The organism is Allobosea rubneri (assembly GCF_032464875.1).
Classification (GTDB): Bacteria; Pseudomonadota; Alphaproteobacteria; order Rhizobiales; family Beijerinckiaceae; genus Allobosea; species Allobosea rubneri.
On the sequence record NZ_JAWDID010000014.1, the window covers coordinates 1 to 114,959 of the forward strand.

General features: G+C 66.1%; 99 protein-coding genes and 2 pseudogenes (1 of these 101 running past the window's edge). 69 read left to right on the forward strand and 32 right to left on the reverse strand.

Features of this window, described 5'->3' with window-relative positions; all coding sequences use genetic code 11:
• The 3 genes from RKE40_RS11355 to RKE40_RS11365 all read left to right on the forward strand — a co-directional run.
• A partial coding sequence (locus RKE40_RS11355; protein ID WP_316018354.1) for a hypothetical protein occupies positions 1-680 on the forward strand: 680 nt, incomplete at its 5' end.
• A gap of 379 nt (positions 681-1,059) precedes the next feature.
• On the forward strand, positions 1,060-2,196 hold the full coding sequence (locus RKE40_RS11360) for an AAA family ATPase (protein WP_316018355.1): 1,137 nt from the start codon (positions 1,060-1,062) through the stop codon (positions 2,194-2,196).
• Positions 2,189-4,411 (forward strand): S8 family peptidase, encoded by a 2,223-nt coding sequence (locus RKE40_RS11365; protein WP_316018356.1) that lies wholly within the window; start codon positions 2,189-2,191, stop codon positions 4,409-4,411. Before RKE40_RS11360 ends, RKE40_RS11365 begins: the two co-directional genes overlap by 8 nt.
• Here RKE40_RS11365 and RKE40_RS11370 read toward each other — a convergent pair whose 3' ends face one another.
• A complete protein-coding gene (locus tag RKE40_RS11370; protein WP_316018357.1) occupies positions 4,412-4,969 on the reverse strand; it encodes an ImmA/IrrE family metallo-endopeptidase in 558 nt (185 codons plus the stop codon). It abuts the gene before it with no gap.
• 1 nt (position 4,970) lies between these two features.
• On the reverse strand, positions 4,971-5,315 hold the full coding sequence (locus RKE40_RS11375) for a hypothetical protein (RefSeq protein ID WP_183191936.1): 345 nt from the start codon (positions 5,313-5,315) through the stop codon (positions 4,971-4,973).
• A 135-nt stretch (positions 5,316-5,450) separates the two neighbouring features.
• On the opposite strand from RKE40_RS11375, the gene RKE40_RS11380 reads away from it, so the two are divergent.
• From RKE40_RS11380 to RKE40_RS11410, 7 genes are all read left to right on the forward strand, one after another.
• Positions 5,451-5,720, forward strand: a complete 270-nt coding sequence (locus tag RKE40_RS11380) for a multiubiquitin domain-containing protein (protein ID WP_316018358.1) — start codon at positions 5,451-5,453, stop codon at positions 5,718-5,720.
• Positions 5,695-6,867: a ThiF family adenylyltransferase gene (locus RKE40_RS11385; RefSeq protein WP_316018359.1), complete on the forward strand. Its 1,173-nt coding sequence runs from the start codon at positions 5,695-5,697 to the stop codon at positions 6,865-6,867. Before RKE40_RS11380 ends, RKE40_RS11385 begins: the two co-directional genes overlap by 26 nt.
• The gene (locus RKE40_RS11390; protein WP_316018360.1) at positions 6,864-7,295 is read left to right on the forward strand and encodes a ubiquitination-like system serine protease family protein; all 432 of its coding nucleotides are present in this window, start codon (positions 6,864-6,866) and stop codon (positions 7,293-7,295) included. Before RKE40_RS11385 ends, RKE40_RS11390 begins: the two co-directional genes overlap by 4 nt.
• A 402-nt stretch (positions 7,296-7,697) precedes the next feature.
• Entirely contained in the window at positions 7,698-7,928 is a 231-nt protein-coding gene (locus RKE40_RS11395; protein WP_316018361.1) for a hypothetical protein, read from the forward strand.
• Between the two features lie 136 nt (positions 7,929-8,064).
• The gene (locus RKE40_RS11400) at positions 8,065-8,913 is read left to right on the forward strand and encodes a type IV toxin-antitoxin system AbiEi family antitoxin domain-containing protein (RefSeq protein ID WP_316018362.1); all 849 of its coding nucleotides are present in this window, start codon (positions 8,065-8,067) and stop codon (positions 8,911-8,913) included.
• Positions 8,900-9,841, forward strand: coding sequence for a nucleotidyl transferase AbiEii/AbiGii toxin family protein (locus tag RKE40_RS11405; RefSeq protein ID WP_316018363.1), 942 nt, complete (start codon positions 8,900-8,902; stop codon positions 9,839-9,841). Before RKE40_RS11400 ends, RKE40_RS11405 begins: the two co-directional genes overlap by 14 nt.
• Positions 9,838-10,575 carry a hypothetical protein gene (locus tag RKE40_RS11410; RefSeq protein WP_316018364.1) on the forward strand — a complete coding sequence of 246 codons (738 nt, stop codon included), beginning with the start codon at positions 9,838-9,840 and terminating at the stop codon, positions 10,573-10,575. Before RKE40_RS11405 ends, RKE40_RS11410 begins: the two co-directional genes overlap by 4 nt.
• 328 nt (positions 10,576-10,903) lie before the next feature.
• Here RKE40_RS11410 and RKE40_RS11415 read toward each other — a convergent pair whose 3' ends face one another.
• From RKE40_RS11415 to RKE40_RS11440, 6 genes are all read right to left on the reverse strand, one after another.
• Positions 10,904-11,161, reverse strand: a complete 258-nt coding sequence (locus RKE40_RS11415) for a hypothetical protein (protein ID WP_316018365.1) — start codon at positions 11,159-11,161, stop codon at positions 10,904-10,906.
• Between the two features lie 582 nt (positions 11,162-11,743).
• A complete protein-coding gene (locus RKE40_RS11420) occupies positions 11,744-12,076 on the reverse strand; it encodes a hypothetical protein (protein ID WP_316018366.1) in 333 nt (110 codons plus the stop codon).
• Positions 12,073-14,607 carry a cytochrome c oxidase subunit I gene (ctaD, locus tag RKE40_RS11425; RefSeq protein WP_316018367.1) on the reverse strand — a complete coding sequence of 845 codons (2,535 nt, stop codon included), beginning with the start codon at positions 14,605-14,607 and terminating at the stop codon, positions 12,073-12,075. The genes RKE40_RS11420 and ctaD overlap by 4 nt, the downstream gene beginning before the upstream one ends.
• A 14-nt stretch (positions 14,608-14,621) precedes the next feature.
• Positions 14,622-15,605, reverse strand: a complete 984-nt coding sequence (gene coxB, locus RKE40_RS11430) for a cytochrome c oxidase subunit II (RefSeq protein ID WP_316018368.1) — start codon at positions 15,603-15,605, stop codon at positions 14,622-14,624.
• Complete coding sequence (locus tag RKE40_RS11435) at positions 15,602-16,750, reverse strand: c-type cytochrome (protein ID WP_316018369.1); 1,149 nt, start codon at positions 16,748-16,750, stop codon at positions 15,602-15,604. Before RKE40_RS11435 ends, coxB begins: the two co-directional genes overlap by 4 nt.
• A complete protein-coding gene (locus RKE40_RS11440) occupies positions 16,728-17,375 on the reverse strand; it encodes a cytochrome c oxidase assembly protein (RefSeq protein WP_316018370.1) in 648 nt (215 codons plus the stop codon). The genes RKE40_RS11435 and RKE40_RS11440 overlap by 23 nt, the downstream gene beginning before the upstream one ends.
• A 146-nt stretch (positions 17,376-17,521) precedes the next feature.
• Here RKE40_RS11440 and RKE40_RS11445 point away from each other — a divergent pair, with 146 nt between their 5' ends.
• Positions 17,522-18,022 (forward strand): IS3 family transposase, encoded by a 501-nt coding sequence (locus RKE40_RS11445; RefSeq protein ID WP_316018371.1) that lies wholly within the window; start codon positions 17,522-17,524, stop codon positions 18,020-18,022.
• 360 nt (positions 18,023-18,382) lie between these two features.
• Here the strand turns inward: RKE40_RS11445 and RKE40_RS11450 are convergent, their stop codons facing one another.
• Positions 18,383-18,949 (reverse strand): YceI family protein, encoded by a 567-nt coding sequence (locus RKE40_RS11450; protein WP_316018372.1) that lies wholly within the window; start codon positions 18,947-18,949, stop codon positions 18,383-18,385.
• Between the two features lie 519 nt (positions 18,950-19,468).
• Here RKE40_RS11450 and RKE40_RS11455 point away from each other — a divergent pair.
• Complete coding sequence (locus RKE40_RS11455) at positions 19,469-20,638, forward strand: patatin-like phospholipase family protein (protein ID WP_316018455.1); 1,170 nt, start codon at positions 19,469-19,471, stop codon at positions 20,636-20,638.
• A gap of 87 nt (positions 20,639-20,725) precedes the next feature.
• A complete protein-coding gene (locus tag RKE40_RS11460; protein ID WP_316018373.1) occupies positions 20,726-21,664 on the forward strand; it encodes a LysR family transcriptional regulator in 939 nt (312 codons plus the stop codon).
• 151 nt (positions 21,665-21,815) lie between these two features.
• Here the strand turns inward: RKE40_RS11460 and RKE40_RS11465 are convergent, their stop codons facing one another.
• A complete protein-coding gene (locus RKE40_RS11465; RefSeq protein WP_316018374.1) occupies positions 21,816-22,112 on the reverse strand; it encodes a putative quinol monooxygenase in 297 nt (98 codons plus the stop codon).
• 96 nt (positions 22,113-22,208) lie between these two features.
• Complete coding sequence (locus RKE40_RS11470) at positions 22,209-22,850, reverse strand: hydrolase (protein WP_316018375.1); 642 nt, start codon at positions 22,848-22,850, stop codon at positions 22,209-22,211.
• A gap of 281 nt (positions 22,851-23,131) precedes the next feature.
• On the opposite strand from RKE40_RS11470, the gene RKE40_RS11475 reads away from it, so the two are divergent.
• Positions 23,132-24,046 (forward strand): pirin family protein, encoded by a 915-nt coding sequence (locus tag RKE40_RS11475; RefSeq protein WP_316018376.1) that lies wholly within the window; start codon positions 23,132-23,134, stop codon positions 24,044-24,046.
• A gap of 26 nt (positions 24,047-24,072) precedes the next feature.
• Positions 24,073-24,468, forward strand: coding sequence for an OsmC family protein (locus RKE40_RS11480; protein ID WP_316018377.1), 396 nt, complete (start codon positions 24,073-24,075; stop codon positions 24,466-24,468).
• 30 nt (positions 24,469-24,498) lie between these two features.
• Here RKE40_RS11480 and RKE40_RS11485 read toward each other — a convergent pair whose 3' ends face one another.
• Both RKE40_RS11485 and RKE40_RS11490 read right to left on the reverse strand, forming a co-directional pair.
• On the reverse strand, positions 24,499-25,170 hold the full coding sequence (locus RKE40_RS11485) for an HpcH/HpaI aldolase family protein (protein WP_316018378.1): 672 nt from the start codon (positions 25,168-25,170) through the stop codon (positions 24,499-24,501).
• Positions 25,171-25,216: 46 nt separating this feature from the next.
• Positions 25,217-25,675 carry a polysaccharide deacetylase family protein gene (locus tag RKE40_RS11490; protein WP_316018379.1) on the reverse strand — a complete coding sequence of 153 codons (459 nt, stop codon included), beginning with the start codon at positions 25,673-25,675 and terminating at the stop codon, positions 25,217-25,219.
• Positions 25,676-26,114: 439 nt separating this feature from the next.
• Here RKE40_RS11490 and RKE40_RS11495 point away from each other — a divergent pair, with 439 nt between their 5' ends.
• Entirely contained in the window at positions 26,115-26,978 is an 864-nt protein-coding gene (locus RKE40_RS11495) for an SDR family NAD(P)-dependent oxidoreductase (protein WP_316018380.1), read from the forward strand.
• Positions 26,979-27,317: 339 nt separating this feature from the next.
• Here RKE40_RS11495 and RKE40_RS11500 read toward each other — a convergent pair whose 3' ends face one another.
• Entirely contained in the window at positions 27,318-28,343 is a 1,026-nt protein-coding gene (locus RKE40_RS11500; RefSeq protein ID WP_316018381.1) for a LacI family DNA-binding transcriptional regulator, read from the reverse strand.
• 118 nt (positions 28,344-28,461) lie between these two features.
• Between RKE40_RS11500 and RKE40_RS11505 the strand changes: the two genes are divergently transcribed.
• The 20 genes from RKE40_RS11505 to RKE40_RS11600 all read left to right on the forward strand — a co-directional run bounded on the left by RKE40_RS11505 (position 28,462) and on the right by RKE40_RS11600 (position 48,935).
• Complete coding sequence (locus RKE40_RS11505; protein WP_316018382.1) at positions 28,462-29,391, forward strand: beta-keto acid cleavage family enzyme; 930 nt, start codon at positions 28,462-28,464, stop codon at positions 29,389-29,391.
• On the forward strand, positions 29,360-30,343 hold the full coding sequence (locus RKE40_RS11510; protein ID WP_316018383.1) for a Bug family tripartite tricarboxylate transporter substrate binding protein: 984 nt from the start codon (positions 29,360-29,362) through the stop codon (positions 30,341-30,343). The genes RKE40_RS11505 and RKE40_RS11510 overlap by 32 nt, the downstream gene beginning before the upstream one ends.
• 411 nt (positions 30,344-30,754) lie before the next feature.
• The gene (locus RKE40_RS11515) at positions 30,755-32,245 is read left to right on the forward strand and encodes an aldehyde dehydrogenase (RefSeq protein WP_316018384.1); all 1,491 of its coding nucleotides are present in this window, start codon (positions 30,755-30,757) and stop codon (positions 32,243-32,245) included.
• 10 nt (positions 32,246-32,255) lie between these two features.
• Complete coding sequence (locus RKE40_RS11520) at positions 32,256-33,059, forward strand: ABC transporter ATP-binding protein (protein WP_316018385.1); 804 nt, start codon at positions 32,256-32,258, stop codon at positions 33,057-33,059.
• Entirely contained in the window at positions 33,056-33,823 is a 768-nt protein-coding gene (locus RKE40_RS11525; protein ID WP_316018386.1) for an ABC transporter ATP-binding protein, read from the forward strand. Before RKE40_RS11520 ends, RKE40_RS11525 begins: the two co-directional genes overlap by 4 nt.
• The gene (locus RKE40_RS11530; protein ID WP_316018387.1) at positions 33,820-34,716 is read left to right on the forward strand and encodes a branched-chain amino acid ABC transporter permease; all 897 of its coding nucleotides are present in this window, start codon (positions 33,820-33,822) and stop codon (positions 34,714-34,716) included. Before RKE40_RS11525 ends, RKE40_RS11530 begins: the two co-directional genes overlap by 4 nt.
• Positions 34,716-35,810, forward strand: a complete 1,095-nt coding sequence (locus RKE40_RS11535; protein ID WP_316018388.1) for a branched-chain amino acid ABC transporter permease — start codon at positions 34,716-34,718, stop codon at positions 35,808-35,810. The genes RKE40_RS11530 and RKE40_RS11535 overlap by 1 nt, the downstream gene beginning before the upstream one ends.
• Positions 35,811-35,821: 11 nt before the next feature.
• The gene (locus RKE40_RS11540; RefSeq protein WP_316018389.1) at positions 35,822-37,060 is read left to right on the forward strand and encodes an ABC transporter substrate-binding protein; all 1,239 of its coding nucleotides are present in this window, start codon (positions 35,822-35,824) and stop codon (positions 37,058-37,060) included.
• A 61-nt stretch (positions 37,061-37,121) separates the two neighbouring features.
• A complete protein-coding gene (locus tag RKE40_RS11545) occupies positions 37,122-38,312 on the forward strand; it encodes an iron-containing alcohol dehydrogenase (RefSeq protein WP_316018390.1) in 1,191 nt (396 codons plus the stop codon).
• 10 nt (positions 38,313-38,322) lie between these two features.
• A complete protein-coding gene (locus RKE40_RS11550; RefSeq protein WP_316018391.1) occupies positions 38,323-38,922 on the forward strand; it encodes an SRPBCC family protein in 600 nt (199 codons plus the stop codon).
• Positions 38,919-39,332 carry a Zn-ribbon domain-containing OB-fold protein gene (locus tag RKE40_RS11555; RefSeq protein WP_316018392.1) on the forward strand — a complete coding sequence of 138 codons (414 nt, stop codon included), beginning with the start codon at positions 38,919-38,921 and terminating at the stop codon, positions 39,330-39,332. The genes RKE40_RS11550 and RKE40_RS11555 overlap by 4 nt, the downstream gene beginning before the upstream one ends.
• An 11-nt stretch (positions 39,333-39,343) precedes the next feature.
• The gene (locus RKE40_RS11560; protein WP_316018393.1) at positions 39,344-40,498 is read left to right on the forward strand and encodes a thiolase family protein; all 1,155 of its coding nucleotides are present in this window, start codon (positions 39,344-39,346) and stop codon (positions 40,496-40,498) included.
• Positions 40,495-41,355 carry an FAD binding domain-containing protein gene (locus tag RKE40_RS11565; RefSeq protein ID WP_316018394.1) on the forward strand — a complete coding sequence of 287 codons (861 nt, stop codon included), beginning with the start codon at positions 40,495-40,497 and terminating at the stop codon, positions 41,353-41,355. The genes RKE40_RS11560 and RKE40_RS11565 overlap by 4 nt, the downstream gene beginning before the upstream one ends.
• Positions 41,356-41,364: 9 nt before the next feature.
• Positions 41,365-41,850 carry a (2Fe-2S)-binding protein gene (locus RKE40_RS11570; protein ID WP_316018395.1) on the forward strand — a complete coding sequence of 162 codons (486 nt, stop codon included), beginning with the start codon at positions 41,365-41,367 and terminating at the stop codon, positions 41,848-41,850.
• Positions 41,851-41,853: 3 nt separating this feature from the next.
• Positions 41,854-44,208, forward strand: coding sequence for a molybdopterin cofactor-binding domain-containing protein (locus tag RKE40_RS11575; protein WP_316018396.1), 2,355 nt, complete (start codon positions 41,854-41,856; stop codon positions 44,206-44,208).
• A complete protein-coding gene (locus RKE40_RS11580; protein WP_316018397.1) occupies positions 44,198-45,004 on the forward strand; it encodes an IclR family transcriptional regulator in 807 nt (268 codons plus the stop codon). The genes RKE40_RS11575 and RKE40_RS11580 overlap by 11 nt, the downstream gene beginning before the upstream one ends.
• Positions 45,001-46,272, forward strand: coding sequence for a CaiB/BaiF CoA transferase family protein (locus tag RKE40_RS11585; RefSeq protein WP_316018398.1), 1,272 nt, complete (start codon positions 45,001-45,003; stop codon positions 46,270-46,272). Before RKE40_RS11580 ends, RKE40_RS11585 begins: the two co-directional genes overlap by 4 nt.
• Complete coding sequence (locus RKE40_RS11590; RefSeq protein WP_316018399.1) at positions 46,269-46,997, forward strand: enoyl-CoA hydratase/isomerase family protein; 729 nt, start codon at positions 46,269-46,271, stop codon at positions 46,995-46,997. The genes RKE40_RS11585 and RKE40_RS11590 overlap by 4 nt, the downstream gene beginning before the upstream one ends.
• 2 nt (positions 46,998-46,999) lie before the next feature.
• Positions 47,000-47,770 carry an alpha/beta fold hydrolase gene (locus RKE40_RS11595; protein ID WP_316018400.1) on the forward strand — a complete coding sequence of 257 codons (771 nt, stop codon included), beginning with the start codon at positions 47,000-47,002 and terminating at the stop codon, positions 47,768-47,770.
• A gap of 283 nt (positions 47,771-48,053) precedes the next feature.
• Complete coding sequence (locus tag RKE40_RS11600; RefSeq protein WP_316018401.1) at positions 48,054-48,935, forward strand: LysR family transcriptional regulator; 882 nt, start codon at positions 48,054-48,056, stop codon at positions 48,933-48,935.
• Positions 48,936-49,131: 196 nt separating this feature from the next.
• Here RKE40_RS11600 and RKE40_RS11605 read toward each other — a convergent pair whose 3' ends face one another.
• Positions 49,132-49,866, reverse strand: a complete 735-nt coding sequence (locus tag RKE40_RS11605) for an SDR family oxidoreductase (protein ID WP_316018402.1) — start codon at positions 49,864-49,866, stop codon at positions 49,132-49,134.
• 149 nt (positions 49,867-50,015) lie between these two features.
• Positions 50,016-50,429: a winged helix-turn-helix transcriptional regulator gene (locus tag RKE40_RS11610; RefSeq protein WP_316018403.1), complete on the reverse strand. Its 414-nt coding sequence runs from the start codon at positions 50,427-50,429 to the stop codon at positions 50,016-50,018.
• A gap of 158 nt (positions 50,430-50,587) precedes the next feature.
• On the opposite strand from RKE40_RS11610, the gene RKE40_RS11615 reads away from it, so the two are divergent.
• The gene (locus RKE40_RS11615) at positions 50,588-51,217 is read left to right on the forward strand and encodes a flavodoxin family protein (RefSeq protein ID WP_316018404.1); all 630 of its coding nucleotides are present in this window, start codon (positions 50,588-50,590) and stop codon (positions 51,215-51,217) included.
• A 15-nt stretch (positions 51,218-51,232) separates the two neighbouring features.
• Here the strand turns inward: RKE40_RS11615 and RKE40_RS11620 are convergent, their stop codons facing one another.
• The gene (locus tag RKE40_RS11620) at positions 51,233-52,159 is read right to left on the reverse strand and encodes a LysR family transcriptional regulator (protein ID WP_316018405.1); all 927 of its coding nucleotides are present in this window, start codon (positions 52,157-52,159) and stop codon (positions 51,233-51,235) included.
• Between the two features lie 102 nt (positions 52,160-52,261).
• On the opposite strand from RKE40_RS11620, the gene RKE40_RS11625 reads away from it, so the two are divergent.
• Positions 52,262-53,284: an ankyrin repeat domain-containing protein gene (locus RKE40_RS11625; RefSeq protein WP_316018406.1), complete on the forward strand. Its 1,023-nt coding sequence runs from the start codon at positions 52,262-52,264 to the stop codon at positions 53,282-53,284.
• Here RKE40_RS11625 and RKE40_RS11630 read toward each other — a convergent pair.
• Positions 53,262-53,876 carry a TetR/AcrR family transcriptional regulator gene (locus RKE40_RS11630; RefSeq protein WP_316018407.1) on the reverse strand — a complete coding sequence of 205 codons (615 nt, stop codon included), beginning with the start codon at positions 53,874-53,876 and terminating at the stop codon, positions 53,262-53,264. The genes RKE40_RS11625 and RKE40_RS11630 overlap by 23 nt on opposite strands.
• A gap of 192 nt (positions 53,877-54,068) precedes the next feature.
• Between RKE40_RS11630 and RKE40_RS11635 the strand changes: the two genes are divergently transcribed.
• From RKE40_RS11635 to RKE40_RS11650, 4 genes are all read left to right on the forward strand, one after another.
• Positions 54,069-54,530, forward strand: coding sequence for a (2Fe-2S)-binding protein (locus RKE40_RS11635; protein WP_316018408.1), 462 nt, complete (start codon positions 54,069-54,071; stop codon positions 54,528-54,530).
• Entirely contained in the window at positions 54,478-56,682 is a 2,205-nt protein-coding gene (locus RKE40_RS11640) for a xanthine dehydrogenase family protein molybdopterin-binding subunit (RefSeq protein ID WP_316018409.1), read from the forward strand. Before RKE40_RS11635 ends, RKE40_RS11640 begins: the two co-directional genes overlap by 53 nt.
• The gene (locus RKE40_RS11645; RefSeq protein WP_316018410.1) at positions 56,682-57,305 is read left to right on the forward strand and encodes an Isoquinoline 1-oxidoreductase subunit; all 624 of its coding nucleotides are present in this window, start codon (positions 56,682-56,684) and stop codon (positions 57,303-57,305) included. The genes RKE40_RS11640 and RKE40_RS11645 overlap by 1 nt, the downstream gene beginning before the upstream one ends.
• 73 nt (positions 57,306-57,378) lie before the next feature.
• A complete protein-coding gene (locus RKE40_RS11650) occupies positions 57,379-58,029 on the forward strand; it encodes a LysE family translocator (RefSeq protein WP_316018411.1) in 651 nt (216 codons plus the stop codon).
• 287 nt (positions 58,030-58,316) lie between these two features.
• Here the strand turns inward: RKE40_RS11650 and RKE40_RS11655 are convergent, their stop codons facing one another.
• Positions 58,317-58,517 (reverse strand): hypothetical protein, encoded by a 201-nt coding sequence (locus RKE40_RS11655; protein WP_316018412.1) that lies wholly within the window; start codon positions 58,515-58,517, stop codon positions 58,317-58,319.
• A 269-nt stretch (positions 58,518-58,786) separates the two neighbouring features.
• Between RKE40_RS11655 and RKE40_RS11660 the strand changes: the two genes are divergently transcribed.
• The 3 genes from RKE40_RS11660 (at position 58,787) to RKE40_RS11670 (ending at position 64,498) form a co-directional block, all read left to right on the forward strand.
• Positions 58,787-59,572 (forward strand): bestrophin-like domain, encoded by a 786-nt coding sequence (locus tag RKE40_RS11660; RefSeq protein WP_316018413.1) that lies wholly within the window; start codon positions 58,787-58,789, stop codon positions 59,570-59,572.
• A gap of 564 nt (positions 59,573-60,136) precedes the next feature.
• Positions 60,137-61,357 (forward strand): efflux RND transporter periplasmic adaptor subunit, encoded by a 1,221-nt coding sequence (locus RKE40_RS11665; RefSeq protein ID WP_316018414.1) that lies wholly within the window; start codon positions 60,137-60,139, stop codon positions 61,355-61,357.
• A gap of 3 nt (positions 61,358-61,360) precedes the next feature.
• Positions 61,361-64,498, forward strand: a complete 3,138-nt coding sequence (locus RKE40_RS11670; RefSeq protein ID WP_316018415.1) for an efflux RND transporter permease subunit — start codon at positions 61,361-61,363, stop codon at positions 64,496-64,498.
• 130 nt (positions 64,499-64,628) lie between these two features.
• Here RKE40_RS11670 and RKE40_RS11675 read toward each other — a convergent pair whose 3' ends face one another.
• The 12 genes from RKE40_RS11675 to RKE40_RS11730 form a co-directional block, all read right to left on the reverse strand.
• Positions 64,629-65,633 (reverse strand): ABC transporter ATP-binding protein, encoded by a 1,005-nt coding sequence (locus tag RKE40_RS11675; RefSeq protein ID WP_316018416.1) that lies wholly within the window; start codon positions 65,631-65,633, stop codon positions 64,629-64,631.
• 235 nt (positions 65,634-65,868) lie between these two features.
• Positions 65,869-66,093 carry a hypothetical protein gene (locus RKE40_RS11680; RefSeq protein WP_316018417.1) on the reverse strand — a complete coding sequence of 75 codons (225 nt, stop codon included), beginning with the start codon at positions 66,091-66,093 and terminating at the stop codon, positions 65,869-65,871.
• A gap of 982 nt (positions 66,094-67,075) precedes the next feature.
• Positions 67,076-68,887 carry a CoA-transferase gene (locus RKE40_RS11685; RefSeq protein WP_316018418.1) on the reverse strand — a complete coding sequence of 604 codons (1,812 nt, stop codon included), beginning with the start codon at positions 68,885-68,887 and terminating at the stop codon, positions 67,076-67,078.
• A 56-nt stretch (positions 68,888-68,943) separates the two neighbouring features.
• The gene (locus tag RKE40_RS11690) at positions 68,944-69,723 is read right to left on the reverse strand and encodes an enoyl-CoA hydratase/isomerase family protein (RefSeq protein WP_316018419.1); all 780 of its coding nucleotides are present in this window, start codon (positions 69,721-69,723) and stop codon (positions 68,944-68,946) included.
• Between the two features lie 2 nt (positions 69,724-69,725).
• Positions 69,726-70,931: a CaiB/BaiF CoA transferase family protein gene (locus tag RKE40_RS11695; RefSeq protein WP_316018420.1), complete on the reverse strand. Its 1,206-nt coding sequence runs from the start codon at positions 70,929-70,931 to the stop codon at positions 69,726-69,728.
• An 81-nt stretch (positions 70,932-71,012) separates the two neighbouring features.
• Positions 71,013-72,224, reverse strand: coding sequence for a CaiB/BaiF CoA transferase family protein (locus tag RKE40_RS11700; protein ID WP_316018421.1), 1,212 nt, complete (start codon positions 72,222-72,224; stop codon positions 71,013-71,015).
• Positions 72,221-73,399, reverse strand: a complete 1,179-nt coding sequence (locus RKE40_RS11705; protein ID WP_316018422.1) for an extracellular solute-binding protein — start codon at positions 73,397-73,399, stop codon at positions 72,221-72,223. Before RKE40_RS11705 ends, RKE40_RS11700 begins: the two co-directional genes overlap by 4 nt.
• Positions 73,400-73,429: 30 nt before the next feature.
• Positions 73,430-74,221, reverse strand: a complete 792-nt coding sequence (locus tag RKE40_RS11710; protein WP_316018423.1) for an IclR family transcriptional regulator — start codon at positions 74,219-74,221, stop codon at positions 73,430-73,432.
• A gap of 1 nt (position 74,222) precedes the next feature.
• Positions 74,223-75,206, reverse strand: a complete 984-nt coding sequence (locus RKE40_RS11715; protein WP_316018424.1) for a TRAP transporter substrate-binding protein — start codon at positions 75,204-75,206, stop codon at positions 74,223-74,225.
• 56 nt (positions 75,207-75,262) lie between these two features.
• Complete coding sequence (locus RKE40_RS11720; protein WP_316018425.1) at positions 75,263-76,534, reverse strand: TRAP transporter large permease; 1,272 nt, start codon at positions 76,532-76,534, stop codon at positions 75,263-75,265.
• Positions 76,535-76,536: 2 nt separating this feature from the next.
• Complete coding sequence (locus RKE40_RS11725; protein WP_316018426.1) at positions 76,537-77,034, reverse strand: TRAP transporter small permease; 498 nt, start codon at positions 77,032-77,034, stop codon at positions 76,537-76,539.
• A gap of 489 nt (positions 77,035-77,523) precedes the next feature.
• Positions 77,524-83,985 (reverse strand): autotransporter outer membrane beta-barrel domain-containing protein, encoded by a 6,462-nt coding sequence (locus RKE40_RS11730; protein ID WP_316018427.1) that lies wholly within the window; start codon positions 83,983-83,985, stop codon positions 77,524-77,526.
• Between the two features lie 295 nt (positions 83,986-84,280).
• On the opposite strand from RKE40_RS11730, the gene RKE40_RS11735 reads away from it, so the two are divergent.
• The 6 genes and pseudogenes from RKE40_RS11735 to RKE40_RS11750 all read left to right on the forward strand — a co-directional run bounded on the left by RKE40_RS11735 (position 84,281) and on the right by RKE40_RS11750 (position 91,360).
• Positions 84,281-85,501 carry a sensor histidine kinase gene (locus tag RKE40_RS11735; protein WP_316018428.1) on the forward strand — a complete coding sequence of 407 codons (1,221 nt, stop codon included), beginning with the start codon at positions 84,281-84,283 and terminating at the stop codon, positions 85,499-85,501.
• Positions 85,489-86,274 (forward strand): LytR/AlgR family response regulator transcription factor, encoded by a 786-nt coding sequence (locus RKE40_RS11740; RefSeq protein WP_316018429.1) that lies wholly within the window; start codon positions 85,489-85,491, stop codon positions 86,272-86,274. The genes RKE40_RS11735 and RKE40_RS11740 overlap by 13 nt, the downstream gene beginning before the upstream one ends.
• Before the next feature lie 472 nt (positions 86,275-86,746).
• Positions 86,747-87,361, forward strand: a pseudogene (locus tag RKE40_RS29830) (autotransporter outer membrane beta-barrel domain-containing protein); the annotation flags it as partial.
• A 279-nt stretch (positions 87,362-87,640) separates the two neighbouring features.
• A pseudogene (locus RKE40_RS29835) lies at positions 87,641-88,006 on the forward strand (autotransporter-associated beta strand repeat-containing protein); the annotation flags it as partial.
• Between the two features lie 63 nt (positions 88,007-88,069).
• Positions 88,070-90,694 (forward strand): autotransporter outer membrane beta-barrel domain-containing protein, encoded by a 2,625-nt coding sequence (locus RKE40_RS29840; protein ID WP_449248811.1) that lies wholly within the window; start codon positions 88,070-88,072, stop codon positions 90,692-90,694.
• A 279-nt stretch (positions 90,695-90,973) separates the two neighbouring features.
• Positions 90,974-91,360, forward strand: a complete 387-nt coding sequence (locus tag RKE40_RS11750; protein ID WP_316018431.1) for a hypothetical protein — start codon at positions 90,974-90,976, stop codon at positions 91,358-91,360.
• Positions 91,361-91,542: 182 nt separating this feature from the next.
• On the opposite strand, the gene RKE40_RS11755 is transcribed toward RKE40_RS11750, so the two are convergent.
• Positions 91,543-92,721, reverse strand: a complete 1,179-nt coding sequence (locus RKE40_RS11755) for a pyridoxal-phosphate-dependent aminotransferase family protein (protein WP_316018432.1) — start codon at positions 92,719-92,721, stop codon at positions 91,543-91,545.
• Positions 92,722-92,881: 160 nt separating this feature from the next.
• Between RKE40_RS11755 and RKE40_RS11760 the strand changes: the two genes are divergently transcribed.
• From RKE40_RS11760 to RKE40_RS11845, 18 genes are all read left to right on the forward strand, one after another.
• Complete coding sequence (locus RKE40_RS11760) at positions 92,882-93,637, forward strand: GntR family transcriptional regulator (RefSeq protein WP_316018433.1); 756 nt, start codon at positions 92,882-92,884, stop codon at positions 93,635-93,637.
• Positions 93,638-93,875: 238 nt separating this feature from the next.
• Positions 93,876-94,859 carry a Bug family tripartite tricarboxylate transporter substrate binding protein gene (locus RKE40_RS11765; RefSeq protein WP_316018434.1) on the forward strand — a complete coding sequence of 328 codons (984 nt, stop codon included), beginning with the start codon at positions 93,876-93,878 and terminating at the stop codon, positions 94,857-94,859.
• Between the two features lie 140 nt (positions 94,860-94,999).
• A complete protein-coding gene (locus tag RKE40_RS11770; protein WP_316018435.1) occupies positions 95,000-95,500 on the forward strand; it encodes a tripartite tricarboxylate transporter TctB family protein in 501 nt (166 codons plus the stop codon).
• Positions 95,501-95,510: 10 nt separating this feature from the next.
• Positions 95,511-97,034, forward strand: coding sequence for a tripartite tricarboxylate transporter permease (locus RKE40_RS11775; protein ID WP_316018436.1), 1,524 nt, complete (start codon positions 95,511-95,513; stop codon positions 97,032-97,034).
• A 159-nt stretch (positions 97,035-97,193) separates the two neighbouring features.
• On the forward strand, positions 97,194-100,115 hold the full coding sequence (locus RKE40_RS11780) for an FAD-binding and (Fe-S)-binding domain-containing protein (protein WP_316018437.1): 2,922 nt from the start codon (positions 97,194-97,196) through the stop codon (positions 100,113-100,115).
• A 465-nt stretch (positions 100,116-100,580) separates the two neighbouring features.
• Positions 100,581-101,831 (forward strand): ABC transporter substrate-binding protein, encoded by a 1,251-nt coding sequence (locus RKE40_RS11785; RefSeq protein ID WP_316018438.1) that lies wholly within the window; start codon positions 100,581-100,583, stop codon positions 101,829-101,831.
• A gap of 164 nt (positions 101,832-101,995) precedes the next feature.
• Positions 101,996-102,850, forward strand: coding sequence for a helix-turn-helix transcriptional regulator (locus tag RKE40_RS11790; RefSeq protein ID WP_316018439.1), 855 nt, complete (start codon positions 101,996-101,998; stop codon positions 102,848-102,850).
• The gene (locus RKE40_RS11795) at positions 102,843-103,853 is read left to right on the forward strand and encodes a branched-chain amino acid ABC transporter permease (RefSeq protein WP_316018440.1); all 1,011 of its coding nucleotides are present in this window, start codon (positions 102,843-102,845) and stop codon (positions 103,851-103,853) included. Before RKE40_RS11790 ends, RKE40_RS11795 begins: the two co-directional genes overlap by 8 nt.
• Positions 103,854-103,855: 2 nt before the next feature.
• Positions 103,856-104,941, forward strand: a complete 1,086-nt coding sequence (locus tag RKE40_RS11800) for a branched-chain amino acid ABC transporter permease (protein WP_316018441.1) — start codon at positions 103,856-103,858, stop codon at positions 104,939-104,941.
• Positions 104,938-105,726 (forward strand): ABC transporter ATP-binding protein, encoded by a 789-nt coding sequence (locus RKE40_RS11805; protein ID WP_316018442.1) that lies wholly within the window; start codon positions 104,938-104,940, stop codon positions 105,724-105,726. The genes RKE40_RS11800 and RKE40_RS11805 overlap by 4 nt, the downstream gene beginning before the upstream one ends.
• Positions 105,719-107,968 carry an ABC transporter permease gene (locus RKE40_RS11810; protein ID WP_316018443.1) on the forward strand — a complete coding sequence of 750 codons (2,250 nt, stop codon included), beginning with the start codon at positions 105,719-105,721 and terminating at the stop codon, positions 107,966-107,968. Before RKE40_RS11805 ends, RKE40_RS11810 begins: the two co-directional genes overlap by 8 nt.
• Positions 107,965-108,858: a phosphoenolpyruvate hydrolase family protein gene (locus tag RKE40_RS11815; RefSeq protein ID WP_316018444.1), complete on the forward strand. Its 894-nt coding sequence runs from the start codon at positions 107,965-107,967 to the stop codon at positions 108,856-108,858. Before RKE40_RS11810 ends, RKE40_RS11815 begins: the two co-directional genes overlap by 4 nt.
• Positions 108,859-108,886: 28 nt before the next feature.
• Positions 108,887-111,775 (forward strand): flotillin family protein, encoded by a 2,889-nt coding sequence (locus RKE40_RS11820; RefSeq protein WP_316018445.1) that lies wholly within the window; start codon positions 108,887-108,889, stop codon positions 111,773-111,775.
• A 12-nt stretch (positions 111,776-111,787) separates the two neighbouring features.
• Positions 111,788-112,225, forward strand: a complete 438-nt coding sequence (locus tag RKE40_RS11825; protein ID WP_066469468.1) for an SRPBCC family protein — start codon at positions 111,788-111,790, stop codon at positions 112,223-112,225.
• Positions 112,226-112,229: 4 nt separating this feature from the next.
• Positions 112,230-112,682, forward strand: a complete 453-nt coding sequence (locus RKE40_RS11830; protein WP_066469470.1) for an SRPBCC family protein — start codon at positions 112,230-112,232, stop codon at positions 112,680-112,682.
• 1 nt (position 112,683) lies between these two features.
• Positions 112,684-113,508: an FAD binding domain-containing protein gene (locus RKE40_RS11835; RefSeq protein ID WP_316018446.1), complete on the forward strand. Its 825-nt coding sequence runs from the start codon at positions 112,684-112,686 to the stop codon at positions 113,506-113,508.
• A gap of 10 nt (positions 113,509-113,518) precedes the next feature.
• Positions 113,519-114,001: a (2Fe-2S)-binding protein gene (locus tag RKE40_RS11840; RefSeq protein ID WP_316018447.1), complete on the forward strand. Its 483-nt coding sequence runs from the start codon at positions 113,519-113,521 to the stop codon at positions 113,999-114,001.
• An 11-nt stretch (positions 114,002-114,012) separates the two neighbouring features.
• Positions 114,013-114,959, forward strand: the 5' portion of a protein-coding gene (locus tag RKE40_RS11845) for a xanthine dehydrogenase family protein molybdopterin-binding subunit (protein ID WP_316018448.1). The gene runs 805 nt beyond the window's last position; the window shows 947 of its 1,752 coding nt (coding positions 1-947); the start codon lies at positions 114,013-114,015; its stop codon lies off the right edge, out of view.

Genomic DNA, 114,959 nt, shown 5'->3' on the forward strand with positions numbered 1-114,959 from the left:
CCCTTCATCCCCCGCCCGCCCATCCGAAACCAGGACGGGCAGTCTCACCGAAACCGGCTCAAGGGGGTCAAAGTTGGATGCCGATCCCCCGCCTCACGGGGTCAAACTTGCACGCCGAAACACATCCGCTGATGGTTTCTGCTCACACATGGGAGGTGGAGCGCGTCGGAACGACACTCGCGTCGGCACTATGTCCGCTTCTGAAGTCCGCCAAGTCGGTGCTATTTGTTGATCGGTTCTTCGACATCGGCAAGGCAAAATATCAGGAGACGTTGAAGGCTTGCCTGGATGTCATTCAGGCATCGGGCGGGGCGGGTGTACGCTGCGAGATCCATTTCTGCGATCACGACAAAAGACCACCGCCGGAGTTCATCGAGCGCGAGGCCCATAAATGGATTCGCGGGGTGCTTCCAGCCGGCATGTCGTTTGCCCTCTTTGCTTGGAAGGAACGCGCAGGCGGAGCGGATTTCCATGCCCGCTATCTCTTGACTGATGTCGGCGGAATGAATGTTGAAGCAGGCTTCTCCGCAGAGGGCGCGCACCAAAAGGTTCAACTAGGACTTCTTTCGCTTGATCTTGCGCAGATCAGGTTGAATGCCCTTGTTAGGAACTCGGCCGTTTACGACCTCATCGGGCCAGTGCTCGAACTCCGATCCGATGGCACAGTTCATCGGATATAAGACTTCTACTCTACAGGACGTAAAGTCCTAAAAACAACGCTTTGACCATCGCTTGGTTTGCGTTGGCGACCTTGATACCGAGCCGCTTCCGATCGGCCTTTTCAGGGCTCTTGGCGCCAATCACATCCGAGCCTAGGAGCTCGGCCAAGTCGGCAGCTTCACGACAGGCAATTCTCACGGCGTGTCACGAGTAGCGGCTGCCACCCTAAGCGCCCGCCGAGTGTCCCGAACATGGCCTGTTTTACGCATGTATCTTCCATGATAAATACTCTATTTTTCAATGACTTATATCAATTCTGGAAGAGTCATGTCAGATCATATTGAATATTCTTCCATCTCGGACTACGATAGTGTTCTCTTCTAAATGGGAAGGTAAGGCGTGGCTACGGCAGAGAACAAACTCGAAAAAGACATGGTGCATCTGGCGCGCGTGGCGCTGTCAGGGCGGCCGCAGGATGTGATGGCGCTTCTCCACCGCTTTGCCAAAGGCTATCGGGATAACGCGCCTGACATGGCGACGGCTCTGGCCTTGCTTTTGCGCGAGTCGCCGACGCGCGCCTCGCCCTTGCGGCGGCAGACGGAGGCCGTTCTTCCCGTCGATGTTGATACCCGTTTCCATCTGTTGCGGATCGAAGAGCATCCGGTCTTGGACCACGAGCCGGTCTATTCAGGTGCAGTGAAAGCAGCGCTCGATGCGCTTGTCGCCGAACGCAAAGGTATAGAGAGCCTTCAAAAAGCAGGTCTGGAACCCAGCCGGACCGTTCTGTTTACTGGGGCTCCCGGCGTGGGCAAGACGCTTGCGGCGCGCTGGCTTGCCCGCGAACTCAACAGGCCTCTTCTCATTCTCGATCTGGCTGCGGTGATGAGCAGCTATCTGGGCCGGACGGGCACCAACCTGCGGCACGTTCTCGATTATGCGAAGACGCTCGACTGCGTGCTGCTGCTCGATGAGCTTGATGCCATCGCCAAGCGTCGCGATGACCGCGGAGAAATCGGGGAGCTGAAGCGCCTCGTCACCGTGCTTATCCAGCAAATCGACGACTGGCCGTCCACAGGATTGCTGGTTTCGGCCACCAACCACCCGGACCTGCTGGACCCGGCGATCTGGCGACGCTTTGACCTGGCACTGGAGTTTCCGCTGCCGGACCGCGAGGCCATCCATGCCTATCTCATGTCCGCGCTCGCGCCGTTGAGCGCGCAGGCGGAGAGCTGGGCGGGCGTGCTTACGATCGCACTTGAGGGACAATCATTCAGCGATATCGACCGCGAGCTGAAGTCAGTGCGCCGCAAGGCGGCGCTGCTGGGTGAGCCTCTTGACGATCATCTGGTCGGGCTCGTCAACGGCAAGTCGGGCAGCAAGAACGATCGCATCGCGCTTGCGGCAGAGCTTGTCAACGCGGGGGTCCTTTCGCAGCGCGCGGCCCATGAAGTCACCGGCGTCGCGCGGGAAACCATTCGCGCCCGGACTGCCAAGAAGCCTCCGCGCAAAATAAACGGGGGTGCGCGCGATGGCTAAGCAAAACTTTCTTCTCGGCAAGGGCGAGCGGCTCACGCAGGACGTCGTAGTACGTTCTGGCGGAGGGCCAAAAATCACGCCCTATACGTTCCAGCAAGCGCGCAGCCGTCTTGCGCCCATGCTCGATGACACCGTCCGCCAGATCAGGGCCTTGCCCGATCAGGCCTGTCCGCAAGGTCAGGCCGTGGCGGCGGTTGTCCTGAATCCCGAATTCATCGCCAAATCGTATTTTCCATCGGAGCTGTTTCGTCAGACAGGCCTGACTCCTGTCGGGAGCAAGCCACGGCGGATCACGCCCGCGCAGCGCTCCAAAGGGCGACCGCCGGAAGAAGCGCTGACTACCGAACTCTTCGTCATGGGGACCAAGCAGGCCTTTGCGAACTGGCAGTCGTCCATGGGCCGCCTCGTGGAAGGAACGCAGGTCGCAAAGGATCTGATGACGCTGGAGACGATCGAGGCCCAGAGCGTCGCGGACAAAGTCAAGGGGATCATCCCCGCGCGCGGCGATACCGTCTTCGAGGTCGTGCTTCATACGGAGGGCATGGACGGCGAGCGCGCCATGCTTCCGGAATTTAGCAACTATCTGCGGGGGCTCGGCGTCGGCGCCAGCCTGAACCACCGCTTCTATGCGGGCGGCCTATGCTTCGTGGAGCTGGAGGCCCCGGCCGCGCTCGCTGAATCGATTGCCTTGTTCTCCATTGTCCGCGCCGTCCGGCAGATGCCGGAATTGCGTGTCCTGCAACCGGCGTTCCGCACCTCCGGCATTCCTTCGGTCGCCGTCGAGCTGCCGCCGGTCGCCGCTATGGACCCCTCGATCAATGTCGCCATCTTCGACGGCGGCCTGCCGCCGTCGCATCCCCTGTCGGCCTGGGCAACGCCTTACGAAATCATCGGCACCGGTCCCGCCGTCGGCGATTTCCTCCATCACGGAACCGGGGTGACATCGGCGTTTTTGTTCGGCTCGATCGACCCTTCAAAGCCGCTCCCGCAGCCCTATTCCAATGTCGACCACTACCGGGTCCTCGACGGCGATCCCAGCCAGAACCTGCACGAGCTGTATGAAGTGCTCGGTCGCATAACGAGCGCGCTGGACCAAAAACACTATGACTTCGTCAATCTGAGCATCGGACCATCGCTCACCATCGAAGACGATGACGTTCACGCGTGGACCGCTGTTCTTGATGGCCGCTTCGCGCGCACAGACACGCTTGCCGCCGTTGCGGTCGGCAACAACGGCGAAGGCGATGAAGAGCTGAGCCTCAACCGTGTGCAGGTGCCGTCTGACTGCGTGAACGCCCTGGCTGTCGGTGCCGCTGATTCACCGGGCGAAACATGGGCCAGAGCGCCTTACAGTTCGGTCGGACCGGGCCGAAGCCCCGGCCTGATGAAACCCGACCTCGTGCAGTTCGGGGGATCGCTGCAAAGACCGTTCCTCGTGGTCGGCGGCGGCAACAAGCTTGCCCTTGAAGCCACTGGCGGCACATCGTTTGCGGCACCCAGCACATTGCGTCTGGGTGCAGGTATCAGGGCTCACTTCGGAGACAGTATCGGGCTGCTTGCCGTGCGCACGCTGCTGATCCATTCCTCAGAAGCATCAGACCATCCCCACCGGGAGATCGGCTGGGGCCGCGTCGCACAGACGCTCGAGGACATTGTCGTCTGCGACGACGATACGATCAGGGTCATCTATCAGGGTGACATTTCGCCGACGAAATACATCCGGGCACCGATCCCGGTGCCGGAGGGCGGAATTACCGGTAACGCCGAAATCACCGCCACGCTGTCCTACAAGTGCCTCACCGATCCCCACCACCCGGGCAACTACACGCGGGCGGGTCTCGACGTCACGTTCCGGCCTCACGACGGGAAGTTCAAAAGCGACGAGCAGCTGCACGCCGATTCCAAGAGCTTTTTTTCCGGCGTCCGTACCGGTGGCGATGAAGAGGAGCTGCGGCGGGACGCGTGGAAGTGGGAAAACTGTCTGCATGCCACCCGCAAGTTCCGGGGGGCGAGCCTACAAAATCCGTGCTTTGACATCCACTACAATGCCCGCCTGGAGGGCCGAAACTTCACGCCTGCTGAGAAGCTGCCCTACGCGCTGGCGGTCACGGTGCGGGCAAAGGGCATCGCCGACTTTTACGACCAGGTGGTTCGTAAATACGCGACCCAGCTGGAGCCGCTGCGTCCGGTGATCGAAATCCCGGTCAGGACCTAGCTAGCGCGCGCCCAGCAGATACGCACCGGAACGGCTGTACCGCGTTTGCGCGCCGCTGACGCGCAGACGGTAATTGAGCATCGCGCCGCTGATGCCATAGAGGTGCTGCGCTTCGGCAGCGAGCTGCCGGCACATCACGTGCCATGCGCCCTCATTCGTCAGCAGCAGCGTGCCCGCGAGATAGTTGGCTTCTGCCTCGATGCTGCCGTCACGGGCGCGTTCGCCTTCAGGCGTCAGCGGCGGGGTGCATTCGTGGCCCAGAAAACAGTGTGCGAGTTCGTGGCAGATATTGCTGCGCTGGCGATAGGGATGATGCGAGTCGTTGTGCACGATCGCTGTGCTAAGGCCGCAGGGCACTGTCACGGCGGAAAAGCAGGAGCTGTCGGTTCTAAGGAACGGCGACTGTCTGTCGTGGTCGCTGAGCTTGATTAGCTGAATGTCATAGCGGTCGCAGACCAGTACCGGGTCGATAGGTGCTTCCGGCGGCAGGCCCATCTGCGCACGCACCCGCAGAGCGATGCGATTGGCTTCCGTTTTGAATCCGCGTCGCCAGCTCAACTCATTTATCCCGCAGGTTATTATAGGTGCTGATCACGATCTCCTCGATCAATTTGGCATTGTTCGACGATAGTTTCGGGTCCGCGCGGAGCAGGGCCGTAATCTTGGCGATCGGTTCGGCTTCCTGCTGCTCGCCGCCCCGGATAAACAATTCTGCCTTGAGGTTCGACCAGGACAAAAGCGCTGCGAGGCCGTTGACGTCCGGCTTCGCGCCCTGACCGATTCTGGACAGGGTGGACGCATTGACCCCGGCCTCCTCGGCTACGTCCTTCCACGTTTTTTGACGGCTGAGGCGCGTGGCGTTCAGGGCCACATAGAAGGCGTCGCTGTCAAAACGGTCGGTCATGCTCTCTCCGTTGCGAAAATTAAATCGATTGTGAACTTGCAATTTGGCTCTAAAGATCATAATATCAAATCGATTGCTAGATCGCAATTGCAACCGAGCATCCCACCGGCGGCTGTCCGCCAGAAAGGCTAACCCATGAATGCTCCCCGCCCCGAAGAACGGCCGAAAACCGTCACCATCATCGTCAATGGCCGCTCGAAGACGCTGCCGAAAAAGGAAGTGCTGACCTTCGAAGAGGTCATCGCCCTGGCCTTCGAGAACCCGCCGACCGGCGACGGCATCCAGTACACGGTCCAGTACACGCGCGGCCACGGCAACAAGCCCGCAGGCACGCTGGTCGAAGGCCAGTCCGTCAAGATCAAGGAAGGGATGGAATTCGATGTCACGTCGACCAATCGCTCTTAGTGCGGACCTCCTCCGGCTTCAGAACGAGGGTTACGACCTCGACATACGGGGCGGCTACCTGCTCGTCAGGGACGTTCCGTATGTCGATTCGTCGGCAACCATTCGTCTGGGTGTCCTGATTTCGCGGCTGGAGCTGTCCGGCGACAAGACCGTCAAGCCGACAGATCATGTCGCCTACTGGACCGGCGCGCACCCGTGTCACAGTGATGGCAGCAAGATCACGGCCATCCAGAACAGCTCCGTCGCCCAGGATTTTGGCGACGGCATCCGGGCCGAGCATACGTTTTCGGCGAAGGCCGATTACCGTGACTATCACCACAAGATGACGAGCTATATCGCCCGCATCGCGGGGGAGGCCCACAAGCTCGACGACCGCGTCGGTGCACGCACCTATCCGGCCATTCCTGCGGACGATGACACTTGCGTCTTCAGGTATGTCGACACGGCGACGAGCCGTGCCGGTATCGGAGCGGTCAACGGCAAGATCGCCGGTCAGCGCATCGGCATCGCCGGACTGGGCGGAACGGGCGCATATATTCTCGACCTCGTCGCGAAAACGGCGGCGGCCGAAATCCGGATCATCGACGGCGATGTTTTTTCCCAGCACAACGCGTTCCGCGCGCCGGGAGCGCCGTCGCTCGGGGACCTTGAGAACAAGCCGCAGAAAGTCTCCTATTTCGCGGCCCTGTACTCGAACATGCACAAGGGCATCGTTGCGCACGACGTTTTCCTCGACGAGTCGAATGTCGCGCTGCTGGACGGGCTGGACTTTGTGTTCGTCTGTCTCGACCGGGGACCCGTCAAGCGTGCCGTCGTGCACCGCCTGGTGGCCAATGGCACCCCGTTCGTGGACGTCGGCATGGGCGTGCTGCTCAATGACGGGCAGCTCGGCGGCATCGTGCGCCTGACGACCAGCACGGCGGAAACCCGCGAAGAAGCGGCCCCTCACATTTCCTATGCCGATGATGATGGCGGGGCCAACGAGTACGCGACGAATATCCAGATCGCCGAGCTGAACTCGTTCAACGCTGCCCTTGCCGTCATGCGGTGGAAGCAGCTGTTCGGGGTCTATCGCGAAGCGCGCGGCCACTTCTACACCGGCTACTCGATCGGGTCCGGGGAGATCGTGCATGAAGGTGCCGAATGACAGGCGCATCGCACCTCAGGCCGGAATTCGTCGAATTCATTCCGGACCGGCTGGAACTGGGCGTGTTGTATATTTCGCGGCGCTACGCGACCGCATCGCATCTGTGCTGCTGCGGGTGTGAGCGCGAAGTTGTGACGCCTCTTAACCCGGCGAAGTGGCGGATTACCGAGCGTGAGGGCAAGGTGTCTTTGGCACCGTCGGTCGGAAACTGGAGCTTTCCCTGCCGCTCTCATTACTGGATCAGCGCCAACCGCGTTCAATGGGCTACGGCGATGGCCCCCGAGATCATCCAGGCGGTGCAGGCGCGCGATCGTCGCGACGCGGAACTTCATGTGCCGAAGCCGCAGGGCTGGGTCAGAAGGTTTGCTGGTCAGCTGGCCGAAGCCTCGTCCGTGCTGCTTTCGAAATTCAAGGCATGGTGGCGCTGACGCTCAGGTGTGATGGAGGACGGCATGGCGGTGTGCCTTCCGCTATCGCGGCATCGGCTCTATTGCGCCGCCGGCGTCGGACGCAACGGAGCCAGCACAGCTGTCTCCGCCCATCCGGGTAACGATCCCTGGCACCAGCACGAGCGCTCGCGCGCACTCTGATGTCGAGCAAGGGCACCAGGGCGGACGCCGCCCGCCCTCCCTTGGCACGTGTTCTTTGGTCGGGCAGGATCGCGCCCACCGGGCAGGGCAAAAGCCCCGCCGTGGGTCGCAACCCAGCCCGCCACGGATCCGCACCGACCCGGACCCACCCGCTCTCGGCGAGGGCCAGGGGTGCATGATGCACCCGCTTCGCGATGGGGTAGTGCGCGGCAGGCGCGCTTTTCAGGAAGGGAACAGGCCATGGCCGAGACAGACGATTACGGGCGGCACGAGGTGCTGCATATGGCGGCCTTTCTGGGAAGGGCGGTAGCGAGCGAGCTGACGGATCACCCGCAGGTGAAGGCTAACCCGGCATGGCTGGCGCTGGCCGATCAGGCGGCGGAGGCGCTGGCGGCGCTCTATCAGGCGGTGGGCGCGGCCCACATGCGCGACGATCAGGCCGGAATTCATGTTGGAAAGTCCGTGCTATGAGCGGATTTTTGAACATGATTCACGGATGATTGTGGCCTAGTTGGTTTACTTATAGCTCTATTTATATACCGGAGGTGTATTTTTGGGAGATTTTGCAAACTTGACTTCGGTTTGCATTGAGGCCTATAACTAAACTGTGAGTGAAGAAAACCCAGGAAAGCTAAACCGGCTACAGCGCTACCTGCCCGAAGGGCTGGTCGTGAGTGCGGCATGGCTGACCGCGAAGGGCTATTCCCCCCAGCTCTGCAATAAGTACGTCGCCAATAGCTGGCTCGAACGGCTTACCCAGGGGGTTTATCGCCGCCCCGGCGGAAAACTCGTCTGGGAGCAGGTCGTCATATCGCTCCAGACCCTGATGGAATTTCCGGCGCTGGTCGGGGGGCGAACGGCCCTGACCTTGCAAGGCTTCGCGCATTACCTCGCCCGCGAAGACACGGATGTGCATCTGTACGGGCGCAAGCCCATACCGGCATGGCTGAACCGCTTGCCGATGGGCGTCCGGTTTCACCATCACAACACCGCCACCCTGTTCCGCAATGAGCCGATAACGCGCGGCCTCACCAGTCTGGCCTGGAATCTGAAGGACGGCAGCGCCGTCAGCACAGGGGCCACAGACGGCGCGTTCAATTCCATACCGTGGGGACAGTGGGACTGGCCCCTTACCTTATCGACGCCCGAGCGGGCGATCCTCGAATTCCTCGACGGTCTGCCGAACCACGAAAGCTTCGATCAGGCCGACAAGTTTATGGAAGGGCTGGCGACGCTCAGGCCCCGCCGCCTTCAGAAGCTTCTGGTCGACTGCAAGAGCGTGAAGGTCAAACGGCTCTTCCTGTTTTTTGCCGACCGGCATCAACACGCGTGGCTCAAGCACCTCGACAAGAGCGCCATCGATCTCGGCACCGGCAAACGCATGCTCGCCCGGGGCGGAAAGCTCGACCCGCATTATATGATCACCGTCCCCGAGGAGCTTTATGGCCGCCAATGAACGCTATCGGCAGCAGGTCGCACTCCTGGTCCGGGCGCTACCGGCTGTTGCCGGGGAGGACTGCTTTGCGCTTAAGGGCGGGACGGCGATCAATCTGTTCGTCCGTGACATGCCCCGGCTGTCCGTCGATATCGACCTGACCTTCCTGCCGGTCGCGCCGCGCGATGAATCGCTGGTCGCCATCGAGCAGGCTCTTTTGCGCATCAGGGACCGGCTGAAGGTCGCGATCAACGGCGTGCAGATCACCGAAAGCCGCCCGGGAGCCACCGGCCCCCTGACGCGCCTCGTGGTTCAGCTGGGCCGGGTTCAGATCAAGATCGAGGTGACTCCCGTGCTGCGCGGGTGCGTCTACGCTCCCGCCGTGCACGCCGTTTCGCCATCCGTGGAAGATCAGTTCGGCTTTGCAGAAATCAGTGTCGTCTCGTTTGCCGACCTGTACGCCGGGAAGATCATGGCGGCCCTCGACCGGCAGCATCCGCGCGACCTGTTCGACGTTCAGGACCTGCTCGCGAACGAGGGCATAGACGACGATCTGCGCCGCGCGTTCATCGTCTACCTGATCAGCCACGGCAGGCCGATGGCAGAGGTTCTTGGATCGGCGCAGAAAGATATCGCCGTCGAATTCACCGAGAATTTTGAGGGCATGACCACTGAACCGGTCGCCCTCGAAGCGCTGCTGGCAGCGCGCGCGGCGCTGATCGCCGCCATCGTCGGCGGCATGCCGCAGGCCCACAAGGATTTCCTGCTGGGTTTCAAGCGCGGTGCGCCTGACTGGGACCTGCTTGGCGTGCCGGGAGCGGCGGAGCTTCCGGCGGTCGCGTGGAAGCAGGCGAACCTGGACAAGCTTAACCGTGATGTACGAGCGCGGCTGGTCGCTCAGCTCACCGCCGTCCTCGCGCCCGATGGCAGAAAAAACGACGCGCCATGATCCATCAGATTACTGACGCAGCATTGCTCGCGACCCTCAAAGAAGGCGTCAAAAAAGCAACGGACGTCATCGCGCGCGTGACCGACTATCGCGGCGGCCCCGTCACCACCGAGTATCTGCTGACCGCCGACATTGCGCGGGAGCTGATCGAGCAAGATTATCAAGTGAAGGTCGAGTGCCTCAATCGCAATCTCGTCAACGGCATGACCCAGAAGGCGGCAGCCGTTCGAAAGTCTCTGGGCTCATGCCGAACCGACATCGCGGTCTGGCAGAATGAAATCATTCCCTTGGCAATCATCGAGATAAAAATCGGGGTCAAAACGCTCAAGAAAATTGCCGAGGATCTGGAGAAAATCACCGGTACGATCGACATGCTTAAATCCCAGTACGCGAGCCGTGTTGTCGGAGCGTCCGTGTTTCAGGTTCACGTAGAAGGTAACGACAAGCGGTCAGACGTTCCCAAGCTCACGGCGGCGATTGAGAAGATAGAGAAGAAGTTAGAAACGGCGCTGCGAGACCACGAAAAGGCCAAGTCGGGATTTTCGTTTGCGATGCATCCATTGCAGCCTGCCAACGCCGGTGTGGTCGGGCGGGAGCTGGAAGGAGATGAGGACGAATTATCGTGGGGCCTGCATGGGCACGCTACACGCTTCTACGCGGTGCTCATTCGCAGTACCAAGCCCGCCATCACAACGCCCGGCTTACAGGGCCTGAAAGAACGCTCGCAGGAGTGAAACGGTTTTCGATTCTAAATCATCTCATGATTTCAATCACGTAGGTGTTCGCAGTTTTATCCTGAATGGCGCGCCATTGCGGCCAAATGAGCCTGTTTTATAAGGATTTTTTCCTCTTCTTGTCCCACCTCAGATTCCGGTGGGACAATTATCGAGCCTGCCTGAAGCTTCCTCATCGCTGAAGCTGCCGTCTCCGGCTTGCGTGCTGCACGGGTTTAGCGTTCCACCTCCTCGAGGGTCCTGTGGCCGGTAACGGACATCAGCTCGTGGGCTGTGGCCTGGCGCTCAGCTAAGCGACAACTATCGCAGTGCTTGGATCCGGACGACGCTACGCTTCTGGCTCGCCGAGCGCCTCGATCTTCTCGATGACGAAGTCAAAAGTCTTCGTTTCTTCCATCAGCGCCATGTTGAGGTCGCCGCTTTTGAGGGCTGACAGTAACTCGGCCTTGAAATCGACGGCCGCCTGGGCCCCTTCATGTTTCGCGATATGTGTCATTGCGAACGCGATGCATAGATAGAGCGTGTTCAAAACGATCTTGATCTGCTCCATGTCGGTTCCGTCGACACTGTCGGCTCCGTCCGCCATTTGCTCGGCTCCTGTTCCTTACCTGCCCTCCTAACCCGCTATCGCTCTGACGGTTCCGAGGCCGGCAACGGACGATGCGGCAAAGGCTCGCGCGGCGTGTCCGAAATGCGGCTCGTTCAACGGGCGGTGACATCCCGCGCGCATCCCGGCAAGATCACGCGGAATTGGGGGCGAAGCATGAAGAAGCTGTCCACCGTGATGTGCTGCCTGCTGTTGGCGGGATGTGCGGGCGTTAGCAGTTGGTCAGGGGTTCCGGGCGTGGACCCGATGCAAAGCGATGGGCACACCTATGTGCCAGTCGGAGCAGGAACCTATGATCCGCCGCCCGAAGAACAGCGCCCTGTCAGTACCTGCACGATGAGAGGGCAGAACGTCGTCTGCCGCTGAACACATGTCTCCGACTGGATTGGTGCTTCCCACGGTCGCAAGCTGAGCTTCCTGCCACGCAACTCGGAAAGCACGATGACCTGTGTGCGCCCGTTATTTGCGGCTGCGGGATGGATGCAAGGACGGTGAAACCGCTGGCCGAGCAAGCGCGCTCGGTTGACCAAAGTGAACTTCAGCGCGCCGCCGGGCCGGCGGTCATCGGCAGGCGCCGAGCAGCAGCGCTGCCAGACCGGCCCAGCAGACGCCAATGAGACTCAACCCGTCGAGTGCAAGCGCCGTCAACCGTATGAACCGTTCGGCCTCGCAGCTTCCGCTCGTGTCGGTATTTCGGACGGTTCTGTGGGCGTGCAGCAGGATCCCGGCAATCGCGAAGAAGGTCGCACCGGCAACGATCGCATCATGGGCCGCCGGCTCACCCCAGCGGCAGGCCAGCGATTCGGAGGCATAGACCGCCAGGAAATGGGCGGCCCAGATGACCGGCCCGGTCAAGGCAAAGCCGGCCCGGCGCAAGGGGGTGGTGTTGCTCATGTCTGCGCAACCAGCCGCGGGAAGCCATGCGTCAGCAGGAGCCCGAAAGCTGCCTGGCCGAGCGTGTAGAGCCAGAGGAGCATCAAGACATCGAAGACCGCCCGCCGGTTGCGGTCGAGCCTGTGGGCGAGAAGGCGCGCGACGGTGAACAGGGCCGTGACGAGGACGGCTGCTGCCATCTGCGCCTGCAGGGCGGCATTCGCATAGACCATCGCGGTATAGCCGCTGGATTGCGGGCGAAGGCCGCTACGCCAATGGCCGGCGACATCGATGAAGAGCGCGCCGGCAAGCGCCGCTCCCCCGGCGATGAGAAGACTGGCTACGAGACCGGGGCGAGGTAAATCACGGCCAAGGACGAATCGGGCGCCGGCAAGAAGCGCTCCGCTGGCGCTCAAGGCTGCCAAGGACTTCCATGCGTCGGCTGGCGATGGCAGGTCGGTTTGGCGGGGCCATCCCTCGGGACCGACCGTCCAGAGGTAGAGGTAGCCGAACAGGTAGGAGAGATAGAGCGCCGCGGCGACCAGCAGCAGGATGACCGTTGCCCACCAGCTGTGTGAGATCGACCCCGACGCATAGGTCGGCAGCACGATGCCGCCGCCGATATCGACGTCCCCCGCCGACGGCGGATCACTGTTCCACATCCAGACCAGGATCGATGCGACGGCGAGAACGCCGCAGGTGGCTGCGAGCATCACGGCCTTGACGGTCAGCAGCAGGAAGAATGCGGCGGTGAACAAGGCGGCGCAGAGATGCGCGTAGCCGGGGCGGCTGAGGCGCATGACGTATTGCGGCTCAGCCTCGATCGGCGAGGTCACGATCGTCTCGCGCGCGCCGGTCGCCGTTCCCGGCAGGTAGTATGCGCCGGCCTCGACATGCCCTGCGAGGTCGGGCTGCTGCCAGAGCGGCTCTCGACCGCGGACGCGCGGTATGCTGCGCGTGGCATAGGCGTGGTTCGGCAGCCATTCGAGCGTGCCCGCACGCCAGATGTCGCCAAGCCCGCGCTCGCCCGTCAGGCGCATGTTGCTGATGACATCGATCAGGAAGACGAGGATGCCGGCGGCGAGGATAAAGGCGCCTATCGTCGAGACCAGGTTCAGCCCGTCCCAGCCCATCCCGGCCGGATAGGTGTAGACGCGCCGCGGCATGCCGATCAGCCCGGTCAGGTGCATCGGCAGGAAGGCGATATTGAATCCCGCGAAGATCAGGCCGAAAGCCCAGCGGCCGAGCCGTTCGGACAGCGGCCGGGTGCTGAAGGCCGGCGTCCAGTAGTAGATCGCGGCAAAGAGCGGGAAGACCATACCGCCGAACAGCACATAATGGAGATGGGCGACGACGAAGTAGGTGTCGTGCGCCTGGCGATCGAACGGGACCATCGCGACCATGACCCCGGTCAGTCCTCCCAGGGTGAAGATCAGAAGGAAGCCGATCACGAAGAGCGCCGCCACGGTCAGCCTGAGACGTCCGGCGGCGATTGTCGCGATCCAGGCGAAGACCTGGATGCCGCTCGGGATCGCGACTGCCATGCTCGCCGCCGAGAAGAAGCCGAGCGAGCGGGCCGGGATGCCCGTGGTGAACATGTGGTGGACCCAAAGGCCGAAGGAGAAGAAGCCGACGGCGATCAGCGCCACCACGATCAGCCGGTAACCGACCAGTGGTGTGCCGGCCATGGTCGGCACGATCATCGAGACCATGCCGGCCGCCGGCAGGAAGATGATGTAGACCTCCGGATGGCCGAAGAACCAGAACAGATGTTGCCAGAGCAGGGGATCGCCGCCGCGCTCGGCGATGAAGAAGGGCCAGTCGAAGGCCCGCTCGAGCTCGAGCAGAATCGTCGCCAGGATCACCGCCGGGAAGGCGAACACGATCATCCCGGCGAAAATCAGCATGGTCCAGGCAAAGATTGGCATGCGCGCCAGCGTCATGCCGGGAGCACGGGTACGCAGCACGCCCACGATGATCTCGATCGCGCCCGCTATGGCCGAGATTTCGATGAAGCCGATTCCCAACAGCCACCAGTCGGCGCCGATGCCGGGTGAGAAGCGGGCCCCGGTCAGTGGCGGGTACATGAACCAGCCGCCCGAGGGAGCAACCCCGAAGAACAGCGTGCAGAAGAACACCGACCCGCCGACGAAATAGGCCCAGAAGGCGAAGGCGCCGAGCCGCGGAAACGGCAGATCGCGGGCGCCGAGCATTTGCGGCAGCAGCAGGATGCCGACTGCCTCGACGGCAGGTACGGCGAACAGGAACATCATCACCGTGCCGTGCATGGTGAAGATCTGGTTGTAGGTCTCCTGGGAGAGGAAGTCGTTCCCGGGCGCCGCGAGCTGGAGGCGGATGAGCAGACCGAGCACGCCGGCGAGCAGAAAGAACAGGAACGCGACGGCGATGTAGAAGTAGCCGATGATGGTGTTGTTGACTTCGCTGATGATGCGCCAGCCGCGCGGCCCCTTCCAGACCGCTTCCAATCTTTCGAGCTCGCCCTCCGGCCGTGGCAAGGACGAGGGCAGCTCGGCCGCGGTTACCGGGCCCATTTGCGCGCCGGCCCTCATCGCAGGCTTCCGAGGTAGGCGGTCAAGGCGTCCATCTCCTCGCTCGTGAAGATCGCGAACGGCGGCATCAGCGCACCCGGCTTCGCGACCTGCGGATCGGTGATGAAGCCTGCAAGGTTCTCGGCGGTGTTGCGCAGGGTCGCGGCGGCGAGGAAGCGCCGGCCGCCGACCCGGCTGAGATCGGGCCCGACCATGCCTGCGGCCTGGGTGCCGCGAACCGCATGGCAGGCTCCGCAGCCGGCCGAGAGGAAGAGCTTTTCCCCCGCAGCGACCTTGGGTTCGGCCAGTTCGTTTCGAGCATCGGCAGCTGCCAGCCATGCCTGAAATTCGGCCTCTGGCACGGCGACGATCTCCAGGGCCATCAACGCGTGCGGTCCGCCGCAGTATTCGGCGCATTGGCCGCGGTAGATGCCGGGCCGCTCGGCTTTCAGGCGAAGCGTGTTGGTCCGGCCGGGGATCATGTCGAGCTTGCCGCCGAGGCTCGGCACCCAGAAGGAATGGATCACATCGTTGGAGCGCAGCGCGAAATCGATCGCGCGGCCGACCGGGATCCTGATCTCGTTCGCCTCGCGAACGGGTGCGGCGCCGTCGCGCTGATAGTCGACGCGCCACCACCATTGCTCGCCGGTCACCGCTATGCGAAGCGCCGGCGGCGTCTGCGCCGCTATGGCCTCGCGCATCAGCCAGAGGCCGTAGCCGAGTAACAGGGTCAGCACGACCGATGGAAAGACGATGCCGCCCCATCTGATCGCGCCTTCGCTGCCGATGACACGCCGCACCGGCTCCGCACCACGGATCGCTAGCGCTAGGGCGGCGATCACGATCAGCAGGATCGCCGTTGCCCCCATGAACAGGATCCAGCTCAGCAAAGCGATGCGCTCGGCCTCAGCGCCGGCAGGAGCGAGGGCTGACTGCGGCGCCCAGCCGGGGAGGGCGGCCAGGATGAATATCGCGGCCAGTCTGCGCCCGGTCGCCGTCATCGGGGGGCCTCACGGGTGGGCGCGAGGCTGGCGAAATAAGCTGCCAGATCACGCGACTGCGCCTCGCTGAGCCGGCGCGCGATCGGCGCCATGATCCGGCCCGTTGCACTGCGATCGTTGAGACCCTTTCGCCAGACCGCAAGCTGGCCTTCGAGGTAACGCGCCGGCTGGCCGGCGAGGCGGGGGTAGTCGGGAGCAGCGCCTTGCCCATGGCAGCCGAGGCAGGACGGCACGCCATGCGAGGAGACGCCGTCGCGTGCAATCGCCTCACCGCGTGCCGCCGCGGCTTGATCGATTGCCTCGATGCTGGCTGGCGGGCGGGGCAATGAGGCGTAGTAGGCCGCGAGGTGACTGACCGTGCTGTCCGGCAGGCCGACGACTGCCGTCTGCATCACGCCGCTGTCGCGCTCGCCGTTGGCATAGGCGTGCAGAGCGTTTTCGAGCATGGTGGCGGGTTGGCCGTGGAGGATCGGCACAAGCCGGCTCGGCGGTCCCTGCCGTGCGCCGTGGCAACGGGCACAGGCGCCGATAGCATCGGCTTCGCTCTGCCCCGTGGCGATCTCCATCCCGCTTTGCGGCTCAGGTTCCACCTCGCCGAGCGCGAGAGCGCGATAGCCAGCGCGGTCCAGGCTCGGCAAGCGGCGCAGGAAGGCGATGACGGCCCAGACCTCGTCATCGCGGTGCAGCGAGGGAAAGCCCGGCATGCCGGCATATTTCAGCCCGTGCTTGACGATCCAGAAAAGCTCTCCGTCGCTCCACTGGCCGACCCTCTCGGTGAGAACCGGCGGCGGCGGCAGCATGCTCGCGGCAACCGGACTGATCGGCGTCCCCGGCGAGCCATGGCAGTAGGCGCAGCCGGCATGGAAATGACCGGCGCCCAGGCGCACAAGGCTCTCGTCGATACCGGGCGGAAGGCTTGTCGAAGGAGCGCGCGCCCGAACCGAATTTTCCATGCCGAAGCGCAGGAAGTGGTCGACGACGCGGAAATGGCCGGTGCTCGCAGCGACATTGTAGAGGCCGCTCCAGGCGAACAGCACGGCGCCGGCCAGCACCAGCACCAGGGCTGAAACGGCCGCCACAAAAACGCGGGACGGCGCCGCAAGAAGCCACGCCGCTGTCCGCCTAGCGTGCGCGAGCGGTTGCATCGTCGGATCTGGGACTGTCGTCGAGGCGACCAAGCAGCCTGGCAGCGAGCGCCACGCCCGTGACGAGATAACTCAGCGGGCAGGCGGTGATCATCAGCAGGCCGGCGAGATGCTGGTCGGCGATCGTCGAAGGCCCGGTCGCGCAGAGCGAGAGGGCAAGCGCCGGCAGCTCGTAGAGATCGCGCGGGGCAAAAACCATAAGTGCCCCCAGCAGGCAGGCAAGCTTGCCTGTCAGCAGCAAGGCGGCGAGGGCTCGCCAATCGGCAGCCGCGATTACGGCCGACCAGAACCAGATGGCTGTGGCGCCGAGCCCTGCGATGAGAACAAGTTGCGCGAGCCCCGAGCTCGCCGCGAGCTGCTGCATCATCGGGGCGTGCCACGCCCAAAGGGCAACCATCTGCGCAAGGCCTGCGGGAAGGATCGCGGTGCTGGCGTCGAAGCGATGGCGGAGCAGGACTGCGATGACGGGGGCGACGATGTTCATCAACCCGAGATGCAGCATCATCTGCACGGACAGCGGACCGGGTTCGACCAGTGGCAGCGTCACCCCTCCGGCGACTAGCAAGGTTAGGGCGCCGGCCAGGACCGGAACGGTGCTCGAGCTTGGCCCATGGACGTGATGCAAGCGCTCTCCCCCCGGTATGACAACCGGTGGATGCGGTCTGGGTTCCCCGCCAATCGCTCAAAGAGGGCGCCGGCGAGTTCGACTCCCTAAACTTGGAGCTGACCCGATTTTGTGGACGCCCTTGAAGTCATTTTCTGGAGTGCCCGATGCCGCGTTTTCGATCTTCGTACCCGCCGGCGTTCCGGCGGCAGATGGTCGAGCTGGTCCGATTCGGGCGAACGCCTGAAGAGCTGTCGCGGGAGTTCGAGCTGATCGCGCAATCGATCGCGATCACAGCCGAGCGCGAGGAACTAATCCGCCTGCGCCGTGAGAACCAGCGCCTGCGGCAGGAGCGCGATATCCTGTCAAAGGCGGCAGCCTGGTTCGCGCGGGAGAGCAAGGCGAACCCGAACGGATTTTTTAGTTGTGAGCGCGCACCCGCCGTGTTCACGATCAAGACCATAGCCCGTGTCTTCAAGGTCTCCGCATCAGGCTATTATGCCTGGCGCGGCAGACCTGCCTCGGCACGGGCGACATCCGACCTCGATCTCACCCGGAATATCCCCACGATCCATGCGGCCTCGCGCAAAACCTATGGCGCACCGCGGATCCATGCCGAGCTCAAGGCCGAGGGAGTGGGCATGGCAAGAAGCGTGCGGCCCGCCTGATGGGTGAGCGGGCTCGTCGGCCCCAGCCGACGGCGAGGGATCACGACAACGAAGCGCGCGCCCGCGCATCAGCTGCCGAACGATCTGGTCCGGAGGAGGTTCGCTGCTTCGCGCGGCCCTTCGGGTCTTTGTCGAGAAGCCGACCGAACTGTGGGTGGCCGATATCACCTTCGTGCCCACGCTCGGCAAGAAGAGCTTCGCAACCCCAGCCTCTCAGCACCCCGCCCGGATGAACAACCTTCATAGCTTCGACACCTAGCCAAGATCGTCGGCACATATTGGTATCCGAGACAAGCGTGCTGTCCATCCGGCCGCTGCAGATCGGGAGCTGATGAAAGCCGATCAGCTCCAAGTGTCGGCCTACTGCTTGATAGCTTCGGCCTGGATTTTTAGCGTGACCATCTTGGTCACGCCTTCCTTGACCAGGAAATCGACACCCCATTCGGTCCGGTCGATGCTCGCCTCGAAGTCGCCGCCGCAGACTTCCGCCTTGAAGATCGGGCTCTGGTAGCAGCCAAACTTGGTGGCCTTCAGCTGGATCGGCCGGGTTTGCCCCTTCATGGTGAGGTCACCGTCGACGGACACTAGCTTGTCGCCCGAAAAGGTCCATTTGGTCGAGTTGAATACCATGGTCGGGAACTTGGCGGCATCGAGGATATCAGCGCCCTTGATGTGCTTATCAAAGGCCGCGATGCCCGTATCCATCGTCTCGACGGGAATGGTGACCGTCATCGCCGCCTTCCTGGAGGCGGGATCGAACGCGATGCTGCCATTGATCTCACTGAACCAGCCGCTGTTCGTCGAGACATTGAAGTGGTCGATGTAGAAGACAGCTTTCGTATGGGTCGGGTCCAGCTTGTAATCTGCAGCCTGGGCCGCAGAAAACGTCAGGAGCGAGACAATAAGCGGCAGAGCAATCTTCTTCATCGTGATTTCCTTGGCGAAGCATAGGGAAAGCGGAGACCCGGCGTCAGGGGCGGCCGCCTAGCTTCGACTTGGAATAAGCCTGGGACACGGAACGTATAAGCCCGTCAATCGACACACACTGTCCTGAAAATGGGACAAAAGCGGAGGCGCGGCTGAAGCGAAAACGCCCGGTCGCGAGTGCTTCCGCGCCTTCCTCCCTCCGGCTTGGTCGCCATTTTGCGCCCTGGAAGGGCGCTGCGGCACCGCCCTATCGCGACCGCCTGGAGCTGCAGAGCAGGCCTTCACCGACCAGCGGCTGCGGGCTGGGATTGGGACTGGAGCTGCCCGGCCAATTCGGCACCACCGCGCGGCAGGTCATTAAGGCCTAGGGCGTTTCGACCGATACGGGCTATAGCTTCGATGCCTGCGGATCGACGCTTCGCGCCGGACGTCGATTTCTCCTCTGTTTCAGCGGTCTGCAGGGTCGAGGCAGCGTAGGTTTTGACGATCTTGTTGCGTACGGTAACCCCTCTCGTGATCATGCTCGCGGCGCTCTCGTCGGGCTGCGTCGGTAGCACGTCGCGCTCCGCCGTTCCGGCGAGCCTTGCGCCAACGGCGGCTGTCGAGGGCGTCAGGTTCGCCCGTTTCTGGGGTGACCAGGTCGGCCCGGATATCCGCGCCGCCATCACGCAGCAATATGAGCAGACCGTTCGCGCGGTGCGCGCCGGCAGGCGTCCGGCCGAGGAGCTGCGCCGTGCCGATTTCCTGGCGATCTCCGGCGGCGGGGCCGATGGCGCGTTTTCCGCCGGCTTTCTGAAGGGCTGGAGCGGCCGGGGCGACAGACCGGCCTTCGAAGTCGTCACGGGCGTCAGCACCGGTGCGCTGGCGGCGCCCTTCGCCTTCCTGGGGCCGGCCTATGACGGCCAGCTCGAGGAGGTCTTCACCGCCTATGGCGACAGCGACATCTATATCGACCGAGGCCTGATCGGGCTGGTCGGCAGCGGCCTCTACGACAATGCGCCGCTGCGCCGCCTGATCGCGCGCTACATGAGCGATGCGATGGTCGAGGCCATCGCGCAGGAATACCAGCTGGGTCGCCGGCTGCTCATCCAGACCACCAACATCGATGCCCAGCGCCCGGTGATCTGGGACCTGACCGCGATCGCCGCAAGCAGCCGGCCGGACCGCCGCGAGCGCATGGTCGACATCCTGCTCGCTTCGGCGGCGCTGCCGGCGATCTTTCCGCCCGTCCGCCTCGACGTGCTGGCGGCGGGAGAGCCGCATCAGGAACTGCATGTCGATGGCGCGACGGTCTCGCAGGTCTTCTTCGCGCCGCCGAACTTGCGGCTGGCCGACTACGAGCGACGCTTCTTCGGCGCGCCGCGCGCGCGGACCCTCTACCTCATCCGCAATGGCAGGCTCGATCCGCAATACGCCGTCACCGAGGAGACGACGATCGGCATCGCCCGCCGGTCGATCGAAACGCTGGTGAAGTACCAGGCCGTAGCCGATCTCGTTCGTCTCGAAGCGCAGGCGCGTGCCGCCAATGGCAAGGTGCTCTTCACGGCGATCCCGGCCGGTTTCGAGCGCAAGCCGAAATCCGAGTTCGACCGCTCCTATATGCGCGAGCTGTTCCAGATCGGCGTCACGGCGGGGAGGGACGGCAGCTGGCGGCGGCAGGCGCCTCGTACGCCGACCGCTGCCCGGTAAGATGATATCGGTAGCGCCGCGAGGACGAAGCCGATGAGAGAGCGGTCGCCTCTTCGCTGAAGCCGCATGGTTCGCTATGGTCGAACAATGACCTGGCGCTTCGACGATGTGCAGACCTTCCTTAGAGTCGTGGAAACGGGAGGCGTCACGGCCGCTGCCGCCGAGCTCAAACTGTCGAAATCGGTGGTGAGCAAGCGGGTCAGCGATCTCGAGGATGCGCTCGGCGTCGCCCTGCTACGTCGCTCGACCCGCAATGTCAGCCCGACCGAGCAGGGCCTGCTGTTCTACGAGCAGATGCGCGATGCGCTGCTAACGATGGAGCGCGCGGTCGAAGGCGTCATGGACCGTGCGGGCTCCTTGAAGGGGCGCCTGCACATCACCGCCCCGATGAGCTTCGCGACCTTGCATCTTGGCCCGATGCTGGCCGACTTCGCTGCCTTGCATCCTGGCCTCCAGTTCGCGGTCGATCTCGATGACAGGATGCTCGACCTCGCCGGCGGCGGTCATGATCTCGCGATCCGGATCGGCCGGCTACCGGATTCCTCGCTGATCGCGCGCAAGCTTTGCCTGAGCCGCCGCGTCGTCTGCTGCAGCCCGGACTATGCGCGCCGCAAGTCGCTGCCCACGTCGATCGCGGAGATCGCCACGCATGATTGCATCGACTACGCGAATGCGCATGCCAGCCGGCTCTGGCAGTTCCTTCCGGTCCCTCCCGATATGCGGCCGCGAACGGTTGCGACGCATAGCCGTCTCGTCGCCAATAATGGCGAGGTGATGCGCGATTTCGCGATCGCCGGGCTCGGGCTGGCCATACTGCCCCTGTTCCTTGCCGCAGACGCGATCAGGGCTGGGCGCCTCATCCAGGTCCTGCCCGAGGAGAGCCCGCTGCCCGACACAATCTATGCGGTCTACCCGCCGACGCGGCATGTGCCGCAACGGGTTCGTGCGCTCGTCGACTATCTCGGCCAGCGCCTCAACAACGCCGCGCCCTGGGAGCGGGCGCCGGCCGGGGACGAGCCCGGCTGAGGCCTGCGGAGCGCCGCTCGCTGGTGAAATAGGCCAGGGGCACCGCCGGCTCGAGCCCGAGCTTCTGGAAGAGCTCGATATCGCGCGCCATGCCGCCGCCGAGCCGGCGCCTCGGCGGCGTCGGATGCGGGACCGGGCTTGCTCCTGAGTGTCAGATGACGCGCTTCAGGAAGCAGGCGAGTTCGGTGCTCTCGACATTGGCGGCGCCATGGTCCTGGAAATAGCGAATGTGCTCGCTCTGAGTGTGGTGCTTGTTCTGGGCGTCGGCGCTGGCCCAGCGCTCGACGAAGACGAAGCGGCGCGGGTCGTTCATGTCGACGAAGAGGTCGTAACCGAGACTGCCTTCCTCGCGGCGGGACGGTTCGACGACCTGGATCAGGTCCCGGCGCAAGCTCTCTTCCCGGCCCGCCTTGGCATAGAGGGAGACGAGGACATGGATCTCGCTCATTTCGGCTGCTCCTTCGGGTGGCGGGACCTGTCGTCTGGCCGAAGGAGACGATGCTCCTTCGGCGGTGGCGGCCCCAGGCAGCGAGGCGCGGGCAGGTTACTCGGTACGGTCGTAGGAGAACTGGATTCCCGCCGTGCCGCCGGTTTCGATGAACAGGTTCATGAAGGCCGGGACGGTTTCCTTGCGGGCCCAGTCGCGCTGCAGTTCGCAGAAGAGCTGCGGCACGCTGATCATCTTGCCGCCCGCCTGCTCGATCCGGCGCAGGCCGGCTTCATGCGCGGCGACCGAGGTGCCGCCGACGGCATCGGCCACGACGTAGACCTCGTAGCCCTCGGCGAGCGCGTCGAGCGCCGGGAAGGTCAGGCAGGCCTCGGTCCACAGCGCCGTCATGATCAGCTTCTTGCGGCCGGTGGCCTCGATGGCCTGGCGGAATTCGACGTCCTCCCAGGAGTTGATCGTCGTGCGGTCGATGGTCGGGATGCCCTTCAGCGCCTTCTGGATCTGCGGGATCGGCGGCTTGTTGAGGCCGGTCTTCACGTTCACCGTCGAGTGGACGATCGGCAGACCATAGGCGACGGCGGCCTTGGCGGAGCCGACGATGTTGTTGATCAGCAGCTGGCGGTCCATCGAGGCGATCGAGTTCACCTGGACCGGCTGATAGTCGATGATGACGAAGGCCGAATTCTGCGGCGTGAGAAGATGATCCTTGCGCGGATCGCGAATGGCTTCGCTGGTCATGATGTCATACTCGCTGTTGTGGCGGCACGCTGGACGGGTGCCTCGGGCGGCGAAAGCGGCAGGGACTGATCGCGCTTCCCGCATCGATCAGCCTGCGGGAGCCTAGCACCGGGCCGATCGGGCGAAAGCCGCGGCTCGGCGAACGCCGTGTTCTGTTCCAGCGAACAATCGCGCCCTGCAAGGGCTCGCCATGGCCGACCGTCCGGGCCATAGTCCCACGCGGCGGAAGCGCCGCAGCGGAGCGGCCTTCCTGATGTGTCAGGCAGATCGAGGAGCGAGCGATGAGCTGGATGCCGACCGAAGATCCGATCACCGGCGACCCGAAGTCCTGCGATGCGTTGGAGCTCGTCATCGTGCCGCGTGTGCGCGATCTCGGCGGGTTCAATGTCAGGCGCGCCCTGCCGCATGGTCGGCGGCAGATGGTCGGGCCCTTCATCTTCTTCGACCATTTCGGGCCGGTGCAGTTCATCGCCGGGCAGGGAATGGACGTCAGGCCTCATCCCCATATCGGCCTCGCGACGGTGAGCTATCTGTTCGACGGGCGCATCACCCATCGTGACAGCGAGGGCAATGTCCAGGAGATCAGCCCCGGCGCGATGAACCTGATGACGGCGGGCAAGGGGATCTCGCATTCCGAGCGCACGCCGGGAGCGGACCGCGACGGCAAGCACCAGATGTACGGGCTGCAGAGCTGGATCGCGCTGCCGGCCGGCAAGGAGGAGATCGCGCCGTCCTTCCAGCACTATGCCGCGGAAGAGATGCCGATCATCGGGGACAACGGCGTGAAGGCGCGCGTGATCGCCGGCTCGGCCTTCGGCAAGACCTCGCCGGTCGCCATGGTCTCCGACTGGTTCTATGTCGAGGTCACGCTCGGGGCGGGCATGAGCGTGCCGCTCGATGCCGACCATGAGGAGCGGGCGATCTATGTGGTGAGCGGCGAGGTCGAGATCGCCGGCGACCGCTTCGAGGGACCGCGCCTGCTGATCTTCAAGCCGGGCGACCGCATCACCGTGCGCGCGACGCAGCCGAGCGTGATGATGTTCCTCGGTGGCGCGGCGCTCGAGGGGCCGCGCTACATCTGGTGGAACTTCGTCTCCTCCAGCAAGGAGAGGATCGAGCAGGCCAAAGAAGACTGGAAGCAGGGCCGCTTCGGGCAGGTGCCCGACGAAAGCGAGTTCATTCCCCTGCCGGAATAGCCGGCGCGCCGGCGAGGAGCCTACAGATGTCGTCCGTCCATCTCGTTAGCCAAAGCGGTCTGGCCCAGGAGATCCGCGCCCGCACGCACGTCCTCAAAGCCGACGAACCGGTCGGTGCCGGTGGTACCGATACCGGGCCAGCACCCTATGAGATCCTGCTCTCGGCTCTCGCGGCCTGCACCTCGCTGACGCTGCGCATGTACGCCGATCGCAAGGGCTGGGATCTCGGCCGGATCGAGGTCGAGGCCCGTTTCCTCAGGGATGCCAATGGCGAGGAGTCGATCCGGCGCGAGGTGTTCTTCAGCCTGCCGCAGGCCGCGGACAGCCAGGAGCGTCTCGCGGCGGTCTGGGAGAAGACTCCGGTGACCAAGACGCTGAAGCGCAGCCTGCCGATCACCACGACATTCCGGCCGGCGGAATGAGAGCGGTGCGCAGGCAGGACATCGCGGGCTTCAGGCCATCAATGTCGCCGCTGCGCCGGCCTGAATGACGGCGTTGAGATCATAGTAGAGAAAGCCCGGAGCACGCCCGGCGAAGCCTGGCAGGTCGCGATAGGACAAGGGGACGCCGACCGGCCGCTTCGCCGCTGATGCCCGCGTGACGACCTTGTCGGCGGCAGCGCGCACGGCTGGGTGCTGCGGCTCGCCGCGATGGCCGAGCGACTGCGCGAGATCGGCAGGGCCGATGAACAGCGCGTCGACTTCCGCCGGCGCCATGATTGCGTCGAGCTCGCGGATCGCCTGCGGTGACTCGATCATCGGGATCAGCAGCGCGCGCTCCTCGGCCGAACGCATGGCGCGGAAGATCGCGGCGATCCGGGCGGCCTCCTCGCCGTCTGCGACACTGGGGACGATCACGCCCGCCACGTCGAGATCGAGCGCGCGCCGGAGCGCCTCGTCCGAGCTCGAAGAGGCACGGATGATCGCGGCGCCGCCATTGGCCTTGACCAGGCGAACGATCAGGTCGGCGGTCTCGATGCCGAGGCGGCCATGTTCGAGGTCGACGAAGACGAGATCGAAGCCCAGCGTCGCGACGAAGGCCGCCAGCGTCGGGGAGGCATGGCGCAGGCTGACCATGGTGAGGGCGCGCTCGCCCTGCAGCCTGCTCTTGAGGTCGTCTTTCACGGGGGATGCCCTTGTCATTGTCTCTGTCTGTCCGAAAACGAGAAGGTCAGGCCGATGCGCGGGCCTTGCTGATACGGAAACGTCGCGCCAACTCGCGCCCCGTCAGGATCTCGACGTCCTTGTCGGCTGCTGCGGCGGCGAGGAAGGTCTTGATGGCCTCGAAGCGCAGATCGTCGGTTCCCGAGACATAGGGATGAACGATGACGGTCAGCGTTCCGCCCGTCCGCTTGGCGGCGTCGAGCTTGGCGCGCCATTCGGTGACGAGCTGCTGCGGCGTGCCGGGCCCGTCGGCGCGCCTGAAATAATGGATGACGTCGATCGCGCTCCAGAGCCAGGGGATGTTGACCAGACCGGAGGGGAGGAGATTGGGCTCGCCGGCCATGGCCTTCGTCCCTGCCATCTCCTGCGCATGGGTATGATCGATGCTGCTGTCGTATTCGTAGCCGAGATCGGCGAGGATATCCGCGGCATGAGATAGCCAGAAGGTTTCACCGACTGCGTTCAAGCGCCGAATGCCCGCTGCAGGCAATAGTCGATCATCGCCGAGCCTATGATCCCGCCTGTTCGACTGAGCCTGCCGCTTTCACGACACTCGGACGCTACGAAGATGCGCTCCACAAAAGCATAGCGCGCGTCACGGGAAATCCGATGGTGATGGGATTTCTCGATACTCTGTCTTAGGTTCGCGGTCGCGTGCGGTGGCAGAGGCGGCACGACCTGGCATTCCGGCGAGCCCGCAAGCGAGAGGCCGTACTGAAGAAAGGTGGGTCGTTCTCCGCAAGGAGATCGATGAAGCGCGGCATCGAACCAAGTTGGCTTCCAAGCATGGTGAAAATCCGCCTCCGATAAACCGTGATATCTCTGGTGTATCGTGGAGTCCTGTACTCGGTATTTGAACGATCAAACGCGACCCGCCAGGTTCGAGGCATGAAGGAGTGCCTCAAGTGGATTTCAAGAACAGAGTAATCCTCGTCACCGGTGCCGGACGTGGTCTCGGCTTCGCCTATGCCCGTGCCCTCGCCGAAAGTGGCGCGACGGTCGTGCTGCAAGATATTGGAGCCGATTCCGATGGGCGACGCGAAGACCAGCGCGTGGTCGAAGACGCCGCGGCAAGCCTGCGGTCAGCAGGGTACGATGCGGTCGCACTCCACGGCGCGATCGACAGCAGGGAGGCGTGTCACCGGCTCGTCCAGCGGTGCGTTGCCGACCACGAGCGGCTCGACGGGGTGATACACAATGCCGGCTGGGTCGCCTATCAGCCGGTCGAAGAAATCGAGGAAGAAGGCTTCGATCGCATGATGGCGATTGCCGCCAAGGCACCGCTCTGGTTGGCACAGGCCGTCTGGCCGACGATGAAGGCGGCCGGGTACGGGCGCATCGTCCTCACGACCTCCTGCCGCGCGCTCTATCCGCAATATGTTCAAAAGGGCCTCGCCGCCTACGCCGCCGCCAAGCTCGCGGCGGTGGGGATCGTCAATGTGCTGGCGGCTGAGGGCGGGGCCCATGGCATTGTCGTCAACGCCATCTCGCCTGTCGCAAAGACTCGCATGTGGGGCGTCCTGGACCAACCGGAGGAACTCAGGCCCTCGGAGGTCGCGCCGGGCGTTGCCTTCCTGGTTTCGAGCGCCTGCACGGAGGGCGGGTGGGTCTTGCGTGCCGCCAACGGGCAGTTCCATGCGACCCGCAGCGTCGAAGCGCTCGGCGTGAACTATCCGCGTGACCTGCAAGGCATCTGCGCCACAACCACGGAAGAGGTTGCGGCGCAGTGGTCGCGCATCGCTCTTGCCAACCGGGAGCCGCGCGCATGACCGAAGCGACGGTCGCCTTGGCAAGCCGGGCCATCCTCGGCGAGTGTCCGGTCTGGAGGTATCTTACCGTCTGGTCTTCCATGTAGCCAATGAATCGGATGCAACCGGCCCAGCATCACTTTCGATCAGTGCCGGCACCTCGCGAGCCGACTACGCAGTACCTCTCGATCAGAGAGGGGCCCGGCGCGGAAGGCCTCTCTTTAAAGGGACGCCGGGCGGGGTTGGCGGCGATCGTCCGCGCCGTGGCTGGCACAGGACGCGCCAGGCCCTCGTCTGCGGGATGTGCCGCGGCGTCGGACAGGCGCTGGCCTACGGTGCAGGTGGCGGCGCAAATGAGCCTCAGGAGCTGGCGCGCGCCGCGAGCGTGAAGCCGACATTTTCGCGGATGGCGGTCCCGGCAGCCTTGCCATCGCCGAGGCCGACGATCAGTCCGGCGGTGCGCAGGCCGATCTCGCGGCGTGGAATCGAGAGGGCCGTCAGGGCCGGCGAGAGCTGCCGGCAGATTTCGTGATCGTCGAAGGAGGCGATGGCGATGTCCTCTGGCACACGGCGCCCTGCCTTCTGGCAGGCGAGCAGCGCGCCGATGGCGAAGACGTCGCCCGCGCCGATGATCGCGTCTAGCTCCGTGCCGGAGCCCAGGAGGCGCCCGGCGGCGGCGATCGCAGCCTCGTACCCGCCGGCACTTTCGACGATCAGCTCGGGAGCGATCTCGATACCGGCCTCCTGTAAGGCGGCGCGATAGCCGTCGAGACGGCGGCCGGCGCGGGTCGAAAGCGCGACTGGCAGGTTGAGGAAGCCGATCCGGCGACGGCCGCGCGCCAGCAGATGGCGCGTCAGGGCCGCAGCCGCATCCTTGTTGGAAAAGCTGAGATTGTGCTGGACGGGATCGTCGACGAGATCGCCGACCTCGATCACGGGTACGTCGAGCCGGCGCAGGCGCGCGACCGTTTCCGGCCTGTGCGCGGTCTCGTGCAGCACCAGCGCGCGGGGCTTCAGGGTGAGACATTCGGCGATCAAGCGGTCCTCGGCGTCGGGGCGGCGCCCGGCATCTCCGGCCGTCAGGAGCAGGCCGTTCTCCGCCAGCCCGTCGGACAGGCCCTGGAGAAAGGCCGCGAACAGGCTGTTCTCCAGAGAGGGCACGATTGCCGCGACCATGCGGGACACGCCCGAGCGCAGCGCGCCCGCCAGCCGGTGCGGCACATAGCCGATCTCGTCGGCGGCGCTTTCGATCCGGAGCAAGGTCGCCGCGGCCACTGTCTTGGGCGCGCTGAACGCGCGAGACACCGTCATGATGGAAACGCCGGCACGTTTCGCTACGTCGCGTATCGTGGCGTTGCCGGAGCCTTCTTCTGCGGGGTCGCGCATGCGGCCTTGCTGTCCTCGTTCGTGATGTCCGGTGCACATTGCTTGCTCGTGGGCGTCTTGACAATCACAAATGATAACGTTCACAGTTAACGTTATCATGGATAGATCGAGAACGCTCGTGACTGGTCGACCCCACTCCGAATGCAAGCCGCTTATCGTCTGTGCGGCGCTGACCGGCGGCCTGCCGCCCCATGCCGCCGGCTCGGGCCATCCGCTCGATCAGGCTGCCATCGTCGAGGACGCGCTCGTCTGTCATGCCGCCGGAGCGGCCGTCATCCACATCCACGCGAGACTGGCGACCGGCGAGACCACGATGGAGCCGGCAGCCTATGCCGCGATCGCCGGAGCCATCCGGGCGCGCGGCTGCGATGCCGTGCTCGATTTCTCGGCCGGCGACGATGGTGGGCGGGCTTCGCATGCGCAGCGTCTGGCTGTGGTCGGGGCAGGTGCCGAAATCGTCAGCTTCGCCGGCGGAAGCTTCAATCTCGCCGAGCGGCTCTACGACAATCGCCCGAGCTTCCAGACCGCCCTGGCTGCGGCGATTGCGCATGCCGGCTTGCGCCCGGAAATCGAGATCTTCGACAGTGCCCATCTCCAATGCGTGCCACGGCTCGCCGCGGCGGGGATCGACCAGCCGCTCTTCTTCCAGTTCGTGATGGGGCTGCCCGGGACGCTGAAGCCGGACCCGGAGCTGCTGGACTGGCTGCTTCGCCAGCTGCCGGACGGGAGCGAATGGTCGGTCTCGGCGCAGACCGGCCCCGATATCGCGGCGCATGCCGGTCTTCTCGAGCGGGCGGTCGCCCATGGCGGGCATGTCCGAACCGGCTTCGAGGATATCAGGCTGATGAATGACGGGTCGCCGGCGCCCGGAAACGCCGCTCTCGTCGGGCAATGGGTGGAATACGCGGCGAGGCGCGGGCGGCCGGTGGCGTCGCCTGCCGTGGCAAGGCGGTTACTGGGCATCGCGCCACGCGGCGCGCGTTTCGCGAAAGACCAAGAATATGGGAGGACAGGCCATGACGAAACCGACACGGCGAACATTCGCTAAGGGGATGCTGGGCTGCGGCCTGGCGGCGTTCCCTGGCATTGTGCGAGCGCAGGGGACGTGGCCCAACCGACCGGTCCGCATCCTGACGCCCTTCGCGGCCGGCGGGGCGGCGGATGCGCTGGCGCGCATCCTCGCCGAGCAGTTCCAGAGCGCCAGCGGGCAGCCGCTCGTCGTCGAGAACAAGCCCGGCGCCGGCGGCACGCTGGCTGCGGCCGAGATCGCACGCAGCACGCCCGACGGGCATGCCCTGCTGCTCGGCGACATCGGGGCGAATGCGGTTGCCCAGTCGCTGTTCGTCAGCCTGCCCTACAATGTCGAGAGCAGTTTCAGGCATGTGATCCATCTGGCGAATCTGCCGATGGTGATGATCGGCCATCCCAGCGTCGCCGACGGAACCGTGAAGGGCGTCATCGCGCTCGCCAAGGCGAAGCCGGGCACGTTGAACTACGCATCGGCCGGCCCCGGCGGGGCATCGCACCTGATGATGGAGCTGTTCAAGCGCTCTGCAGGGGTGGAGATCGTCCATGTTCCCTATCGCGGCGGTAGCCCGGTGCTGCAGGCGACGATGACGAACGAGGTGCAACTCGCGATCTCGACCATTTCGACCTCGCGCAGCTTCATCGAAGCGAATTCGGTGAGGGCGATCGGGGTCGGCAGCGCCGAGCCGGTCAAGGCCCTGCCGGAGGTGAAGCCGATCAGCGCCGATGTGCCGGGCTTCGAGGCCCTGACCTGGCACGGAATCCATGTCGCGGCGGAGACCCCGCCCGAAATCGTGGTGCAGATCAATTCGCTCTTCAACAAGCTCATCGCCTTGCCGGAGGTGCAGCGACGGTTCGCGATCCAAACCGCCGAGCCTGTCGGCGGGACGCCGGCCGACTATGCCGCCTTCGTTGCCCGCGAAACCGCGAAATGGGGCGAGGTCGTCCGCAACGCGAAGATCAAGCCGGCCTGAGCCGTGTTGCGGCGGGGCGCAGAAGCGCCTCGCCTGTCCCCGTACCTGACTTGAATGTTCCGCGAGCCCTGGCCCGGTTTCGCGATCACGGAAGCATGCCCCGATCGCGGCCTGCCGGTCTCTGACCGACGCGAAGATCGCGGGGACCAGCCCCTCTGAAAAGGGCCGCGAGAGGCCCGATGCCGCGCCGCCCCTGATCCTACCGCGGTCCGCCGCGGCGGTCTCGCCCTGTCGCCAAGCCCATCCCTGCTCGCGTCATCCAGCCCCACTGACGCACCTCGATGGTGGTCTGCGGCAGCCGCAGCAAGGCAGGCGCCGAGAAATGCCTCGCCGGCAGCTTGACAGCATCAAAAGTTGCTGTTTCATTGAATAGAAATAAATTCCACTCAGTAGAAATTAAGGAAACGCTCAATGCTGAACCGCACGCCGCCCGCCGCGCCTGTTGCCTACGAGATGCTGATCGGGGGAGAATGGCTGTCCGCTGCGTCCGGCGCTCGCATGGACAGCGTCGATCCCTATCTCGGGACGGTGTGGGCAAGCGTCCCCGACGCTGGCGAGACCGACGTCGCGGCGGCTGTCGGGGCGGCGCGCGAGGCTTTCGACAACGGGCCGTGGGGCCGGGCGACGGCGCGCGAGCGGGCCGGTCTGCTGCGCCGGCTCGCCGACTTGATCGCCCGCGACGCCGAGCGCCTCGCTGTGATCGAGAGCCGCGACAACGGCAAGCTCGTGCGGGAGATGACCGCGCAATGGCGTTACCTGCCGGAGTGGTTCCATTACTTCGCCGGTGCGGCCGAGCGGATCGAGGGCGCGACGCTCCAGTCCGACAGGCCCAACTTCACGGCCTTCACCCGCAAGGAAGCCGTCGGCGTCGTCGCCGCGATCACGCCCTGGAATTCGCCGGGCCTGCTCCTCGCCTGGAAGCTTGCGCCGGCCCTCGCCGCCGGCTGCACCTTCGTCGTCAAGCCGTCCGAATACACGCCGGTCTCGGCGCTGGAGCTCGGCAAGCTGTTCGACGAGGCGGGTTTCCCGGCCGGCGTGTTCAACGTGGTCACTGGCGGCCCCGAGGCTGGCCGCGCTCTGGTCGGCGATCCCCGTGTCGACAAGATCGCCTTCACTGGCTCGACAGATGTCGGCAAGGCGATCGCCAAGGCGGCGGCCGACAACCTGACCGGCGTCCTGCTCGAACTCGGCGGCAAGTCCCCGAACATCGTCTTCGCCGACTGCGATCCAACCGCCGCCGCCAACGGCATCGTCGCCGGCATCTTCGCCGCGTCGGGGCAGAGCTGCATGGCCGGCTCGCGCCTCGTCATCCAGCGCTCGATCATGGACGAGGTCCTCGGCCGCGTGATCGAGCGAGCCAAGGCGATCAGGATGGGCGACCCGACCCTGCCGGAAACGGAAATGGGCCCGGTCGCGACGCCGCAACAGCACCGGAAGATCCTGGGCATGATCGAGCAGGCCGTCGCCGAGGGAGCCAGGCTCGCCTGCGGCGGTGGCTCGGGCGAGGCGGGCGGCCTGTTCGTGCAGCCGACCATCCTGGTCGATGTCAGCCCACAGATGACGATCGCGCAGGAGGAGGTGTTCGGGCCGGTGCTCTGCGTGCTGCCCTTCGACACCGAGGAGGAGGCGGTCGCGCTCGCCAATGACAGCCGCTTCGGTCTGGCGGCCGGCGTCTGGACGCTGAACGTCCAGCGGGCGCATCGGATGGCAGGCCGGCTGCGGGCCGGCACGGTCTGGATCAACGCCTACCGGGTCGTCGCCTACAACGCGCCCTTCGGTGGCTACAAGCAGTCCGGAGCCGGGCGCGAGAACGGGCTGCACGCGGTCGACGAGTATCTCGAAACCAAGACCGTCTGGATCGAGCTTTCAGGCGCGACCCGCGATCCCTTCACCATCGGCTGAGGGGACGAGCATGACAGCCCCGCCTGCCGCAGCGGCCGCGCCGCTGCTCGCCATCACCGATCTCTCGGTCACCTATGCCGGCTCGATCGCCGCCCTGCGCGGGATCAGCCTGCAGGTACCCCGCAGCGGCATCGTCGCGCTGCTCGGCGCCAATGGCGCCGGAAAGACTACGACCCTACGGGCCGTTTCCGGCCTGCTCGGCTGGCATCGCGGCCGGATCGGCGGCGGTGATGTCCGCTTCGACGGCGACAGCATCGCGGCGTTGGGCGGCGCGGCGCTGGTGCGGCGCGGGATCGCGCAGGTCATGGAAGGACGGCGCATCTTCGCCGAGCTCTCGGTCGAGGAGAACCTGCGGCTGGGCGCCTTCACCCGCCATGACGTTGCCGGCGTCCGCCGCACGCTCGAGGAGGTTCTCGAGCAGTTTCCGATCCTGCGCGAGCGCTACAGGCAGGCGGCCGGGTATCTCTCCGGCGGCCAGCAGCAGATGCTGGCGATCGGCCGTGCCCTGATGGCGGGGCCGAAGCTGCTGCTCCTCGACGAGCCGTCGCTCGGCCTGGCCCCGATCATCGTGCAGCAGATCCGCGAGGTCATCCGTCGTATCGCCGACAACGGTGTCGCAGTCATGCTGGTCGAGCAGAACGCCGACATGGCGCTGTCGCTCGCCGACCACGGCTACATCCTCGAGAACGGCCGTATCGCGCTCGAAGGCACCGGCGCCGCCCTGAAGGCCGATCCTGCGATCCGGGAGCTCTATCTCGGCATCGTCGGCGCCAGCGATGGCGAGCTCGCGGTGGCTGCGGGAGACGCGCGATGAACCCGCTGCTCTGCGTGCGCGACATCCATCTCAGCTTCGGCGGCGTGAGAGCGCTGAACGGGATTTCCTTCGATATCCAGCCCGGAGAGATCTTCTCGATCATCGGACCCAACGGCGCCGGCAAGACCACGATCTTCAACTGCCTGAGCTGCCTCTACCGTCCCGACAGCGGCTCGATCCGGCTGGAGGGGAAGGAACTCGTCGGCCGGCCGCCCAAGGACCTCGCGGCGCTGAAGATCGCGCGGACCTTCCAAAATCTCGGCCTGTTCGAGCAGCTGAGCGTGATGGAGAACGTGCTGCTCGGCCGCCATCACCTGATGGCGACCTCGACGCTCGGCAACGCGTTGCGGCTGGGCTCGACCCGGCGGGAGGAAGCGGAGCATCGCGCCCGCGCCGAAGAAATCCTCGGCCTGTTCGACCTGCGCAAGCTGGCGGGCACTGCTATCGGCGTTCTGCCCTATGGCGTGCGCAAGCTCGTCGAGATCGCCCGCGGCCTGGCGATGGAACCGAAGCTGCTCCTTCTCGACGAGCCGGTCGCCGGCATGAACCACGAAGAGACCGCTGGGATCACCGAGGCGATCCTGCGGGTACGCGATCGCTACGGCACCGGCATGGCGCTGGTCGAGCACGACATGCGGATGGTCATGGCGATCTCGGATCGCGTCATGGCGATCGACTTCGGCCAGCACCTGGCCACCGGCAAGCCCGCCGAGGTCCAGAACGATCCACGCGTCATCGAAGCCTATCTGGGGAGGGCCGCATGAGCGAGCTCGTGCAACTCGTCATCGGCGGCCTGTCGCTGGGCGCGCTCTATGCGCTGCTCGCGCTTGGTTTCGTCGTCGTCTACAAGTCGACCGGCGTCCTGAACTTCGCCCAGGGTGGGCTCGTCCTCTGCGGCGCCTATTTCTGCTATGCGCTGGGCGCGCGCTGGGGGCTGCCCTTTCCCCTCGCCATGCTGCTGGCCGTGCTGGGCACCGCGCTCGTGGCGGTGGTGGCCGAGCGCTTCGTCATGCGCCGCCTGATCGGCAAGCCGGTCTTCGCGGTGATCATGGTGACCTGGGGGCTGCTGATCGTGATCGAGCAGTTCCCGGCCTCGGTCTGGGGCTATGACCTGCTGCCGCTGGGCGACCCGTGGGCCATGAACATGGCGGGCGTCGGCAATATCCAGATCCTGACCGTCGATCTCTGGACGCTCGGCATCAGCGCCGTGGTGATGGCGGCCGTCTACGTCTTCTTCCGCTATTCGCGTTACGGCCTCGCCATGCGCGCCTCCGCCTTCGATCAGGAAGCGGCGATGGCACAGGGTGTCTCTCCGGCCCTGGTCTTCGCGCTGGCCTGGGCGATTGCCGGCGTCATTGCCGCCCTGGCCGGCATCATGCTCTCCGGTGGGGTGAGGGGGCTCAGCCCCGAGCTCTCGCTCGTCGCTTTGCGGGCGTTCCCCGCGATCATCCTGGGTGGCATAGACTCGCCGGTCGGCGCCGTGGTCGGCGGCCTCGCCATCGGCGTCGCCGAGGTACTGACGGCGAGCTACGTCGCCCAGCACGCGCCCTGGCTCGGTCAGAACTTCCATCTCGTGATGCCCTACGTGCTGATGACGGCGTTCCTGCTCGTTCGCCCCTACGGCATGTTCGGCACGCAGGCGGTGCGGAGGGGATGATGCACGCCCGCACCGATCTCCGTCCGATGGACTCTCTCGCCATGCCGGCGGCTCGCCCGCCGGCCAGCATTCGGCCCGCGACGCTTTTCGCCAGCCTCGCTGCGATCGCCGTCCTGCCCTTCGTCGTGCCGGATTTCTGGCTCTCGATCCTCAATTATGCGGGGATCGCGGCGGTCGGCGCCATCGGGCTCAACCTGCTCACCGGCAGCACCGGCCAGGTCTCGCTCGGCCAGCCCTTCTTCATGGGTGTCGGCTGCTATGTCGCCGCCTATGTCGGGCAGGATCTCGGCCTGCCGCTGCCGCTCTGGCTCGCGGCGGCGGTGCTGGCCGGCGGCCTGATGGGTGCGCTTGTCGGGCCGGCGGCGCTGCGGCTGCGCGGGCATTATCTCGTCATCGTCACGCTCGGCCTCGTGCTCGTCGGCCTGCATCTCTGGCAGAACCTGCCGGTGCTGACGGGCGGCGCCAACGGCCGCAGCATCACGCTGGCCGCGACGCTCGGCCCGCTCGATTTTTCGGCCCTGTCGCTGGGCGGCGCCGCGCTCGCCCGCAACCAGGGCTGGTTCATCCTGATCTGGCTGTGCGCGCTCCTCGCCGCCGTGCTGGCGCTCAACCTGCTCAACTCCCGCGCGGGGCGCGCCTTCATGGCGATCCGCGACCGCGAGATGACGGCGTCGGTGATCGGCATCAGCGTCTCACGCACCAAGATCGTCGCCTTCGTGATCTCCAGCATGTTCGCCGCGGCGGGCGGAGCGCTCTATGGCGGTTATGTCCGCTATGCCGCGCCGGTCGAATGGGACCTGCTGCTCGGCGTCCAGTACCTCGCCATGATCGTCGTCGGCGGCACCGGCTCGGTGCTTGGCTCGGTCCTGGGCGCGCTGTTCATCACCTTGCTGCCGCAGGTCGTGAAGCTCGCCAGCCCGATCCTGCCTTTCGTCTCGATCACGCCCGGCGATGGCGGGGTGATCAGCCTCTTCGCGCTCAATCAGATCCTCTTCGGCTCCTTCATCATCGGCTTCCTGATGTTCGAGCCGCGCGGGATCGCCGGACTTCTCGGCCGCATCGCCGGCCGCTTCGACCAAGCAAAAAAGAACTGAGGGAGGACAACATGATCTGGAAGACAGCTTTCGCGGCCGCCGTCGCGACCATGATGGCGGGGCTGCCGGCAGCCGCGCAAAGCGAGCCGAAGCCGGTCCCGGGCTTCGACGGCAAGGCCATCCGCCTCGGCGTGATCCAGCCGCTCACCGGACCGGCCGCCGTGCTCGGTCAGCCGGTTGTCGCCGGCGTCCGGACCTGGTTCGAGGCGATCAACCGCGAGAAGGGCGGCCTGGGCGGCAAGTACAAGGTCGAGCTCGTCATCGAGGACCACCAGAACCTGCAGCCGGCGACGGTCCAGGCCTACAACAAGATCAAGAACGACGTCGTGATGATCGCGCAGCTCTTCGGCACGCATACGACGCTCGCCGTCCTGCCCCAGGTCAACGACGACAAGATGGTCGTGGGGGCCGGCGGCTACGACTACGTCTTCTTCAAGGAGAAGCAGCTGCTGCCGGTCGGCGCGCCCTACCAGATCATGGCGATCAACGCCGTCAGCCACCTCTGGAACGAGGGCGGGCAGAAGGGCAAGACGCTCTGTGGCCTGATCCGCGACGACCCCTACGGTGCGGCGGGCCTGGAAGGCATCGAGTTCGCCGCGAAGAACCTCGGTGCGAAGATCGGCGCGGTCGTGCGCTTCTCGATCGCCGATCAGGACTTCAGCGGCCAGATGGCCCAGCTCAAGGCGGCCAATTGCGAGGTCGTCTACGTCACGACCATCCCGCCGCAATGGGTGCGCATGGTCGGCAATGCGGTGCGGATCAACTTCGCGCCGCTCTGGCTCGGACAGTTCCCGACCTGGTCGGGCGTGCTGACCGACAGCCCGGCCTACAGCTACATGGAGAAGAACCTCGTGGTCGCCAGCGAGGGGCCGGAATGGGGCGATGCCTCGGTGCCCGGCATGGCGCGGCTGGTCGAGCTGCAGAAGAAATACGCGCCCGACGCCAAGCCCGATTTCTTCTTCACCATCGGCTACAAGGCGGCGCAGGCTGCAACGCAGGTGCTCGAAGCTGCGATCAAGAGCGGCGACCTCAGCCATTCCGGCCTGGCCAAGGCCTATGACTCGATCGCCTCGATGAGCTTCGACGGCATTACCGGCGACCATGTCTTCGGCCCGGTCGAGAAGCGCCGGCCGCCGCTGACCTCCAGCCTGTTCAAGGTCAACAAGGCCAAGCCCTACGGCCTTGAAGGGGTGAAGACCAACTTCTCCAGCGACCTCGCGGCCAAATACGCCGCCGAGCACGCGAACTGACGGCCGGGGCGCGGCCGGCCCGCGGTCGCGCCCGCCCCAACCATCCACGGAAGACGACATCATGATCGCGAATTTCTACATGCCGACGCGGCTGGTCCACGGCCCCGGCGCCCTGTCCCGCCTGCCGGAACTCGTTCGTGCCAATCGCATCAATCGCCCGCTCGTCGTGTCCGATCCCGCGATCGCGGCGACGCCCTTCTACGGGCAGGCGCTCGCCGCGCTGAAGGAGGCCGGCTGCGACGTCGCGACCTTCGAGGAGTGCTGGATCGATGCGCGGCTCTCCCATGTCGACGCGCAGGCCGAGCGGGTGCGCCGGGAGGACCGCGACGGTATCGTCTCGATCGGCGGCGGCTCGGTGATGTGCACCGGCAAGGGCATCGCCATCGTCGCCCCCAATGGCCGCAGCTTCGCCGACATGACCGGCGTTGCGAATTTCAGCGCGCCGGCCCTGCCGATGATCATGGTGCCGACAACGGCCGGCTCCGGCTCCGAGGTCTCGCAATTCACTCTGGTCAAGGACGAGACGAGCCACCGCAAGCTCGTCGGCGGCGGGCCGCTGAGCTTCCCGCAGGTCGCGATCCTCGATCCGGTCACGCTCGAGACCTTGCCGGCGCGTGCGGCCGCGGCCTCGGCGGTGGATGCCTTGACCCACGCCGTCGAGGCGCTGTTCTCCTCGCTGGCGACACCGCTGACCGATGCGCTGGCGCTGGAAGCCGTCCGCCTGCAGGCCGGCAGCATGCGCCGGTCGATCCTGTCGGACGACATGGCGGCGCGGGCCGACAATCTGCTCGCTTCGGCAATCGCCAACATTGCCTGCGGCAACAGCCGCCTCGGCCTCGCCCATACCCTGTCGCTGCCGCTCGAGGCGCGGCTCGACCTGCCGCATGCCATCGGCGTCGGCGTCCTCATCCCGCGGATCGTCGCCTTCAACGCCCCGGTCGCGCCGGCCAAGGCGGAGAAGCTCGCCGTCGTGCTCGGTGCCCGGCCGGGGGTGGATCTCGCGGAAACCGTCGCGGCGATCCGCGCCGCGCTCTTCGCCCTCTTCGACGATATCGGCTTCCCCACGGCCTTCTCGCCGGAGCAGCTGCCGCGCGAACGGCTCGCGGAAATGGCCGAAGCGGCGATTCCCGGCCTCTATGGCGGCGCGATGCCGGACCGCGCCGTGCGCGACAGCGACCTCATCCATCAGCCGGGCGTGCGCCGCACCAGCGTCGCCCAGGCCCGCGCCATCTTCGAACAATGCTACGGCTGAAGGAGCGGTCATGAAGATCGAGAACAGCTTCACCGTCGCCCTGCCGCCAGGCGAAACCTGGCGTGTCCTGCTCGACATTCCGGCGATCGCGCCCTGCATGCCGGGGGCCGAACTGCTCGGCGTCGAGAACGATCGGACCTATCGGGGCAAGGTCAATGTCAAGCTCGGACCCGTCGCCGTGTCGTTCCAGGGCAAGGCCCAGTTCGTCGAGATCGACGAAACGGCACATCTGGCGCGCGTCAAGGCGTCCGGCGCGGAGCTGAAGGGCCGCGGCAATGCGGCGGCTGATGTGTCGTTCAAGCTCACGCCGGATGCGGGAGGCACCCGCGTCCATGTCACGACCGACGTCAACCTCGCCGGGGCCGTTGCGCAATATGGCCGGGCACAGGGCGTGATCGCCGGCGTCGCCCAGGTCCTGATCGATCAGTTCGCAACCAATCTGCGCAACCAGCTGGCGGCGAGCGGCGCGGCGACGCAGGCGGGTGTTGCACCGGCGGCTCCGAACTCAACCGCCGGCCCGGCGCCGGCCCCCAGCCTTTCCCTCGTCTCGCTGATCATCGCCTACATCCGCAGCCGCCTCGGCCGGCTGTCGCAACGGAGCTCGTCATGACCCCGGATCTCGCCCAGTCTGTTCCGAACCTGATCTCGGACAAGCTCGTCACGCTCGCTGCCGACGGCAGCGCCAGCCTGGAGGGCGGGCGCTGCAAGGCCTGCGCTGCGCTGAGCTTCCCTCGCGCGGAAGTCTGCACCGAATGCCTGTCGCTGGAGGTCGATGGCACAGCGCTGTCCAGCGAAGGCCGGCTCTATTCCTACTCCGTGGTCCATCAGGCGCCGAAGGGTTGGAAGGTGCCTTATGCCCTTGGCTACGTGGACTTGCCCGAAGGCGTTCGGGTCCTCGCGCATATCGATGCGCCGCTTCAGGCCATCGCGATCGACCAGCCGGTCAGGCTCTCGCTCGGGGTCGTCGCGACGGATGCGTCGGGCGCCGATCTTTCGACCTACACCTTCGTTCCGGCGTGAGGAGCCCGCTCATGAACACCGCATCGCTGCGCGAGGTCTGCGTCGTCGGAACGGGCCTCGTCCCGTTCGGCAAGCAGCCGGACAAGACGCTCGCCGAAATCGCCTGGCCCGCCGTCAGGGAAGCCATCCTGGAATCCGAACTGCCGCCTAAGCAGATCGACGCCGTCTTCTGCGGCACGGCACTCGGCGGCATGCTCGCCGGCCAGCGCATCATGAAATCGCTCGGCATCAGCGGCATGCCGATCATCAATGTCGAGAATGCCTGCTCGTCGAGCTCCTCGGCGCTCTCCGTCGCCTGGCTCTCGGTCGCCAGCGGCCAGCATGACGTCGTGGTCGTGATCGGCGCCGAGAAGCTGACCAAGTTCGGCGGTGGCACGCTGCCGCTGGAGCGCGAGGACTGGGAGGTCAACCAGGGCATGGTGATGCCGGCGCTCTATGCGATGCGCGCGCGCCGCTACATGCATGAATACGGGCTGACGGAGGCGCAGCTCGCCCAGGTCTCGGTCAAGGCGCATGATCACGGTGCGCTGAACCCCTATGCCCAGATCCGCAAGCGCGTGACGCTCGACGAGGTGATGTCGGCGCGCCCGGTCACCGACCCCTTCACCCTCTGGCATTGCTGCCCGACCGGGGATGGCGCTGCGGCGGTCGTCCTCGCCGCCGGCGACATCGCCCGTAGGGGGGACGCCAAGCCGGTGCGTGTCGCCGCCTCCGAGGTCACCTCCGGCATCTACACCGACCACTACCGCGACATGACCTGGGCGGAGCTGACCGCGCGAGGCGCCAAGGGCGCCTATGAGATGGCCGGCATCGGCCCGGAGGACATCGACGTCGCCGAGATCCATGACGCCTTCACCATAGCCGAGCTGATGTATTACGAGGCTTTCGGCTTTTGCGAACGCGGCGGGGCCTATGAGCTGCTCGACAGTGGCGCGACCTCGCTCGGCGGCAAGCGGCCGGTCAATCCGTCCGGGGGCCTGCTGTCGCGAGGGCATCCGATCGGCGCGACCGGGGTCGCCCAGGCCGTCGAGATCACGCGCCAGCTGCAGGGCCGCGCCGGCGAGCATCAGGTCGAGGGCGCGCGCACCGGGCTGACCCACGCCACGGGCGGCGGCATCGCCGGTCTCGACCACGGCGCCTGCTCGATCCACGTGTTCGCCCGATGAAGCCGGCTCCCTTCGACTATCACGCGCCGGGCACGCTCGCCGAGGCGGTCGGCCTGCTCGCCAGCCTGGAGAACGCCAAGCTCCTCGCCGGCGGCCAGTCGCTCGTGCCGATGATGAACTTCCGCTATCTGCTGCCGGATCATCTTATCGATCTGAACGGCATCGCCGAGCTCGCCGGCATCACTCTTCTCGGCGATCGCCTGCGGATCGGCGCGATGACGCGCCAGCGCGAGCTGGAGTTCTCGGCGATCGTGGCGCAACGCTGCCCGCTGCTCAAGGAGGCGCTGGCGCATGTCGGCCATCGCCAGACGCGCAATCGCGGCACGATCGGCGGCAGCCTCTCGCATTTCGATCCCTCGGCCGAGCAGCCGACGGTTTGCGCCGCCCATGACGCGGTGGTCGAGATCGCCTCGCCGGGCGGGACGCGGCGCGTGCCCTTCGCCGAGTTCGGGCTCGACTTCATGACGACAGCAGTCGGGCCGGATGAAGTCCTGAGCGCGATCGAGCTGCCGCTCTGGTCGCCGGGCCATGGCTGGGGGTTCCATGAGTTCGCGCGCCGACGAGGCGACTTCGCGATCGTCGCGAGCGCAGCTTTGATCGAGCGCGACGGCTCAGGCCGGATCGCGCGGGCCTCTGTGACGCTCGCGGGCACCGGGACCGGGCCGCTGCGCTTGCCTCGGCTCGAGGATGCGCTGGTCGGCACGGTTCCCGAGGCGGGTGCCCTCGCCGAGGCGGCGGAGCTGGCGGGAGAGATCGACGCCGTCTCGGACATCCATGCCAGTGGCGATTATCGCCGGCATCTCGCGCGCGTGCTGACCGGCCGGGCGCTGGCAGACGCCGCGCGCCGCGGGGGTTGAGGACAGGTCATGACCAAGAAATCCGTGAAACTCACAGTCAACGGCAAGCCCTACGAGGCGGTGATCGACCCCCGTCTGACGCTTGCCGATTTCCTGCGCCACGCGCTCGACCTGACCGGCACCCATGTCGGCTGCGAGCATGGCGTCTGCGGCGCCTGCACCGTGCTGGTCGACGGCCGCTCGGCGCGCTCCTGCCTGATGTTCGCCGTGCAGGCGAACGGACGCGATGTCACGACGATCGAGGGGCTCGCTCCGGCGGGTGGCGAGCTCAATGTCTTGCAGCGCGCCTTCAGAGAACACCACGCGCTGCAATGCGGCTTCTGCACGCCGGGGATGCTGACCACCCTGACCGAGTTGCTGCGCGACAACCCAGCGCCGACCGAAGAGGAGGTGCGCGACGTGATCACCGGAAATCTCTGCCGCTGCACCGGCTATGCCGGCATCGTCGCGGCGGCGCTCGACGCGGCCGAGCGGCTGCGCGCCGGGGAGGCCTGAGCCATGGGCGTCAAACAGTTCGGAGCCCGCGTCGCGCGCCTCGAGGACCCGGCCCTGCTGACCGGCCGTGGTCGCTATGTCGACGACATCAAGCTGCCCGGCATGCTGCATGCCTGCTTCGTGCGCTCGCCGCATGCCCATGCCCGACTAGGGGCGATCGACACCGAGGCCGCCCGGCAGATGCCCGGGGTGCATGCGGTGCTGACGGCGGACGATCTGCCGGGGGCGATGGCGACCTCTCGCATGCCGATGCTCGTCCCCAATGCCGCCATCGCCGCTCTGAGGACGCAGCACTGCCTGGCGCGCGAGGAGGTCTGCTACGTCGGACAGGCCTTCGCCGTCGTGTTCGCCGAGAGCCGTTATCTCGCCGAGGATGCCGCGAATGCGGTCTTTGCAGATCTCGACCCGCTGCCGGCGGTGAGCGATTGCAAGGCGGCGGTTCAGGCCGGCTCCCCGGTCGCCCATGCCGATCTGCCGGACAATATCGCCTCGACCTTCAAGATGGCCTATGGCGACGCCTCCGCCGCCTTCGCCGGGGCGGCCCATGTCTTCAAGGAGACGCTGTTCCAGCATCGCGGCGGCGGCATGGCCCTGGAGACGCGCGGCGTCGTCGCGCAATACGACAAAGTAGGCGACATGCTCACCGTCTGGTCGGCGACGCAGACCCCGCATATTGGCCGGCGCATGATCGCCGACCTGCTCGGGCGCAGCGTCGAGAAGATCCGCGTCGTCGCCCCCGATGTCGGCGGCGGCTTTGGTCCGAAGGCGATCTTCTATCCGGAGGAAGCAGTGATCGCCGCGGCGGCGCTGTCGCTCGGCGTTCCCGTGAAATGGACCGAGGATCGGCGCGAGCATTTCCTCTGCGCGACGCAGGAGCGCGACCAGCACTGGGAGGTCGAGATCGCGGTCGATTCCGAGGGCCGCATCAAGGGCGTGCGCGGCAGCCTGCTGCACGACACCGGCGCCTTCGTGCCCTGGGGCGTGATCATGCCCTATATCGCGGCCGCGACCATGCCCGGCCCCTATGTCCTGCCGGCCTATGAACTCGACGTCACGGTGGCGCTGACCAACAAGGTCGCGACAACGCCGGTGCGCGGCGCCGGCCGGCCGCAGGCGGTCTTCGCCATGGAGCGCCTGATGGACCGCGTGGCGAGCGAACTCGCACTCGACCCCGCGGAGGTCCGGCGGCGCAACTTCATCCAGCCGGAGCAGATGCCCTATTCGGTGGGGCTCACCTTCCGCGATGGCAAGCCGCTGGTCTATGACAGCGGCGATTATCCCAAGGCGCAGGCCGAGGCTCTGGCCTTAGCCGGGTACGACGGCTTCCCGGCCAGGCAGGCCGAGGCCCGCCGGCAGGGGCGCTATCTCGGCATCGGCATCGCCAACTATGTCGAAGGCACTGGCCTCGGCCCGTTCGAGGGCGTCACCATCCGGATCCAGCAGAACGGCAAGGTCGCGGTCGCGACCGGCGCCACCAATCAGGGGCAGGGCACCCGAACCACCCTGTCCCAGATCGTGGCGGATCGGCTCGGCTGCCGGATCGAAGACATCGAGATGAGCATCGGCGACACCGCGACGATCGCCAACGGCGTCGGAGCCTTCGCCAGCCGCCAGGCGGTCAATGCCGGTTCCTCCGCGGCGATCGCTGCTGATGTCGTGCGCCAGCAGGTGCTGAAGCTCGCGGCGCGGGCACTCGGGGTTCCGGAAGGAGAGATCGCGATCGAGGACGGGCGGGCGACGGCGCTCGGCGGCAACAAGCCGGAGATCGGCTTCGGCGAGCTCGCCAGGATGTCGCAGGGCATGCCCGGCTTCTCGATGCTGGCCGGCGATCAGCCGGGATTGGAGCACACCGCCTATTTCACGCCGCCGCAGGCATCCTATTGCAGCGGCACCCATGTCGTGGAGGTCGAAGTCGACATCGAGACCGGCGCGGTGCGCATCCTCGGCTACAGCGTCGCCCATGACAGCGGCAACATCATCAACCCGCTGATCGTCGATGGGCAGGTCCAGGGCGGCGTCGCGCACGGCATCGGCAATGCGATGTTCGAATTCATGAAATACGACGAGAACGCTCAGCCGCTGACCACGACGTTCGCCGACTATCTGATGCCGATGGCGACGGATGTGCCGGATTGCCGGATCGCCCATGTCGAGACGCCGAGCCCGCTCAATCCGCTCGGGGTCAAGGGGGCGGGCGAGGGCGGCACCATCCCCGCCGCGGCGGCGATCGTCTCCGCGATCGAGAATGCGCTAGGACCGTTCGGCGTCCGCTTCGCCGAGACGCCGCTCACCCCAGAGCGCATCGTGGACGCGCTCGCCGAGGCGGGCGCCTATCGGAGAACAGTCAATGGCCGGTAAGGGCGAGTCGCTCGGTACGGTGCAGCGCGTGGTCGAGGTGCTGCGCCACCTCGCCGAGCGCGGGGACACGACGATCAAGGATCTGTCGGCCGCGATCGGCCTCGTGCCCAGCACCTGCCATCGCATGCTCGATCTCCTGGTTAAGGAAGGGCTCGCCGAGCAGGCTGGCGAGCGGCGGGGCTATCATCTCGGACCGGAGTTCTTCCGGCTCGCGGCGCTGGTCAACACCCGCCAGGACATCCGCAGCCTGGCCCGGCCCTTCCTGCAGCAGGTCGTCGACGCTTGCGACGAGACCTGCGTGCTGTGCCTCTACGTGCCGGCCGACCGCAACATGATCTTCGCCGAAAAAAGCGATTCGAGTCAGCTGCTACGCTACCAGCTGAAGCTCAACAGCCCGCAGCCCGTGCTGTGGGGCGCGAGCGGACGTGCCATCCTCGCCCATCTCCCGCGGGAGGACCGCCGTCGGATCTACGAGGAGGCGGAGGACGCGCCGGCTTCGCACGAGAAGCGTCCGCCGCTCGAGGAGCTGGAGGCCGAGCTCTCTGCGATCCGTGCCCGCGGCTATGCAGTCTCGCACGGCCAGAAGATCGCCGGGGCCGTCGGCATCAACTCTGCCGTCTTCAACGCCGCAGGCGCCGTTGTCGGCAGCCTGGGCGTCACCGTTCCCCAGCAGCGCATGGTCGCGACCGACGAGGCCAAGCTCGGCCTGCTCGTGCGTCAGCACGCGGCCGCTCTGTCGCATGCGCTGGGCGCGCCCCTGTCCAAGCCAGCCGAAAACGAGATCATCCCCGCATGAATGCTCACGCTTCCCCGCAAGGGCCGACCGGTGAAGGGCCGCTGCGTCATCTGCGCGTCCTCGACCTGACCCAGTTCCTCTCCGGCCCCTATGCCACCCAGATCCTCGGCGACCTCGGCGCCGACATCATCAAGGTGGAGACGCCGGACGGCGACATGACGCGCGTGCTGCCGCCGCATTTCGTCGGGCCCGACAGCGCCTATTACCTCAGCGTCAACCGCAACAAGCGCAGTCTCGCCGTCGACATGAAGACGCAGGAAGGACGCGATCTCGTCCGCGACCTCGCCCTCGCCAGCGATGTCGTGATCGAGAATTTCCGGCCCGGCGTGATCGAGCGGCTCGGTCTGTCCTTTGCCGATCTCTCGGCAAGCAAGCCGGAGCTGATCTGGTGCTCGATCAGCGGCTTCGGCCAGGACGGTCCGTATCGCGACCGGCCTGCCTATGACATGATCGTCCAGGCGATGTCCGGCGGCATGTCGCTGACCGGAGAGACCGATGGTCATGCCGTCCGCTCGGGAATTCCGCTCGGCGACCTCGCTGCCGGCATGTACGGCGTCATCGGCATCCTCGCCGCGCTTTCCGACCGGGACCGCACGGGCAAGGGCCGCTGCGTCGACATCGCGATGCTGGATTGCCAGATCTCGATGCTGAGCTACCAGGCTGCCTACTACCTGGCTTCGGGCCATGCGCCTGGCCGGCAGGGCCGCGGCCACGATTCGATCCCGACCTATCGCTCCTTCACCTGCGGCGACGGCGCCGACGTCGTGATCACCGCCAACACCGAGCGCATGTGGAAGGCGCTTTGCGAGGTGCTCGGCCGTCCCGATCTCGCCGAGGACGAGCGCTTCCGCGTCAACCAGCTGCGCTATCGCAACCGTCAGGCGCTGTGGGAGATCATCGAGGCGATCTTCGCGACGCGACCGGCCGCCGTTTGGGTCGAGGCGCTGGTTGCGGCCGAAATCCCGGCCGCTGCCGTGAACACGCTCGACCGCAGCCTGAACGACCAGCAGGTGCTCTACCGGAACATGGTGCTGCAGCTCGCCGGCCGCGATGGCGAGGTGCTGAGGGTTGCGGGCAATCCGGTGAAATTCGTAGGCGAGCCGGAGATCGAACATCGCTTCCCGCCGCGGCTCGGCGACGACGAGGATCTGGTCTTCTCGGAGCTGCTGAAGCTCAGCCCGGAGCGGATCGGCGCTCTGCGCGAGAGCGGCGTCATCGGCAGGCGTGTGACGGCCGCGCAGCAGGGGCAGAAAGAGGTGAGAGCATGACGGGGCCGAGCGAGGGTATCAGGGCGCAGGCGGTTGATGGTGGCTTCGCCGTCACGATCGACCGCGCCGAACGGGGCAACATGCTGACGCTCCCGATGATCGCGGCTCTGGCGCAGGCGGTTCGTGACACTCCGAGAGAGGCCAAGTTCGTGCATCTATCGGGCGCAGGCGCGGATTTCTGCCGCGGGCGCGATCCGCAAGGGGCGCCTGCCGCCGCTACGGCACTTGAGATCCGTGCGGCGCTGATCGAGCCGATCCTTTCGCTCTACGACGCGCTCTCGCATTGCCCGGTGCCGGTGGTCTGCAGTGTGCGCGGCGCCGCGCGTGGCCTCGGAGCTGCCTTGGCTACCGCTTGCGACGTCACCATCGCCGCCGAAAGTGCGCGCTTCGACCTGCCGGAAATGGAGAGGGACCTGCCGCCGACGCTCGCCATCTCCGCGATGATGCGCAAGGTGTCGCCGAAGGCGCTGGCGCTGATGGTCTATGGCATGGAGCCGGTCGAGGCGCGCGAGGCTCAGATGCTGGGGCTCGTCAGCAAGGTAGTGTCCGACGACGCGCTCACCCCCGAGACCGAGCGCCTGCTGGGGACGCTGCGCGCGCGCAGCCGCGAGGCGCTCGTCGCGGTCAAGGACTACCAGCGGGCCGCGCCGGAGCTGGGGGCGCGCTCCGGCCGCGATCTGGCGGCGAACCTGCTGGCTTCCGTGCTGTCGTCGAAGGCGCGCTGATCATGCCGGCGCTGAAGCTGAACGGCGAGACGATCTCGTTCGAGAGTGCCGGCGTCGGGACGCCGGTGCTGCTGCTGCACAGCCTCGGGACGCATGCAGGCCTCTGGGCATCGACCGTGGCCGCGCTGTCGGATCGGTTTGAGCTGGTGGCGATGGACTGTCGCGGGCATGGCGGGAGCAGCAACCACGCTGGCTTCTCCGTTGAGGCGATCGCAGGTGACGGGCTCGCGCTGATGTCGGCGCTCGGCCACGAGCGCTTTCACGTCGTCGGTTGCTCCATGGGCGGCCTGTTTGCGGTCACCCTGAATGCCATGGAGCCCGCTCGCTGTCTGTCGCTGACCTTGGCGGGGGCGTACGCGACTGTCGGCGCAGCCGGTCCCCTTCGGATCGCGGCGACGCGAGAAATTCTGGGGACCATGCCGATGGCCGAGTTCGGACGCCGCTATGCCGACGATACGGTGATCTCGGCGGACATCGGCATAAGGGCGCTGGTCGCAGATTCGATCGCCGCAATGACGCGCGACGACTATCTGCAGACGCTCGAAGCCATCCTGACCGCCGATGTCTCTGCGTCTTTGACGGATGTCGCGGCTCCGACCCTGGTGCTCGTCGGAACCGAGGACCGGCGCGCCCCGCCCGCGGTCGCGCGCGGTCTCGCGGACGCTATCCCCGGCGCAGTGCTTTGCGAGCTTCAGGGGGCGGGTCATCTCGCCATGCTCGACGAACCCGCGGCGTTCGTCCGAGAACTCGAGCGATTCCTGCCGAAAGCTTAGAGGCTTCGGCGCCGGCTGCGGCCTTCGGACATCGCACTTGGGCGGTGCTCCGCGAAATCCACCAGGGGGCGCGGCGGCAATGGCCGAAGACGCAATGGCGCAATGGCCTATGATCGCGATCCCATCGGCGGAGCCCCGGTCATGAGCGCCAAGGCGATGATCCTCGCAGCATCGACTGTCTTCAGAGATCACCCGGCTCCGCACGAGCTGGCGGAAGGCCGGTGGCGCGATCGCGCGACAATCCTTCGGCTCCGTCGCTCCGCAAGGCTTGGCGAGGCGCGCGATGATTGATCTGCGCCAGATGCGCCAGTTCATCGCGGTCGCAGAGGAACTGCATTTCCACCGCGCCGCGGCGCGGCTGAACATGTCGCAGCCTCCGTTGACGATAGCGATTCGCAAGCTGGAACGGGAACTCGGCTCTGAGCTCATCGCGCGCGGCAATCGAATCCTGGGCCTGACCGCGGCTGGAGCGGTTTTCCTCGAAGAGGCGCGGCTGACGCTCCAGCAAGCAGAGCGCGCCGTCGCGGCGACGAGGGAAGCCGCAGCAGGCCGGGCCGGGCAGGTTCGGCTCGGATATGTGGGCAGTGCGCTTTATGGCCGTCTGCCCGACATGATCCGCGCCTTCCGCGAAACACATCCCGAAGTCCGGCTCGAGTTGCTGGAGGCGACCACTGCCCGGCAAATGGAGCTGCTTCGAGAAGGCGCCCTGGACCTGGGCCTCCTCATTGCGCCGGCTGCCCCGACCGAAGGCTTCTCGTTTCAGCCCTTCGACACCGACCGCCTGTGCATCGCGCTGGCGCGTTCGCACCCCTTGGCCGGCGCGCCGACCATCGAGATGCGCGATCTTGCGAATGAGCGCTTCGTCCTGTGGCCGGCCGCCGAAGGTCGCAGCTTCCATTTTAGGGCGGTCCGCTTATGCGCTGACGCTGGCTTCACGCCGCTGGTCGTCCAGGAAGCGCATGGCCTCCATGCGGTCCTGTCCCTCGTCGCCGTCGATGCCGGGATCTCGATCGTGCCGGAGGGCATGGCGAGCTTTCGGAGCGATCGGATAGCGTATCGTCCGATCAAATCCCCTGCCGCCGCCTTCGGATTGTCGCTGGGCTTTCGGGCGCCGGTCACAAATCCCGCGGCGGGGCAGTTCCTGAGCGCATCTGCCCCTCTTTGAAGCCGTGAGCAATCAGGCTCGACAAAACGCGCCCGACGCACCGGCCGGTTTCAAAGCGGCTTTTCGCAATCTGCTTGGGACCCCGCCCGGCTGGCACAGCATTGGCCATGATCGCGACGGGCTGGATCGCCGTGCCGCAGCGGGAGTGCCAATGGCCGGTACTGCTGCTTCCGATCGTGCCCGATCGGAAGCGAAATCACATCACGCCGCCGCCGGCGCCGATGTTCTGGCCTGTTACCCATCGGGCTTGCTCGCTGGCAAGAAAGGCCACCACGTCGGCGATGTCGTCCGTTTCGCCGACGCGAGCGAAAGGGGACATGCCGGCGGCACGTGCGCGGTCCCGCTCGGGCAGCATGTCGGTGTTGGTGAAGCCGGGCAGGACCGCATTGACCGTGATCCCGCGTGAGCCGAGTTCCCGGGACAAGGAGCGGACGAATTGTTCGACCGCCCCTTTGCTGCCGAGATAGAGCGAGGTTTCGCCCAGGAACATTCTCGTCCCGCCGGTGGTAACGGCGACGATGCGTCCGCCATCGCGCAGGCGTTTCGCGGCCTCCTTCAGCGTGAAGAAGGTTCCTCGGGCATTCGCGCCGAAAAGGGTATCGAAGTCGTCTTCCGTGCAATCGATCAGCGGCTTCAGGATCGCGATGCTCGCATTGGCCACCACGATATCGATGGGGCCGAATGCGATCTCGGCCTTGTCGAACAACCGCTGGATGTCGTCGATCCTGGCGATATCGCCTTGCACGGCCTGCGCCGAGCCGCCGCTGGCGACGATCTGCGCCACGAGCTCCTCTGCGGCGCCGGCTTCGCTCCGGTAGTTGATGGTTACGGCTGCCCCGTTAGCAGCGAGCCGTGCCGCTATCGCACGGCCGATCCCGCGGGAACTGCCGGTAACGACGGCAGTCTTGCCAGTCAGATTCTGAGGGTACATCGCAGGCTCCTTCGCGCCGCCTGGCGCGAAGCCAGCCAATTTCGACCGCGTCCTCGGTCTGTCGATCTGCGCCGGGGACGGAAGGAATGCTACCGATCGACGCCAGAGCGAATAATGCGGGCGGGATCGCATTCTCTGTTCGGCAGGATTCATGAATCCGTTTGTGCCACGGGGCCGAGGCGTGCGGCGTCATGGCGTGCACGGGCTGCGTCGAGTTCCGGAAAATTCCGCTCGGCCCATCTGTCGAGCGCGATGAGGGTAGCGCTCAATGAAGAACCCAGCGCACTGAGCCTGTATTCGACGTGCAGCGGAACGGTCCGGAGGTCATGGCGCTCGACAAGGCCGTTCCGTTCCAGGTCTTTCAGGGTTTGGGTCAGCATCTTCTGCGATATGCCGCCGATCCGCCGCAGGAGAGCGCCGTTTCGGCGGGGTGCTTCCGCCAGTGCCGTGAGAATCAGGACGCTCCATTTCCCGGAGATGAGCTCCAACGCATGCCGGGCCGAGCACTCGGCGTCGAACACGTCCGGAACGCACTGTCCGTTCTGCTCGTGCGGGGAGGTCATGCCTTGCTTCGCCATAGGTACCCGAAGGTGCGTACTTGCGGGGTGGGGCGCGTCATCTAGCTATTGCAGACATCGCCGCCAAGCCGGCGGGAGCCGCTCATCCCGGGCGCCTCCTGCGGCCGGCGGCGGATAATCCACTCTGCGAGATCGGATGCGCCATGAAAGCTATGGTCCTAAGCTCGAGTCCACGCCGCGACGGCAACTCCGCCGCTCTGGCCCGGGCCTTTGCCGAGGGTCTGCGCGATGCCGGGCATGAAAGCGAAATCGTCGTTGCGAACGACATTCTGGGCTCGTTTCTGAAGGATTGTCGCTCTTGCCGGCGGCCAGACGGCAGTTGCGCCATCGAGGACGGGTTCAGTTCCGCGTTCTTCGAGAGCCTCCTGCCCGCTCAGGGGTTCGTGGCCGCCAGCCCGATCTATTGGTACGGCATGTCAGCCCAGCTGAAGGCTTTCTTCGACAGGATGTTCTGCTATGTGGCCGCTTCTCACCCGTCGTCGCCATCGGTGGTCGCGCGCATGCAGGGCAAGCGCATCGGGCTGCTGCTCAGCTCGGAGGAAACCTATCCGACCGTCTCGGCCGGAATCGTGCAGCAGATCCAGGAATACAGCCGTTATACCCGCTCGACATTCGTCGGTACGGTGCATGGCTACGGCAACTCGCGCGGCGAGATCGCCCGGGACCCGCGCGACCCCGTCGCGCGGGCATACGATTTTGCGCGAAGCTTCTTCACGGCTCATGCGACGGACTACCAGATCGACACCCCGAGATCCGGCCGCGTCTGGGGGTAGCAGGCGGGCCTGCGGCTAGTCGGGATCGACGCTAGCGCTCCGGGCGCCATGCCTGCCGGCTTGCCGCACATGCTCGATGAACAGCCGCAATGGCTGCATCGCGCGATACTCACGCGGAAAATAGAGATAGAGACCCGGGATCGGCACAAGATGGTCTGCCAGCAGCGAAACGAGCCGGTCCCTGCGCATCTCCGCCGGAGGCGCGTCGCGGAAGACATATCCCAGCCCCAGCCCGTCCGCGACCATCGTGTAGAGCGTGGGCAGGTCGCTGACGATCAACCCGCCGGTGACCTCGACCTGATAGGCGCCGTTCGGGCCGTCGAACTGCCACGGCGCGATGCGGCCGGAGCGGTGAAAGCGATAGCGAATGCAGTCATGCGCAAGAAGATCGCGCGGTTGTCGTGGAACGGGCCTTCGATCGAGATACTCCCTGCTGCCATAGACCGCGATCGGAAGAGCCTCGCCGATCTTGATCGCTACCATGTCCTGCTCGACACGATCCCCCTGGCGGATGCCCGCATGGTAGCCGGACTCCACGAGGTCGACGAAGGCATCGGTCATGACCAGTTCTAGCTCGATCTCCGGCCAGGCGGCACGAAAGGAAACGACGAGCGGCGCCAGGAGCATGTGATAGGCGAATTCGGGGAGGGTGATGCGCAGCGTGCCGCGTGTGCTGCCGCCGACATCGCGTGCACTTTGCAGCGCTTCGTTCAACTGGTCGAAAGCCGGCAGGGAGCCGCGACTCAGCGCTCGCCCGGCCTCCGTCATCGTCACCGACCGCGTCGTCCGGATGAACAGCGTGGTTCCCAGCTGCCTTTCGAGCGCCTTGAGCTGGTGGCTGACCGTCGACGGCGTGAGGTTCAAGGCTTCGGCCGCCCCCCGCAGGCTGCCGGCGCGGGCGATGGCATTGAAAACCTCCAACAATGCGAGGGGCAGGCGCATTCGTGAATCATCTCCAAGAATGGCTGAAATCTAAATGCGATTATCTCGATCGAACAGAGGGCTAGTTTCGGGCCGGATATAACCGTTGAGGGCGGACAGCCGATGAAACTCCCACGACACGCCTTGCAGGATCATGGCGCCGCTCTGCCTACCTTGCACCTCGCTGCCGCCAGAGGGGATGCAGCTGCGGTGGCCGGGCTTCTGGCGGCGGGCGCAGACCCGCTACAGCTCGATCCGCTGATGGGAGCCTCGCCCTTGCACCTGGCCGCTCAAGGAGGCAGCGCCGCAGTCACGGAGGCTCTGCTGCAGTACGGCGCCTTCGTGAATCTGCAGAGCCACAGCCATGGCATGACGCCCTTGATGATCTCGGTCTGGCACCGCCGCCCCGCCGTGGCGAAGGTGCTGCTGGCGCATCCCGACATCGACCCCACCATCCGTTCCCGCCTCGGCATGACCGCCGAAGAGATGCTCGATACGAAGACTGCGCAGGATGCGGAGCTGCGGGCTGTGTTCGACGGGTTCCACACGCGCGTTGCCGCCGCTCGACAGCGGCAGCCGCTTCTGGCCGTGCTCGAGGACGAGATGCTGTCCGGTGCCGAGAAGGAGGCGCGGATTGCCACGCTGCTCGCCGAAGGCGCGGATCCGGATGTCGTCGCCCCGGTTCACAGCGCCCGAAACCCCGGGCATACGCCGCTCCTGATCGCCGCCCGCGACGGGCTTGCGGGTGCAGTCCAGGCCCTGCTCGACGCAGGAGCGGACCCGACGCTCGTCGACCATTTCATGCTCGCCCATCCCGCGCACAAAGCCGCCTATATGGGGCATGACGTGGCCCTCGCGGCATTGACCCGGCACGAGAGATTTGCCGAGATCGCCGACGCACAAGGCCCCTTCAATGGCTATACCGCGCTCCACGACGCTGTCTGGCACGGCCATGTCGAGGCAGTCCGGCTATTGTTGGAAGCCGGCGTGCGATCGGACCTTCTCGGCCATGACGGTCGGAGCGCTGCGGACCTGGCGCGCGATTATGGCTACGACGAAATCCTGGCGCTGCTCGAAAGCGACAGCGAGACGGGCCTTGCCGATGCGCGCCGCGCAGATGAGCTCACGGCAGGACGGCTGCAATGATCACGCCGGCGAACAAGCCAAGCCGGGCCTCATAGTCCTCGTAGCTTATGCCTCCGACCTTGGCGCCGACGCTGGCTTGCATCAGCGTCGTGATCAGGGCAGCTGGGTCCACCCCCGGCCGCTTCAGCGTGATTTCGCCTCGCGCCTCGCATTCCTCGATAAGCTGTGTCGCGTAGCGGACGAAGATGGATTCGAAGGCCTTGCGCTCCTTGACCGCGATATCGTCGATCACCGCGCGCAGTTCAGCGAAGTGATCGCCGGCGCCGATGCTCAGGAAGGCGGTGCAGTGATGGGCTCGCAGCAGCGCCATCAGCCGCTCGGCGAACGGGGCCTTCATCTCCATCACTTCGCGGCACAGTGCATCGACACGTTGGCCCAGCAACTGCAGCGTGGCGCGTAAGATGTCGTCCTTGCCCTTGAAGTGAAGATAGATCGTCGCCTTCGCGATCCGCGCTTCCTTGGCGATGTCGTCCACCGCGGTACGCTTGAACCCGTAGCGCGCGAACAGACGCATCGCCGCATCCGCAATCTGCTCGGCGCGATCGGACATGTCGTCGACAAAGGCGGCCGGATGGTCGTGACGATCGGTCATGGCGCTCCTGACAGAGTTCCACCCCAGGCGAGCGGATACCCACTAGACTCAAATCGTTTTCTAGTACAGTTTGCCGCGCATGGCGGCAGACTGCCTTCTGCAATCGCTATGTCAGATCGCTCCCGCGAACGCGAGCGGGCATCAGGCGTCGAGAAGCCACATCGTCACGTGTTCTGGGCTTGCGAGATCGACATGCCACATCGCCTGAAGGTCAATGGGAAGACGTATGAGCTCGATGTCGACGACGGCACTCCGCTGCTGTGGGCGATCCGAGACAATCTCGGCCTCTCGGGTACGAAGTTCGGCTGCGGCATCGCTCAGTGCGGAGCCTGTACTGTCCACCTCGACGGCAAGCCGCAGCGTGCCTGCGTGACCCCTATCTCCGCCGTTGGAGATGCCGAGATCGTCACCATCGAAGGGCTCGCGGGCAGGGAGTGCGACGCCGTCCAGGCCGCGTGGATCGGTCATGACGTGCCCCAGTGCGGCTATTGCCAGTCCGGTCAGGTCATGAGCGCGGTGGCGCTGCTCAAGGAGATCCCCAAACCGACCGACCGCGACATCGACCTCGCGATGAACGGCAATCTCTGTCGTTGCGCGACCTATGTCCGCATCCGCGCTGCCATTCACGGCGCCGCTCATGCGTTGGAGGGCTGAACCCGTGACCGCTTTGGCACATTCCCCCTCCCGACGCGCCGTGCTGGCGGGCGCTGGCGCCCTCGTCATTGGTGCCTATCTGCCGAAAGCTGCGAAAGCCCGACAGGGTGATCCACTTTTCGCGCCGAACGCTTTCGTCAGGATCGCGGCGGACAGCACGGTCACCGTCCTCGTCAAGCACATCGAAGTCGGTCAGGGTCCGTTCACGGGCCTCGCCACCCTGGTCGCAGAAGAACTCGACGCCGACTGGAGCCAGATGCGCGCCGAACACGCGCCCGCCGATGTCGAGCTCTATGCGAACCTGGTCTTCGGTCATCTTCAGGTGACCGGTGGCTCGACCGCCATGGCCAATTCCTGGGTGCAGATCAGGCAGGCGGCGGCGGCCGCGCGCGTCATGCTGCTCCAGGCCGCGGCTGCCGCGTGGAAGGTTCCGGCTGTCGAGATCGGCATCGAGAGGGGCGTGCTGCAGGATCCTTCGGGCAGGCGAGGTTCCTTTGGCGATTTCGCAGGCGAAGCGGCCAAGCTGCCATTGCCGAAAAATGTGCAGCTCAAGCCGGCGGCGGCTTATCGGCTGATCGGCAGGGAGGGCGCGGTCAAGCGTCTCGACAGCGCGATCAAGTCGACGGGACGGGCTCGTTTCACCATCGATATCCGGGAGCCGAACATGCTGACCGTGGTCGTGGCGCGCCCGCCGCGCTTCGGCGGCAAGCTGGTCAGCTTCGACGCTACCCAGGCCCTAAAGATCAGGGGCGTGGTCGACGTCAAGTCGATCGGGTCGGGCGTCGCGGTCTACGCCGAGGGCATGTGGCCGGCGTTGAAGGGGCGCGAGGCGCTGAAAGTCTCCTGGGACGACAGCGCCGCCGAGACTCGCAGCAGCCCGGATATCGTCGCCCATTATCGGGAACTTGCGCGAAGCAAGGGGGCGGTCGCGGGCAGCCATGGCGATGCGGCGACCGCTCTCGCCGGAGCCGAGCGCGTCATTGAAGCCGAGTATACGTTTCCTTATCTCGCTCACGCACCGATGGAGCCGCTGGACGGCTATCTCGCATGGAACGGCGAACAGGCACTGGCCCGGTTCGGCAGCCAGTTCCAGACCCCCGAGCATCAAATGATCGCCGATGTTCTCGGCCTGCCGCTCGAGCGAGTGAGCATCGAAACCATGATCGCCGGCGGCAGTTTCGGCCGGCGCGCCCAGCACAGCCAGCATCTTGCGGCCGAGTTGGCGATGGTGGCCAAGGCCATAGGACCAAACCGCCCGGTCAAGGTCGTCTGGACGCGCGAAGACGATCTCGGTGGCGGCTATTATCGGCCGATCTACGTGCATCGCCTTCGCGGTGCCCTCAAAGACGGCAGAATTTCGGCCTGGTCCAACACGATCGTCGGCCAGTCGATCAATATCGGCACGATCTTCGAGTTCTCGGCGGTGAAGAACGGCGTCGACTCGTCCTCTGTCGAAGGGGCGAGCGGACTGCTCTACGACATGCCCAATTTCGCATGCGAGGTGCACACTCCCAAGGTCGGTGTCCCGACCTTGTGGTGGCGCTCGGTCGGCCACACCCATACCGGCTACGCGGTCGAGTGCTTCATCGACCAGTTGCTGCAGGAGGTCGGACAGGACCCCGTCGCGGGGCGGCTCGCCTTGATGACCCGGCGCCCCCGCGCCGCCGGTGCGCTGAAGGCCGTTGCAGAGCTCGCGGGATGGGACGGGCCAGGCCCGAACAATGGGCGGGCACGCGGCGTCGCGGTCGTGGAGAGTTTCGGCTCCTATGTCGCCCAGATCGCCGAAGTCTCCTTCGAGGATGAGCCCAGAGTCCACAAGGTGTGGTGTGCGGTCGACTGCGGTATCGCGATCAACCCCGACATCGTTCGTGCCCAGATGGAAGGCGGCATCGGCTTCGGCCTCGGGCACGTCCTGTACGGCGAGATCACCCTCGACAGGGGACGCCCGGTCCAGAGCAATTTCGACAGCTACAGATCCCTGCGGATCAACGAGATGCCGGCCGTCGAAGTCCGGATCGTCCCGTCGGCCGAAGCTCCGTCGGGGGTCGGTGAGCCCGGTGTTCCGCCGATCGGGCCAGCGGTCGCCAATGCCCTGGCACGCCTCGGCCGCGAACGACCAAGCTCGTTGCCGATGGTGAAAGGGGCGGGCTGATGCGACTGCACCTTCTTAACGGGGTCGCCATGGCAGCCGGCTTCTGCCTGGCCGGAATAGCCGCGACACACGCTCAATCCTCGCCGCCGGAGGCTTCCGCGTCCCTGCGCCCTGCCGATAGTTTCGCCGGCATTCCCGACAGGCAGGCGCGCTCGCTCGCGCTGTTCGGCGAGATCGGAAAGGTGCTGCAGCACCCGCGCTGCCTCAACTGCCATCCGGCGACAGAGCGTCCTCGTCAAGGCGATCAGCGGCGTCTTCATCAGCCCATGGTGATCCGCGGAAGAGACGGACATGGGGCGCCGGGGCTCGAATGCGCCAGCTGCCACGGCAGGCAGAACTTCCATGCGGCCCGCGTTCCCGGCGATGGCCATTGGGCGCTCGCTCCCGCATCGATGGGCTGGGACGGCAAGACGCTCGGCCAGATCTGCGCACAGCTCAAGGACAAGAGCCGCAACGGCGGCCGGGACCTCGCCGCGATCGTCAAGCACGTCAGGTCCGATCCCCTGGTGCTCTGGGCCTGGCGGCCGGGACCAGGCCGCGAGCCGGCGCCGGGAACGAATGCCATCTTTGGTGTGCTGGTCGAGGCGTGGGCCGGCTCCGGAGCGGCATGCCCGGACGGCTAGGCGTCTTCGCTTCGCACTCGAACCTTTCGCTGGGGCATTCAGACCGGATACTTGCCGGCCAATTGGAGGAAACATGAGCCTCGTCACTCCCGGCCTTGCCGATATCGCCCTCTTCGTCGGCGCGGCCCTCGCATTGCTCGTCATTCCCGGGCCCGCCGTTCTCTATCTCGTCGGGCGCTCGATCGAGCAGGGGCGAACCGCCGGGCTCGTCTCGATTCTCGGCATCCACACCGCGACGCTCGTTCATGTCGCAGCAGCGGCCCTCGGGCTGTCCGCGCTCCTCGCTTCGTCGGCCTTGGCGTTCGGGATCGTCAAATATGCCGGAGCCGCCTACCTGATCTGGCTCGGCCTCAGAAAGCTCTTCGCGCGTGCGTCGGTCGATACGAGCGATACCTTCACCGCTCCGCCCGCAAGCCGCCATCTCTTTCGGGAAGGCTTTGTCGTCAACCTCCTCAATCCGAAGACGGCACTGTTTTTCCTCGCATTCCTGCCGCAGTTCATCGATGTGGGCCGCGGCCATGTCGGCATGCAGATCGCGTTCCTCGGCAGCCTCTACACGGTCCTCGGGTTGCTCACCGACGGGATGTACGCACTGGCCGCCGGTACGGCCGGCAACTGGTTGAGGCGCAGCAGGCTGTACCTGCAGGTCGAGCGCTATGTCAGCGGCACGTTGCTGGTGGGGCTCGGGGTCACGGCCGCTTTGGCGGATGGTGTGAGGAAGTAGATGGTTTCCCTGGCAGCCAGCCTGCGATCGCGCGGAAACCTGAAGTTCGTGGGTACTCGACAGTTGCGATTTCTCTGTCCGGCAAGCCCCAAACGGAGGGAGGCAGGTAGCGCAACCGCCCGCGATTGCTTCCTTTCTCCTCGCCTGCCCGAGCATTTGTCACCGCCTACGCTGGATAAGACGGCACCCCGGATTTAGATTGAGGTTGGTGGGCGAGCAGGGCGTTAAGGTCTTGCATCAGCGCGCGTTCGGAAGGGGTGCGCATCGACTTCGTCTCCGGACAACGGCTAGCGGCTGTCAGCGCGAGCGCTAAAAGGCTCAATCACAGCCTTTCCCTGGACGATGACGATGCGCTCTTTCCGTCCGTCGACACGAAAGCGAATGACGCCTTCGCCCCAGCCCTCATCCATGATGTAAGCTGGCAAGCCGGCGCGCAGGGTCTTTTCGATCGATCGCGCACGAAATTGCTTCAACTGGTCTTCGTACATAGGCAACTCCACCGGCGGCGAGAGCAGGCTACGTCGTAGTTGTCGCCACTATGGCAAGGACCAGAAACCGAGCAACAGCCAAGGCTGCAAAGGCAATCTTGGCGTCTTTGCATGACGGTGGGATGACCGCGGGCGCTCCGCATATGCTGTCGTCGCTCGGGTCGGCCGCAGAGCATCATGGCGGCGCAGTTCTCGAGGCCGCCTCCGCAGCCTGTTCAAGAAGAACTCGATGAATGCTATCTGGGCGCATACCGGCGCAAGGAGACGTTATGGAGTTTCTTCTGGTCTTCGCGTTCCTTGCGCTCTTCTGTGCCTCTGCGATGGCCGGCATTGCCCTGCGGAAACGTCTGCACGAGCGACATCTGACGGCCGAGAACCTGGACTCCATCCGGCTGGTCACCGGCCTCATGGTGACCTTCGCCGCGTTGATCCTCAGCCTGCAGCTCTCGACGGCTCGGGCACGCTTCGACGAGGCCAGCGCCCATCGTTCGACCTATGCCGCGCGCCTGACCAGTCTGGACGAGTGCCTGCGGATTTTCGGCGATGCCGCAGACCCGATCCGGCTGAAGCTCCGACAGTACACCGCGGCCGTCCTGGCAAGCACGTGGCCGCAAGAGGCGAAGATCGTGGTTGCGGGAATGCCGAACACCGAAGGGATGGCTGTTCGCGGCGAGGACAGCATCCTGTCGCAGCTCATGAGCGACATCGGCGTGGCCGTGGACGCCCTGCAAAGCCCCGGGCTGGAGCACTCCGCGGCCCGCTGCCGGACAGCCTATTCAGCGGCGCTATCGGCGAGATGGAGCGTCATCGAGGATTCCCACATACCGTCGGGAGCCTTCTTCATCGGCCTGTTGAGCTTCTGGCTCAGTCTGGTCTTCCTGAGCTTCGGGCTACAGATACCCCGCCGTGCCTTGAGCGCTGCGGTTCTGGCAATCGGGGTGCTTTCGATATCGAGCATCATGTTCGTGATCGTCGACCTCGGAATGCCCTACCAAGGCGTGTTCCACATCTCCAGCGTCTCCACGCGCGACGCGCTCGCCGATATGATGCGCTAGATTCGGTGGCGCTTCAGTCCCGGCTTCGCGGCCGCTCATGCGAAAGCATGAACGCGGTGACATGCCATTCCTTCTCCGCGAACAGTCGCGGACTGGTAAGATCGGTTTCGTGCGGCATGTAGTGGGATGAAGTTTGCCGCCCGCTCGCCCAGGCCATCCCGGCACCGTTGTCGACGCTGTCAGCGCTCCAGAGCGGCGGCACCGTGTAGCCTAAATTCGGCAGGCCTCGTCGGGCGCTGCTCTGCCTGCGTCACAAGATCGGGAGCAGGTTCGGTGCGGCCAAAATCCGGCGGCACGCCGCAACAGGTCGCGAGCACGGCGCCCATGCGCGTTTCCGGCCATTTTCACCACTTTTGCTGCTATTCCAGCGCCAACCGTCAGAATCCAAGCTGCCGGCAGCAGGTCAATTCTCTCGCCGATTGGCGTAGCTGAACTCGAAACCCGCCGCGGGGGAGCGCGTTGTTCCCGCACAGCCGCGATGGACATCGCCGCTGCGATGCGGGGCGACGCTCTTGTCTTTCGACGGGTGCGAGCATGCTTGAGAAGAGAGACAACGGACAGAAAATGCCCGGCAGCTCGCCGGTGCTGCTCGTCCTGCTGGCACTCGTGATGTTGGGCTATCTGGGGTGGCGCGAACTTGGCGGTGACGTTCCCGCCGGCGGCCCTCGGGCGGGAGCGGCCGGGGCCGAGAAGGTCGCGGCGCAGAAAATTCCCGTGACCTACGCGGAAGCCGCCAAGACCGACTATCCCATCTATGTCCGTGGCCTGGGATCCGTCTCGGCTTTCAGGACCGTGACGGTGAAAAGCCGCGTCGACGGCGCGATCACCAAGGTGCTCTTCAAGCAAGGCCAGATCGTCCGCCAAGGCGATCCGCTGGTCGAAATCGACAAGCGCCCCTACCAGGCTGTTCTCGACCAGGCCGTCGCCAAGAAAGCCCAGGATGAAGCCAATCTGAAGAACAACCAGCTCATTCTCGAGCGCTACAAATCCCTCGCCGCGAAGGACTTCCAATCGCGCGAGAACCTCGACACGCAGCAGGCGCTGGTCGAGCAACTCAAGGCGCAAATCCAGGGCGACCAGGCCGCCATGGACAGCGCCCGGGTCAATCTGGACTATGCCACCATCAGTTCCCCGATCACCGGCCGGGCCGGGTTCCGGATGATCGACCCCGGCAACATCGTCCATGCCACCGATACGACGGGCATCGTCACCATCACCCAGCTGCAGCCGATCGCGGTCGAGTTCACCGCACCGCAGGATCGTCTCGAAGCGATCGCCAAGGCTCATGACGGCGGCGCGGTCCCCGTCGATGCGATCTCTTCGGATGGCACTCGGGGCCTGGCTCGCGGCCAGCTCGCCGCGATCAACAACACTGTCGACATGGCGAGCGGCACGATTGGCCTGAAGGCGCGCTTCGACAATCTGGACAATGCACTCTGGCCCGGGCTTTCGGTCAATACGCGGATGCGGATCGACACGCTCAAGCAGGTCGTCGTCATACCGACGAACGGAGTGATGCATGGTCCCTCCGGCCTGTTCGCCTATGTCATCGGCGATGACGGCAAGGCGATCACTCAGCCGATCGAGGTCGGTGCCAGCGACGATGAACGGGCGGTCGTCGTATCCGGGCTCAGCGCCGAGCAGAAGGTCGTGGTCGCCGGCCAATCCCGCCTGCAGGATGGCGCCGTGGTCCACGCCAGACCGATGCCGGCCGATGCCGAGACGCCACCGGCTCCAGGCGCATCCGCGCAGAATGTGCCCGCCGCTGAACAGAAGGCGCACTGAGCCATGGCCAGCAGCATCTCCACACCCTTCATCCGCTTTCCGATCGCGACGTCGCTGTTGATGGCCGGCCTCCTGCTCGTCGGGCTCGTCGCCTACCCGCAATTGCCGGTGGCGCCCTTGCCGGAGGTGGATTTCCCCACGATCCAGGTCTCGGCCAACCTGCCCGGCGCCGATCCGGCCACCATGGCCGCGACGGTCGCGCAACCGCTGGAGTCCCAATTCGCGCTGATTCCGGGCGTTGCGGAAATGACGTCGTCGAGCCAGGCCAATTCGACCCAGATCACCCTCCAGTTCGAGCTCTCGCGCAATATCGACGGCGCCGGCGCCGATGTGCTCGCCGCCATCAACGCGGCCTCCGGTCAGCTTCCCAAGAACCTGCCGAGCCCGCCGACCTATCGTAAGGTCAATCCGGCCGACGCGCCGATCCTGCTGCTCAGCGCCACCTCCGAGACCTTGCCGCTCACTCAGGTCTCCGACGAGGCCCTGACCAAGCTCGCCCAGGCGATCAGCCAGATCGGTGGCGTCGGCCAGGTCAGTGTCGGCGGCCAGCAAACGCCCTCGATCCGCATCCAGGTCGATCCGGCGAAACTGGCCGCCCGTGGACTATCCCTGGAGGATGTGCGCGCGCCGCTCTCCGTGACGACGGTCAACAGCCCGAAAGGCACCATCAGCGGCGTCGCACGCTCGTACACGATCTACGCCAATGACCAGCTCACCGACGCCAAGGACTGGAACGACGTCATCGTCGCCTATCGCGACGGCAATCCTGTGCGCGTGCGCGACATCGGTCAGGCGGTCAGCGCCCCGCTCGACGATACGCAAGCCGGCTGGGCCGATGGCAAGCGCGGCGTCTTCCTGGTGATCTTCAAGCAGCCCGGGGCCAATGTCATCGCCACGGTCGACAAGGTCATGCAGGCTCTGCCGCACCTGACCGCCGGCATCTCGCCCGCCATCAAGATCGCGGTGCTGTCCGACCGGACGCAGACGATCCGCGCCGCGGTCAAGGACGTGAAGTTCACGCTGCTGGTGACGGTCGCTCTGGTGGTGCTGGTGATCTTCATCTTCCTGCGCAGCCTTTGGGCCACCATCATCCCGTCATTGACCGTGCCGCTCGCCCTGCTCGGCGCCTGCGCTCTGATGTGGTTCGCCGGCTACAGCCTCGACAACCTCTCGCTGATGGCGCTGACCATCGCCGTCGGTTTCGTCGTCGACGACGCCATCGTCATGCTGGAGAACATCACGCGCTATATCGAGGAGGGCGAAGAGCCGATGGATGCCGCCCTCAAGGGCGCGAGCGAGATCGGGTTCACCATCCTGTCGATCTCGATCTCGCTTGTCGCGGTGCTGATTCCGCTGCTGCTGATGGGCGGGATCATCGGCAGGCTGTTCCGCGAATTCTCAGTCACGTTGGCGATGGCGATCCTGGTTTCCGCGGTGATCTCGCTGACCCTGACGCCGATGATGGCCTCGCGCTTCATGAAGCCGCTTCGGGACGTGCATCACGGCCGGATCTACCAGGCCAGCGACAAGCTGTTCCAGGCGCTCCTCGGCGCCTACGAGCGCAGCCTCGACGTGGCGCTGCGCTTTCGCGCCGTCACGCTGATGGTGTTCTTCGCAACGCTCGCGCTCACCGTCTATCTGTTCGTCATCATCCCGAAGGGCTTCTTTCCGCAGCAGGACACCGGCCTGATCACCGGCGTGATCGAGACCGCGCAAGACACCTCCATCGCAGCCATGGCCAGGCATATGGAGGCGGTCGGCGCCATCGTGCTCAAGGATCCGGCTGTCGATCACATGGCGATGCGTATGGGCGGGGCGGGCGGCACTCTCAATGACGGCACCATGTACATCACGCTGAAGCCGCGGGAGGTGCGTACGGCCTCGGCCGACGCGGTGATCCGCCGACTGCGCGCGCAGACCGGCGCGCTGGAAGGCGCCAGCCTCTATCTTCAGGCGACGCAGGATGTGCGCGTCGGCGGCCGGTCCTCGCGGACACAATTCCAGTTCACCTTGCAGGGCACCGACGTCGCCCAGCTCAACGAATGGGCGCCCAAGCTCCTCGACAGGATGAAGGCGATGCCGGAGCTGCGCGATGTCGCCTCCGACCAGCAGGCGGCTGGCTCCACCCTGACCCTGGCGATCGACCGCGACCAGGCTGCCCGCTACGGGCTGACCCCGGACGTCATCGACGCGACGCTCTACGATGCGTTCGGGCAACGCCAGATCGCCAGCTACGCGACGCAGCTTTCGACCTATTACGTGGTTCTGGAAGTGCTGCCGGCGTTGCAGCAGAAGATCGCGACGCTCGACCGGATCTACCTGCGTTCGGCGACGACGGGCGGCAACGTGCCGCTCTCGGCCATTGCCAGATGGAGCACGGTGCCGGCGCAGCCGCTGGCGATCAACCACCAGGGCCAGTTCCCGGCGGTGACGATCTCCTTCAATCTGGCGCCGGGCATCGCACTGGGCCAGGCGACCGCAGCGATCGCCGCGCTGGAACAGGCGATGAACCTGCCTGCAACGATCACGACGTCCTTCCAGGGCACGGCACAGGCCTTCCAGGACTCGCTCGCCTCGGTGCCGATGCTGATCGCGGCGGCGCTGGTCGTCGTCTACCTGATCCTCGGCATCCTCTACGAAAGCTATATCCACCCTCTCACCATCCTCTCGACCCTTCCTTCAGCCGGTGTCGGAGCGTTGGCCATCCTGCTGCTCTTCGGCTTCGATTTCAGCCTGATCGCGCTGATCGGCCTCATTCTGCTGATCGGCATCGTGAAGAAGAACGGGATCATGATGATCGACTTCGCGATCGCAGCCGAGCGCGAGCAGGGCCTGTCCTCGCTGGAGGCGATCAGGCGCGCCTGCCTGTTGCGCTTTCGCCCGATCCTGATGACCACCATGGCCGCTCTCCTCGGCGGCGTGCCGCTGATGCTGGGCCACGGCACGGGTTCGGAAATCCGCCAGCCGCTCGGCTACGCCATGGTCGGCGGCCTCTTCGTCAGCCAATTGCTGACCTTGTTCACGACGCCGGTGATCTACCTCTATCTCGACGCCTTCTCGAACTGGCTTGCTCCGAAGCACCGCGCAGAAGGCGCCGGCATCGACGAGCGGAGCCGGATGGCGACGAATACTGATGGCTAGCAGCGGCTGATGGCCGTGATACGCGGGGGCGACCCGGCAAGAGCGGGTCGTGCCTGTAGTCTGGGCCAAGTCGCGAGACCCGAGCCCAATCAGCATGCGGCGGTACACCGGCGGTTCCGAGCCGCTGGAGTCAGCGCGCCGTTGCGGGCAAGCTTGAAACGCCACCGGACGGTGCCCCGATGGCCTGGGCGACAAGTCGGTACTTGACGATCGTCAATGCGAGACCTCGGGCCCAGTCGACGAGGTCATTCCATGGGTCGACGATCCGTCCGGTTGCGGACAGGAAGGTGACGACGGTGGCGATCTCGGTCCGACCTTGGACGACCAGCACGCAGCCAATGCCGAGCACGAGCAGGCTGCCGAGGGAATAGGTCAGGTTCATCAGGAAGTTGAGGGCAAATTTGGTCTCGAACATGCCGAGGTTGAGCGTGAACACCTCGTCGAGGCGGCGCGCGCTGGATTCAGCTCGCGACCGAGACAGGATTTCTTCGCCGAAGCGCCGCAGAATGCGGGTGCGCTGTGCCACGCGGCGGTTGATGGCTCGCTGCATCACCGGCACGAACACGAATTGCGGCGTCAGGATCAGAAGGCTGACTGACATCATCCTCAGGTCGAGGACGGCGAGATAGGCAAAGACGCTCGCCAGAAAGCCGATCTCGACAATCGGAAGGCTGAGGCTTGAACCGACGAAGGCGCCGATGTCGTCGGCTTCCGCGAGGATCATGGCGAGGCCGGTGCCATTGCTGAGCGCCAAGTCGTCGACCTGCAGGTTCTCCAACTTGCGCGTCACCACGAGGCGCAGATCCCGGGTCGCGCATTCGCCGAGCCAGGCTCGGTAGACGTTCATGGCGAGCTTCGCCGACCCGAACGTCAGAATGATCGCAAATTGCAGGCCGGCGAGCCTCAGGATGGCGGCGAGGCGGCCGGCATGGACGGCCGTGTCGATGATGCGACGCTGCGTTTCGATCGGGGCGGCGTTGAGCAGGAAGACCGCAACTGAAAGGGCACAAATCGCCGCCTGATGCCAGCCGCCCGACCACAGCACGAAGCGGGCGAGAGAAGAGGGCAGCGGCGGGTCCTGCGCATGAGGGCGAGGGGGCTCCGCTATCGACGCGATGAGCTGCGAGAGCCTCATGGCGAGAGCCTCATGGAACGAGACCACCGTACCTCGCGATCGTCCTGTGCGCAGGTCGGCCAGCGCTTGGCTTGCCTGCTTCAGCGGGCGGACGGTCGTTCTGGTGGCTATGCCGGGTTGCGCTTCCCGATGTCGTGGGTGCCGGAATTGCAGGGCGCGCCGGCCAACAAAGCAAATCTGTGAACGTCAAGAAATGGGGCCGCCATGGCGGCCCCGACTTCAGGATGTGAAGCCTTTAGTTGTGGTGCGGCAGCTCAGTCGGCGCGACAGGGTGGCGAAGCTCCAAGTCCTTGAAGCGTTGATGGTAGGCGCGATACTGGCTCTGCTCTGCGAGGGCGCGCGCGCTTTGGGCTTGCTCGTGCACGATGCTTTCGGCGCCGAGTTCCGCTGCCTTTGCCTCCAATGTCAGCCCCCACATTGCGAGTAGCCCCGCGGCCAGAAAGATCCTCTGAACGGTCATGGTCGACCTCCTTTGGTCGAGTTCTGCGCCGGCATTCTCCTGCCTGGCTCTCCTAAGTTACAGCTCTCGGGCCGGTGCTGACATGCAAATCAACGTGATTTCAGAAGAAAACGAAATGTCTCATAGGCGCTATCGCCCCCAAATCTTAGCGCTTGGATGGATCGTGCATTAATGCTGGATTAAAAATTCGTAACGTTGCACAAATATCCGTGAAATTACTTCTACTCGAATGCCTTGTTGATTGTTGCCGTCCGCATGAAACGCCATCTATAGGCGGCACGACACGTGTTGGTGCCGTTGCAGAGGTAGGCTTCGTCAACCGCGGAGAATTCCGATGCTTGATAGAACCGCATGTTTCGCCCGGATTCAGCCTGCGCCGCGCCTGAACCAGGGTATCGCAGCCATGGCCGCCGTGGGTTTGCTAGGCATGGTAATCGCATCGCCTGCGATAGCGGGGACGGCCGAATGGGGGCCGGCCTGCAATTTCAGCGCAGCGCCGCAAGGCTATGGTGACCAGATCCGCTACAACAACTGCATCCGTCAGAGCGACTGTCAGCAACTCGCAAACGCGGCGGGCCAGAGGATCGTTAGCTCCGGATGCTTCTGGGTCGACCCCGACCCCGTGGCAGCACGGATGCCTGCGCATGGAGCTCGCTTGATGCGATGATCACATGGACACCCGGGAGCCGGGCACCTATCCAGGCCGGCTCTCGGGGCGGACGGCTCTGGCTTCCGGCCGTCTCCGGCTGAACCACGGTGCCCTCGCTGTTGCAGCATGGCCGCGGGTTGAGCATTGTGGCAGGCTATCACCGCCAAGGTCCCGTCCGCCAGCCATAGACGCTTCGCCGATGTCTTCCGTGTTCGTCACACGCTCGGCTGAGGCCGAGATACTGATGATCAGCGTCGACACGTTCGACACGCGGCTTCGGTCCGGGTTTATACCCAGGCCCCATGCGGCAATACATCGACAGCCGCCGGATGATCAGCGCCTAGCCCGGGCCTGGCCCCGCGCTGCGCCGCTGCCCTGAATGCAGCGGTCCACGAACTCGCGGTCCAGGGCTAATATCTCGTCGAGCAGCGCTGCGCGCCGCTTGGCGTTCACGAATTCGAGGCGTCGCAGGCCAAGCGGGTCGATACGGCTGCGCAGGAGCGCCAGCATGTCCTTATCCAGGGCCGCCACGGCGCGGCATTCCGGATCGATCGAAATCGGAAAACCCGTCGCCTCACGGATCTGTTCGAGCGTTACGCCCGGCATGGTTTCGATAACAACGAGCTGGCGGGTCTCGGTGTCGAGGCGGAAGACGCAGAGATCGGTGAAGACCAGCGATCGGCCGGTGCGATAGCCATGTGGGACTCGCTCGGCCTCGGTGAGCAGCCCGCGCGCCGAACTGGCGATCTCGACCTCGTCCACTACGGAGAGCGGCGAGTGGCGCGGCACATAGAGCAGGTAGTCGCGATGCATGTTGGCGACGTCGGCCATGCCGCCCTGACCCGGCAGCCGGATGACGCCGCCGGACGGCTTGTCGATGGCGATCGTATTGACCCGGCCGCGGCGATCCACCTTTGCGGCGGCGACGATCTCATGCGTCACGGCACCGGCCTGATAATAGGTCGAATAGGTATCGTCGCCGCCGGCATGCGCCGCCGCGGTTTCGCCGTCGAGGCTTTCGAGCAGGGACAGGATCATCGGGCTGGGCGCGACGTCGAGATGGCCGCAGCTCATCGTTGCAATGATCATCCCGGGCGCATGCGTCGCCTTGGCCAGCCGATAGGCGACATTGGCGAGCGGCGAGACGGCACCGGCGCTGGCAAAGCTGTCATTGCCGAGTTCGGCGGCGATGCGCGCCGCGAGGATCTCGTCGATGGAGGCAGGCGCCGGAGTCGGCAGGAGGGCTGGGCTGGCGAGAGTGTCGGCAACCGCATTCACCGTCGCAGCGTCGATCTTCGCCGCGTCGACGACCTGTGCCCGGACGGCTTCACCGGGAGCGGAAAGGCTCTCGGAAAGGCGCCGCCCGTTATCGCTGAAGGCCTCGGAAAGGCGCGCATAGTCGGTGACGTAGAATGGCAGGCAGGAGGTCGGGTAGGCGGCGCCGGGGGCCAGGGCGATCGCGGTCACCTGATTGCGGGTGAGCACCGTCTGGCGTCCGGCTTGCGCCAGAGCGCCGACGGGCACGATCTCCTCGACAGTCACGAGGACCTGCCGGGCGGCTCCCGCCATGGCGACGTCCAGCGCCCTCGGCCCAAGGATCTGGACATTGCCGCTCTCATCCGCCCGCTGGGCGTGCAGGACGAGCGTGTCGAGCCGCAGAGCGGGGGCGAAAGCCATGGGCTCGCCGTCGATCGCGTCCGGTGCCAGCTTCACGCCGGGAACGCGCGCCATCATGTCCGAGCCGACCGGTGGCTGGAACGGCAGTGAAGGCAGGTTCTGCTGGGCAGCCCGGAGCGCCTGGATCATCGCCAGCGCCGTCCAGTCACGGACTGGGAGGGCCCCCGTTTCGGCAGCCCTACGAAAGCGCGGCGGCAAGCCGAAGATGTCGAGGCTCGAAAAACAGGTGTCGATTTCGGCAATCGCATCCGCCTCCAGCAGCAGCTCCAGGGGCAGGCCGCCTGCCCATGAAACATAGCGCAGCCGTTTGGTGCCGCGCGCCATGATCGCCTTGATCAGCGTGATCGGAAGGCGCGCGAAATGATGACCTCCGACGCCGAAGACATCGTGATCGCGGACGAGACCAGCAAGGCCGGCGAGGTCTGTGAAGAGCGGCTTGTTGGGCTTGACGAGGGATGTGCGGATCATTGCGGCGTTCTGCTCACCGGGAACTGCTGGATCGTAGGTGGAGGTTCGGCGCAGGATTACGCTTTTGCTGTCCCGCTGCTTTTCTGCGCAAATTGCTGGATGCGGGCCTGGCCGATCTCGCTGCGATAGAGCTCGCCCACAAGGTCGCGCTCCATGGCGAGCCCTGCGGCGAGGTCGCCGGCGAGGGCGTGCGCCGTCAGCCGCTTCAGCCCTTCGACAGCGGCCGCAGGCTCGGCGGCGATGGCTTCTGCCAGTTCCAGGGCACGCGGCAGCAAGGCGGCGACATCGACGATCTCGGCGACCAGACCAGCGCTCACGAAATCGGAAGCCGGGACGATCGCGCCGGTCAGCAACAGCATGTTGGCGCGGTTGCGCCCCAGCTTGGCGACGCTGCGTTGCGTGCCGCCCCCACCGGGGATCAGGCCGAGCTTGATCTCCGGCAGGCCGAACTTGGCATACTGGTTGGCGAGCACGATGTCGCAGCACAGCACCAGCTCCATGCCGCCGCCCAGCGCGAAGCCGTTGACCGCGGCGATCACCGGCTTGGCGTTGCTCTCGATCGCCGCATACATCCGCGTGCCCGCTGCCTGGAAGGCGTCGAACTCATCGTCCGTCTGCGCCGCATATTCCTTGATGTCGGCACCGGCCATGAAGCCGCGGCCTTCACCCGTGACGACGATGGCGCCGACCTCGGGACTGTCCGACAGGGTTTCGAAGACGTCGGTGATCTCGCCCTGCATCAGCCTGTTCATGGCGTTGAGCTGGTCGGCGCGACGGAAGGTGACGAGTGCGACGCGGCCCCTCCTTTCGACGGTGAGCGTCTGGTAGTTCGCCACGATCAGGCCTCGTCCACGGTCATGTCGCCAGCCGCCTCGAGTGCCGCGATCTCGGCGCTGGAGAAGCCGAACTCGGCGAGGATCTCGCGACCATGCTGGCCGACCAGCGGCGCAGGACGCTCGATGCGGGCGGGCGTTTCGCTCATGCGGACGGCCGGCGCGACGACCTTGACGTTGCCGCCGCGGGGATGATCGTAGCTGGTGATCATGCCCATATGCGTCACCTGCGGATCCTGCGCGGCGCGCCGGATGTCCTTGACCTCGGCGCACCAGATGTCGGCTGCCAGCAGGCGGGCGAGCAGGTCCGCGGTACCGAACTTCCTGGTCTCGGCATTGACCTTGTCGAAGACCTCGTCGCGCTTGCTGAACAGCGTCTCCAGATCGTCGTAAGGTGCGAGCTGCGGCGCTTCGAGCACGGTGTAGAGCGTCTTGAACGGGCTCATGGCGATCGAGACATAGCCCTTGTCGGCCGTCTCGTAGATGCCGAACGGCGCCTGCATGCCGGGGTGGCCGATGCCGGAATTCGGACGCACGAAGTCCTCGCCGAGATTGAGCACGGCGACGTATTCCTGATTGAGGTGCGCCAGCATGCCGGCCAGCAGATTGACCTCGATCTTCTGCCCCTTGCCGGTCTTCTCGCGCCAAAAGAGCGCCGACAGGATGCCATAGACCATGTTCATGGCGCCGATCTGGTCGGCGAGCCCGGCGCCGGCCGGAACGGGCGCCTGGTCGCCCCGTCCGGTGTTGGCGACGACGCCGGCCAGTCCCTGGATCAGCATGTCCTGGCCGGGGCGGTCGACATAGGGGCCCTCCTCGCCATAACCGGAGCCGGAGCAGTAGATGATCCGCGGATTGACGGCCTTGAAGTCGTCGTAGCCGTAGCCGAGCTTCGCCAGCACACCGGGCCGGAAGTTCTGCACGACCACATCGGCGCTCTTGGCCATCTCCATGATGATGGCGTGGACCTTGCGGCTTTTGAGATTGAACGCGATCGAGCGCTTGTTGCGGTTCCAGGCGAGGAAGTTGGGGCTTTCGGAACCGCCGACCCATTTGGCGAAGAAGGTCATGCCGCGGAACATGTCGCCCGAGCCGGCGCGCTCGATCTTGACGACGTCTGCGCCCATGTCGCCGAGCATCTGCGTCGCAAGCGGCCCCTGTAGCAGATGGCTGAAATCGAGAATGCGGACGCCTTCTAGGGCCTTGTTCATGTCTGGTCTCACGCGCAGCAGCAGTTGGAGGAAAGCGGGGAGGGCTGGTTCGACATCTTGTTCCCTTTCCCGCTCATTGCCTTAGGTCCGGGACGCATGCCCTTCGAGATCGCCGACGATGCCGGCTTCGATCCAGGCCGCGACGGCGTCGTCGTCGAAGCCGAAGGCGGCGAGCACCTCGCGGCTGTGCTCGCCGACGCGGGGAGCCGGCCGGCGGATTTCGCCGGGTGTTTCAGAGAGGTCGACGGGGATGTTGACGGTACGAACGGTGCCGGCCGTCGGGTGCTCGTAACTGGCGAAGGCGCCCAGATGCTCGGCCTGCTCGAGTGAAGCGACATCCTGCAGGCTGTTGATCTCGCCGGCCCACAGCCCCGCCGCCAGCAGGCTTTCGACCCAATGCGCGGTGCTCGCGGTCGCGGTCTTCGCCTCGATCAGCGCGTGCACCTCGTCCCGCTCGTTCCAGAGGCGCTCGTCACTGCAGGAGGCGAGCGCGGGCAGGTCGAGCACATCGGCCAGGCGGTCCACCGGGTTCATCGAAATGGTCATCCAGCCATCGGCGGTCCGGTAGACACCGAACGGGGCGGGCATGCCGGGATGTGCGATGCCCGATGCCGGGCGCTCGAAACTCTTGCCGAGCGTCAGCGCGAAGAGCAGCTCCTGGCCCTGATGCGCAAGGCAGGCGCGCAGCATGTCGACCTCGATCCTTTGGCCGCGGCCGGTCTTCATCCGATGGATCAGTGCCGCGAGCACGGCATAGACGATGTGATACGAGCAGAGCTGGTCGGCCAGGGAGATGCCGAGCGGCGTCGGTCGCCCATCCTTGCTTCCGGTCACGCTCATGAACCCGCTGATGCCTTGCAGCAGCAGGTCCTGCCCGGGCCGGGCCGACATCGGGCCGCTCGCGCCATAACCGGAGCTCGAGCAATAGATGATCGCCGGGTTGACGGCCGCCAACTGCTCGTACCCGAGCCCGAGCCGCTCCATCACGCCCGGCCGGAAATTCTCGACGACGACGTCGACCTTCGCGGCCATTTCGAGAATGATGTCGCGGGCTTCAGCCGATTTCAGATCCAAGGCGAGGGAGCGCTTGTTGCGGTTCCAGGCGAGGAAATGCGGGCTCTCGCCATTGATGCGCGTGTTGAAGAACGGCGGAAGGCGCCGATAGAGGTCGCCCTCGCCGACACGCTCGACCTTGATGATGTCGGCGCCGAGATCGCCCATCATCTGCGTCGCCAGGGGGCCTGCGAGAAGATGGCTGAAATCCAGCACCGTCAGATGATCGAGAGCGCTCATGACTGCGCCGCCTCCAGGCCGAGACAGCGGTCGTAATGCGCCGCGAGCCGGTCGATCGCGGCCTCGCGGCTGCAGGCGCCTTGCAGGCGCGCGTGGACGATTTCGCCCGCCTCCTCAAAGAAGGGCAGGAAGCCGGGGAAGCGCGGGCGCAGGAAGGACTTGTCCAGCGTTTCCAGCGTGTCGCGGAAAAAGTTCCGCGACTGCTCGTTGACCCGCTGGTCGAGCCAGGCTGTACGGCTGCCGGGCTGACCACCTTCGTCGAAATAGGCGCCGCGCTGGTGGGCGGGATCGTGGACGAAGCGGAGATAGCGCCCGATCGCCTCGTAATCCCTAGCGCTCTTGGTTACGGCACAGCCGGCACCGCCCAGAAGCGCGCCTGCCTTGGGGTCGTGGCCGGGGCCGGCGACGTCGGTGAACAGGATCGGCTTGGTAACGCCTAGGCGCGAAAAATTGGAATAGCCGAAAGCGTAGGGGATGTAGGCGATATCGTCGCTCGTCGACATCGCCTCATAAGCCTGGATCGGGTTCCAACCGAGCGACGAGGGATGGCTCGCCTCGACGAGTTCCTCGATGCGGGCAAGGGCTTCGACCAGAGCCCGCCTGTCCCAGAAGCTGCCGGGCTCATCCCCGAGCGGTTCGCCGAGATTGGCCGTGAAGGTCAGAACAAGGCACATCGCGTCCGTCGGGCAGGCCGGCGTGACGATCGTCTTGCCGGCGTCTTTCGCCGCCCGGGCGAGCGCCAGGGTCTCTGCAAAGGTCTCCGGCACGTCCCGGCCGAGCTCTGCCAGCAGATCGGGCCGGTATGAGGCGACCTGCGCAGCCGCGTCTGTCGGCAAGCCATAGACGCCGCCTTCCCAGTGATAGGAGGCGCTGCTCTTGCCGACGCTGTCGGCAAGCATGGCGTCGACTGCGTCCTTGCCGATGATCGGGGTGATGTCGACGAGGCAGCCGGAAGCGGAGCCATGACCGACGAAGGGATGATCGAGCACGATGAGATCATAGTGCTCGGCCAGAACGTCGATCGGCTGCTCGCCGAACTGCTTAAGGCTGCGCCGTTCCCAGACGACCTCGATCCCTGGGTTTTCTGCCTCGAAGGCCGACACGTTCGCCGCCAGACAGTCGAAGCCGCGAGGATGATCCCAGGAGATGCCGCGGATGGTGCGAGTAGAAGTCATTTTTCCGTCTTGTTGCCTTTGAGGGAAGTCTCAGTCGGGGCGATGGCCGAGCGCGCTGGAAATCTCGCGAACGCCTGCGGCCATCAGTGCCGACGCCTCTTCGATGGGGACATCGAGGTGAACCTGAGGGAGGAACGGAGTGGTCAGTACCGCCACGATCCGGCCCTGATGGTCGAAGATCGGGTAGGTGATGTTCGTCACGCCGCTGACGATGGCGCTGGTGCGCACTTCGCAGCCGCTCGCCCGTATCGCGGCACAACGCGCCTCGAGTTCCTCGCGCGGCACGTCGGATTGCACGGCCATGATGCGATCGAGCAGCGAGCGCTGCGCCGCTTCCGGCTGGTAGGCGAGCAGGACGACGCCGGAGCTCGTTTCCCAGGTCGGGAACTGTGCGCCTAGCCGAACCGAATAATGCATCGGGCTCGGCGAGTTCACCTGTGCCACGACCATGATCTTGAGTTCGTCCATGACGCAGAGATGGCAGGACTGCATCGTGGAGGTCGCGATACGGTCCATGATCGGCGTCGCTGCCGAGACCAGCGCCTTGGTCGGAGGGCGGGTGTGCGCGAGATTGAACAGCATCATGGACAGCCGGTAGCGGTCGCTTTCCGGGTCGCGCTCGATATAGGCGCGGCTTTCCAGGCACTGCATGACCCGGAAAAGCTCGCTGACCGTACGGTCGAGCGCCGTCGCGACGGCGCTCATGCTGAGGCTTTCGGGCGTACGAGCCAGGAGCTCGACCACGTCGAGCCCCTTCTCGAGCGCCGGCACTGCGTACCGGCGCCCACCTTCCCGGTCCTTCTCGACCGCTTCCGTCGTCACCTCACTGGCTCCCGATCGCTGCTTTGACCTTGCTCACCAGATTGGGGGTCCATTTCGGGAAAGCCTTCTCGATGGCTTCCGCACGCTTGGCGAAGGCAGCACGGTCGACGTCCTCGACGATGGTCATGCCGCGGCTCTTGAGCACCTGGATGCTGGAATCATAGGCCTTGGCCGTATCCTCGCTCATCCAGTCGCAAGCCTTCTGGCTTTCCTCGGCGACCGCCGCCTGGTCGTCCTTGGAGAGGCGATTGAAGGCTGAAAGGCTCATCACGATCGGCGACACGTCGACGATGTGGTTCGTCTTCATGTACATCTTGGCGTGCTCGTAGTGCTTCTGGTCGACGATCGCGTTGGGCGGAGCCTCGGCCGCGTCGATCACCCCCTGGCTGAGCGCGCTGTAGATTTCGGGCCAGGGCATCGGGGTCGGGGTCGCGCCCATGGACCTGGCGAGCTCGGTGTAGATGGTGGTCGGCTGGACGCGGAATTTCTGCCCCGTCATGTCGGCGGGAACGCGCACCATCTTGTTGCGCGTATAGAGATCGCGCGTGCCGAAGCTCATGTAGCAAAGGAGCTTCAGGTTGTTCTTCTCCAGCTCCTTCGCCCATTGCTTCGGCATGTCGGTGGCGAGGAAGGCCTTGATCTGTCCGAAATCCTTGAACAGGAACGGGTAGACCAGAACCGAATAGTCCGGGACGTAGTCGGAGAGCACACCGGTGCTGAGCTGGCCGATCAGCGCGCTGCCCAGGCTGATCTGCTCGCCCACGGCGGTGCTTTCGCCGAGCTGCCCGCTCGGGAAGACACCGATCTGCACCCGGCCATTCGTGCGGGCTTCGACCGCTTCCTTGAGCTTCAGGGCTCCCAGATTGACCGAGTGCTGCGCGCCGTTCATGTGCGCGAAGCGCAGCTGGGTCGTCTGAGCCTGTGCCGCGGAGGCGGCCAGTGTTCCCAGGGCGGCCACCGCCGCTGATCTCAGCAGATGCTTCATCGTTTTTTCCTCCCGTGATTTTCGATGATTTGGGTTCGTGGCCAGGCTTCACCGGCTTAGAGGTAGGCCAGCCAGGTAGCGGTCTGCGGAATGAAGATGATGATGAGGCCGGTCACGACGATCGCGACCAGGAACGGCAGGCATTCCCGGAAGAACGGCCCCATTGGCACCTTGGTGATGGCGCAGGTCGTGGCCATCAGCGTGCCGACCGGCGGAGTGATGCCACCGAGCAGCGAAACCAGCACGAAGACCACGCCGTAATGGACCGGGTCGATTCCCGCGGCGGTGACGGCCGGCAGGAACATCGGCGCCAGGATCAGGATCATCGGCAGGCCCTCGATGAAGATGCCCACGACGAAGACGAGCACGCAGATCAGCATCAGCAGCAGATGCGGCTCCGAGGTGATCGCGACGAGTTGCTCGGCCACGGCCTGCGGAATGCGCTCGAAGGTCAGGACGAAGCTGAGGGCTCCGGTCGCGGCGAGCACCAGCATGATGGCGCCGGTGGTCGCCGCCGTGGTCCACATGGCGCCGTAGACCTCCGACCAGCTCGCCTCTCGCGTCACGGCGCAGAAGAACAGCGCGTAGAGGACCGCGACCGCCCCCGCTTCCGACGGCGTGAACATCCCGAGTCGGATGCCGAAGGCGATGACCAGCGGTAGCAGCAGGGCCGGCAGGGAGGCGATGAAGGTCCGTCCGACGACGCCCCAGCCGAGCCATTTCGTGTCACCGCCGTAGTTGCGACGCTTCGCGATGATGTGGGTCGCGAGCATGAAGGCGAGCGTCAGCAGGATGGACGGGACGATCCCTGCGAGGAACAGCGCGCCGATCGACGTGTCCGTGACGAAGCCGAACATCAGCAGGCTGATCGAGGGCGGCAGCATCGCGGCGGTGAAGGCCGAGGTCGCCGTGATCGCCGAGGAGAAGGCGATGTCGTAGCCGCGCCGCGTCATCTCGGGGACGAGCATCTTGGCATCCATGGCGGCGTCGGCATTGGCCGAGCCGCTCATTCCGCCCTTCAGCGTGCTGACCACGACGTTCACTTGGGCGAGGCCCCCCGGCATGTGCCCCGTCAGCGAGGTCGCGAAATCCATCAGGCGCCGCGAGATGCCGCTCGCGTTCATCAACTCGCCCGCCAGCAGGAAGAGCGGGATGGTGATGAGCGGAAAGGGCTGCGTCGCGTTGACGAGGGCCTGCACCACGCCGAGCGGCATCAGGCCGGGCTCGTACATGACGAACAGGATGGCGGCGCCGAGGATCACGAGGGCAATCGGCATGCCCGTGATCATCAGGCCGGTGAAGACGGCGAAAAGACCGGTGCTGCCCATGATCAGGCCTCCACGACGGCGGGTGCAGGCACCCTGGCGAGGCGTGAGAGGTCGTAGACGATCCAGCCCATATAGAGGCCGCAGCCGACCGGCACGGCCGCATACATCCAGGCCATGGACAGCCCGATCGTCGGCATTTCGACCCGCGTCCGGCCGGTCAGGACCCAGGCATACCAGCTGATATAGGCCAGGACCGCGAGAGACAGGATGTGGGCGGCGATCTGCAGGAGGCGCAGCGCCGCCGGTCCGAGATAGGGCGTCAGGACGTCGGCACCGAGATGCGCGGCCTGGGCGGCGCCGCCTGCCAGCGACAGGAAGACCAGCCATACGAAGAGCAGCGACGCGAGCTCGTAGGAATACAGGATCGGCGCGCCGAGCCCGTAGCGGAAGAAGACCGCGACCGCGATCAGAAGCGTGATGGCGATCAGCAGGGCGGCCAGAACGGCTCTGTAGATCCCGATCAGTACCGCCAACCCGCCCGATGTAGCGCGCTCGCTCATGCGCGTCCTCCGTTTTTATATATGAATTTTAATTTTGCTGATGATTATTTCGAGGCAAGACGGGCGTCAAGCCAAATCGAGGTCGCGCGGCGCTATGTGCGGAAAGCTGCTTTCCGGCGCGGGGCTGCATCACGCGATGCTGTCGCGACGCCCGTGATTGCTTGGAGTGTGAAGTCTCGACCTGAGGAGCCCTGAAGAGCGCTGCTGTTTCCCGCTAGCCGGCTGGCCGCCGCAAAACCCGGCGCGCCGGATGCCGCGCAACGGCGATGGCTTGTCGCTCCATCCAGCCGGCGGGCGTTGAATGTCCGCTATCGGAAGTCCGCCAAGGTCGTCTTCTGGCGCAAGCGCGCGAGATTGCCTCGTCTTGCAGCCATGGCGTCAATCGGAGAAACGGCTGCTAGCTAGCGCGGCGCGCCTTGCATCGGTGCAGCGGAATTGACGAGTCGGCGTCTCGAGCTCGGAACGCCATGTCGACATCTCGAGCTATGCTCAGAACCTGTAAGCCAAACTCGCGGTGGCGCCGTGCTTGGAGGCTTCAGATCCGTATTCCCCGTCATATTGCAGCCTGACGTCGACGAACTCGCTCCGGAACAGTTGCAGGCCAGCGGTGACGCGCGCAGCCACTCGGTCGATTGGTGCGCTTAGCGCGAAGCTCTGCCCGCTGAAGTCGCCATTGAAGCCGGCAGCGCCCTTCCAGGTATCGTTCGAGCGCAGGCTGAGGCCGGCTGACACGAACGAGCGCAGCACCATGCCGTTCGCCAGGTCGAGACGGCTGCCGAACTCGATGGCGGGCGTCAGGATCGCCGTATTGTACGACCCGCCATCGAACCGCAGCCCCAGTTCGCCAATGCCGCTTTCCGCGAACGAGCCATTGCGCGCGTGCACCAGATCGAGGTTCAGGTAAGGCCGCACATAGAAGCTCTCGCCGCCAAGCGTATAGGCGATGCGGGCGCGCATGCCCGCCGCATGGAAGCCGGCATCGGCACCCGCAATGGCTGCGAGGGTCGGGGCCATCACACGCCGCTTGACGTCGTACTCGCCGACGCTGCCGAACAGCGCTCCGGTCAGCAACCATGACCCGGTCTGGTACTTCAGGGTCACTGCGCCCTGCAGGCTCGATCCCTGAGCCGAGACGCCGTCGCGCCCGCTGAACCAGTCCGCCTGATAGGCCAGCGACCCGCCGAGCAGCAGGCCTTCGCCGATCCTGCCCTGGCCGCCTATCTGCCAGGCGGCGGAATCGAGGCTCGCCCGGCTTCGGTCCAGATCGCCGCTCAGCGTCGTCCGCTGTCCTCGCGTCGTGACATAGGCGCATTCCCCCTCGGTGAGGAAGGCTTGCGCGCCGACGCCGACGCCCCCGAACTTCGGGCAGCTCATCGAGGCGTCGGCGATGCGCGTGGCGTTGGCGGAAGCGTGCGAGAACAGCGTCATGGCGCTTCGTGGCCCCAGGCCTGCAAGTGCGCTCCGATAGGGTACCGCGCCCTGGCCAGCCACGCTGTCGAGGCCCGCGTAGAATGCTCCGAGCTGGGGTTTGCCCTGAAAGAACATGTTCTGCAGGGCGTTCGCGAGGCCGGCCTGGTGCGATGTCAATCCAAAGCGCGGCGCGTCGAAATGCGCCCCCGTAATCGCGATGTCGTATGTATGGGCCGTTTCCCGCAGCGTGTAGGAAAACAGGGGACTGTCGGGCGCAGCGAGCGAACCGGTGGCCGTGCCGCCGACCTGGAGCACCGGCAGGAAAATGTTCGGCATCGCCGTCGCGAGCGTTGGCTGAACGCTGCCGGCCAGGCTTGCATCGCCGGTGACCAGGTAGCTGCCGCTGCGCGAGTGGCTGAAATCGAGATGGGGGGCGATGCGCCCGCTCGCGGTCTGGACGAGATGCCCGTCGATGACCGAGCGCTGGCCCGGCATCGGCGCGATCACGGCAAAGTTCGTGAGCGTGCCTGCATTGGCGAGAGGCGGGCTTCCGCCAACCTGATAGCCCGTCGTATAGCCGCCGCCATTGAGCCAGGTGTTGCCATAAACCGTGCCGTAATTGGCGACGTTGACGGGGTGCGGCCCGACTTGCCGGATCGCAGTGCCCGACGCGGCCCATACCCAGGAGCCCTGGCCGACCGTGACGAGATTGTTGCGGCCTCCGGCAAGGACGATGCCTGCGCCCTGTTCCCCGCTGCCGCCGGATATGAATCCGGGCGTACGCGCCCCGACATTGATGGAGATGTCGCCGCCGCCGCCGGGACCATCGCTCTGGGCGAAGATGCCGATTCCGTTATTGCCCGAGGCCGTTACGGCCCCCTGGGCCGTGACGGTGACCGCGCCGCCGAGATATGGGGAGCTCGGCCCGCTGGTGGATCCCGCATAGACGACGCCGTTCAAGGCAAGTAGGCCGCCGCCACCGCCGATGCTCTGCGCCAGGACACCGTATGCGCCGGCGCCCGAGACGACGATGTCCGCCGAGGTCGAAACCGAGACCGCGCCGCCATTGCCATAGCTGCGCAAGCTGCCGGGGACGGGCATGGTCGTGGTCAGCGCCGGAGTCTGGCCGGTGCCATAGTTGCTGAACAACCCGCCGCCACCGCCGATGGATTGCGCGACGACGCCATGGCTGCCGACCCCGCTGGTCGCAATGCTGCCAGCGGAGACCGTCACCGCTCCGCCATTTCCGCCGCCGAAGAGGGTTCCGATCTTTGCCAGGGTGATCGCGCCGCGCGAGGTCGTCTCGACGATGCCGCCGCCGCCGCCGATGCTCTGGGCCAGCAGGCCGAATGCGCCGGGGCCCGATGTCGTGACCTGCGGGGCCGAAATGGAGACCGGACCGGCATCGCCATAGGAATAGGCCCCACCGAGATCGATCTGCGCCGTACCGGTGTAGTGACCGGTGTTGGCGCTGGAACCGATGCCGATGACGCCGCCGCCGGCGCCGATCGATTGCGCGACGACCCCGTGACCCGCCTGGCCTGTGGTCGTGATCGGCGAGGGCGAGCCGGATGTCCCGATCTGGACGAGGGACCCGTTGCTGTCCTCGCCGATCGTTCCGAGATCGTTGCCGCCCAGCACATAACTGCCATTGGGATCGAAGGATGCGTCGACGCCTGTGCCCCCGCCGCCGGAAATGCTCTGGGCAAGGATGCCATAGGATTGAAAGCCGGACGCCGGTTCGGCGCCAGGCGCCGCGCCCGTGCTGATGCCGCCGCCATTGAACTGAACGTTGACGGCTCCGCCGAACCGCTGGCCACTGGCCGCCTCCTGCCCGCCGACAAGGACTTTCGCATCGAGCCTGGATGAAACGAAGCCCGTCAGGGCGTTCTGGGATTCGTTGTTGAGGTAGGCGACGGCCCCGCGGCCACCGCCGCCGCCGATGCTCTGGGCGAGCACGCCGTGCGAATAATCGCCCGAGGTCGCGGTTTTGCCGCCATGGGTGACATTCACCGGACCGGCGTTGCCGCCCTGGGTGGAAACGCCGCCGACATTGAGCCGAAGATCTACGCCCACGGAGGGCGCGCTGCCCGTGGGGCTGCTGGTCGGCGGGGCCAGATAGACGCTCGTGGGCATTCCGGCCGAGCCGCCGATACCGCCGCCGCCGCCGATCGACTGGGCGATGATCGCCGGCGCGTCGTTGCCGCGTGTCGTGATCGCCGCATAGTTGGTCACGGAGACGGATCCGCCGGCGCCTCCGCTCCCGTTCTTGGCGCCCACATTCACGTTGGGATTGAGCTTGATCGAAGGCAGCTCGGACTCGTTGGTGCCGGCGACGCTCTGCGCCCAGTCGAGAAGACCTTCGATGCTCCCCGACCCGCCCGAGCCGATGCCGCCGCCGCCGCCGATCGATTGCACGACGAGGCCCGGCGCGCTTTCTCCCGAGGTGTAGATCGAGCCGGACGAAGTGGTTATCGCGCTCGCATCGCCGCCGTTGCCCCCCGCGCCGCCCTGGGCGCCGATGTTCATCGTCAGGCTGTAGCTGCTGTCTATGCCGTAGGAATTGGTGCGGGCATTGCCGACACCGGCATTGCCGCCACCGCCACCGACCGACTGGACCACGACGCCCGCCGCGAGCTGGCCGGCGGTCGTGATGGAGGGCGCCGGCAATCCAATGCTCGCCTCGAGCGAAAATGAAGCGGACGCACCGTTTCCACCGACGCAGGACGACGAACCGCCGGAACATGCGCCGCCGACCGCAAGCGTCGCCGAGACCGATTGCGAGCTGATCGTATCCTCGGGGAAGGTCTGCGTGAAACCGTAGCCGAACGACGCCGTCATCGCCGAACTGTCGCCGCCATTGCCGCCACCGCCGCCGATCGACTGGACGACCGCGCCGTGCGCGCCGTCGCCCAGCGTGCTGATGGTCGAGCCGGTCATTCCCAGCGTCGCATTCGAGGCGCTGCCGCCATTGCCACCGGAGCCGCCGACGGCGTAGGCGGCCGTGATCGTGAACGAGGATGCAGGACCCGCTTCCGCCGGAATCGGCATGGATGCGGCGACGGCGTTTGCGGAAGCGCCGCCGCCATTGCCGCCGCCGCCGCCGATCGACTGGACCACGACGCCATGGCCGTCGAAGCCGTTGCCGTACACGCCCGTCTTGACGCTGGAGTTGGTGAGCATCACCGTGACAGCGCCGCCGGCACCGCCCGACCCTCCCGAGCCGCCAAGGCTGGCGGCTGCACTGAAGGAAGCTCCGACGCTCGTCGCATAGCCGGCACCGCCGGACCCGCCACCGCCGCCGACAGACTGGGCGATGATGCCGATGGCGCCGGCGCTACCCGTCACAGTCGAGAGGCCCGTGGCGTTGACCGACACGGCTCCCCCGGCCCCGCCGGAGCCGCCCGCTCCGCCGACGCTGTACGCAACCGCAGCCGAATTCGAATAGCTGTTGCCGCCGGCGCCGCCGCCGCCGCCGATCGACTGGGCCACGGCTCCGTGCGCCAGCAAACCTTGTGTCGTGATGGCGCCCGACAGGGTGAAGCTGACGTTTCCGCCGGCGCCGCCCATGCCGCCCTGGCCGCCCGACGCATAAAAGACGCCGCCGGCCGTTCCGCCCATCCCGCCGCCGCCGCCGACCGACTGGCCGACGATGGCCATCGCGGCTTCGCCCGACGTCGTGACCGAGCCGCTGTTCGTCAGCATGATTGTGCCGGCGTTGCTGTTCTCGGCGCCACCGCCTCCCTGATCGTAGAACAGGCTGCCGGTCGCGCTGCCGCCGGCGCCGCCTCCGCCGGAGATCGATTGGGCGAGTATGCCTTGGGAATACGAACCGGTGGTCGTGATCACGCCGCTGTTGGTCAGCTGGATCTCGCCGACGGAACCGCTGACTCCCGGCCCGCCGGACTGGCTGGAGAAGACCGCGCCGCTATCGCCGCCATTGCCGCCCATGCCGGAAATCGCCTGGGCGAGAATGCCGCGGGAGGTCGATCCCGTTGTTCTGATCGTTGCGGCGGAGGTGATGCTGATGCCGCCCGAGGCGCCGCCGTGGCCACCGTTTCCGCCATTGGCGACGCCGATGCCTCCGGATGCCTCACCCACCGAGCCGCCCTGGCCGCCGACGCTGCGCGCCGTCACGCCATCGGCGGATGCGCCCGAGGTGGTCAGGCTGACCTGATCGTGGAGATAGACCCAGACATTGCCGCCGGCGCCGCCCTGGCCGCCCGGCGCCGTGGTCGCGTTGCCGGTGTCCACGTGGACGTTGCCGCTCGTGCCGCCAGCGCCGCCCTGGGTCTGCGCCAGAACCGCGCTCGCCCCGTCTCCCGTGGTCTTGATCGTCGCATTCGGGAACAGTTCGAGCGACACGGATCCGGTCGCCCCGCCGGCCCCCGGGACACCGGGAGAGAGATCGCTTCCGGCGGAGATGTAACCGGAGTTTCCGCCTTTTCCTCCCGCGGCGACCAGCTGGATGCCATAGGCGTTCTGCCCGCTCGTCGTGATCGCCAGGGGGCCGGCGCAGCCCAGATTCGGCGTGCAGCTCCGGAATGAAATGCTGTTGGAGGCGCCGGTGGGATCGGTGATCGACAGGACGGAACCGCCCGCGCCGCCATAGCTCCCCGTCTCGTTGATTGAGAGAACGCCATCATGGTCCGAGCCGACGCCGCCATTGCCTCCTGTCGCCAGCATCGCGATGCCCGGGGCGTTGTCGCCATCCGTCATGATCGAGCTGCCCCGGCCGGAACTGCTGAACAGGACATACATGCCGGGGGCATTGGCGCCGGCGCCGCCGCTGCTGAATTCCGCGTTGGCCAGGCCGTTTCCGCCGGCGCCGCCGATCTGATTGACGACAAGGCCCCCGATGCCCTGGCCGGAGCTGTACAGGACCGTGTCGGATACGGCTCCCGTGATGATCCCGGCGGCGCCACCACGCCCGCCGACCGATTTCTCCTGACCATACCCGCCAGCGCCGCCTTGCGACAGAACGCCTACGGCAGCACCTTGGCCGGCAACCGTCGCATTGACCGTGATCGTGCTGTTGCTGAGATTGAAACTCGTGCCGCCGCCATCGGCGCCGGGCGTTGACGACGCGCCATCGTCACCGGTGGACTCCATGTAGACGCCGGTCAGCATATAGCTGCCGGACAGCGCGACCGACGGCTCGAAGGTAAGCCCTATGGTGCTGTTGCTGATGTTCGTGACGAGCAGGCCGGGCTGGCTGCCCGGAGAATGGTTGGCGTTGATCTGATAGATCGCCTCCAGGCTGCGGGGCAGCGACCCGGGCTGCTGCGCCAGACCGCTCAGGTCGACAGCGACCGACGAGCCGGAGACCGTCAAGTTCAGCCCCGTCGCGTCCTGATAGTAGCCGGCTGCGAACCAGCCGGTCGGAACAGGCGGCGAGATCGTAAAGGACGTGTTCAGGCCGCTCACGGTGGCGGTCGGGCCGAGCTCGACAGGGGTCGTATAGACGGTCTGGGCGAGCGTGATCGCGGGTTGCCAGGCGACAAGCGCCGAAACCGTCAGCGGCCCGACGAAGCGCCGCATCCGGTCACTCCCCGACAGGCGCGTAATCGGCGCACGCTCGCCAAATCGACACCGGGCGCCGTCCGTTCCCGCCGGAAAACACGGCCGCTGCGGGGAGGTCTGGCCTTGCCAGCTCGCGACCTTCCTGGTTCAGCGCCGTCGTCATGCCGGACCTCCCGCCGCGCCCTGCGGCCTCCGTAAGATCGGCGCAGATGCCGGTCGCTCGCATCGGCGGAAAGCTGCAGTCAGGCCCTTGGGAGGACACGAAACATTAACCGCCGGGCCAAAATCCTAATATCGTTGCGCCGAGCCGCGCTTGTCCGATTCGATGAAACGGCCGATCCAGCCGATGAACCGGCATTTCCATGGCCGGGCGGGCGCCGCATCGTGGCAAACCGCGCCCGGCAAGGAACGCGATTGGATGCATCGTCCTGCAGAGGCCCGTGCGCTAGCCCCGACCGACGCCTTCGCGACCGGCGGTGGAGCCGCTGATGGTGGTTCCGCGCGCCCGGTATCGTTCTGGCGCGCCAACCTGGCGGCGTGGACCTTCATCGCGTTCTTCGGCCTGGCCTCGCGGCTCGCCGCCTTCAGCGATCCCGCGCTGGCCGTGACGCTGACCCTGGTGCTCGAACCGATCGGCTTTGTCCTGACGGCCGCGGCGTACAAGTTCTACCTGGAGCGGACGAGCGACCGCAGGGCCGTCATCGCCGCCTGGGCGCTGGCTTCTTCCGTCTCCGGCGGGCTGTTGCAGATGGTGATCGCCAATGCGCTCAAGGACGGCCTGTTTCCGGGCATCCCGGCGGGGAACATCGCTGCCAACGACGCCGTGCCGGCGGTATTCTACACCGCGGTCTTCCTCGGCTGGTCGCTGGCTTATTTCTGGATAAGGGCGGATGTCGACGCCCGGTCGGAGCGGGTTCGGCGCAGCGAGGCGCAGGCGGCGGCGACGCGCGCCGAACTGCAGCGCCTGCGCCTGCAGCTGGATCCCCATTTCCTGTTCAACGCGCTCAACACCGTGGCGGCCGAGATCCCGGAGAATCCGGAATCCGCCCTGGAGATGACCCACCGCATCGCCGCCTATCTGCGCTACTCGCTGGATCAGCAAACCCGGCCGGTCTGCCCCTTGAGCGACGAGATCGAGGCCGTGCGCGCCTTCGTCCGCATTCAGGAACTGCGCTTCGAAGGCCGCCTGCGCTGCGCGGTGGAGATGGATCCGGCGGTGCGAGCTGTTCCCGTGCCGCATCTGGTCGTGCAGGGGCTGGTGGAGAATGCGGTGAAGCACGGATTGCGCTCATCGGTCGCGACGCTCGATATTCGCGTGACCGCCCGGCGGGCCGAAGAGGACGCCGTGCTGATCGAGGTCGTGAATCCCGGCCGGCTGATCCCACGCGCCGGCGACCGGCCGGCGGTGGGTTTGGCCAACACACGGCGGCGGCTGGAGCTTCACTATCCGTCACGACACGTTCTGTCCCTTTCGCAGGATGGCGACGCCGTGGTGGCCCGGTTGCTGCTGAGGGGAGATGCATGCTTCGCGTGATGCTGGTGGATGACGAGCCGCCGGCTCGACGCGGCTTGCGGCGGTTGCTGCAGGCGCATGCGGATATCGAGGTGGTGGCCGAGGCCGGCACTGTGTCGGAGGCGCAGGCGTTCGCCGGTGCGCTCCACCCGGATGTGATCTTCCTGGATGTCGAGTTGGCGGACGGCGGCGGCTTCGATCTGGTGGCACAGCTGCTGCCGGTGCCGGCGATCGTGTTCGTCACCGCCCACGATCTCTATGCAGTGAAGGCGTTCGATGTCGCGGCCATCGACTTCCTCCTGAAACCGGTCGACCCGGAAAGGCTGGCCGTGGCGGTTGAGCGGTTGCGCCGGAACAGGCAGGACATGGCGCACGCTGTCTTCGCAGGCGGCGGGGAGCAGGACGACGTCGAGCTGAGCGGAGATTCCCGATCTCTCGATGCGCAGCAGCGCATCCATCTGCGCATCGACGGGAAATCGGTGATCGCGCCGCTCGGCATGATCGCCATGCTTGCGGCGGAAGCCGATTTCACGCGCGTGTTCATCAGCGGTGCGCGGGACTATCTGGTCTGCCGGCTGCTGCGGCATTTCGAGGCTCAGTTGCCGACGCCGCCCTTTGTCCGTGTCAGCCGCTCGCTGATCGTCAACCTGAACCAACTGCAACGGGTGGAGTGGCAGGAAGCCGGGCGTTGCAACCTGTCCTTGGGCAGCGACCTCGAACCGGTCGCGCTTGGGCGGGTCGCGGCGCGGCGGCTCCGTCAGTGTCTCGCCAGCCATCGCTTGATCAATGTCTAGCCGGGGCAGGAGGCCTGCCCAGGGGGCCCGTCCTGGCACGGTTCCCGCTCCGTCGCGGTCGCTTCGGCAGCTCGCTGGATATGACCGGCGCAATGGGCGTTGCGGCCTCCCTGGTATACTGCGCAGATCGAGTTGGGGGCTGGGAAAGCTCGGATTTTAACGAATAACTAAGGAAACATGACCACAGCTTACTGCATACTGCCGAGAATTTGAGCGCGGGCCTATTTTAATGCCTCTTATTTTCAGAGTGAATTTCCCGACGAAACATGTGCGCCGTCCGGGCGTCGGAGCTCGCCGCCGAGGCTGTCGCCATCTGTTCGAATCGACGGCGCCCTTGGCTCTGGCGCTCGCGACCGCAGGCGCGTCGCCGGCTCTGGCGCAGGTGACCCTCAACGGCAACAACAACCCGTCGATTGTCGGGGCCATCGATCCCGGCACCGATCTGCGGATCGGCGATGGCGGTATCGGCACGATGACGATCGCAGGCGGGTCCCAGGTCACCAATGCTGCGGGTTACGTTGGCCTGTCCGCGGGAGACCAGGGCGGGGTGACGGTGACCGGCCTGAACAGCCTGTGGACCAATACGGGCCAGCTCACGGTCGGGGACGATGGAATCGGACGGCTGAGCATCCTCGCCGGAGGCAGGGTCACGAGCGTCGGCGAAAGCTATATCGGCGTCAATGGCAATGGCGACGGCGAGGTTCTGGTGACCGGGACGGGCTCGTCCTGGGAGAATGCCGGACGGCTCAATCTCGGCGCTTTCGGCATCGGGAAACTGCGTATCGAGGCCGGCAGCACGGTCTCGAACGCCGATGGCCTTGTCGGCGACTCTGCGCGCGGCGAGGTTGTCGTGACCGGTTCGGAAGCGAAGTGGGAGAATTCGGGGCAGCTCACCATCGGCAGTTACGGCAGCGGGACCCTGCTTATCGAGAACGGCGCCATGGTGACCAGCAATCAGGGCTATATCGGCGCCGGCCCGCCAGCCGATGGCGATGTCGTCGTGACCGGGACGGGGTCGAGATGGATCGCAGCGACCAACATCAACATCGGAAACTATGGGATCGGCTCGCTCACGGTTGAAGACGGCGCCCGCGTGCGGGCCGATCACGGAATTGAGCTCGGTATCTCCGATGGGCTCGCCAGAGGCACCCTGACTTTACGGGGCACCGCCGGGGCTCGCGGCGTCCTGGAAACCGTTCGGATCGCGGGTGGTCTGGGGACGGCGAATGTCACCATCGACGGCGGCATCCTGCGCCCGATCTCCAACAATTCGGATTTCATCAGAGGCTTTGGCACGCAGGTGGTCACCCTGGCCGCAGGCGGCGCCACCGTCGCGACGGACGGCCACGATATCGGCATTGCCCCGGTGCTGGCCGGATCGGGCGGCCTGCTCAAGGCCGATGCGGGCACGCTGACCCTGACCGGTGCGAACACCTATGCGGGCGCGACCGACGTCGTCGCGGGCACGCTCCTCGTGAACGGGAACCAGAGTGGTGCGACGGGCCTGACCAGCGTCGCGAACGGCGCGACGCTCGGTGGCATCGGTACGATCGGCGGCAATGTCGCTGTCGGCAATGGCGGCATCCTGGCGCCCGGCACCAGCCCTGGCACCTTGACCATCAACGGCAATCTCGCGCTGGCCGCCGGCTCGGTGCTCGCCTACGAGTTCGGCCAGGCCGATACCGTCGGCGGCGCGCTCAACGATCTCGTCATCGTCGGCGGCAATCTCACGCTCGACGGCACGATCAACGTTTCCGTGCCGACCGGCGGCAGCTTTGGCCTCGGCACCTACCGGGTGTTCTCCTATGGCGGCTCGCTGACCGACAACGGCCTTGCACTGGGCAGCATGCCCGTGGGCAGCAACGTCTCGGTGCAGACCTCGATCGCCAACCAGGTGAACCTGGTCAACGCGCCGCTGGTCGGCCTGACCTTATGGGACGGCGCGGCCGGTCCGAAATCCAACGGCGTCATCAATGGCGGCGATGGCACCTGGCACCTCGGTGGCATCGACAACAACTGGACCGAGCTGACAGGGGCGAGCAACGCGTTCTATCTCAACGGCAGCTTCGCCGTCTTCGCCGGCGCGCCGGGAACGGTGACGATCGATAACGCTCTAGGCACTGTCACGGCCTCGGGACTGCAATTCGCCAGCGACGGCTATCGCGTCACCGGAGAGACGCTCACCCTGCTCGGCCCGCAAACCACGATCCGCGTCGGCGACGGCACCGCGCTGGGGGCAGGCTTCACCGCCACGATCGCGGCCGAACTGACCGGCGCCACCCAGCTGGTCAAGACCGATCTCGGTACACTCGTTCTCACCGGCAGCAACAGCTATACCGGCGGAACCGCCATCAATGGCGGCACGGTCCGCATCGCCTCCGACGCGAACCTCGGCGCCGCCTCGGGCGGCCTGTCCTTCCATGGCGGCACGCTCAACACAGCCGCCAACATCACCTCGGGCCGCAGCGTCACCCTGCTGGGTACGGGCACTTTCCTGACCGACGCCGGCACGACGCTGGTGCTGGGCGGCGGCGTGGCCGGAGGCGGCGCCCTCGCCAAGGATGGGCTGGGCACCCTCGTCCTCGCCGGGGATGCGACGCAGGCCGGCGGCAGTACGATCCGCTCCGGCACGCTGCAGATCGGCACTGGCGGCACCTCCGGCAGCCTGCGCGGGAACGTCGTTAACGATGGCGCGCTCGCCTTCAACCGCTCCGACAGCATCAGCTTCGACGGCCGGATCAGCGGTACCGGCCGTCTTGCTCAGCTAGGCGCGGGCGCCACGACCTTGACGGGCCTGAGCAGCCATAGCGGCGCTACCGATGTGTTCGCCGGAACCCTGGTCGTCGACGGCGCGATCGCGAACTCGCCCGTACTGGTCCATGGCGGCGCCAGGCTGGCGGGCGGGGGCACCGTCGGCGCGACGACGGTCGCCACAGGCGGCACGATCGCACCGGGCGGTAGCCTGGGCACGCTCTCGGTCAACGGCGCCTATCTCCAGCAGGCCGGCGCAGTCTATCAGGTCGAGGTCGATCCGGGCTCGGCGGCCTCCGACCGCATCGCCGTCAACGGCACCGCGACCCTTGACAGCGGTGCGGTCATCGCCGTCACGAAGACGGCCGCCGCGCCCTACAGGCTCGGCACCCGCTATACCGTTCTGAGCACGACCAACGGCCTGCGCGGAACCTTCGACCTGACCGGCGAGACCGATCTCACCGCCTTCATCCGGCTCGCCGCTGCCTATGATGCCAACAACGCTTATCTTGTGACGCAGCAGAGCCGGACGATCGCCTCCGTGGGCGGGACGCCGAACCAGGTCGCCACCGGCACGGGCATCGACCCAGCTCCGCCGGGCAATCTGGTGACCACAGCGGTCCTCAACCTGCCCGACGAGGCGGCCGCGCGCGGCGCGCTCGACCAGCTCTCGGGCGAGCTTCATGCCTCCGTCCGGACGGCGACGCTCGAGACCAGCCATTTCGTGCGCGATGCCGCGACCGACCGCGTCCGTACCGCCTTCTGCGGCGTGGCGGCGGAGGCTTCACGCACCGGCCAGCGGGCGGAAGGCACGCGCCGCTCGCCGGGCGAGTGCGGCGCAACGGACCGCCTGACAGTGTGGGGCCAGGCCTTCGGCTCGTGGGGCTCGACGTCCAGCAACGGCAATGCCGCGAAGATGGATCGCGCGACGGGCGGGTTCTTCGTCGGCGCGGACGCCCCGGTCTTCGATACCTGGCGCTTCGGCATGCTGGCCGGCTACAGCCGCAACGATATTCGCGTCGATGGGCGGATCTCCTCGGCCACGAGCGACGATTACCATCTCGGCGTCTATGGCGGCACGCAATGGGGCCGTCTTGGCCTGCGCGCCGGCGCGAGCCACACCTGGCAGGACATCGGCACCAGCCGGGCCGTCGGGTTCGCGGGCTTCGGCCAGGGCCTTGCCGCCGATTACCGGGCTGGCGTGACTCAGGCCTTCGGCGATCTCGGCTACCGGCTCGATGCCGGAGGGTTCGCGCTCGAGCCGTTTGCGAGCCTCGCCTATGTGCGGCTCGACAGCGACGGCTTCAGCGAGCGCGGCGGGGCGGCGGCTCTGGCGAGCCCGGGCAATACCGGCGACACGCTGTTCACCACCGTCGGGCTGCGGGGCTCGACGGTTTTCAGCCTGGGCGGGATCGACATCCTCGCTCGCGGCTCGGTCGGTTGGCGCCATGCCTTCAGCGACACGACGCCGATCGCGACGCTGGCCTTCGCCGGCGGCCCGCTTTTCGGCATCGCGGGTACGCCGATCGCCCGCAACGCAGCGATCGTCAATGCGGGCTTCGAGGTCGATATCAGCGAGACGGCGACGCTCGCGGTCTCCTATGGCGGACAGTTCTCGAACGAAACGATCGATCAATCCCTACGCGGAACGTTCAGTCTCAAATTCTGAGGCTCCTCGCCGACCTCAAGCAGGACCGACAGAAAGTCTGCCGGCGTGCATGCCGATGATCAAACTGGAGGCCGCGATACTGGCGGTTGATGCTCGGTTCTGTGCTGATGTCGCGGCGATCATATCAGTTTTGCTGTCTAGTGCCGTCCGATCTGGGCGTGCATTGTGCTCTTATACACGCAATGCCAGTGCAATCCGCCTGATGAACGTCGGTTAACGATGCCGTTCATCCCTTGTTGATGCTTGGTGGGCTTCAATAGGGACGTAAGGAGAGATGCTATGCGTAAACTATTGATCCTCGCGGCCTTTGCCATCGGTGGCGGTGTTTCCGCTCCGGCAATGGCATCCGAGGCGCTGCCCCAGCCTCTCGCGCGGCAGTTGGACGGGCTGGCGGCGGAATTCACCATGTCGGCCGCCAAGGAGCGGCGCCTGTACATGATGCAGGAACTGACGCGTCAGCAGCAACAGCAGGGGCGCGGCCAGCCGGGACCCAACCGTGGCTACGCACCGGGGCCGCGTCCTGGCTACGGCCCGGGCTATGCTCCGCCCCCCGGCTATGGCCCGCGACCGGGCTATGGACCGCCGCGCGGCTATGGCCCGCGTCGTGACTACGGGCCGCCGCGGGGCTACCGCAACGACTACGACTACCGCTATCAGCGCTACTGACGTCGTTTCCTCGCCGGCAGGTGCCGGCGTCGCTTCTCGCAAGACTGTCGCCGCGGGCGCGCGGAAACGGCTTCGGCCAGTTTCCGCGCGCCCGTTTTCGATCTTGGGCGCGGATCGCTCTTATGGCCAGCGGGCAAGGGCCGGTGAACGAAGCGACGCAATTCCGCTGGAACGCCGGCGCCTCAGTTCAGCCGGTCCTTTTCTTCAAGGTCCGCCATGGCTGCCGCGACGCCGCCGCTGCGATGCGGGACGCCGGCTGCCGCCAGCCCCATTTCCACGCCTGACAGGGCGCCGAGCAGAGCAAGCTCGTTGCATTCGCCGAGATGGCCGATGCGGAAGACCTTGCCCGCGACCTTGCCGAGTCCGGAGCCGAGCGAGATGTTGTACTTCTCCAGCGCGATCTTGCGGAAGCGATCGGCGTCATGGCTCGGCGGCATCAGCACGGCGGTCAGCACCGGGGAATGCTCGTCCGGGTTCTCGCAGAGCACTTCCAGCCCCCAGGCCTTGACCGCGGCGCGGCAGGCGCTGGCGAGGCGCTGGTGGCGGGAAAAGACCTCGTCCAGCCCTTCCTCCTGCAGCATGGCGAGCGCCTCCTTCAGCCCGTAGAGGAGGTTGGTCGCGGGCGTATAGGGGAAGAAGCCGCCGGCATTGATCTTGATCATCTCCTCCCAGTCCCAGAAGGAGCGCGGCAGCGTGTTGGTCTTCGACGCCGCGCGCGCCTTTTCCGAGACGGCGTTGAAGCCGAGGCCGGGCGGCAGCATCAGCCCCTTCTGCGAGCCGGAGACGGTGACGTCGACCTGCCACTCGTCATGGCGATAGTCGACCGAGGCCAGCGACGAGATCGTGTCGACCATGAACAGGGCAGGGTGGCCGGCGGCGTCGATCGCCTTGCGGATCTCGGCGACGCGGCTGGTGGCGCCGGTCGAGGTCTCGTTATGGACGACCATCACCGCCTTGATCTTGCGGGCCTTGTCCTCGGCGAGCCTGGCCTCGATCGCGGCCGGATCGGCGCCGCGACGCCAGTCGCCCGGGATGAACTCGACCTCGACGCCGAAGCGCGTGGCGATGTTCTTCCACAAGGTCGCGAAATGGCCGGTCTCGGCCATCAGCACGGTGTCGCCGGGCGAGAGCGTGTTGACGATCGCCGCTTCCCAGGCGCCTGTGCCGGAGGAGGGGTAGATTACCACCGGCTGCTTCGTCTTGAAGACCGCCTTGCTGCCCTCGAGCACGTGCTTGCCGAGCGCGGCGAATTCGGCGCTGCGGTGGTCGATGATCGGCATCGCGATGGCGCGCAGGATCCGGTCCGGAATCGGGCTCGGGCCGGGAATATGCAGGAAATGCCGACCCTGTTGTGCGCTCATGATGCTATCCTCTTCCAACCCGTCTGATCCGGCTGCAAGCCCGCGCCGTGAGGTCGGGTTTCATTTTGCATTCATTTTTTTCTTTGGCAATCACTGGATCGTGCTCATTTTGGTTCCGTGGGGCCTCGACAGCGCTATGTCGTTGAACTAGCGATTGTTCATGACGAGTATGGTTCTGGATGCGCGCAAAGACGGTGTGGCGGAGGCTGGCCCGGGCGAGACTGCCGTGGGAGAGGCTGCGCGCGTGCCGGTTTCGCTGCATGGCGAGTTGCTGGCGGCGCTGCGCGACTACCTCGTCGAGGGCAATCTTGCCGATGGTGCGCGCGTTCCCGAAAGACTGCTCTGCGACCGTTTCGGGATCTCGCGGACGCCGCTGCGCGAGGCGCTCAAGGTTCTCGCCGCCGAGGGGTTGATCGAGCTTCTGCCCAATCGCGGCGCGCGCGTGCGGGCGCTCAATGCCGACGATCTGCGCGAGCTTTTCGATGTGATGGGTGGCCTCGAATCCCTTGCCGGGCGGCTCGCCTGCGAGCGCGTCAGCGACGAGGAGGTCGCGGAGATCGAGCGGGTCCATCACGAGATGTACCGCTTCTATTTGCGCCGCGACATGCACGGTTACTTCCAGTGCAATCAGGAGATCCACCGCATGATCGTCGCGGCGGCGGGCAATGCGACGCTGGCCGCGACCTATGCCAGCTTCGCGGGCCGTATCCGGCGGGTGCGCTATTCGGCCAATCTCGCCACCGATCGCGACCGCTGGGGCGAAGCGATGCGCGAGCATGAAGCGATCCTCGACGCTTTGCGACGCCGCGCCGGCAGCGAGCTCAGCGACATCCTGTTCATGCATCTGCGCAACAAACGCAAGGCTGCCGAGCAGCGCAGCGTGAGCGAGGCGGCGGAGGCGGAGTCCGAAGGCTGAAGCTCTGCGCGCCTCGGCGCGCTTGCCGCTCCCAAGTGGCTTGATGTTGGGGGTGAGGCCGGGCGGGACCTGGGACGGCGCCTGCCTTGTTCGGCAACTTACCGGCTCTGGTCGCTCGACGATGATTTTCGCCTTCAATTCGACTGAGGTCATTTTTCGGATTGAATGCAAAATTTTTTGATTCTAGGCTTCCCCTTACGACGCCGACAGAGCGCGACAGAGGGAGGTTCGGATCATCATGAAGCAGCATCTGCTTGCCGCATGTGCGGTTCTCGCAGCCGGAACTATGCCGGCCCTGGCCTGGGAGCCGAGCAAGGCGATCGAGATCGTCGTGCCCTTCTCCGCCGGCGGGGCCTCCGACCAGATGGCGCGGACGATGCAAGGCATCATCCAGAAGCACAACCTGACCTCGCAGCCGGTCATCGTCGTCAACAAGCCGGCGGCCGGCGGCGCCGAAGGCATGCTCGACATCCAGAAATCGGTCGGCGACCCCCACAAGCTGATTACCACTTCGAGCGGCATCTTCATGACGCCGATGGCGACCAAGCTGCCGCTGAACTGGCAGGACTACACGCCGGTCGCGATGATGGCGCAGGACTCCTTTGTCCTCTGGGTCAATGCCAAGGCGCCGTACCAGAATGCCGGCGACTTCATGACCGCGGCCAAGGCGGCGTCGCCGCCACTGAAGGTCGGCGGCACCTCGTCCAAGCGTGAGGACAACCTGATCGTCTTCGCGATGGAGAAGGCCGGCGGCGTCAAATTCGCCTTCATCCCGCACACCAGCGGCGGCCAGACCTCGACGCAGCTCTCGGGCAACCATATCGACGCCAGCACCAACAACCCGGCCGAGGACGTCGCCAACTGGCGCGGCGGCGCGACCCGGCCGCTCTGCGTCTTCTCCGATCAGAAGATGACCTATTCGACCCCGGTCGCCGACGGAAAATCCTGGGCTGATATCCCGACCTGCGCGTCGCAGGGGCTGAACGTCACCTATCAGATGCTGCGCGGCATGTTCATGCCGGGCAAGGTCACCAAGGACCAGCAGGCCTATTATGTGAACCTGTTCAAGAAGGTCTCCGAGACGCCGGAATGGAAGGACTACCTGGCGCGCAGCGCGCTGGTTCCCGACTACCGCGACGGCGATGCCTTCGTGCAGTTCCTCAAGGCCGACGAGGAGAAGCACGCCAAGCTGATGGGCGATGCTGGCTTCATGGCCAAGTGAACCTGCTACGGTCACCGGGGTGCTGCGTCATCCCGGGCGACCGAAGGGAGGCCCGGGATCCATGCCGGAACGGCTCAGGAATGGATCCCGGATCGGCGCAGCTGCGCCGCTTGTCCGGGATGACACGCGAGGACCGGTGAATGACACAGCCCGTCGAAGCTGAAATCCAAGAACGCGGCATCTCGCGCCGCCCGGTCGAGATCGCCACGGCCGCGATCCTGATCGGCCTCGGCCTGATCGTGCTCTGGGATTCCTATGGCCGGGGTGCCGGTTGGGATAACGGCCCGCAGAACGGCTTCTTCCCGGCCCGTGTCGGCTGGCTCTTCCTCGCCGCGTCGCTGTTCATCCTGTTCCAGTCGTTCCGCGCCGAGAACAAGATCTTCGTCACCTACGCGCAGCTGGGGCAGGTGGTGCGGGTGCTGGGGCCGCTGATCGTCTTCGTCGCGCTGATCCAGCCGCTCGGGCTCTATGTCGCTTCCGCCGTCTTCATCCTCGTCTTCATGGGCGTGATCGCGACTTCGCGCTGGTGGAGCATCGCGCTCACCGCGCTGCTCGTGCCGCTCGCCTGTTTCTGGATCTTCGAGCTGCAATTCCGCGTGCCCCTGCCCAAGGGCCCGCTCGAAGCCATGCTCGGCTACTGAGGTTTCGCCTATGGATGACCTCTCCTCGCTGATCACCGGCTTCCAGATCGCGCTGTCCTGGCAGAATATCGGTTTCATGGCGATCGGGGTCATCCTCGGCATCGTCGTCGGCGTGCTGCCGGGGCTGGGTGGTCCGAATGGCGTCGCGATCCTTCTGCCGCTGACCTTCGGCATGGACCCGACCTCGGCGATCATCCTGCTCTCCTCGATCTACTGGGGGGCGCTGTTCGGCGGAGCGATCACCTCGATCCTGTTCAACATACCGGGCGAGGCCTGGTCGGTGGCGACCACCTTCGACGGCTATCCGATGGCGGTGCAGGGCAAGGCGGCCGAAGCGCTGACCGCAGCCTTCACCGCCTCCTTCATCGGGGCGCTCTCGGGCGTCATCCTGATCACCTTCGTCGCGCCGCTGGTCGCCCAGTTCGCGCTGCGCTTCGGGCCGGCCGAGTTCTTCGCCGTCTTCCTTTTGACCTTCTGCTCCTTCATCGGCATGGGCCGCGAGAACCGCGCCAAGATCCTGGCCTCGCTCTGCATCGGCTTCCTGCTCGCGGCCGTCGGCCTCGACTCGATCTCCGGCGATCTGCGCATGACCTTCGGCTCGACCGAGCTGATGCGCGGTTTCGACTTCCTGATCGTGGTGATCGGCCTGTTCGGTGTCTCCGAGATCCTGCTGACGGTCGAGGAAGGGCTGGTCTTCAAGGGCAAGCAGGCGCGGATCGACCTGATGGTCGTGCTGCGCACCTGGGCCGGGCTGCCGCGCTATTGGGCGACGCTGATCCGCTCCTCGCTGGTCGGCATGTGGATGGGTGTGACGCCGGGCGGTGCGATCGCGGCTTCCTTCATGGGCTACGGGCTCGCCAAGCGTTTCTCGAAGCGCGGCAAGAACTTCGGCAAGGGCGAGATCGAGGGCGTGCTGGCGCCGGAGACGGCGGCGCACGCTGCCGGCACCAGCGCGCTCCTGCCGATGCTGGCGCTCGGCATTCCCGGCTCGGCGACGGCCGCGGTGCTGCTCGGCGGCCTGCTGGTCTGGGGGCTGCAGCCCGGGCCGATGCTCTTCGTCGAGCAGAAGGACTTCGTCTGGGGGCTGATCGCCTCGATGTATCTCGGCAATCTCGCCGGGCTGATCATCGTGCTCGCGACCGTGCCGCTGTTCGCGGCGATCATGCGCGTGCCCTTCTCCTTCGTCGCGCCGGTGATCCTGATCGTCTGCGCCATCGGCGCCTATACGATCTCGAACTCGATCTTCGACATCTGGCTGATGCTGATCTTCGGCGTCGTCGGCTACGTCTTCAAGAAGCTCGACTATCCGCTGGCGCCGCTGGTTCTGGCGCTGGTGCTCGGTGACCGGGCGGAGGATGCCTTCCGCCAGGCCCTGCTCGGCTCCGGCGGCAGCCTGCACGTCTTCATCGCCAATGGCCTGGTCACCACCCTCGTCATCCTCGCCATGATCCTGCTGCTCTGGGGGCCGGTCTCGGACCTGATCGCCACCGCGCGCGGCCGCCATGCCGGCAAGGCGGCGGAGGCCGCCGAGTAGTCGTGCCACCTTCGAAAAGAACCACAGTCATCCCGGATAGGCCGCAAAACCGCGCCGCTCTGGGATCCATCGCAGAGCGCCGGGATTTACGATGGATCCCGGCACTCCGCTTCGCTACGGCCGGGATGACGGCTCACATTAGAATTGGCTAGCAGAACGATGACCCACGCAGCCCCCCTGACCAAGCAGGGCTCTCGCAATCTCGGGCTGGAACGGCGCCTCGCGCAGGCGCTGGAAGGGGAGGTGCGCTTCGACGCCTTCACCCGCGGGCGCTATGCCACCGACGCCTCGATCTACCAGATCATTCCGCAAGGCGTCGCCTTCCCGAAGAGCGAGGCCGACATCGCCGCGGCGCTGACGATCGCCGCCGAGCACGGCGTGCCGGTGATCGCGCGCGGCGGCGGCACGTCGCAGAACGGTCAGCCGATCGGCGATGCGCTGATCCTCGACATGAGCCGGCATTTCAATGCGATCCGGGACTATGATCCGGCGAGCCGCACCGTCTCGGTCGCGCCCGGCATCGTGCTGGAAGCCCTCAACACCCATGTGAAGAAGGACGGGCTGTTCTTCCCGGTCGAGCCCTCGACCGCGAGCCGCTGCACGATCGGCGGCATGGCCGGCAATAACTCCTCCGGCGCGCGCTCGCTGCGCTACGGCAAGATGGTCGACAACGTCATCGGCCTGCGGGCGCAGTTCCACGATGGCGAGGCCTTCGCGCTCGGCGACGCTCCGCTTGGCGACAATGCCTCGGTCCGGACGCGCGATCTGATGGCGCGGATGCTGTCGCTGGCCGAGAGCCATCGCGGTGAGATCGAGGCGATCTTCCCAAAAGTGCAGCGCCGTGTCGGTGGCTATAATCTCGACGAATTGATCGTGCCGCGGCCGAACCTGTCGCATCTCCTGGTCGGCTCGGAAGGGACGCTCGCCATCACCACTGAGGCGACGCTGAAGCTCTCGGCGCTGCCGCAGCACCGCGTCATGGGCGTCTGCCATTTCCCGAATTTCCGCGCCGCGATGGAGACGACACAGCATATCGTCGCGCTCGGGCCGGCCGCGGTCGAGCTCGTCGACAACAATGTGCTGGTGCTCGGCGCCGACATCCCGCTCTTCGTGCGCACGCTCGCCGACATCACCAGGGGCAAGCCGAACTGCCTGCTGCTGGTCGAGTTCGCCGGCGACGACCTCGAAGCGCTGAAGCGCGACCTTAGGCGGCTCGACCAGTGCATGTCCGATCACGGTTTTCCGGACGCGGTTGTCGAGGTGATCGAGCCCGCCCGCCAGAAGCCGGTCTGGGAGGTGCGCGAGGCCTGCCTCAACATCATGATGTCGATGAAGGGCGACGGGAAGCCGGTCTCCTTCATCGAGGACTGCGCCGTCCCGCTCGAGCACCTCGCCGACTATACCGATGCGGTTACAGCCCTTTTCGAGCGGCATGGCACGCGCGGCACCTGGTATGCGCACGCCTCCGTCGGCTGCCTGCATGTCCGCCCGATCCTCAACATGAAGACGGAAGCCGGCGTGAAGGCGATGCGCGGCATCGCCGAGGAGGCCTGCGACCTCGTGCGCCGCTTCAAGGGCTCCTATTCCGGCGAGCATGGCGACGGCATTTCGCGTTCCGACTTCGTCGAGCCGATGTTCGGCGGGCCACTGACCCGGGCCTTCGAGGCAGTGAAGGACGGCTTCGATCCGGAGAACCATCTCAACCCCGGCAAGATCGTCCGCCCCTACCATATGGACGACCGCAGCCTGATGCGCTTCCCGCCGGGCTACGCGACGCCGGTGCCGGTCGCGACCGCGCTCGACTGGTCCGACTGGGGCGGCCTCGGCGGCGCGGTCGAGATGTGCAACAACAACGGCACCTGCCGGAAAATGGCGGGCGGCACGATGTGCCCGTCCTGGCGCGCGACGCGCGAGGAGCAGCATCTGACCCGCGGGCGGGCGAATTCATTGCGCCTCGCGATTTCCGGCCAGCTTGGGCCGGACGCCTTCACCTCGCCGGAGATGAAGGAGACGCTCGATCTCTGCGTCTCCTGCAAGGGCTGCAAGCGCGATTGCCCGACCGGCGTCGACATGGCCCGGATGAAGGTCGAGTTCCTGCATCACTATCACGCCAAGCACGGCCTGCCGCTGAAGGAGCGGTTGATCGCCTTCCTGCCGCGCTATGCGCCGTTCGCCGCCAGGCTCGCACCATTGATGAATCTGCGCGACCGCATTCCGCTGCTGGCGAAGCTCAGCGAGCGCTGGCTCGGCTTCAGCGCCAGGCGTTCGCTGCCGGTCTGGCGCAAGCCCTGGCGCGAGGCGGCTGCGCCGTCGAGCGTGTCTGCCGTCAAAGGCGATGGCCGCGACATCGTGCTCTTCGGCGACACCTTCAACCGCTATTTCGAGCGCGAGAACCTGGAGGCGGCCGAGCGCGTGCTGCAAGCTGGCGGCTATCGCCTGCACCGCGTCGAAGCTGCCGATGGCGGTCGTCCGCTCTGCTGCGGGCGCACCTTCCTCTCGGCCGGGCTGGTCGACGAGGCCCGCGCCGAGGCAAGGCGGACGCTCGATGCGCTCAGCCCCTATGTCGTAAAGGGCGCGCGAGTGGTCGGGCTCGAACCGTCCTGCCTGATGAGCTTCCGCGACGAGTTCGGAGCGCTGCTGCCGAAGGCCGAAGTCGAGCTGCTGGCCAAGGCGGCGCTGCTGGTCGAGGAATTGCTGGCGACGGACATGGCGGCAGGAAAGACCAGCCTGCCATTGCAGGACCAGGCCGGGCGTGTCGCGCATCTGCACGGCCATTGCCACCAGAAGGCCTTCGACGCGATGGGCGCGGTCGAGAAGACCCTGCGGGCGGTGCCCGGGCTCGAGGTCAGGCCGATCGAGTCGAGCTGCTGCGGCATGTCCGGCGCCTTCGGCTATGGCGCCGCGACCATCGACGTCTCGCTCGCCATGGGCGAACTGTCGCTGCTCCCGGCGGTACGCAAGGCCGGTCCGGACGATCTCGTCGTCGCCGACGGCACCAGCTGTCGCCACCAGATTCATGACGGCGCCGGCCGCGAGGCCGTGCATGTCGTCAGGGTGCTCGCGTCGTCACTGGCGGATTGAGGTCTGAAACGCCTTCACCGGGCGCGCGTCTTCAGTGCCTTCCGCTCCCTTCACGGGGGCGGAGCCGGACACGCAGCGCGCAATGAAAGACGCGTGATCGATCGTTGATGACGTTGAGTCAGGTCCTGTTTCTGGAGCTGACTTTCTGGATGAACTGAAGCTGATCGCGTTTCGCCTGCTTCCCGCCAAGTGAAGCTGCCCACGGGAATGCCATTCGGATCTGCGGAAGCTCTCCAATACAGCGATTTTGGCGGAGTGATTTTTCGATTGGTTCCGGATCGCCGTGGAATGCGACCCGGCCGGGCAAAGCTGGTGCCGAAGCCCAAAAAGCAGACCCTGCGCAATGTCCGCGACCTTGGCAGCGGGGCGCCGTGTGCTACCTTTCCCTTAGAGCGGATACAAAAGCCGCCTTCGGCCTCGCCGTTGAAACCTTCGGCGTGGTCAGACACGAAGGGAGGAAATTCGATGCGAAAGGTGCTTTTGACCGCCGTCGCGGTCTGCAGTCTCGTCGCTGCCTCATCGGTTGCCGGCGCCCAGGAAAAACTCAAGATCGGTATGATGGCGACGTTGTCGGGCGCATTGACGTCCGGCGGCGAGGATGGCGTGCGCGGCGTCCAGGTGGCGCTGAAACAGCTCGGCAACAAGATCGCCGGGCGGGAAGTCGAGCTGATCATCGCCACCACCGATGCCAGCCCGGATTCCGCGCTCAGGGCCGCGCGCAAGCTCGTCGAACAGGACAAGGTCCAGGTCATCGTCGGGCCGCTCTCGGGCTCCGAGGGCATCGCCATCCGCGACTACTCCAAGACCGTTCCGAACGTGACCGTCGTCGACGGGTCCTCGGGCGCGCTCGAGACCACTTACGTCAATCCGTCGCCGAACTATTTCCGCTTCAACAGCAACGGCGCGATGTGGATGGCCGGGCTCGGCGACTACGTCTTCAAGGACAAGGGCTTCAAGAAGATCGCCGTGATCGCGGAGGATTACTCCTTCCCCTACACGCAGGTCTTCGGCTTCGCGCTCGGCTATTGCGGCGCCGGCGGGCAGATCACCCAGCGCCAATGGGTGCCGCTCGGCACCAAGGATTTCGGCTCGGTCATCGCCAATATTCCCGATGATGTCGATGCGGTCTTCCTCGGCCTCGGCGGCGGCGACGCGGTCAACTTCCTGAACCAGTACAGCCAGACCGGCGGCAACGCGAAGTTCGTCGGCGGCTCGATCATGGTCGACCAGACCGTGCTCTCCTCGCGCGGCGCGGCCAAGAAACTCCTCGTCGGCACGCCGTCCTCCGGCGGAGTCGCGGATGCCTGGGACGATCCGCGCTGGAAAGCCTGGGTCAAGGCCTATCAGGACGCCTTCCCGGCGGACAAGCGCTTCGCCAGCCCGTCCCTCTTCGCGACCAACTACTACAACGCCTTCACCGCGCTCGCGACGGCGCTGGGCAAGGTCAACGCCGACCTTTCGGACGGCGGCGCGAAGCTGCGGGCTGAACTGGCCAAGGTCGAGCTCGATGCGCCTAACGGCAAGATCAAGCTCGACGACGACCGGCAGGCGATCGCGACGACCTTCATCACCGAGGTCGCGGAACTGCCGAACGGCGAACTCACCAACAAGTTCGTCCGCACGGTTCCGAACGTGTCGAAGACGATGGGCCTGTCCCCGGAAGCCTTCAAGGCGGTGGGCCTGCCTTCGCGCACCAACCCGGAATGCAAGAAGTAGACGCCTGACGAAGACTGCCGAAGGGGGAGCTACGCGAGATGCGCGCCCCCTTCGTCCCTGTGACGTCCCGGTGCCGCCGCCTGCGATGATCTGCGCAGGCGACGGATGGCGGCTGGCCTGACGAGGCCAATGTCGTGCCGCCGGACCTGTTTTCGAGAGGAACCATGAGTCGCGCAGTCGCGGTCTGCCACGGTCCGTTCGGCCGGGTTTCGATCTACGATCTCGACCGGCCCCTGGTGCTGCACGCCCATCGCGAAGCGCATCTGATCTTCTTCCTCGAAGGATCGCGTGGGCTCGTGACCGTCGGCAGCCATACGACGCGCGTCGACCCTTTCATGGGGGTCGCGATCAACCCGTGGGAACCGCACAATTTCCAGCCGGAGAGCAAGGGCTGTTTCGGCCTCTTCCTCGTCGTCTACCTCAGGCCGGAATGGCTGGCGGCCCAGGGCATGTCACCCTTCGGAGGATCGTTCTTTCCGTCATCGGAGCTGGTCGTGACCCGCGAGCTTGCCGCCTGGCGCGACAAGATCGTCGAGATGCTGCTGTGCTCACGCCGCGACCTCAATCTCGGGCCGGTGCTGATGGCACTGGCGCAGGCCTCCAGCGAACCGATCGAGCCGACGCTGGCTTCCTCCTTCGCCCATCTCGCGCCGGAAGGCGCGCTCGACCGCCGGGTGCTGCGCGCTTGCCGGCTGCTCGAAGATCACCCGAGCTATGATGGCGCGCTCGAGCGCGTCGCCCGCGAAGCCGGGCTGTCGCGGGCGCATTTCTTCAAGCTGTTCCGCCAGCAGGTCGGCGTGACGCCGACGGTCTTTTCCAACACCGTCCGCCTCGATGCCGCGCTCGACCGGCTGGTCTTCTCGCAGGACCCGGTGACGCGGATCGGCAACGGCCTCGGCTTCTCCTGCCAGAGCGTCTTCACCCGCTTCTTCACCGCCCATATGGGCATGGCGCCGCGCGACTACCGCCGCGTGCTGCGCACGGTCGGCCCGGCGCCCATGCAGGCGGCCCATGTCTGACTTCGTCGCGCGCCGCCCGATCTGGTCTCTGGTCGTCATCTTCGCGGTCGGCATCCTCGCCTGGCTGATCTTCTCGGTCTGGACGCCGGGGATGGAAGCGATGCTGGGACGCAAGCGCGTCTTCCTGAGCGCGCTGTTCAACGGCATCACGCTCGGCGCGCTCTATTTCCTGGTCGCCAGCGGCTTCACCCTGATCTTCGGGCTGATGCGCAACGTCAATCTCGCCCATGGCTCGCTCTATCTGTTCGGCGGCTATCTCGGCTACAGCGTCGGCCATCTCACCGGCTCCTGGCTCCTGGCGCTCCTGGCCGCCTTCGTCGTCGTCGGCATCGTCGGCGTGCTGATGCAGGTGCTGCTCTTCCGCTGGATGGAAGGCCAGGACCTGCGTCAGACGCTGGTGACCATCGGCCTCTCGATCATCTTCGCCGACCTCCTTTTGTGGAACTATGGCGGCGACACCTTCCAGGTGACGACGCCGGACTGGCTCTCCGGCCCGGTCCAGCTGCCCTTCGTCGTGGCGCTGCGCGGCAATGGCGATCCGGTGATGATGACCTATCCGCTGGTGCGCCTCGCGATCCTGGTCGGAGCGATCATCGTCGGTGTCCTGATGTGGCTCGCGCTCAACCGGACACGGGTCGGCATGCTGGTGCGTGCCGGTGTCGACGATCGCGACATGCTCTCGGCGACCGGCGTGCGCGTCCAGCTCGTCTTCGTGATGATCTTCGCCTTCGGCGCCGGGCTCGCGGGGCTGGCCGGTGTCGTCGGCGGCACCTTCCAGTCGCTGCAGCCGGGCGAGGACACCAAGATCCTGCTGTCGTCGCTCGTCGTCGTCATCGTCGGCGGCATGGGCTCGATCCCCGGCGCGGCGATCGGCGCGCTGATCGTCGGCCTCGCCGAGCAGTTCGGCTCGGTCTACATGCCGACCTACGCGGTGATGCTGACCTTCGTCATCATGGTGGCGGTCCTGGCGGTGCGGCCGCAGGGCCTGGCGGCGAGGCGCTGAGCATGGCGATCGCCGATCTCAACCTCGAGCAACGCGCCCGCACCCGGGAGGGCTTTCCGGCCTGGCTGGCGCGCCGCGGCACGGCCTTCTGGGTCGTGGCGGTGCTGCTGCTGGTGATGCCCGCGATCGCGAGCCCGTTCTGGCTCGTCCAGATCTTCGCCTATTCTATGATCCTCGGCCTCGTCGCGCTCGGCCTGATGTTCCTGGCGGGTTATGGCGGCATCGTCAGCCTCGCGCAGATGACGGTGGCGGCCTGCGCCGGCTATCTCGTCGCGATCCTCGGCGACAGCGCGATCTCGCAGATAAGCCTGCACTGGCCCTGGTGGATAGCGGCGCCGGTCGCGATCCTGGTCGCGACCCTGTTCGGCACACTCAGCGGCGCGCTTTCGGTGCGGACCGAAGGCATCTACACGATCATGATCACGCTCGCGATCGCCTCGGCCTTCTATTACCTCGCGCTGCAGAACTACACGATCTTCAACGGCTTCAGCGGCTTCAACGGCATCAAGCCGCCGGTCTTCCTCGGCGTCGACTGGGGCCAGAATCTGCCCTTCTACTATCTCACGCTGGCCTGTTCCGCTCTGGCCTATGGCGCGGTGATCTATGTCTCGCGGGCGCCCTTCGGTCTCGCCTTGCAGGGAACGCGCGACAATCCGCGCCGCATGGCGGCCCTCGGCTTCGACGTCGTCGCCCATCGCATCGCGGCCTACGCCTTCGCCTCGTTCATCGCCGCCTGCGCCGGCGTATTGCTGGTCTGGTATCAGCGCCAGATCTCGCCCGGCACGGCCGGGGTAGGTCCGGTCGTCGACATGCTGATCATCGCCGTCGTCGGCGGCCTCAGCCGCCCGATCGGCCCGTTCATCGGCGCACTCGTCTATGTGCTGCTGCGGACCTTCTCGCTCGACATGCTGGAAGGGGTCGGCCTCGACGGCAAGCGCTACCAGTTGCTGATCGGCCTCGGCTTCCTCGTCATCGTGCTGTTCTCGCCCGACGGGCTGATCGGCATCTGGCAACGCCTGCGCGAGCGCTATCGCAAGGGCAGCGAGGCCCGCGAGGCCGGCATGCGCATCGGCGGGGGCTCGCCATGAGCGCCGTCACCGCACGCGAGACCCTGGCCTCTGCCGGCTCGGCCAATGCGCTGGAATTGCGCGGCGTCTCGCGGCTGTTCGGTGCGCTCGCCGCGCTGTCCGACGTCACGCTCTCGGTGCGGCCCGGCGAGCGTCGCGCCGTGCTCGGCTCGAATGGTGCGGGCAAGACGACCCTGTTCAACTGCATCACCGGGGATTTCGCGCCGAGCACCGGCCTGATCCGGTTCTTCGGGGAGGATGTGACCGCCTTTCCACCTCAGGAGCGCATCCGCCGCGGCCTGCGGCGCACCTATCAGATCTCCTCGCTGTTCACCGGGCTGTCGGTCCTCGACAATGTCTATCTGGCCTGCCGGGGCGTCTCGCGGAACCGCTTCTCCCTCGTCCGACCGCGCCGCGACGATGCGCTCGTCCACGCCGCCGAAGGGCTGGTCGAGGCCGTGCATCTTTCTGCGGTCAAGGACCGGCTGGTCGGAGAGCTCGCCTATGGCCAGCAGCGCCAGCTCGAAATCGCGCTCGCCCTGTCGGGCGCGCCGCGTTTCATCCTGTTCGACGAGCCGGCGGCGGGCCTCTCGCCGACGGAGCGGCGCGACCTCGTCCATATCCTGACCTCGCTGCCGGCTCATATCGGCTACATCATCATCGAGCACGACATGGATGTGGCGCTGCGCGTCGTCGAGAGCGTGACGATGATGCACAACGGCCGCATCTTCAAGGAAGGCCGGCCGGACGAAATCGAATCCGATCCCGAGGTGCAGGAACTCTACCTCGGAGGCGGCCATGGCTGAGCGCTTCAGGCCTCCGCCCGCCGCCGGCGTGCCGATCCTGCAAATCGCCGGGCTCAACGTGTTCTACGGGCGCTCCCATGCCCTGCAGGGCGTCGACCTCACGCTGGAGAGCGGCGTGCTGTCCGTTGTCGGCCGCAACGGCATGGGCAAGACGACCATGTGCAAGGCGATCATGGGGCTCGTGCCGATCTCGTCGGGCTCGATCCGCTTCTTCGGAGAGGAGATCGCCGGCCGCTCGCCCGCCGAGATCGCCCGCCTCGGCATCGGCTATGTCCCGCAGGGGCGCCGGCTCTGGCGCTCGCTCACCGTCGACGAGCATCTCCAGCTGATGCAGCGCGGCAAGCGCGGCAGCTGGACGCGTGAGCGCATCTACGAAGCCTTTCCCCGACTCGCCGAGCGCCGCAACAATGGCGGCGCGCAGCTTTCGGGCGGCGAGCAGCAGATGCTGGCGATCGGCCGGGCGCTGATGCTCAACCCGCGCCTGCTCGTCATGGACGAGCCGACCGAGGGGCTGGCGCCGGTGATCGTCGCCCATGTCGAGGAGATGCTCGTCCGGCTCGCCGACCAGGGCGATGTCGCCATCCTGGTCATCGAGCAGAACATCGGCGTCGCCACGCAGATGTCAGATCCGGTCGCCATCATGGTCAATGGCCGGGTCAACCGCATCATCGCCTCGGCGACGCTCGCCGGCGACCGCGATCTGCAGCAGCGCCTGCTCGGTGTCGGGCGCCATGGCCATGACGAGACCGACGGCGCGCCTGAGCCCACGGCCGGCGCTGCCGCCGCACGTCCTGCGCCCGCCATCGCCGCGGGCCCGACCCGCGTCTACAATGCCAACCCCGTCATCCCGACCCGCTGGTCGCAGCCCATCCCGGCGGCGCGGATCGAGGCCCAGGCGCGCACGATCTCCCGCCCGACCCTGGCGACGCGCGACGGCGCGCATGTCGGCGCGATCCGGCCGCTCGCCGCAGCGGCAGCCGCGGGCGAGCCCTATGTCGTCGTCGCCGGCACGCTCGACACCAAAGGGGAGGAGCTGCGCTATATCCGCGACCTCGTCCGCGCCGAGGGGCTGCGAACCCTGCTGGTCGATCTCTCGACCTCGGGCCGCAGCGCCGGCGGCGACGTCACGCCCCAGCAGGTCGCGCTCGCCTCGGCCAGGGGCTCGACCGGCATCTCCTCGGGCGATCGCGGCACGGCGGTCGCGGCGATGACGGAGGCCTTCGCGGCCTGGCTGCCGCGGCAGGAGGGCGTGCTCGGCATCATCTCCGCCGGCGGCTCCGGCGCCACCGCGATCGTGACGCCGGCGATGCAGGCTCTCCCAGTCGGCGTGCCCAAGCTGATGATCTCGACCATGGCCTCGGGGGATGTGCGCGCCTATGTCGGTGCGACCGACATCACGATGATGCACGCCGTCACGGATGTGCAGGGGCTGAACCGCGTCTCGCGGCTCGTGCTCGGCAATGGCGCGCGCGCGGTCGCGGCGATGGCGAAGGCACGGCTCGCCGAACTCAAGCGCGAGGCCACGCCGCGGCGGGCCGAGCCCGAGAAGCCGCTGGTCGGCCTGACCATGTTCGGCGTCACGACGCCTTGCGTTCAGCAGGTCGCCAAGCTGCTCGAGGCCGAGTGGGAGCCGCTCGTCTTCCACGCCACCGGCACCGGCGGCCAGTCGATGGAGAAGCTGGTCGATTCCGGCCTCGTCGGCGCGGTGATCGACGTCTCGACCACCGAGATCTGCGACATGATGATGGGCGGCTTCCTGCCGGCGACGGAGGACCGTTTCGGCGCGGTCATCCGCACGCGCATCCCCTATGTCGGCTCGGTCGGCGCGCTCGACATGGTCAACTTCTTCGCGCCCGAGACGGTCCCCGAGCGCTATCGCGGCCGCAAGCTCTACCCGCACAACCCGCAGATCACGCTGATGCGGACGACGCCGGAGGAGAATGCGCGCATGGGCCGCTGGATCGGCGAGCGGCTGAACCAGATGGAAGGCCCGGTCCGCTTCCTGATCCCCGAAGGCGGCGTCTCGGCGCTCGATGCGCCGGGCCAGGCCTTCCATGACCCGGCCGCCAACGCCGCGCTGTTCCAGGCGCTGGAGCAGACGGTGCGCACCAGCGCCAACCGGCAGCTCATCCGCCTGCCGCTTCACATCAACGACCCCGCCTTCGCCGCGGCGCTGGTTCAGCAGTTCCGCGCACTGCATGCCGGCCGCCGGCGCGAGCGGGCCAGCGGAGGCAGGTCATGACGCCTTTCGACAAGAAGACCCTGCTGAAGCGTTTCCGGGCAATGATCGCCAAGGGCGAGCCGATCATCGGCGGCGGCGCCGGTACCGGGCTCTCCGCCAAATGCGAGGAGCTCGGAGGCATCGACCTCATCGTGATCTACAATTCCGGCCGCTACCGCATGGCCGGGCGCGGCTCGCTCTCCGGCATGATGCCCTATGGCGACGCCAACGCCATCGTCATGGAGATGGCCGCCGAGGTGCTGCCCGTGGTGCAGCGGACGCCGGTGATCGCCGGGGTCTGCGGCACCGATCCGTTCCGGCGCATGGACGTCTTCCTCGACGATATCAGGCGGATCGGCTTCGCCGGCGTCCAGAATTTTCCGACGGTCGGGCTGATCGACGGCATCTTCCGCAAGAATCTCGAAGAGACCGGCATGGGCTACGGGCTCGAGGTCGAGATGATCGCGCTCGCCAGCCAGAAGGGCCTGCTGACCACGCCTTACGTGTTCTGCGAGGACGACGCGCGCGCCATGGCCAAGGCCGGCGCCGACATCATCGTCTGCCATCTCGGCCTGACGACCGGCGGCGCCATCGGCGCCGAAACGGCGCTGAAGCTGGCGGACTGCCCGGCGCGCGTCGACGCCTGGGCTGCGGCGGCGCTCGCCGTGAAGAAGGACGCCATCGTCCTCGTCCATGGCGGGCCGGTCGCCGAGCCGGCCGATGCCGATTTCATCATGAAGAACACGAAGCATTGCCACGGCTTCTACGGCGCGTCCTCGATGGAGCGCCTGCCGGTCGAGGTCGCTATCCGCGACCAGACCCGCGCCTTCAAGCGGATCGCGCGCCGGCAAGAGACGACGGACAAGCAGACGACGAAGAGACCGGCGCGCCAAGCCGGCAAGTCGAAGTGACCCGAAAGACGGGCGGGAGGATGAGGACATGACGGGACAGCTGATCGGATCGCTGATCCTCTGGCTGATCGTGGCGGTGATCGTCATCGCCATCGTCGTCTATCTGGTGAACTGGCTCTATCGCCGCTCGTCGAAGGAGGTGTCCTTCGTCCGCACCGGCCTGTTCGGCGAAAAGGTGGTGATCAATGGCGGCGCGTTCGTGCTGCCGATCATTCACGACGTCACGCCGGTCAACATGAACGTGCTGCAGCTCGCCGTGACGCGCGCCAACAACGACGCGCTGATCACCCGCGACCGGATGCGCGTCGATATCGATGCCGAGTTCTACGTGCGCGTTCGACCGCAGCGGGAATCGGTCTCGGTCGCCGCCGCGACGCTCGGCCGGCGTACCTTGCAGCCAGATCAGCTTAACGCCCTGCTTTCCGGCAAGTTCATCTCGGCGCTGCGTACCGTCGCCTCCGAGATGACGATGGAGGAGATGCACGAGCAGCGCGGCACCTACGTCCAGCGCGTCAAGGACGCCGCTGCCGAGGCACTCGACCAGAACGGCCTCGTGCTGGAATCGGTCGCGCTGACCGATCTCGACCAGACCGATCTGCAGTTCTTCAACCCGTCGAACCGCTTTGACGCCGCCGGCCTGACGCGGATCATCGAGGAGATCGAAGACAAGCGGAAGCTGCGCAACGACATCGAGCAGGACTCGATGATCCGCATCCGCACCCGCAACCTCGAGGCCGAGCGCCAGGCGCTCGACATCGAGCGCGACAGCGAGGCGGCGCGGCTCGAACAGCAGCGCGAGATCGAGATCAAGCGCGCCGTGCAGCGCGCCGAGGTGGCCCGCGAGCGGGCGGCGCGCGACACCGAGGCCGAGCAGGCGCTGATCTTCTCGCGCGAGGAGATTGAGAAGTCGCGCATCGCCAATGAGCGCGCGATCAGCGAGGCGCGCATCGCTTCCGAGCGTGAGATCCGCCAGCAGGAGATCGCGCGCACGCAGGCCGTCGAGGAGGCCGAGATCGCGGCCCGCGAGACGGTCGAGAAGGCGCGCATCGCCAACGAGCAGACGATCAACGCGGCCCGCATCACCTCCGAGCGCGAGATCCGTCAGAAGGAGATCGAGCGCGCCAAGGTGCTGGAGGCGGCCGAGATCGCGGCCCGCGAGACCACCGAGAAGGCACGCATCCTGCAGGAGACGGCAGTCAACGCCGAGCGCATCGCCCGCGAGCAGGAGGTGCGCAACCGTGAGATCGAGCGCACGCGCGCCCTCGACCAGGAGGACATCGCGGCACGCGAGGCCGTCGAGACTGCGCGCATCGCCCAGGAGGAGCGCGTCCGAGCGCTCGGCATCGCCCGCAACCGGGCGCTCGACGAGGCCGAGATCGCGGCGCGCGAGGCCGTCGAGAAGGCCCGCATCGCGCAGGACAACGCCATCACGGCCGATCGCATCGCGCTCGAACAGCGCAAGAGCCTGCTCGAGATCGGACGCACCGAGGCGATCGAGGCTGCCGAGATCGCCGCCCGCGAGAGCGTGGAGAAGGCCCGCATCGCGCAGGAGCGGACCGTCTCCGGCGAGCGCATCCGCCGCGACGAGGAGGTCCGCAATCTCGAGATCCTCCGCAATCAGGCGATCGAAACCGCCGAGATTTCGGCTCGCGAGGCCACGGAGGCTGCGCGCATTGCCCAGGAGAAGGCTGTCGCCGCCGAGCGGATCGCCGCCGAGCTCGCGACGAAGGAGCTGGAGATCAAGCGCAGTGCCGATCTCGACGCCGCCGAACTGAAGCGGCGCGACTCGGTCGAGCGTCAGCGCATCGTCACCGAACTCGGGCTCGAGAAGGAGCGGATCGACTCCTCCAAGACCCGCGAGATGCTGCAGATCGCCCAGAAGAAGGCGGTCGAGGTCGCGGAGGAAGAGCGCGCCATCGCGGTCGCCGCCAAGAAGGTCGAGCGGACCGACGCCGACAAGACGCTGCGCCAGGCCGAGATCACGGCGCGCCAGCAGGTCGAGACCGTCGACATCACCCGCGAGCAGGCGCTGGAGGCGGCGCGGATCGAACGGCGACGGGCGCTGGAGCAGCTCGAGATCGCCCGGACCCAGGCGCTGCAGGAGGCGCAGATCGCCTCGAACGAAGAGGTCGAGCGGGCCCGCATCTCGTCCGATCGCGGGCTGGACGAGGCCCGCGTCGGCCGCCAGCGCGAGCTGCGCAAGCTCGAGATCGAGCGCGAGCGCGAGGTCGAGAGCGCGGCGATGGACAAGGCGATCGCGCTCTACGCCAAGTCGCTGGAGGAATCCGCCGCCCAGGCCAATGCCGAGATTGCCCGCGGCAAGGCGGTCGAGGCCGAGGAGAAGGTCAAGACCATCCGCGAGAGCGAGGGGGCGAAGCGCCGCAAGACCGTCGAGGTCCTGCTCGCCGAAAAGGCGGCCGAGGAAGCGCGCATCGCCGCCGAGGCCGACAAGATCCGCAAAGCGGTCGATGCCGAGGCGCAGAAGCTGCTCTACGAGGCCGAGAACGTGCTCACCGACGGTGCCCGCTACGGGCTGTTCCGGCGCCGGCTGCTCGACCGGATCGAGGGCATCGTGCGCGAGAGCGTCAAGCCGATGGAGAAGATCGAGGGCATCCGCATCCTCCATGTCGACGGGCTCGCCGGCGGGTTGGGAGCGAGCGGGGCCGGCGGGGCGGCACGCTCTCCCACCGACGAGGTGATCGAATCTGCCCTGCGCTACCGGGTGCAGGCGCCGATGATCGACCAGGTGCTGAAGGAGATCGGCATCGAGGGCGGCAATCTCGCCAAGATGGGCGGGCTGATGCGCGAGGCGTCCGACATGCAGCGCGTCGCCAAGGAAGCGCAGCCGGCCAAGCCCAAAGGTGGCGGTTCCAGCGGAAGCAGTGGCGCCGACGGCGCGCCCGAGACGAAGGCTTGAGGACGAAGCATCATGGCCCGCGTCTACGTCTCCAGCGTCATCGCCGCTCCCGCCGCCAAGGTCTGGGCCCGCGTGCGCGATTTCAACGGCCTGCCGAACTGGCACCCGCGCATCGCGGAAAGCCGGATCGAGAACGGCGAGCCCGCCGACAAGGTCGGCTGCATCCGCGCCTTCAGCCTGCGCAGCGGCGACAGGCTGCGCGAGCAGCTTCTGGGCCTCTCGGATTACGACATGTTCTGCACCTATTCGATTCTCGACTCGCCGATGCCGCTGACCAACTATGTCGCGACGCTCAGGCTGACGCCGATCACCGATCAGGAACGCACCTTCATCGAGTGGTCCGCCGATTTCGACTGCGCGCCCGAGCGCGAGGCCGAGCTGGTCGAAGGGATCGGCACGAACGTCTTCCAGGGCGGGTTCGACGCGCTGAAGCGCGCATTCGGGGGATGAGGCCATGCCTCACGTCGTCCGCAGCACCATCATCGACGCGCCGGTGGACCGGCTCTGGGCGATCCTGCGCGATTTCAACGGCCATGATCGCTGGCACCCGATTGTCGCGCGAAGCGAGATCGAGCGCGGGCACCCTTCCGACAGGATCGGCTGCGTGCGTCGCTTCTCCCTGCAGGACGGCAGCGAGCTGCGCGAGCAGCTCCTGACCCTTTCGGACCTCGAAATGACCTTCAGCTATTGCCTGCTCGACACCCCGATCCCGCTCTTCAACTACGTCGCCCATGTCCGGCTGCTGCCGGTCACGGACGGCAACCGGGCCTTCTGGCACTGGGAGAGCCGCTTCACCACGCCGCCCGGCCGAGAGGCCGAGCTCGCGCGGATCGTGGGCGACGAGGTCTACACCAATGGCATCGAGGCGGTGCGCCGCCTGCCCGAACTGGCCAGGGAGGGCGTCTGACATGCTCGGCGTGAGAAGCTGCGCGACGATCGCCGAGGCCGCCGGCATCCTTTCCGGGGATCGCCAGGCCGTGCTGCTCGGCGGCGGTACGCTGGTGATGCGCGACGTCAATGAAGGGCGCCTGACCGAAGGCACGCTGGTGCGCATCACCGACCCCGCATTCCGGCAGATGAGCACCGGAGGCCCGCGCATCGAGCTCGGCGCCGGCGTCACCATGGCCCAGGTGCTGGCCAGTCGCGAGCTCGCCTTCCTGCACCCCGCCGCACGCGCCATCGGCGGCCCGGCGATCCGCACCATGGCGACGGTCGGCGGCAATCTCTTCGCGGCCGCCCCCTATGGCGACTTCACGGTGGCGCTGCTGGCCCTCGACGCGCAGGTCGTGCTGCAGGCCGGCTACGGCACCGGGCGCGGGGTGCCGCTGGAAGAGTTCCTCGCCGGCCGCGACCGCGGCAGCGTCTCGGGACTGGTCGCCGGCGTGCAGTTCTCGCGGCCGGCCAATCAGGCTGAGTTCCACTTCCGCAAGATCAGCCGGGTCAAGCCGAAGGGCATTTCGGTGCTCTCCATCGCCGCCCATCTGCCTTTGCAGGGCGGGCGCGCCGCGCAGCCGCGCATCGCCTATGGCGCGATGGCGCCGACGCCGATCCGGGCGCGCGGGGTCGAGCGGGCGCTGGAGGGCAAGGCGCTCGACGCCGCCGCGATCCAGGCTGCCAGGCAGGCCGCGCTCGAAGGCTGCCGTCCCGCCACCGACGCCGTCGCGAGCGAATGGTACCGCCGCGAAGTGCTGCCCATCCATCTCGGCCGGCTGCTGGCCGGCGAGCCCCGCTGAGGAGGTCGCCATGGCCAAGATCCCGGTCCAGTTCCGGCTCAACGGCTCCGACCGTGCCGCCTTCGTCGATGCGCCGGAAACGCTGCTCAACACGCTCAGGCGCGGTCTCGGCGATTTCTCGCCGAAGTATGGCTGCGGCCAGGGCACCTGCGGCGTCTGCTCCGTGCTCGTCGACGGCGAGCCGCAGCTCTCCTGCCTGACGCTCGCGGTCGCCTGCGAGGGGCGGCATGTCGAGACCGCTGCGGGGCTGGCCGACGGACCGAACCTGCATCCGTTGCAGGCTGCCTTCATGGACCATTTCGCCGCCCAGTGCGGCTTCTGCACGCCGGGTATGCTGACCGCGGCACGCGTCCTGCTCGCGAAGAATCCGAGCCCAAGCCGCGACGATGTGATCGAGGCGATCAGCGGCAATATCTGCCGCTGCACCGGCTACGAGCCGATCGTCGCCGCGATCCTCGCCGCCGCCAGCGCGCCCGGCGCGCGCCGAGCCTGAGGAGCCTCGTCATGCTGGAAATGCGCAAGGACATCTTCGCTGACGAGCGCGACGACAACCTCAACGTGATCGGCAAGGGACTGCAGCGGCAGGATGCGCCCGGCCATGTCACCGGTCGGACGCGCTATTTCGACGATCACGCTTTCGAAGGCCTGCTGCATCTCAAGGTCGTCCGCAGCCCGCATGCCCATGCCCGTATTCGCTCTATCGACGTCTCGGCGGCAGAGCGCGCGCCCGGCGTCAAGCGCGTGCTGCGCGGCGCCGACGTGCCGGTGAACAAGAACACGCTGCTCAGCCTGATCAATTTCGGCAAGGACGACGAACCTTCGCTTGCCGTCGACAAGGTCCGCTACAAGGGCGAGCCGGTGGTCGCGATCCTCGCCGACAGCGAGGCCGAGGCGCTGGCGGCCAGGAAGCTGGTGCGGATCGACTACGAGCCGCTGCCGACCGTGTTCGACGTCGAGGAGGCGCTGAAACCGGGCGCGCCCGTGGTCAACGAGACCTATCCCGGAAACTATTTCGAGTATCACGAGCGCTTCGACCACCAGAAGCTGCGCTTCGGCGATGTCGAGCGGGGCTTCTCCGGCGCCGACATCGTGATGGAACACCGCTACCAGATGTCGCCGATCGAGCATGCGCCGACGGAGACCAACGGCACGATCGCCGCGCCCGAGCAGAATGGCCGCTTCGTCGTGCACTCCTGTGCGCAGGGCCTGTTCTTCGCGCTGGGGACAACCGCCAAGATCGTCGATGTCGAGTCGAACCGGCTGCATTTCATCGGCGGTACGGTCGGTGGCGGCTTCGGCGGCAAGGTCGACTCGCTGACCGAGCCGCTGGCGGTTCTCGGCGCGATGCTGACCGGCAAGCCGGTGCGCTTCGTCCTCGATCGCGAGGAGGAGATGCTCTATGGCTCGCCGCGCGGGGCCGAGCGCATCTACATCAAGGACGGCGTGATGCG

What these genes read in the sequence shown, in the direction of transcription:
- RKE40_RS11390 (WP_316018360.1), top strand. Translation starts at nt 6,864, where the DNA reads ATGACAGGCGCATCGCACCTCAGGCCGGAATTCGTCGAATTCATTCCG.
- RKE40_RS11675 (WP_316018416.1), bottom strand. Translation starts at nt 65,633, where the DNA reads ATGAGGCTCTCGCAGCTCATCGCGTCGATAGCGGAGCCCCCTCGCCCT.
- RKE40_RS11720 (WP_316018425.1), bottom strand. Translation starts at nt 76,534, where the DNA reads ATGGGCAGCACCGGTCTTTTCGCCGTCTTCACCGGCCTGATGATCACG.
- RKE40_RS11510 (WP_316018383.1), top strand. Translation starts at nt 29,360, where the DNA reads ATGACGAAACCGACACGGCGAACATTCGCTAAGGGGATGCTGGGCTGC.
- RKE40_RS11515 (WP_316018384.1), top strand. Translation starts at nt 30,755, where the DNA reads ATGCTGAACCGCACGCCGCCCGCCGCGCCTGTTGCCTACGAGATGCTG.
- ctaD (WP_316018367.1), bottom strand. Translation starts at nt 14,607, where the DNA reads ATGGGCCCGGTAACCGCGGCCGAGCTGCCCTCGTCCTTGCCACGGCCG.
- RKE40_RS11775 (WP_316018436.1), top strand. Translation starts at nt 95,511, where the DNA reads ATGGATGACCTCTCCTCGCTGATCACCGGCTTCCAGATCGCGCTGTCC.
- RKE40_RS11830 (WP_066469470.1), top strand. Translation starts at nt 112,230, where the DNA reads ATGCCTCACGTCGTCCGCAGCACCATCATCGACGCGCCGGTGGACCGG.
- RKE40_RS11595 (WP_316018400.1), top strand. Translation starts at nt 47,000, where the DNA reads ATGCCGGCGCTGAAGCTGAACGGCGAGACGATCTCGTTCGAGAGTGCC.
- RKE40_RS11600 (WP_316018401.1), top strand. Translation starts at nt 48,054, where the DNA reads ATGATTGATCTGCGCCAGATGCGCCAGTTCATCGCGGTCGCAGAGGAA.
- RKE40_RS11760 (WP_316018433.1), top strand. Translation starts at nt 92,882, where the DNA reads ATGACGAGTATGGTTCTGGATGCGCGCAAAGACGGTGTGGCGGAGGCT.
- RKE40_RS11565 (WP_316018394.1), top strand. Translation starts at nt 40,495, where the DNA reads ATGAAGCCGGCTCCCTTCGACTATCACGCGCCGGGCACGCTCGCCGAG.
- RKE40_RS11520 (WP_316018385.1), top strand. Translation starts at nt 32,256, where the DNA reads ATGACAGCCCCGCCTGCCGCAGCGGCCGCGCCGCTGCTCGCCATCACC.
- RKE40_RS11470 (WP_316018375.1), bottom strand. Translation starts at nt 22,850, where the DNA reads ATGACCAGCGAAGCCATTCGCGATCCGCGCAAGGATCATCTTCTCACG.
- RKE40_RS11800 (WP_316018441.1), top strand. Translation starts at nt 103,856, where the DNA reads ATGGCGATCGCCGATCTCAACCTCGAGCAACGCGCCCGCACCCGGGAG.
- RKE40_RS11815 (WP_316018444.1), top strand. Translation starts at nt 107,965, where the DNA reads ATGACGCCTTTCGACAAGAAGACCCTGCTGAAGCGTTTCCGGGCAATG.
- RKE40_RS11560 (WP_316018393.1), top strand. Translation starts at nt 39,344, where the DNA reads ATGAACACCGCATCGCTGCGCGAGGTCTGCGTCGTCGGAACGGGCCTC.
- RKE40_RS11550 (WP_316018391.1), top strand. Translation starts at nt 38,323, where the DNA reads ATGAAGATCGAGAACAGCTTCACCGTCGCCCTGCCGCCAGGCGAAACC.
- RKE40_RS11770 (WP_316018435.1), top strand. Translation starts at nt 95,000, where the DNA reads ATGACACAGCCCGTCGAAGCTGAAATCCAAGAACGCGGCATCTCGCGC.
- RKE40_RS11840 (WP_316018447.1), top strand. Translation starts at nt 113,519, where the DNA reads ATGGCCAAGATCCCGGTCCAGTTCCGGCTCAACGGCTCCGACCGTGCC.
- RKE40_RS11610 (WP_316018403.1), bottom strand. Translation starts at nt 50,429, where the DNA reads ATGACCTCCCCGCACGAGCAGAACGGACAGTGCGTTCCGGACGTGTTC.
- RKE40_RS11620 (WP_316018405.1), bottom strand. Translation starts at nt 52,159, where the DNA reads ATGCGCCTGCCCCTCGCATTGTTGGAGGTTTTCAATGCCATCGCCCGC.
- RKE40_RS11455 (WP_316018455.1), top strand. Translation starts at nt 19,469, where the DNA reads ATGCTCGCGGCGCTCTCGTCGGGCTGCGTCGGTAGCACGTCGCGCTCC.
- RKE40_RS11580 (WP_316018397.1), top strand. Translation starts at nt 44,198, where the DNA reads ATGGCCGGTAAGGGCGAGTCGCTCGGTACGGTGCAGCGCGTGGTCGAG.
- RKE40_RS11695 (WP_316018420.1), bottom strand. Translation starts at nt 70,931, where the DNA reads ATGAACAAGGCCCTAGAAGGCGTCCGCATTCTCGATTTCAGCCATCTG.
- RKE40_RS11810 (WP_316018443.1), top strand. Translation starts at nt 105,719, where the DNA reads ATGGCTGAGCGCTTCAGGCCTCCGCCCGCCGCCGGCGTGCCGATCCTG.
- RKE40_RS11640 (WP_316018409.1), top strand. Translation starts at nt 54,478, where the DNA reads ATGTCCGCATCCGCGCTGCCATTCACGGCGCCGCTCATGCGTTGGAGG.
- RKE40_RS11465 (WP_316018374.1), bottom strand. Translation starts at nt 22,112, where the DNA reads ATGAGCGAGATCCATGTCCTCGTCTCCCTCTATGCCAAGGCGGGCCGG.
- RKE40_RS11605 (WP_316018402.1), bottom strand. Translation starts at nt 49,866, where the DNA reads ATGTACCCTCAGAATCTGACTGGCAAGACTGCCGTCGTTACCGGCAGT.
- RKE40_RS11750 (WP_316018431.1), top strand. Translation starts at nt 90,974, where the DNA reads ATGCGTAAACTATTGATCCTCGCGGCCTTTGCCATCGGTGGCGGTGTT.
- RKE40_RS11785 (WP_316018438.1), top strand. Translation starts at nt 100,581, where the DNA reads ATGCGAAAGGTGCTTTTGACCGCCGTCGCGGTCTGCAGTCTCGTCGCT.
- RKE40_RS11645 (WP_316018410.1), top strand. Translation starts at nt 56,682, where the DNA reads ATGCGACTGCACCTTCTTAACGGGGTCGCCATGGCAGCCGGCTTCTGC.
- RKE40_RS11765 (WP_316018434.1), top strand. Translation starts at nt 93,876, where the DNA reads ATGAAGCAGCATCTGCTTGCCGCATGTGCGGTTCTCGCAGCCGGAACT.
- RKE40_RS11545 (WP_316018390.1), top strand. Translation starts at nt 37,122, where the DNA reads ATGATCGCGAATTTCTACATGCCGACGCGGCTGGTCCACGGCCCCGGC.
- RKE40_RS11730 (WP_316018427.1), bottom strand. Translation starts at nt 83,985, where the DNA reads ATGCGGCGCTTCGTCGGGCCGCTGACGGTTTCGGCGCTTGTCGCCTGG.
- RKE40_RS11790 (WP_316018439.1), top strand. Translation starts at nt 101,996, where the DNA reads ATGAGTCGCGCAGTCGCGGTCTGCCACGGTCCGTTCGGCCGGGTTTCG.
- RKE40_RS11755 (WP_316018432.1), bottom strand. Translation starts at nt 92,721, where the DNA reads ATGAGCGCACAACAGGGTCGGCATTTCCTGCATATTCCCGGCCCGAGC.
- RKE40_RS11630 (WP_316018407.1), bottom strand. Translation starts at nt 53,876, where the DNA reads ATGACCGATCGTCACGACCATCCGGCCGCCTTTGTCGACGACATGTCC.
- RKE40_RS11535 (WP_316018388.1), top strand. Translation starts at nt 34,716, where the DNA reads ATGCACGCCCGCACCGATCTCCGTCCGATGGACTCTCTCGCCATGCCG.
- RKE40_RS11555 (WP_316018392.1), top strand. Translation starts at nt 38,919, where the DNA reads ATGACCCCGGATCTCGCCCAGTCTGTTCCGAACCTGATCTCGGACAAG.
- RKE40_RS11780 (WP_316018437.1), top strand. Translation starts at nt 97,194, where the DNA reads ATGACCCACGCAGCCCCCCTGACCAAGCAGGGCTCTCGCAATCTCGGG.
- coxB (WP_316018368.1), bottom strand. Translation starts at nt 15,605, where the DNA reads ATGACGGCGACCGGGCGCAGACTGGCCGCGATATTCATCCTGGCCGCC.
- RKE40_RS11460 (WP_316018373.1), top strand. Translation starts at nt 20,726, where the DNA reads ATGACCTGGCGCTTCGACGATGTGCAGACCTTCCTTAGAGTCGTGGAA.
- RKE40_RS11795 (WP_316018440.1), top strand. Translation starts at nt 102,843, where the DNA reads ATGTCTGACTTCGTCGCGCGCCGCCCGATCTGGTCTCTGGTCGTCATC.
- RKE40_RS11415 (WP_316018365.1), bottom strand. Translation starts at nt 11,161, where the DNA reads ATGGCGGACGGAGCCGACAGTGTCGACGGAACCGACATGGAGCAGATC.
- RKE40_RS11480 (WP_316018377.1), top strand. Translation starts at nt 24,073, where the DNA reads ATGTCGTCCGTCCATCTCGTTAGCCAAAGCGGTCTGGCCCAGGAGATC.
- RKE40_RS11635 (WP_316018408.1), top strand. Translation starts at nt 54,069, where the DNA reads ATGCCACATCGCCTGAAGGTCAATGGGAAGACGTATGAGCTCGATGTC.
- RKE40_RS11700 (WP_316018421.1), bottom strand. Translation starts at nt 72,224, where the DNA reads ATGAGCGCTCTCGATCATCTGACGGTGCTGGATTTCAGCCATCTTCTC.
- RKE40_RS11365 (WP_316018356.1), top strand. Translation starts at nt 2,189, where the DNA reads ATGGCTAAGCAAAACTTTCTTCTCGGCAAGGGCGAGCGGCTCACGCAG.
- RKE40_RS11805 (WP_316018442.1), top strand. Translation starts at nt 104,938, where the DNA reads ATGAGCGCCGTCACCGCACGCGAGACCCTGGCCTCTGCCGGCTCGGCC.
- RKE40_RS11410 (WP_316018364.1), top strand. Translation starts at nt 9,838, where the DNA reads ATGATCCATCAGATTACTGACGCAGCATTGCTCGCGACCCTCAAAGAA.
- RKE40_RS11500 (WP_316018381.1), bottom strand. Translation starts at nt 28,343, where the DNA reads ATGCGCGACCCCGCAGAAGAAGGCTCCGGCAACGCCACGATACGCGAC.
- RKE40_RS11820 (WP_316018445.1), top strand. Translation starts at nt 108,887, where the DNA reads ATGACGGGACAGCTGATCGGATCGCTGATCCTCTGGCTGATCGTGGCG.
- RKE40_RS11835 (WP_316018446.1), top strand. Translation starts at nt 112,684, where the DNA reads ATGCTCGGCGTGAGAAGCTGCGCGACGATCGCCGAGGCCGCCGGCATC.
- RKE40_RS11525 (WP_316018386.1), top strand. Translation starts at nt 33,056, where the DNA reads ATGAACCCGCTGCTCTGCGTGCGCGACATCCATCTCAGCTTCGGCGGC.
- RKE40_RS11435 (WP_316018369.1), bottom strand. Translation starts at nt 16,750, where the DNA reads ATGCAACCGCTCGCGCACGCTAGGCGGACAGCGGCGTGGCTTCTTGCG.
- RKE40_RS11570 (WP_316018395.1), top strand. Translation starts at nt 41,365, where the DNA reads ATGACCAAGAAATCCGTGAAACTCACAGTCAACGGCAAGCCCTACGAG.
- RKE40_RS11655 (WP_316018412.1), bottom strand. Translation starts at nt 58,517, where the DNA reads ATGTACGAAGACCAGTTGAAGCAATTTCGTGCGCGATCGATCGAAAAG.
- RKE40_RS11530 (WP_316018387.1), top strand. Translation starts at nt 33,820, where the DNA reads ATGAGCGAGCTCGTGCAACTCGTCATCGGCGGCCTGTCGCTGGGCGCG.
- RKE40_RS11380 (WP_316018358.1), top strand. Translation starts at nt 5,451, where the DNA reads ATGAATGCTCCCCGCCCCGAAGAACGGCCGAAAACCGTCACCATCATC.
- RKE40_RS11680 (WP_316018417.1), bottom strand. Translation starts at nt 66,093, where the DNA reads ATGACCGTTCAGAGGATCTTTCTGGCCGCGGGGCTACTCGCAATGTGG.
- RKE40_RS11715 (WP_316018424.1), bottom strand. Translation starts at nt 75,206, where the DNA reads ATGAAGCATCTGCTGAGATCAGCGGCGGTGGCCGCCCTGGGAACACTG.
- RKE40_RS11685 (WP_316018418.1), bottom strand. Translation starts at nt 68,887, where the DNA reads ATGATCCGCACATCCCTCGTCAAGCCCAACAAGCCGCTCTTCACAGAC.
- RKE40_RS11475 (WP_316018376.1), top strand. Translation starts at nt 23,132, where the DNA reads ATGAGCTGGATGCCGACCGAAGATCCGATCACCGGCGACCCGAAGTCC.
- RKE40_RS11450 (WP_316018372.1), bottom strand. Translation starts at nt 18,949, where the DNA reads ATGAAGAAGATTGCTCTGCCGCTTATTGTCTCGCTCCTGACGTTTTCT.
- RKE40_RS11445 (WP_316018371.1), top strand. Translation starts at nt 17,522, where the DNA reads ATGCCGCGTTTTCGATCTTCGTACCCGCCGGCGTTCCGGCGGCAGATG.
- RKE40_RS11670 (WP_316018415.1), top strand. Translation starts at nt 61,361, where the DNA reads ATGGCCAGCAGCATCTCCACACCCTTCATCCGCTTTCCGATCGCGACG.
- RKE40_RS11395 (WP_316018361.1), top strand. Translation starts at nt 7,698, where the DNA reads ATGGCCGAGACAGACGATTACGGGCGGCACGAGGTGCTGCATATGGCG.
- RKE40_RS11740 (WP_316018429.1), top strand. Translation starts at nt 85,489, where the DNA reads ATGCTTCGCGTGATGCTGGTGGATGACGAGCCGCCGGCTCGACGCGGC.
- RKE40_RS11615 (WP_316018404.1), top strand. Translation starts at nt 50,588, where the DNA reads ATGAAAGCTATGGTCCTAAGCTCGAGTCCACGCCGCGACGGCAACTCC.
- RKE40_RS11725 (WP_316018426.1), bottom strand. Translation starts at nt 77,034, where the DNA reads ATGAGCGAGCGCGCTACATCGGGCGGGTTGGCGGTACTGATCGGGATC.
- RKE40_RS11575 (WP_316018396.1), top strand. Translation starts at nt 41,854, where the DNA reads ATGGGCGTCAAACAGTTCGGAGCCCGCGTCGCGCGCCTCGAGGACCCG.
- RKE40_RS11665 (WP_316018414.1), top strand. Translation starts at nt 60,137, where the DNA reads ATGCCCGGCAGCTCGCCGGTGCTGCTCGTCCTGCTGGCACTCGTGATG.
- RKE40_RS11585 (WP_316018398.1), top strand. Translation starts at nt 45,001, where the DNA reads ATGAATGCTCACGCTTCCCCGCAAGGGCCGACCGGTGAAGGGCCGCTG.
- RKE40_RS11540 (WP_316018389.1), top strand. Translation starts at nt 35,822, where the DNA reads ATGATCTGGAAGACAGCTTTCGCGGCCGCCGTCGCGACCATGATGGCG.
- RKE40_RS11420 (WP_316018366.1), bottom strand. Translation starts at nt 12,076, where the DNA reads ATGAGCAACACCACCCCCTTGCGCCGGGCCGGCTTTGCCTTGACCGGG.
- RKE40_RS11625 (WP_316018406.1), top strand. Translation starts at nt 52,262, where the DNA reads ATGAAACTCCCACGACACGCCTTGCAGGATCATGGCGCCGCTCTGCCT.
- RKE40_RS11405 (WP_316018363.1), top strand. Translation starts at nt 8,900, where the DNA reads ATGGCCGCCAATGAACGCTATCGGCAGCAGGTCGCACTCCTGGTCCGG.
- RKE40_RS11375 (WP_183191936.1), bottom strand. Translation starts at nt 5,315, where the DNA reads ATGACCGACCGTTTTGACAGCGACGCCTTCTATGTGGCCCTGAACGCC.
- RKE40_RS11385 (WP_316018359.1), top strand. Translation starts at nt 5,695, where the DNA reads ATGTCACGTCGACCAATCGCTCTTAGTGCGGACCTCCTCCGGCTTCAG.
- RKE40_RS11650 (WP_316018411.1), top strand. Translation starts at nt 57,379, where the DNA reads ATGAGCCTCGTCACTCCCGGCCTTGCCGATATCGCCCTCTTCGTCGGC.
- RKE40_RS11660 (WP_316018413.1), top strand. Translation starts at nt 58,787, where the DNA reads ATGGAGTTTCTTCTGGTCTTCGCGTTCCTTGCGCTCTTCTGTGCCTCT.
- RKE40_RS11590 (WP_316018399.1), top strand. Translation starts at nt 46,269, where the DNA reads ATGACGGGGCCGAGCGAGGGTATCAGGGCGCAGGCGGTTGATGGTGGC.
- RKE40_RS11705 (WP_316018422.1), bottom strand. Translation starts at nt 73,399, where the DNA reads ATGACTTCTACTCGCACCATCCGCGGCATCTCCTGGGATCATCCTCGC.
- RKE40_RS11825 (WP_066469468.1), top strand. Translation starts at nt 111,788, where the DNA reads ATGGCCCGCGTCTACGTCTCCAGCGTCATCGCCGCTCCCGCCGCCAAG.